The following is an 83,480-nucleotide window of genomic DNA, read 5'->3' as shown; positions in this document are numbered from 1 at the left end:
GCCGCGGCACGCCGCCGGCTGGCACTCGGTCACGGAATGCGGCAGCCATTCCCCAACCGGGGAAACCCCCGCTGGAATTGACCAGCGGGGTACACCCCTCACGACCAGCCGAACCGGACGGGCGCTCAGGGGTCCCTCCGAGCGGCTGCGACACCGACGAACGCCGGCCGGAGACTCGGGGTGGGAGAGGCTCCGTGGCGGGTCAGGCGCCGAACGCGTTGCGGAAGCGGCTCGTCAGGCTTGGCGGAGGGGGCGGGGGCGTGGGACGGCGGGAGCCGGTCGGTGCCGAGCGGCCCACCGGCTGGTCGTAGTCCGCTGCCGCGATCGACGCGATGATCTGGTCGTCGGTGAAGTGTTCGGAACCCGGGATGGACGGGACGAAACCCACCAGGATGCCGTCGCGCATGATCTGCGCTTCCAGGGCGGCGGTGCCGTCGTTGTCCCAGATGGCCTCGCGGCCGTCGGAGAGGACGACGCGGATGCCGTACTGGGTCAGGCCGGCGTGCGGGAGTTTCAGATGGGCGAAGACGTTGCGCTCGCGCAGCCGCTCGACCACCCGGCGGGCTCGTTTCTCATCCATGTCCGCAAAAATAGCCCGGCCCGCTGTACGCAGCCTGAAGGTCCGCTCCACACCCGATGAGAACCGGGACACCCGGCACACGCGTAACCACACCCGGGGACATAACCCCAGGTCACATCGATGCATGTTACTACGACGTAATCGGAATGTCACCGGATTCCATTTACCGCCAGCCTGACTTACTGTGCGGTAACCGAAGCGCTTCGGCCCCCAGATCCCCACGCGGACAACGGAGGCCATCGATGAGTAGGGCTACCGTCCTCGCCTGTCTCGTCACCACATCCGTCCTGAGCCTCAGCGTCGCGGCGGCCACCCCCGCCAACGCGGCGAGCATCGACTACGTCGCCCTCGGCGACTCGTACTCCTCGGGCGTCGGCGCCCCCGGCCAGTCCGGGACGTGTCTGCGCAGCAGCTACAGCTACGCGGCGCAGTGGGCCGCGGCCAACGATCCGTCCTCGTTCCAGTTCCTGGCCTGCAGCGGCGCCGTCACCGACGACATCGTCAGCACCCAGGCCCCGGCGATCAGCAGCGGCGCCGACCTGGTCAGCATCACCATCGGCGGCAACGACGCCGGCTTCGCCTCGACCATGCTGACCTGCCTCACCTCGAGCGACGCCACCTGTGTCGCGAAGGTGAACGAGGGCAAGGCGTACATCAGCACCACCCTGCCCGGAAAGCTCGATGCCGCGTACGCCGCCATCACCGCCAAGGCACCCGGTGCCGAGGTCGTCGTGCTCGGGTACCCCGACATCTTCGCCACCTCGGCCGTCGTCTGCGAGATGAGCAGCGCCAAGCGCACCGCCCTGAACAGCGGCGCCGACGCTCTCGACGACGTCATCAAGGCCCGCGCCCAGGCGGCCGGCTTCACCTACTCCGACGTCCGCGACGAGTTCTCCGGCCACGGCGTCTGCTCGTCCGGCGCGTACATCAACGGGCTGACGATCCTTCCGCCGCAGAACTCCTACCACCCCAACACCAGCGGCTACACGTACGGCTACCTGCCCGCCCTCTCCGGCGCCGTCTGACCGGAGACGGCCGGGGCGGCCCGATCCCCTGCCCGGGACCGGGCCGCCCCGCAACCGGGTGTCCCCGCCCGGCCGGGGCCACCCCGCAACCGGCCCGCACCGCCCGGGGAACCGCGCCGTCGCCGTCCGTTGGCAGGATCCCTGGCATGGCACGAGTGAACACGCTGCTCTTCCTCGTCATCGTCGCGCTCTCGGTGATCGCGCTGCTCGACTGCGTCAGCACCGGGCACCACCGGGTACGCGCCTTCCCGCGCACCGCCTGGGCCCTGCTCATCGTCTGCTGCCCGGTCGCCGGCCCGATCGCCTGGTTCCGCGCCGGCCGCCTCGCCCCCGGTGAGACGTCCGCGCCCGTCGCCGCGCCCGCTTTCATCGGCCCGGAGGACGACCCCGACTTCGTCCGCATGCTCGCGGACTCCCTCCGCAGCCGCTGACATCACACCGCAGGATGGGCGAGGCGCTGCGCGAGCGAGACCTGCCGTGACCCCAGCGCGCAGCAAGGATCATGCAGGTCAGCGCCGGCAAGCCGGGGCGGGGCGGGGCCGGGGGGCGGGGCGGGGTGGTCACCAGGTGAAGATCGGGCCGCGGGTGGTGCTCGCGGAGGTGTGGCCGTCGCGTTCGTAGCGGTAGGTCATCACCACCGTGTAGCGGCGGCCGCGCCGGGGTGTCACTCCCGACGGGCCGCAGGAACGGGTGAAGTCCCGGCGGGTGAAGCGGACCGCGCACGTCGTGGGGCCGGCGACCGTACGGCCCGTCGTGGCGTCGCGGAGGGTGACCTCGATGCGGGCCCGGCCGCCGGCCGGGGCGCTCAGGGAGGCGCGGTAGCGGACGGTGCGGCCGGTCGAGTGGCAGGGGCGCGGTGCGAGCGGGGAGCGGGTGAACATGTCGATCACGAAGCCGGGAGTGCACTGCCAGGGGGTGTAGGACGCGTCGTTCTCCGGGAGCGGGGAGCGGGTCGCCGCCGGTGGCTTCCGGGTGCGCGAGTGGCGTACCGGAGAAGGGGGGTGGGGTTGAGGGGAGGCGTGCCGACGGGCGGCAGGGGACGCGGGGAGCGCGACCGGACGGCTGGCGGGTGCGGCCGGGGCCTGCGCCGGCGGGAGGGAAGCGGCGGACGGAGCGGGCGGGCCGGGCGGCGACGGGTGCAGGGCGTTCCAGGTCGAGATCGCGGCACCGGTGACGAGGACCGTGCCGGCCACCACCGCGGCGGCCACCCCGGGGCGGATCACCGAGCCGCGTGCCCACCGGGGGCGGAGCCCGCGGGCGGGGGCCGAGACGGCGCGGAGCCACCGGCCGAGGCCCTCACGGGACGGCCGGGCGGAGGAGAGCGCCGACGAGAAGAGCGAGAGTGAGGAGAACGACGGCGGCGGCAGGGCCGGTACGCCCGCCAGATGGCGCGAGAGGGCGCGCAGGTCGGCGGCGATCCCCGAGGCGGGTGGGCGGTTGCGCGGCGCCGGGGAGAGGCAGGACCGGATCAGTCGCCAGAGCGGGTCGGGCATGCCCGGACGCCGCACCGGGTCACCCGACTCGTGCAGGCGCATGAGTTCAGGGATCGAGTCGCTACGGTACGGCGGCTGCCCGCTGACCAGCTCGTAGAGGAGCACGCCGAGCGCGTACACGTCGGTGGCCGGGCTCGGCGGGGTGCCCTGGAACGCCTCGGGTGCCATGTAGTGCGGGGTGCCGACGACCGCGTTCGGGCTGGTCATGCTCGGCACGGTGAGCAGCCGGGCGATGCCGAAGTCGGTGAGCCGGGTCTCCAGGCGGCCGTTCTCGTCGCCGAGCAGGATGTTGTCCGGTTTGAGGTCGCGGTGGATGATGCCGAGCCCGTGCGCCTCGGTGAGCGCGTCGGCGACCTGGGCGGCGAGCCGGCAGGCCTCGGCGGGCGGCACCGTGGTGTGGCGGATCAGGTGGTCGCGGAGGCTGCCGGCGGCGACCAGGTCCATCACTAGGCCGAGGGTCTCGCCGACGCTGAACAGGTCGCGGACCCGCACCACGTTGCGGTGCCGCAGCATCAGCAGGATGGTCCGCTCCTGCACGAAGCGGGTGACCAGCCGGGGCTGGCGGAGCAGGCTCTCGTGCAGGAGCTTGATCGCCACCGGTTCGCCGGTGGCCGTGTCCTTCCCGCGCCAGACCGTTCCGGTGGCGCCCTGACCGATCGGGCGGATCAGCTCGTAGGAGTTGCCCACGCACCGACCTGCGAGTCCCTCGTCTAGAGTCACTCCGGGGTCCTTCCGCATGACATGCCCCGGAATGATGGTATTTGTCCGGATCCCTGGCAAGCCCAGTGCCCCGGTCGAGGGGACCGCCGTCACGGATCCCGACGGTTGTCGTTCACTCCCGGGTGGGCTGCGGCCCGCAGAGGGACCGGATCGCGCCCAGCAGCGTCGATCGGGTGAACGGCTTCTCCAGCAGCATGCTGTTCTCGTCCAGGTGCAGCTGCGGGCCGAGCGACGCCGCGGTGTACCCGGACATGAAGAGCACCGGCAGGTCCGGCTGGTGCGTCCGCAGCGCGCTGGCCAGCTCCGGTCCGGTCATCGTCGGCATCACCACGTCGGTGATCAGCAGGTCCGGGCGGGTGCCGGAGGCCACCTGGGTGACCGCCATGAGCGCGTCGGTGGCCACGCTGATCTCGTAGCCGGCCGGCGCGATCAGGCGCTGCACCAGCTGGGCCACGTCCGGCTGGTCCTCGACGATCAGGACCCGGCCGATCACCGCCGACTTGTCCTTGCGCTCCCCGGCCGGCTGCGGGCGCTCCTCCGCGGCCGGCAGGTAGATGTGCACCGTGGTGCCCATCCGCGGCTGCGACTCCAGCTCGATGTGGCCGCCCAGGTTCTGCACGATGCCGGCCGTGGTGGCCAGGCCCAGGCCCGCCGCGGTGGGCCGGGTGGTGAAGAACGGCTCCAGCGCCCGCTTGCGGATCTCCTCGTCCATGCCGACGCCGGTGTCGGTGACGACCAGGTGCACCAGCTTGCCGGTCGGCGCACCCTCGGCCAGCTGACCCGGCTCGACCGTCTCGTTGGTGGCGACCACCCGGACCATGCCGCCGTGCAGCATCGCGTCCCGGGCGTTCGCGGCCAGGTTGACCAGGGCCTGCTCCAGCGGTCCCCGCTCGGCGCGGACCGGCCAGACGTCCGGGCCGAACGTCAGGTCCAGGCCGATGTGCTCGCCGAGCGTACGGCTGAACAGCGACTGCACGTCGGTGAGCAGGTCCGGGATCGGGATCACCTCGGGCCGGTTGCCCTCGCTGCGACCGAACGCGAGCAGCTGGTGGGTGAGCGTACGCCCGGTCGCCACCGCCTCCAGGATGTCCTTGGCGAGCGTGAACTGCGCCGACCCCTCCTCGGAGGCGCCCAGGATCATGTCGGCCGAGCCCGCCACCACGGTCATCAGGTTGTTGAAGTCGTGCGACAGGCCGCCGATCAGCTGACCCAGGCTGTCCAGCCGGCGCAGGTGGTCGAGCTGGCGCTTCAGGCCGCGGGCGTCGATGTGGTCGGTGGTATCGGTGATCATGCAGAGCACGCCGCCGAACTCGCCGTGGTCGTCACGGATCGGCATCATGCTCATCCGGACGCTGCGCCGGGAGCCGTCGGCCCTCATCAGCCGGGTGGCGCCGACCGTGGAGCGGCCCTGGCGGCACTCGGTGATCCGGCGGTCCAGCTCCTTCTGCCCCTGGTTGTCCAGGAAGCCGCGGAGCGAGACCCCGATCAGCTCGGTGCGGGGCATCCCGAGGACCACGCCGATCGGTTCGTTCGCGTACGTCGCCACGCCCTCCGGGTCGAGTTGAAGCACACCCTCGGGGATGGTCTCCAGCACCCGCCGGTACCGCTCCTCCGCCGCACGCAGCCGCTCCTGCGCCCGCGCCGCCGAGATGGCCAGCGAGATCTCGCCCGCGATGTCCCGGGCCAGCTCCACCTCGGGCGTCGAGTAGACGGCGTCCGGGGTGTGCCGGGTCAGGATCAGATAGCCGGCGTACGTGTTGTCGACGATCACCGGGCTGAGCACCGCCGCGGTGATGTTCTGTTCGGCGGCGCCCAGGTTCGCGGCGGGCTCGCCGGCCAGCACGATCGGGCGACGGCTGGCGGCCAGCGTGGTCGAGTACTCGTCGTCGGGAGCCTGCCCCGCCCGGTCCAGCACCCGGGCGAGCGGGCCGGAACGGTCGTCCTCGATGTGCTGGTACGAGATCGGCTCGTACCGGCCGTCGTCGCGGAGCAGTTGGACGCCCGCGCCGTCACCGATCATGTCGGCGGCGGCGCGGGCGGCCGTGGACCGTACCTCGGCAGGATCAGCGGCGGCGCGGCTGAGCGCAAGGGCGAGGTCGGCGAGCGCGTACCGGAGGGGGTAAGCCATGACACCCATGCGAACATGATTCGCGGTCGATAAGCCCGATGAGGCCGGTTTGCCGGAAAATCATGCGAACAGCGCACTCACCGATTCGCCGTTGTGGATGCGCCGCATCGCCTCGGCGAGCGCCGGGGCCACCGAGATCACGGTCAGCTTGTCGTTGCGCTTCTGCCGCGGGATGGGCACCGTGTTGGTGCAGACGATCTCCTCGATCTCCTTCTCCGCGGAGAGGCGCTCCACCGCGTCGTTGGTGAACAGGCCGTGCGTGCAGGCGACCCGGACGCTGCGGACGTTACGCTCCCGGAGCCGGGCGAGCAGCTCGAAGACGGTACTGCCCTTGGCGATCTCGTCGTCCAGCACGATCACGTCCCGGTCGGCCACCTCGCCGATCACCGAGCTGATCACCACCTTGTCGTCCGGGAACCGCTGCTTGGCCCCGGCCGCCACCTCGATGTCGAGCATCCGGGCGAAGGCCGCGGCCTCCTTGGCGTTGCCGAGGTCCGGGGAGACCACGACGGTGTTGCTGAGGTCGTACCCCCGGAAGTGCTGTGCCAGCTCGCGCAGCGCGTGCAGATGATCGACCGGGATGCTGAAGAAACCGTGCACCTGCGGCGAGTGCAGGGTCATGGCGAGCACCCGGTCGGCGCCCGCGGCGGTCAGCAGGTCGGCCACGAGACGGCCGCCTATCGAGATGCGCGGCGCGTCCTTCTTGTCGGACCTCGCGTACGCGTAATGCGGCAGGACCACGGTGATCCGGCCGGCCGACGCTCCGCGCGCGGCGTCGAGCATGAAGAGCAACTCGGCGAGGTGCTCCTGGGTCGGGGGAACCAGCGGCTGGATCAGGAACACGTCCCGCTCCCGGCAGTTCCCCTCCAGCTGCACCTCGATGCAGTCGTTGGCGAACCGGGAGATCCTCGTCGGCAGCAGCGGCACATCGAGGTGCTCGCATATCTCGGCGGCGAGTTCGGGATGGGCTGATCCGGTGAAAACGGCGATGTCGCGCACGGGCACCCACTCTATTCAGAACGTCGCGGGAGAGTTAGCTTGGGCGTCATGAACGGACTGGCCGTGGCGTGCCGCCGGGTCGTGCACATCTACCGTGCCGAGGCGGGCGACGTGGTCGCCCTCGCCGGTGTCGACCTCTCCATCGCTCCCGGTGAGACACTCGCCCTGGTCGGGCCCTCCGGATCCGGCAAGTCCACCCTGATCGCGCTCCTCTCCGGACTGATGCGGCCCTCCGCGGGGCGGATCAACGTGGGCACCTACGACATGGGCAAACTCAGCGACGCGGAGATCTCCCGGCTGCGCGGGACCGAGATCGGCGTGGTCCTGCAGGGCGCTTCGCGCAATCTCCTCCCGTACGTCTCCCTGCACCGCAACATCTGGCTGGCCCAGCGCCGCGCCGCACACACCCGGGGCATCACGCTGGACGACCCGGACCGGATCCTCGACCTGGTCGGGCTCCCCGGCCAGGGGCGGCGCCGGCTCGCCGACCTCACGCCGGGCGGGCAGCAGCGGGCCGCGCTCGCCGTCGGCATCGCCGCCGGACCCGGGCTGCTGCTGGTCGACGAGCCGACCAGCCGGCTGGACACGGCCGGGCGGGACGAGGTGCTGGACGCGCTGGAGACGGTGAACGCCGAGCGGGAGACCACCATCGTGGTGGTCACCCACGACAGCGAGGTCGGTCAGCGGCTGGGCCGGGCGGTGACCATCCGGGACGGACGGGTCGGCGCCGAGGGCCGCGACGGTCAGGACTTCGCGGTGGTGGCCGGGGACGGGACCGTGCAGCTGCCGCCGGAGGTGCTGGGGTCGTACCCGCCGGGCACGCTCTTCACCGTCCAGCACGTGGACGGCGAGGTCACCCTGGTCCCGGGCGGTTCGGAAATCCACCCCGGCGGGTGACGGCGAGGGCGGTGGCGGCCAGGACCACCCCGACCGCCGCGCCCGTGACCACCACCGTTCCCGGAGGCGGCCGGCCCGGCACCGGGAGATCGGCGCCGGTCGTGCCGGTCAGCGGCAGCGCCCATCCGGTGAGCGCCCAGCCGAGCAGCGCCACGGCCGGCCCGATCACCGCCGCCACGGTGACCAGCGCCGGATAGGCCCAGAACGCCGTCTGCCCGGCGACCGCGCGGCTCAGGCCCTGCACCCGCAGCGCGGTCAGGTCCCCGGTACGCCGCCGCCGGTCCACCGCCACGGTCAGCACCAGCGCGCCCGCGCCGAGCAGCGTGGCCAGCACCCCGGCGAGCACGTGGAAGCGGAGCGCCACGGCGGCGCCCTGCCGGTCCAGCCGCCGGTGGGCGGTGGTCGCCCGGACGTCGTCGACGACCGCGAGGCCGTGCGCCGCGAGACGGTCCAGCACGTCCGGCGGCGCGGCGGCGCTCAGCCAGACCTGTGGCGACTGGGCCTGAACCTTCTCGGTCACGAACCGCTCCGCCTGGGTGATGTCGACCAGCACGCCCCGCCGCCCGACGGCCGGGATGGCGGGCAGCTCGGCCACCTCGGCGACCGGCACACCGGTGACCCGCAACCCGTTGATCGCGCCGCCGGGCGGACGGGTTCCGGACCAGGCCACCGGCAGGCTCTCCCCCTGCGGCGCCGAGAGCGCGGCCGCCACCGTTCCCGGATCGGGCGCGCCGGAGGGCCAGGCGGCCACCGCGGCGAGCCGCTGTGCGTCCACCGCGAGACCGTTGTAGGCCAGTGGGGTGACCGCCATGGCGTACGCCCCGGCGGGGTCCGTCTCGCGGACCGCGGCCAACAGCCGTTCCCGGGTGACCGGCTGGACGGTGAGCACCCGGTCGGCGCCGGTGCCGAGCAGCGCCACGGTGTCCCGGTCGCGCGCCGCCGTGCCGACCGCGCAGGCCGCGTACCCGGCCACCGCCGCGGCGGTCATCAGCAGCGCGAACACCCGAGCGGCACCGGGACTGCGGGCCACCTGCAGACCGGCCAGCGCGATACCGAGACGTCCCCGGCGCAGGGCCCACGCGGCGATCCGGCGTACCACCGGGAGCAGGGCGCGGGCGGCGAGCAGCGCCAGCGCGATCAGTACGAAGGCCGGCGCGAGCAGCCCGAGACCGGTGAGCGAGCCGCCGGAGACCACCAGCTGACCGGTCGTGATCACGGCGAGCAGCACGGTCACCGCCTCGCCGGCCGACACCGGCACGCGGCCCGGCACCCCGGTGCGCCGCAGCAGCAGGGCGACCGGGCGGACGAGCAGGTGGCGCTGCGCGGCGACCGCGGCGGCCAGCGCGACCACCGCGGCGACCGGGGCGTACCGGAGCGAGGAGAGGTCCGCCTCGCCGGACGCGCCGGGCAGCACGAAAGCGGTCACCACAGTGGTCAGCAGTTGCCCGGCGAGGCATCCGGCCAGCGCGCCGGCCAGCACCGCGACCAGGCTCTCCCCGGTCGCCAGCCACCACCGGGCCCACCAGCGGCTACCGCGCAGCGCGACCACCGCGAGCTCGCTCTGCCGGCCCTCGGCGCCGTACCCGGCGCTCAGGTGGACGCTGAAGCAGGCGAGCAGCACCAGCGGCACCGCGAGCACCGGCACCAGCAGCCGGGCCGCCTGCCGCCCCTGCTCGATCCGGTCCAGCAGCCGGGGCAGGTCGGTGTCGACGGCGACGCTGCCGCCGAGGTCACCCTTCACCTGATCGAGACGGGTCAGGTCGGCGCGCAGCGCGTCCAGGTGGTCCGGCCCGATGGTGCCCGGCGCGGCGGCACCGTCGATCTCCTCGACGACGATCGTCCGGTCCATCGCGTCCAGCGTCCCGGGGGTGGTGAAGACCGGTTCGCCGGAGCCGGTCTCCGGTCCCGCGACGAAGTAGCCGTGCCGTCCCCACCAGATGCCGGACGGCTCGATCGCGCGATACGTGCCGGAGACGGTCAGGGTGCGCGGGTGCGCGGACGGCACGTAGCCGAGGTCGGCGTCGAGCGGGTTCGGCCGGGCGGCGGTGAGCCGTACGGTGTCACCCGGGCTCAGTCCCCGCCGGGTGGCCGTCTCCGCACCGATCAGAGCGTCGCCCTCGCCGATCAGGCAGCGACCGGCGACGATCCGCAGGTGCGCGCAGACGTCCTGCCGGAACACCAGTCGTGACGGGAACTGATCACTCGGCTCCAGCCCGACGGTGGGCGTCTCGGTCGCGTAGACGTAGGTGAACCCGGGAAGCTCCAGCAGCGCGCCGCCGAGATCGGTGAAGTCCGCGGCGCCCGCCGGCCCGTCCTGCTCGTCCCGCACGCCGCGCACCACCAGGCTCAGCTCGCCGGTGGTGGCGGTCGCGATCTGCCCGGCCGCGATCGACTGCCCGGCGGCGACCAGCCAGGCCGGCGCCGCGACCGAGGCCGCCACCGCGAGCATCGCCAGACCGGCGAGGACCAGGGCCTGGCCGCGGCGGGCCCAGAGCATCGCCAGCACCAGCCTGATCATCGGTTCCACCCCTCTCCGGTACGCCGTCCGCGGGCGCCGGACCGCGCGCCCGGCGAGTGCGCGGGCGCCGGTGACGGGTGCGACCCACGCGCGAGCGGGCGGACGGAGGCCCACGCCGTCGCGGTGAGGACGAGGGCGCCGATGGTCACGGCGAGCAGCAGCGACACCGGGGTGAGTGCGGCGGGCGGGGCCAGCACGCGCCAGCCGTCGGGGAACGCGGGCAGGGCGGCACCGGTCGTCGCGACGGCGGTGAGCGCGGCCACGGCGCCGATCACGAGTCCGGTGAGGATCAGGGCGGCGGGGCCGGCGTACGTGACGAAGAGAGCGACGGACCCCGGCAGACCCTGTCGCCGCAGTGACCGCAACTGATCGGTCAGCACGCGCCGGTCGGCGACGCTCGCGGTGGCCAGGGTGGCGGCGGCGAGCAGGAGCGCGGCAAACCCGGCGAGGAATCCGAATCGGACAACGGCGGCGGGCCCTCGGAGTCCGAGCCGGGTGGCGGCGGTGGCGGCGTCCACGCTTCCGGCGATGGTGAGCCCCGCATCCCGGAGCCGTCGGACGATGCCGCCATCCGATATCTCCGATTCTTCGTGCTCATCGGACGAGCCGGCATCCGCGGCGGCGTCAGGGGAGAGCCAGACCTGGAACGTGGTGGCGGGGGCGGCGTCGGCGGCGAGGCGGCTGGTCGTGGCGAGGTCGGCCAGGAGGCCGGTGCGGCCGGCTGCCGGGAGGGCCGGGACCACGGCGGTGACCTGCGCCGGTACCGGGTCGCCGAAGCCGGTCAGGGTGGGCTGGGCGTACGCCCAGTCGGCGGGGCGCGGACCGGCCAGCAGGATCGGGACCGGGCCGGGAGTGGTGGTGGCCCAGACGTCGGTGCCGTTCGTGCGGCGGGCGTTCGCGCCGGGTTCGACGGCGATCCGCAACGCGCCGCCGGCGGTGCTGACGTCGAGGGCCGCGCCGGTCGTACCGGAGTGCCAGGCGGCGATGTCACCGAGCTCCGCGACCGGCCCGCCGTCCTGGGTGAGCGCGCCGATCGTCACGGCGGAACCGGGCGGCGCCGAGGTGGTCCGCCCGTTCTCGTCGGGGGCCGCGGTGAACGACCAGCGCACGATCCGGCATCCCGGTGCCGCCGCACAACCGGGCACCGGGGCGGTGACGGTCCGCTCGCCGGGCTTCAGCACGCCGAACGGCACGACGACCGGGGCACCCGTCCCGGCATGCTGGAGCACCAGGGTGAGCAGGGTGTCCGCGGTGCCCTCCCGCTTCAGCCGCGCGGTCAGCTCCCCGCCCCCGACCACCCCGGCCCCGGCCACTGCGTCCCTGATCGGCGCGGGCCCGATCGTGCTGCTGGTCCCCGGTTCGGGCGTGGCCGCCGTGCCGGTCGCGGCCCCGGATACCGGGCCGTACTCGGGGCGCCACGCGGCCACCGCCACCAAGCGGGACGTGTCGGCCTCGATCAGGGGGAGGTCGCCGTCGCGGCTGATCGCCACGGCCATCGCCGCCCGGCCGGCCGGGTCGGCCCGGCGGACCGCGGCCAGCAGCGCCACCCGGTTCGTGCCGGTGACCGTGAGGACGCGTTCGGCGCCCAGGTCGGCCAGGGCCCGCTCGGATCGGGCCTGCCGCTCGCCCAGTGCCTGGCCGGTGGCCGTGACGAAGAGCGAGACCGCGACCACGAGCAGCGCGAACACCCGGTCGTTGCCCGGGGAACGGGAGAGCCGCAGCGCGGTCAGGCCCAGCCGCAGGCGGCCGGCCCGGAGCGCGGTCCGCCCGGTTCGCACGGCGGCGAGGGCGAGCGACCGCGCGGCGATCAGCCCGACGGCGAGCGCCACCAGCGCCGCCGAGGCCGACCCGAGTCCACCCGCCGAACCGCCCCATCGGGACTGGTAGAGCGCGGCCGCCGTGACCACCAGCAGGAGCACGTCGGCCAGGGCCGAGCGCCACGCGCCGGTGCCGGGGGAACCCGGGTGCAGGAGGGCGGCGACCGGGCGGCGGAGCACCGCCGCCTCCACCACGGCGAGCACCGTGAGGCTGCCGGCCAGCACCGCCGCCACCGCGATCAGCGACCAGACGAGGGCCGCCCGCTGGTCCGGCGGCACGACGACCCGGCCGGCCAGCGCCCGGGCCAGCAGGAGACCCACCGGGAAGCCGGCCATCGCGCCCACCACCAGGGGGACCAGGTGCTGACCCCAGGCCAGCCGGAGGATGCCCGCCGGGGTCACCCCGCGCAGTTTGAGCAGCGCGACGTCCGGACGGCGGTCCCGGGTGGTGTACCGGCCCGCCAGCCCGGCCGTGAACCAGGCGAGCACCACCAGCTGCACGCCGGCGACGGACACGCCGCGCAGGATGGTCGCGCGGTCCCGGGCGATGCTCTCCAGCAGCGGGCGCACCCCGGTGGAGAGCCGGATCTGTGAGCCGCCGAGCCGGAGGTCCGCTTCGTGCAGAGCGGTGGCCAGGTCGTAGCCGCCGTCCCCGCGGATCAGGGGATCGGGGAGCTCCGCGCCGTACGAGAGGAACGCATTTCGCAGTTGCTTCGCCTGGAAGGTGCCCTCCGGGGTGAAGAGCGCGCCGCGGAACGCCGGATCGCTCCAATATGTCCCGTCCGGGTCGCGCGGGGTGTAGATCGCGACGACGGTGAGCGACAGCGGCGGATTCGCCGGCGACGTGCTCGCGGAGAGCGTCCCGCCGCGCTCCAGACCGAACCGCCGCGCGACCTCCCCACTGACCGCCGCCTCGTTCGCGCGGCTCGGGCAGGTTCCTTCGATCTCCGCGTACGCGCAGAAGCCGTCCCGGTACGCCACGGTGACGCGGCCCTCGCGGTTGGTGAGCTGCGCCGAGAGGCCGGTGACCGGCTCGGCCAGCCCCGGCGGCAGCGCCGACGACACCTGTCCGGAGAACCGGTCCATCGCGGCCCGCGGCTCGTTCCGCGTGTCGGCGGTCTGCCGCGCCACCACGGTGTGCTCGGCCGGGCCCGCGGCGTCGAGTCCGGCGGCGGCCGCCCGTCCCGAGGCGGCGTAGGCGTACCAGGGGCCGGCCGCGGCGACCGCCGTCGCCAGCCCGGCGAGCACCAGGATGGTCAGCAGCTGGGCGGCCCGCGCCCGCACCGCCCCGAGAACGAGTGCGAACAAGCGTCCCTCCCCCGGCCGCTCCTGCCCCGGAGGCTACGCACTCTTCGATGTGCCCGCTGCCCCGTTCAGGCGCGGGACCAGGTGGCCGTACCGTCGGCCAGATGGAGCTCGCGGTCGCAGAGGGCGGCGGCCTCGGGATCGTGGGTGGCCAGGACGACGGCGGCGCCGCGCTCGGCCTCGGCACGGAGCAGCTCCAGGACCTTCTGCCGGTTCGCGGCGTCGAGCTCGCTGGTCACCTCGTCGGCGAGGAGCACGGCGCCGTGCAGGGCCAGGCCCCGGGCGATCGCGGCACGCTGCTGCTGGCCGCCGGAGAGCTCCTCGATCAGCTGGCCGCCCTGCGCGCCGAGGCCGACCGCGGTGAGCGCGTCGGTGGTCCGGCGGCGGGCCTCGGCGGGAGTGCCGCCGGTCGCGATCACCGCGACCGAGACGTTCTCGGCGGCGGTGAGGATCGCGGCCAGCCCGTTCTCCTGCGGGATCAGCACCACGCCGAGGCCGACCGCGCGGTCCCGGTCGCCGAGCGCCGCGCCGTCCACGCTGATCTCGCCGGACCGTGGCGGCAGCAGCCCGGCCATCGCGCTGAGCAGGGTGGTCTTGCCCGTACCGGACGTACCGGTGACGGCCAGCACCTCGCCGGGCCGCAGGTCGACGGTGACACCGCTGAGCACGGTCTCGCCGTCACCCCAGCCCAGATCGACATCGTTCAGGTTCACAGCCATCCCCGCCGTTTCAGGTAGAGGTAGAGCGCGCCCGCCGCGAAGACAATCAGGAGGGAGCTCTGCACGAACCCCCAGAACTGCTGATAGCCAGGGTAGGGCAGGTTCTGGCCGAAGTATCCGGTCAAGGCGGTGGGCACCGCGATCACCGCGGCCCAGGCGGCGAGCTTGCGGGTGATGTCGTTCAGCACGTTGCTCTGCTCGCTGAGGTCGGCGTCGAGCAGCTCGGTGATCCGGACGTGCGCGTGGTCGATCGACTCCACGGTCCGCTTGGCGTGGTCCTCGACGTCCCGGAAGTACGGCCGCATCCGGTCGTCGACCAGGTCACCGCCGGCCCGGTCCAGCTCGCCGACGACATCGGCCATCGGGGCGACCGCCCGGCGCAGCACGGCGAGCGCGCGGCGGACCTGGTAGCCGTACCGGCGGACCCGGCGGGGAGCGCCGCCCTCGGCGAGCAGCTGGTCCTCGACGCCGTCCATCGCCTCATCGGCGGCGCGGGCGGTCGCGTACTGGCTGTCGACGACCACGTCGAGCAGGCCGTGGACCAGGTACGAGACACCGCCGACCGCGGCCAGCGCGGTGTCCGAGTCCCAGCGCTCGACCAGCCGGTCCACGTCGCCGGGCCCCTTGTGCACCGTTATCAGCACCCGCGGGGTCACGAACGCGCTGATCTCCACCTTGTGAGTCTCGGCGCCCGTCTGGGTGGTGGAGAAACTCACGGCATAGACGTTCAGGAACAGGTGCCCCGGATAGCGGTCCAGTTTCGGCCGCTCGTGCGCCTCGAGCGCGTCCTCCACCGCGAGCGGGTGCAGCCCGAACTCGTCGGCGATGAGCTGCAGATCCTCGGCAGAAGGGCTGAGCATGTCGAGCCACGCGACCGCGTCCGGGTGCTCCCGCAGCCGCTCGCCCAGCTCACCGGCGGCGAAATCCTCCGCGATCACCCGGCCCTCGCCGTAGAGTCGGGTACGCACGGAACACGATGGCGAACTCACCGCATCACAGTAGGCTGACCTGCCGTGACTTCGCTCGATGACCTGCTGACCACTTTCTATACGGCCAAGTGGCAGGTGACCCCCGGCCAGGCGATCTACTACCGCGAGATCGTCGGCAACGCCTTCGGGCTCGGCTCGGCGCTCTTCGGCCTGCGCCGCAGCGCGCTCGCGTGGCCGGTCGGGATCGTCGGCAACGTCCTGCTCTTCACCGTCTTCCTGGGCCAGGCCCTCGGCAACGACCAGGGCACCCCGCTCTACGGCCAGGCCGCCCGCCAGGTCTTCTTCCTGATCACCAGCGTGTACGGCTGGTGGCGCTGGCGCCGCAACAGCCGGACCACCCACGGCGCCGCGGTGACGCCACACTGGGCGAGCCACCGCCAGCGCCTCGTCCTCATCCCGGGCGCCCTCGCCGCCGTGGTGGTCTGCTTCCTCGTCTTCCGCGGCATCGGCGCCGGCTTCCCGGTCCCCTGGTGGTACTACCTCGCCGACTCCTGGATCTTCGTCGGCTCGATGCTCGCCACGTACGCCATGGCCCGCGGCTGGGTCGAGTTCTGGCTCTGCTGGATCGCGGTGGACCTGGTCGGCGTCCCCGAGCTCCTGCACTTCGGCTACTACCCGTCCGCCATCCTGTACGCGGTCTACGCCGCCTTCGTCGTCTGGGGCTTCCTCGTCTGGCTCCGCATCTCCCGCGCCGAGCGCCCCCGCGTCTCCGGCACGCTCCCCGCACCGGCCTGACCGGGCAGGGCGCCATGGTGCCGAGCGGGCCGGCGATCGCTCGACCGCCGGCCCGGGACGTGCGTGGATCAGTAGTGCTCAGTGCCGACGAAGGTGTGCGAGCAGTCGTCGGTGCAGGTGGTGACACGGGCGAAGGAGTTCTTGAAGGCGGTACCGTCGGTCATGTACTTGATCCGGTACTGGGTGCTCAACTCGTCCAGGGTGTACTTGGTGCTGTAGCCGTCACTTCCGAAGTAGAACCGCCATTTGACGCCGTCCACCGTGCTGGACGACGAATACTGCGGAAGCTTGCTGAACTTGATGAAGACGTAGTTGTCGAGCACCTTGTAACGCCAGGTGGAGGAGAGATAGAACTTACCCCCGGTGCTGTACGTCTCCCCCTCGATGCTGTGCCAGGATCCGGCGTTCGCGGCGGTGGGCCCGGCGAGAGACGCGGTCACACCGATCAGCGTGGCCAGGGTCGTCGCTGCGATGCGGCGAAAACGGGTCACGGATTCTCCATTTCTCTTTTTTGATGTACGGGCTAGACGACGGCGCTTTCCCGGATACGCTCGGCGACTTGCCAGAGCAGCATGCAGACGGCGCTGCCGGCGATCGCGACGGCCGCGGTGAGCACCAGGTGACGCCACCCGTTCGTCAACGTGATCAGCAGAGCCGCCGCCAAGGCGGAGAACACCACGATCGACACCGCGTAGACGAGTACGCCGACGCCGAACTCGTCCATCGTCAACCAGATGCGGTGGAAGGCGAGATTGTTCCAGCCCTGAGCGGACAGGAGCGCGAACAGGCCGCCGATCAGCACCGCGCTCCGGCGGGGTGACGCATGCCGGATCAACCGGCCGAGCAGGCCGAACACCACCCCGGCGAGAAGCGAGCCGACCACCCAGAACGACGCGGTCCGAGCGACCGACATCAGGCCGTCCATCGCGCCCGACGAGCCGCTCTCGGTGGTACCGACACGCCAGCGCTGGCTGACGAACAGGATGAGTGTGTAGTACGTGCCGGTCGCCGCCAGCAGTGATCCGGCACCGGCGCTCGCCGCGATCACCGCACGCCGCGCGTTCGCGTACCCGGCCAGGAGCGCCATCAGCCCCCACGCGAAGCCGCTGCTGGTCGCCGCGGTCAAGATCTTGGCACTGAGGCCGGACGCGTAGTCGACGCCGAACGCCGCCGCACCGACCGCGCAGCCCGCCACGATCACGAGCGATGCCACGGCCGGGCCCCGGCGCACGGTGGCGGATCCACCTTCGCTGTCAGCTGTCATCGTTTGACTTACTTTCCTTGATGTCGGAGCAGGTGATGCCGATCAGCCTTCTCAGCTTGGTGTCGTCATCGCCCGCCGAGTCCAGAGCCGCGTCGAACATGGGGATGTTGTCCGTGGCGACGCCGATCTGGTAATACTTCGTCTCCCGCAGGCGCAGTACCTGCCGCAGGGCCGTCGTGCGATCGGCATCCGTATCCGCCTCGACGTAGGTCAGCGCCCACGAGCAATACCAGTACAAACCCGCATCGATGCGCCCGGTGTTCTTCTCGTACGCGATATCGTCGCCGTCGACCTTGTCCGGATAATCCAGATCAGCCGGCCAATCCCAACCCGGCGCCAGAGTCAGACCACGAGCCTCGTCACGATATTCCGCCGAGGCTTGCGTACCGGACAACCAATTGGCGGCGGCTTGGCCGGACGACGCACAGGCGGCGACCGTCATCAGAGCGAGAAGAGCGGTCCCGGCCAGCCCGATTCGCCAAAACCGATTTTCTGTGGAATGCATACTCGCTCCGGTCCCGATCTTGCAAGAGGCGACGGCGACAGCCGGTCCGGACCTTCGGACGCATCCGGACCGACCATTCGTCAGTAAGCCTCGTATCCAGCGAAATAGTGCGAGCAGTCATCCTTGCAAGTGGTGACGCGAGCGAAGGAATTCTTGAACGCGGTGCCGTCACTCATGTACTTGGTGCTGACCGAACTGTCCTCGTCGTCGATGAGGTACTTGGAGCTGTACCCGTCCGAACTCCCGAAATAAAAACGCCAGCGCAGGCCGTCGACCGCACCGCTGGAATAGCGCGGCAGGCGGGTGAAGAGCAGACGGACGTTGGAGGCGCCGTCCTTGTAGCGCCAGGTGGCGGAGAGGTAGAACTTGCCGCCGGTGCTGTAGGTCGAGCCGTCGATCGTGTGCGACTCCGAGGCGTGGGCCGGTGACGGGCCGGCGAGCATCACCACGGCACCCGTCACCACGGCCATCGCCATCGCGCCGAACCGCCCGCGCCGGCGACGTCCCGCAGATCTCGCTGGTGATGTCATGAACGCCTTTCGATGCTGGTCGGGAGCCGGATGCAGACCGGCCACCGGAAACGACTCAGTAGGTCTCATATCAGTAGGTCTCATAGCCGTGGAACTCGTGAGAGCACTCGTCGTCGCAGGTGGTGAAACGCGCGAACGAGTTCTTGAATCCCTTGCCGTCGCTCAGGGTCGCGATGCCGTTCGTCTGGTCGAGGTCGTCCAGGTTCACGATGTCCGTGTAGCCACTGCCGCTGACGTAGAGCCGCCACCGAATGCCGTCGGTGACACCGGACGAGAACCTCGGGAGCCGGGTGAATTCCACATAGACCTTGCCCTTACCGTCCTTGTACCGCCAGGTCGAGGACAGATAGAAAGCAGTCCGAGAACTGTAGGTCGACCCGGAGATGTAATGAGAAGAGGACGCGCTCGCCACCCCTGGAGCACTCAGCGCGCCCGCTATTCCGGCAAGGGCCGCAGCCGCGATAACCACATTTCTCCGGACCGGATTGTCACTAATTTTGACCACACTTCCCCGCTTCCGCCTTGCTGGAGATCGTGAGGTGGCAAGTTATCGAACGTCGATCCGGTAAATCAATGTGAAGCAGACCACACACCAAACGCGGTCAAGCAACAAACTTTACCGTCGTTCAGCCGGCCGACGGAATCCGGCGACGGCACAGTCGGCACAAAGGAAGACGACAGCGAAGACAAAGCTTCGCCGCCGATCCGGACAGGTCGTACACATCGGGAAGATTTGATCTTGCGCGGCATCGTGGCCTGTCGTAGCGTCAGCCGGATAACGGGGAAGTCGCACGAAGCATCACCGGCAGAAGAATGTCCGGCGCATCGCGTGGCATTGCATGAACGGGGTCTCATGCTGAGTGCACTCTGCTGTCGAATCGTTCCGGGCTGTCGAATCGTTCCGGGCTGTCGAATCGTTCCGGGCTGCCGCATTCTTCCGGGTGCCCTTCGCGCCCCCATCCGTCCGCCGGCCGTCGAGACTGCGCCCGCTCACGTTCGCCGGCCGCGGAAGAGTCGCCGTCGCCGATCCGTGGGCTGACGCCCTCCGGCCCGGTTCGGCCGCTCCGGCGTCCCAGCGCGTCCCGGGCAGCCGGCGCTCTGCTGCCAGCAGCCGAGCGAGGTGACGCGCGAGTTCCCTGGGCACGTCGAGCATGGCTCGATGACTGATCACGTGGAGCCCTCGCGAAGACCTGTTCCTGTCGCAAGGACATGTCCACCGATGACTCCACGCCTATATCCAGCACCGCCCAGCCTGTTCGGGTGTGCCGGTTTCGATCAGGCCACGCACAGTCCTCTCGCCGAGATCACCTCATCGGAGCTTGCCTGCACGGTCACGGACGTCAGCTTTTATTTCCAATGAGGAAAAAGAGGATATTCTTAGGAGGCGCATCGCTTCTTGGAGACGAGTTGCTCGCCACCGGCGGCGCCGCGACTGCCCGGCCCTCACCTGCGGTGATGACAGTGGCGAAGATCGCTGCCGCACCGAGTGCGGCCGCCGTACGAGCAAGACGAACTCGCCGATCAGCCCTGTCTACTTCTTCTGGCATGTAGCCATGGTCGTACCTGACGGGAGTGGTCGCGACCATCCTTGGCGCTATTCCCGAGCAGGTGTGTACAGCTGTGGTCGTCATCCCGGGGTGGCATACGGGGAGAGGCGCGTCCGGCCACGAAGTATCGCCGCCTGCCGGACGGCTACCCCCATCACCACCGACGGCCTGCGCACCACGACCCCGCGGCAGGCGGGCAGCCACCCTCTCCGAACACGGCCGTCGCCCCGCCCCGCCGGATCCGCTGATCAGCGCGAGGCCGCGTCCGGCGCCCGTCCCGCGAGCACGGCGTCGAGGAAGCTGCTCCAGTCCTCCTCGCTGAACAGAGACTTTGCGCTCGAAAAGCGAGACGCCAGAGGCCGCCCCCACGCCGTCGTCAGCCGAAGCGGGGCGGTCCGTCGACGGCCGGAACGAAGCACGCCGCCCGAAGCCGAAGCAGGGCGGGCCCGATCCTGACGATCGAGCCCGCCCCGTGCGTCACCGGAGTCTCCGGCCCTCCGGGCATGAACGGCCGAGACGGGCCGGTGAAAGGTCAGACGGTCTCCAGAGCCGGTGTCGCCCGAGCCGGGTCGGCGGATGCGGCGGGCGCCCGGCGGAGCATCCAGAGGGCGACCGGGACACCGACGGCGACCAGGACCGCGGCGACGACCATCGTGGTCTGGTAGCCGGTCAGGTAGCGGTCGAGCGGGGATCCGGACGCGGCGCTGGAACGGTTCGTCAGGATGGCGCCGAGGACCGTGACGCCGAGGAGGCCGAAGACCTCGCGGGAGACGTTGAGCATGCTGGAGGCGATGCCGGAGCGCTCGGCCGGGAGGGCGCCGACCACCACGTTGCCGAGCGGGATCAGCAGGCCGCCGCCGATGCCGTAGAGCAGGAACCACGGGAGCAGGTCCAGATACGTCGTGTCGGCGCCGTAGCTCGCGATGCCGCCGATCGCGGCGGCCATCACGGCCAGGCCGAACGCGGTGATCCGGGCGACGCCGAAGCGCTGCTCCAGGCGCGGGGCGAGGACCGCGCCGACGGCGGTGATCACGGCCAGCGGGACGAAGCCGGAGCCCGCCTCGGTGGGTGAGAAGCCGAGGACGTTCTGCAGGTAGATGGCCATGTAGAAGTAGATGCCGAAGACGCCGAATGCCCAGAGGCCGCTGGCGAGCAGGGCACCGGTGAACATCCGGATGCGGAAGAACGCCAGGTCGACCATCGAGTCCGGGGTCCGGGCCTGCTGGAACAGGAAGACAACGGCGGAGACCGCGGCGACCCCGAACGCCGCGAGGATCAGGCCGGAGGTCCAGCCCTTCGCGTCGCCCTCGATCAACGCGTACGTCAGGGAGAAGAGCGAGAGGGACGACAGGACCAGACCCAACGGGTCGAGGCGCCGGAAGGCGCCGGAGCGCTCACCGGCGAGCGCGCCCGCCGGGATGGTGAGCAGGCCGAGAGCGATCGTGGCTATGCCGATCGGCAGGTTGATCAGGAAGATCCAGCCCCAGGAGACGTGCTGGCTCAGGACGCCGCCGGCGAACGGGCCGACGGCCAGCGCGAGCGCACCCACACCACCCCAGACGCCGATCGCGGCGCCGCGCTCCTTCTCGTCCGGGAAGAGCTCGCGGATCAGCGACAGCGAGGAGGGCGCGAGCAGGGCCGCGCCGATGCCCTGGACGGCCCGGGCGCCGATCAGCAGCGACTGGTCCTGAGCGAGGCCGGCGGCGACCGAGGCGAGCGTGAAGATCCCGACGCCGCTGAGGAACGCCAGCCGCCCGCTGAGGACGTCGGCGATGCGGCCACCGGCGAGCAGGAGGCCGGCGAAGACCAGGATGTACGCGCTGGTGATCCACTCCAGGCCGGACATGGTCAGGCCCAGATCCCGCTGGATCGACGGGAGCGCCACGTTGACCACGTTGTTGTCGAGGTAGGTCATGAAGGTGCCGAGGGACACCGCGACCAGCGCCCACCACCGTCGGTTCTTTTCCATCAGCTCTCCCTGTACGACGTACTTGTACGGTGTACATGTACCTCGTATATGAGACCTGTACGTTGTATGGTTGTCAAGTGACTCCGGCCGAACGACTCACCAGGGACGCCGTCGCCGAACGGGCCCTCCGCCTCGGTGACCAGGAAGGCGTGGAGGCGATCACCATTCGCCGGCTCGCCAAGGAGCTGGGCGTCACACCGATGGCGCTCTACTGGCACTTCAAGAACAAGGAGGAGCTGCTCCTCGGCGTCGTCGACCACGCGCTCGCCGACGTCCGGGTGGATCGCGGCGCCGGTGACCCGTGGCAGGAGCAGCTGCGAATGATCATCGAGGCGGCGCTCGACGTGATGCGCTCACACCCGTGCCTGCCCGATCTGCTGCACGCGGCCGACAAGACCAAGGGCGAGAGCTTCACCCGGGCCACCAACGACACGCTCACCCTGCTGGCCGACGCCGGGTTCGGGCTCGACGAGGGATACTGGGTCGCCACCTACCTGCTCAACGGCGTGATCGGCCTGGTCGGCGCCCAGCCCGAGTCACCGGCACACCTGACGATCGACCAGGCCGCGGAGTGGCGGCGACAGAAGCGGCTGGCGCTGGAGTGCCTGCCCGCCGACCGGTTCCCCATGATGATCGAGTTCGCCCGGACGTATGAGCGGGAGCCGGACGTGGAGCGCTACTACGACTTCGGTATGGACCTGCTGATGTCGGCGGTGGAGGCGATGGCGGCCCGTGCGAAGGCCCGCGGGTAAGCACCGACACACGGAAACCCGGAGCACAACGGCCACGCGCACTGCCGCGGCGGGCGGGCGCGGCAAACCAGGCGCGGCAAGCGGGCGCGGCAAGCAGGGCGGGCGCGGCAAACAGGGCGGGCGCGGCAAGCGGGACGGGCGCGGCAAGCGGGACGGGCGCGGCAAGCGGGACGGGCGCGGCAAGCGGGACGGGCTCGCGCTACGGGCCGGCGCGGGTGCGACAGGCAGGGCGGGCGGAGGGTCAGGTCGGGGGGTAGATCTCCAGCTCGATGGAGCGGGATCGGCGGGGGCCGACGACCAGGCGTTCGGGCTGGCCGACGTGGAAACCCTGGGCGAAGTCGACGCCGTACTTGCGGAGCAGGTCCAGGGTGGCGTCGTCGCGGACGTACTCGGCGGCGGTCAGGATGCCGAGTTTGCGGCAGATCTCCACCAGCGCGGGGACGATCGCCTGGTGCGGCTCGGACTCGGGGAGGTCGTGGACGAAGCTGCCGTCGATCTTGACAAGGTCGACCGGGAGGTCGGTCAGGAAGCTCAGCGGGGTGCTGCCGGTGCCGAAGTCGTCGAGGGCCAGCTGGCAGCCGAGTTCGCGGATGCCGTCGGCGAAGCGCCGGGCCACCGCCAGGTTGCCGATCGCGGTGGTCTCGGTGATCTCGATGGTGAGGTGCTCCGGGTCGACGCCGAACCGGGTGATCGCGTCGCGCAGGTGCTCCAGCAGCAGCGGGTCGGCGAGCGAGCGCCCGGAGAGGTTGACCTGGTAGTGCGAGGTCTGCGAACCCTCGCCGATCATCCGCAGCGCGTTGTCGATGACCCACTTGTCGACCGCGAGGATCTCGTCCACATACTCCGCGATCTGCAGGAACGTGGTGGGCGGGGTGGGGCGGCCGACGTCGTCGAGCACCCGGAGCAGGATCTCGTGCCGGGTGATCTGGTTGAGCTCCAGGTCACGCAGGGGCTGGGCGAAGAGCGCGAAACGGTCGCGTGCCACCGCGTCCCGGATGCCGGCCCGGCAGGTCTCCCGGCGCTCCTCGGCGGACCGGGGCTGGTGCAGCACCTCCAGCAGGCCCTCGTCGCGCTTGGCCCGGCGCCACGCGGACTCGGCGTCGAGGAGCAGCTCCATGCTCTCCAGTGGGCGCCGGTGATCGTACGGAACCAGGCCGCCGAACGCGTCCAGCCGGGTGCCGCGCAGCGAGGAGACCATCGCGCCGGCCCGGGTGACCGCGGTCTCCGGTGTCGTGTACGGCATCAGGACGCCGTACTCGTGCTGGTCGAGCCGCCCGCACGGGTCGGAGCCGGCGATCTCGCGCAGGATCGCCCCGGCCTCGGCGCTGAGCCGGTCGTGCTGCCCGGAGTCCTGGTCGGGACGGCGCCGGATGTACGGCGGAGCGGAGATCACCAGCAGGGTGCCCGTCCCGGTCCGCAGCGCGCGGCCCACCTCGTCGGCGAACGCCCGCCGGGTCAGCAGGCCGGTGACGCCGTCCACCTCGGAGAGGTCCGGCCGCACGCTGGCGGCGCGCAGGGCCCGGCGTTGCGCCGCCTGCCTCTCCTTGTGTACGGCCGTCACGTCCTGCCCGGTGACCACCAGCCCGGTCGGCGTGCCCGCCTCGTCGGTCGGCACCTCCAGCAGCACCTCGACGTAGCGGGCCTGGCCGTCCTGCCGGGTGATCCGGCAGATCAGCTCGGTGGCGCCGCGGGAGCGCCAGGCGGCCCGAACCAGGCGGCGCACCACGCTCCGGTGTCCGGGATGGATCAGCCCGAAGAGCTGTTTGAGCGTGCGGCGCGCCTCGACCGGGGCCAGCCCGAAGATCCGGGAGGCCTCGTCGGACCAGTCCAGCCGGCCCTCGGCGGCGTCCCAGGTGAGCGAGCCGCGTTTGGTGAGCTCGGCGGCGCGGGCGATCCGGCGGGCCTCGGCGCCCGGCAGGGCGCCGCCCAGCAGCGGGTCGGCCAGGTCGACGTCGCTGATGATCTCGGGACCCTCGGCGAGGCGGCGCTGGTGGTCCTCGGCGATCCGGCCCATCGCACGGCGGGCGCGGGCCCACTCCAGCTCGGTGGGCGCGTCCCGGCCGGCCCGGTCGAGCAGGTCGGCGGCCTTGCGGCGGACCTCGGCACGATAGGTGGCGACGGTGGTGACGGCCAGCCCCAGCTGGAGCGCGATCTGTTGGTCGTTGTCATCTTCGAGCATCAGCGCGAGCACGGCGCGCTGCCGGTACGGCAGTTGGCGCAGCGCGTCCTCGGCCTCATAGCCGCCGCCGGGCCAGCCCGACGGGCCCTGGGACTTGAGCAGCTTGTGCCAGGCGGTGCGGCGGACCCAGTAGAGCGGCCGCTGGTGCCGCTCGACGATCGGCCACTTGTCCAGCGCCACGATCAGCGCCTCGTGCAGCGCCTCCTCGGCGAGTGTCCGGTCCAGGCACTGGCGGAGGAGGAAGAGCAGGATGCGGGAGTAGTTCCCACTCAGGAAGAGCGTGAACGACTCGTGCGGATCGCGGAGCGACTCGGGGCGCTCCTCGGGCGGAGGGAAGACTTCGGCGAGTGACATCAGGCCGTCGCCCCCACGGGCCCGGCCGCCACCAGCACCTGCTCCACTTCCGTCCCCTCCGACGCGTCGCTTTACGATGTAACTCCGCGAGGGCGACGTTCCGTAAGCCGGGGAACGGTCCTATTTTGCCCCATGATCGGCGATCACAGCCCTGAGCTGGCAATACTCACGTGAATAAATTCCTGCATCCATCCCGACGCGAGCACACCGAGTAACTAGCGGCTCACGTCAGGTCAGGGATCACGTCGAGTGTGAACACTGCGTCACGCACCGTGAGAACGCAAGGTCAGCTGAGTTCGGCCCCCTCGCGGCGATCAGGACGATCGGCCAGGGCGGCCGCGACGGCGGCCTGGACCCGGGCGTCCTCGCGCTCCCCACGGCGGGACCGTGCGCGGCGGCGCAGCACGGCCAGGGCCGCGATCGCGGCGATCAGGACGATCAGCAGGGCGGTCAGCGGCCAGGGCAGCGCCCAGACCGTGGCCGTCGCGGTGACCGGGTCGAGGGAGGTGATCGAGCCGGAGGCGTCGGTGAGGCGCGGGGTGAGCTTCGCGGTGGCGGTGAGCAGGACGGCCGGGGAGACGTCCGCCAGAGGGACGGAGACCTTCCACGACTCGCCGGGGAGCAGCTCCGGCGGGTTCGCGACGTCGGCGGCGCCGGTGCGCAGCCACCCGAACGGGCCCGCGATCGAGACGTCCTGGTCGGCCGACTCGACGGCGTTGCCGGTGTTGCGGATCGTGTAGGTGACCGTGGCGTCGCCGCGGGCGAACGGGTTGAGCGAGCCGTGCCAGGCGACCCGCAGGTCCTCGACGGCCATCGCCGGGACCAGGTCGCCGCCGACCCGGAGCTTGATCTTGATGCCGAGCCGGCGCTCGACGTTGACCTGGGCGGTCGAGTCGGGCCGGCTCAGCGAGGTGACGATGCCACCGACGTAGTCGCCGGGGGTGGCGTTGGCCGGGACCGCGACGGTGAACGGGACCTCGACGGACCGGCCGGCCGGGATGCTGACCGTCGTCCCGGTGGCCGTCACCCAGGCCCCGACGCCGGTGGACTTCGCGTCCCTCGCGACCAGGTCGAGTCGCCCCGTCTCCGTGGTGTAGCCGTCGGCGGCGTACACGGAGAGGTCTAGAGCGGTCTTGCTCTTGTTGTTGACCACGATCGCATCGGTCGCGTCGTTGCCCGGGTTGACGGCGTAGGTGTAGCTGGAGCGGTCGTCGCCGTAGTCGTTCGAGGCCGTCCGCACCGTCCAGGTGACGTCGCCCTCCTCGGCCAGGGCGGGGGCGGCGCTCAAACCGAGAACCGCGGCGACGGCGAGCAGGGCCGCGGCGGCTCGACCGGCAAGGGATAGGTGCATCTCGAATCCTCAAGTGAAATGGCGGTGGGGCGGACGCCCTTCGGCGCCCGCCCCCGTTTCCGAAAGAGATCAGCTGCTCAGAGCGGTGATCGTCAGGGTGGTGCGGTAGTTGCCCTTCTCGACGCTGTCCGGGACCTTCAGGTCCAGGTCGGCGCCGAGGGTCGCGGAGCCGCGGGCGTGGCCCTGCTCGGCGTAACCGAGGACGGACGACCGGCCGAGACCGCTGCCGTCGTCGTACGCCGTGGTGACGGTGCTGCCGGCGTACGCTCCGGCGCCCTCCTTCACCAGGTACGGCGACCAGCCCAGGTAGGAGCCCGGGAAGGTCTTTCCGGCGTCGGTGAAGTCACCGGCGCTGGCCGAGATCGACCACGGCGCGAGGGTGCGCCGGCTGTCCGACACCACGATCGGGTTGATGGTGCCGGCGGCGGTCAGGTAGTAGTCCCCCGACTGCTGCACGGCGGTGCCGAGGTCGACCAGGCCGTTGTGGCCGTCGATCGTCCAGCCGAACTCGCCGGGAGCCGGGGTCGGGACGCTGACCTGCACGTCCTGGTTGTCACCGTGGTACGGGTGCACGGTCACCTTGTCGACGACCGAGCCGACCGTCTGGCCCGCGGCGTCGGTGTTGGCGCAGGAGCTGCCGAGCTCGACCGAGGCGTTCGGCGCGGCGCAGGTGCCGGACCGGACGTTCGCCACGACCAGCTTGTCGTTGCGGACCTCGACCTTGATGTACGACCGGACGTGCTCCTGGTTCTGCACCGAGTTGTACCAGTAGTCCTCGGGCTTCAGCGGGTCGGCGCCGTTGCCCGCGCCGCTGGTGCCGCTGGAGTCCGGGGTGGTGATGTCGTAGTACTTCGAGCCGGACGCCGAGTTCGCGGTCACGTAGAGGACGCCGCCGGGGCCGGCGAAGACCTCGGAGTCACCGGGCTGCTCGTCGGCGTTCGCCTTCGCGCCGTTCTTGATCAGGTAGCTGCGGGTGTAGACGTGGTCGTGACCCTGCAGGACCAGGTCGACGCCGAGGTTCGAGAACGTGGTCGGGAAGTCCACCCGGCGCAGCTTGTTGTCCGCGTCCTTGGCGTGCGACGCGGCCGAGTAGATCGAGTGGTGGTAGACCAGGACGGTCCACTTCGCCTCGCCGCCGTGGTTCTTGATCACGTCGGTCACGTACGCCACGTGCGCGTCGTCACCGCCGCCCGACCCGTTCTTGTAGCTGTTGCTGTTCAGGTCGATGAAGAGCGTGTCCTTGTAGATGAACCAGTAGTCGCCGCCCGACGTGGTGGCGCCGGAGCCGTCCGCGTAGTACTTGGCGGACCGGTCGGTGTTCGGCGTGTACAGGTGCTGCTCGTACGCCTTGCCGCCGACGTCGTGGTTGCCGATGGTCGCGGCCCACGGGTACTGGCGCAGCTTGTCGGAGGCGAGGAAGGCGTTCCACTGCGACTCGGTGTTCGCGGTCTCGACCTGGTCGCCGCCGGAGACGAGGAGCTCGGCGTCCGGGTTGGCCGCCAGCGACACGTCGAGCGTGTCCGTCCAGCCGGCCTGGTCCTTGGCCACGTTGCCGGAGGCTCCGATCTGCGGGTCGCCGTAGAACAGGAAGTCGTAGTCGCCCTCGAAGTCCTGGGTCTTGAACGCGTACGTGGCGGACCAGTTCCCCTCGGAGCCGACCCGGTACGAGTACGCGGTCTCCTCCGACAGGCCGGTGATCGTCGAGTGCCGGTTGTAGCCGCCGCTCGTGGCGATGTTCGCCGCGCCGGTGGCGGCGAAGGTGACGGAGCCGGCCGGGAAGCCGCCGTCCGCGGCGAGCGACGCGGTCGGGGCGAGCTGGACCTGCTGGGCGGTGTCGGCCGAGGAGTACCAGGTCACGATGCGCTGGGTCTCGTTGGCGCCCACGCCCAGGATGACGCTGGACGCAGTGGCGGTGTCGGCGGCCAGGGCGGGGACGGTCAGTCCACTGCCGAGGGCGAACGACACGCCGAGGAACACCGCGGTGACCCCTGCGGCCACGCGATTCCGGTTGGTGGTTCTCATCGGTGTCCGTTCCTGTTTCTGATGAGAGAGATCGCTTCCCGCTGTGAAAGTTCTGGGAGGCGTGATCAAGCTGGCCGGACCCCGTGAACCGGCGGTGAACGAGATCGATCCGACGGGTGGATCCGGCCGGAAGACCTCAGCCCCCGAGCACCCGCTGCACGAACCAGATCATCCCCATGACGGACACACCCGCCGATATGAACCCGGTGAGCCGCCGCCCCATCCGGGGTGACCGGTGTCGCACCACGAGGAGCAGCGGAAAGACCACGGCGATGACGGCCAATTGGACGGCTTCGATGCCGACGTTGAAGACCAGCAGCGACCAGAGCAGCGTTCCGGAGAAGGCCTCGTCGATGCCGAGCGCGCCGGCGAACCCAAGCCCGTGCACCAGACCGAAAAGGAACACCACACTCAGCCGGATCCACCCCGCGCGGTCCAGGCCCAGCGGCCCGGCTCCAGGTTCAAGATCGTTTTGGGGTACGCGCAGACGCCACAGGTGCCAGCCCGCCACCACGGCGATCGAGAGGGCGATGACCGGCTCCACCACGCGTGCCGGGACGTCCACCAGGCCGAGCGCGGCGAGCAGGAACGTCACCGAGTGGGCCAGCGTGAAGGCGGTCGCGGCGAGCACGATCTCGCGGAGCCGACGGGAGCCGGCGATCAGCGCGAGCAGGAAGAGAATGTGATCGATACCGGTCAGCAGGTGCTCGGCGCCGAGCGTGAAGAACTCCGCGAACCGGTGCGTCCAGGACTGTGCGGTGGAGAACGACGGGCGGCTCGCGTCGAGCGCCGCGCTGCCGGTCCGGCCGTCCAGCGCGTAGGTCACCACGGTCTTGGTGCCCTTCACGTAGGTCTCGGCGTCCGGGAACAGCCCGCTGCGGATCTCGTGCTCCGACGTGCGGCGGGGGCACGACCAATCGAGGGTGACCTTTGCGTAGGGGACCCCTTCCCGCGTACCCAGGGAGAAAGCACCCGAAGGGGTCGCGGCACACGCCGCGCCCGACGCGGAGACCGCGAAACGCTCGGTCAGGTAGCGGACGGCAGTCGCGGTGTGCGCGTTGAGCGCGGCGGCCATCGCGTCGTCGTCCTCCTCGTCGAAGGCGGCGGTCCCGGCCTGGAAGAGCGGATCGTCGTCCTCGTAGTCGGCGGCCGAGACGATGAACAGGTCGTATTCGATCTCGAGCACGGTACGCACGTGTCCCTCGCCGCCCCGGGAGACGTCGGCGTAGACCACCGACGAGAAACCGTGGGCGAACGCGGGCGAACCGGTGAGAAGGGCGGCGAACAGGAGGAAGGCGATCGCGATGAGGCGGCGCAACGATGTCACGGCTGTGCACGGTGCACGGTCCGGGTTAACAAGATCCAAACCCCGGGCGACAAGCTCGCTCGGGGCTTCGCAGCCCGTCTGACCTGGGGTAGTAATGATCCGCCCACGTCACCACCCCGGGAGAACACTGTGCGCCCCCCGCTTCGGGCCGTCGCGACGCTGGTCGCGGCCGCCGTGCTGCTCACCGGATGCGGTTCCGGCGACGACGACTGGTCCCAGCCGCACGCCGCACCCACCCCCGTCGGCTCCCTCGCCGCCGGCTTCCTCGGCGCCACCGCCTCACCCGCCCCGGAGAGCACCATCACGCCGAGCCCCGGCTCCTGGTCCGCGGTGCACCCACCGGAGGGCTACCGGGTGGTGCTGCTCACCGAGGGCACCGACGCGCCCACGACCGCGCTGGTCGCCGCCGTCGAGGAGTGGGCGGCGGCGGAACACGCCGACCTGCGTACGGTGACCGCGGACACCGCCGACCCGGTGCCGGACATCACCACCGCGATCGGCATGCGGCCGGACCTGATCGTCAGCGCCGGCAACGGGCTGATCGACCCGCTCGCACTGGTCACCCCGAGCCACCTGGACCAGCCGTTCCTGGTGGTCGGGGCCGAGCTGGCCGAGCCGACCGGGAACGTCACCGCGGTCGACTGGAGCGGCGCGTCGTTCCGCGGCGAGGGCCTCGGCTCGGCCTCCACCTACGACGTGGCGTCGTTCACCGCCGAACGCTGCGCGGCCGCGATCCGCGCCGGGTCCGCCGCCGTGCTCAGCGGGGTCACCGGGGTCGTGCTCTGGCTCGACACGTTCTGAAGTCTGTCCATAACGGAAAATTACTTACAACATTCGACGCCTCCGCGCCCCTCTAACCAAGTGTGCGTGATTCATCGAAGAAGATCCGTCGGCGGCGATTACTGGCCCCGGCGGCGGCCGTCCTGGTGTTCTGGTCCGCCGGAGCGGCCGCCGCCGCCGAGGCGTACATCGAATCGGTGCCGGTACCGGTCGCCTCCCCGCAGCCGCAGGCGTCGGTGCTCTACTACCGGGACGGCACCACCGTGCTGGCCCGGCTCGGCGCCACCGACCACAGCGACGTGCCGCTCACCGCCGTCTCCCCCGATCTGCGGCACGCCGTGCTCGCCGCCGAGGACCGCGACTTCTACGGCCACGCCGGGGTGTCCGCGCGGGGCGTGCTGCGCGCGGCGGTCGCCGACGTCCGGGGCGGGCGGCAGGGCGCCTCCACCATCACCCAGCAGTACGCCCGGACCGCCTTCCTCAGCCAGGAGGTCAGCGTCGACCGCAAGGCGCGCGAACTGGCCCTCGCCGTCAACCTGGAACGGCAGCTCGGCAAGGACCAGATCCTGGAGCGGTACCTCAACTCGATCTACTTCGGGCGAGGGGCGTACGGGATCGCGGCGGCGGCGTACGCGTACTTCCGGACCACACCCGACCGGCTGGACTTCGCGCAGAGCGCGGTGCTCGCCTCGGTGATCAAGGACCCCTGGGGCTTCGACCCGGACCACGACGCCACCGCCGCCCGTCAGCGCTGGGACTGGATCGTCGCCGCGGCCGACGCCCAGGGCTGGGTGAGCGCGGCCGCGGTGCGCTACCCCACGGTGCCCACCGCCGAACCGGCCGTCGCGGGGCCGGCCGGACTCATCGCCGACCAGGTCGAACAGGAACTGGCCCGCTCCGGCATCACCTCGGCGCAGCTGCACACCGAGGGCCTCACCGTGGTCACCACGCTCGACGCCGCCGCCGAGCAGGCCGCCGTCGCCTCCGTCGCGAACGCGCTCGCCGGACAGCCGAAGGGGCTGGAGGCCGCCCTGGTCGCGGTCGACCCGGAGACCGGTGGGGTACGCGCCTACTACGGCGGGGCACTCGGCAGCGGCTACTTCGACTACGCCGGTACCCTGCACCCGGCCGCCTCGACCTTCAAACCGATCGTGCTCGCCGCCGCGCTGGCCCGCAACATCAGCTACCTGTCCCGCTGGGACGGCAGCTCGCCGCGGCTCTTCCCCAGCCGGGGCGTACCGCTGCGCAACCACGACGGCCTGCAGTGCCCGGACTGCACGCTGAAGAAGGCCATGGTCGACTCGCTGAACACCCCGTTCTACGCGGTCACCGACCAGATCGGCGCCGGGTACGTCCGGGACACCGCGATCAGGATGGGCATCCCCGCGACGTACGACGGGCACGCCTCGATGGTCGACCTGCCCGGCGAGGCGACCCCCGGCAAGACCCGGGCGGACATCGCCATCGGCCGGTACCCGGTCACCACCGGCGACCTCGCCACCGTCTACGCCACCCTGGCCGCCGGGGGCGTCCGGCACACCCGGCACTTCGTCCAGTCGGTGAACGCGCTCCCGGACTACGACGAACCGGTCGACGGCGAACGGACGCTGGACGCCGCCGTCGCCGCGGACGTCTCCACCGTGCTGCAGGCCGTGGTGACCGGCCACGGCATCTCCCCCGGCCGCCCGGCCGCCGCGAAGACCGGCACCCAGCAGTACCTGGAGACCCGGCAGAACCAGGACGCCTGGACCGCCGGGTACACGCCCGACCTGGCCACCGCCGTCTGGATGGGACGGGCCACACCCGCGCCGATCAAGGACAAGCACGGTACGGCGATCTCCGGCGAGACGCTGCCGTCGGAGATCTGGCAACAGTTCACCCACCGGGCGCTGCTCGGCTCCCCCACCGGCGCACTGCCGGCGGCGGCGCATCTGGGCCGCACCGACGTCGGGGACGCCGGCCGCTCCACCAGCACGACGGCCGAGAGCCCCGACTCGGTCGACACCATCCACGCCGCGGCCTCCGGGTACGAGCCCGTCGTCCAGACCGAGCACACCGGGAAGCGGCTCGCGCTGACCTTCGACGACGGGCCCTCGGAGTACACGCCCGCGGTGCTCGACCTGCTCGCCAAATACCAGATCAAGGCGACGTTCTGCGTGGTCGGCGAGAACGTGGGCTGGTATCCGGCGACCGTCCGGCGGATCGTCGCCGAGGGGCACCGGCTCTGCAACCACTCGATGAGGCACGACGACCTGGGGATCCTCTCCGCGGCGGCGAGCAAGCAGGACATCGCGGCCACAGATGCGGCGATCTCGGTGGCGGCGCCCGGGGCGGAAGTGCCCTACTATCGCGCTCCCTATGGGGATTTCGGGCCGTCGGCGAAGTCCGGGGCGGAGCTCGGGCACACGCCGCTCGGATGGGTGGTCGACCCGGACGACTGGACCACGCCGGGCGCTTCCGTCATCGCCTCCCGCATCGAGAAGCAACTCACGCCGCGCGCCGTCGTGCTCGTCCACGACGGGGGCGGGGATCGGCAGCAGACGGTGGACGCCCTGACGACGTTGATCCCCTCGCTCCTCGCGGACGGGTGGACCTTCGACCAGCCACAGCGGACGATCGCCCCGACCGTGGCACCGGCGACGACCGTCACCACCGCTCCGGCACCGTCGTCTCCGGCACCGTCGTCTCCGGCACCGTCGTCCCCGTCGCCCTCATCGCCGAGTGCCGCCGCGCCGGGGTCGCCCTCGGCCACGGAACCGGAGGGGCCGCCCAGCCCGTCCGAGTAGCCGTCAGGGTCACGGATTCCGGTGGCCCGCCCTGATCACGGACGCCCGCCGCCCACCAAGGCCGCGGGCGTCCGCCGCCCTACCGGGGTCACGGGCGTCCGCCGCCCTACCGGATGGCCGGATGGGCGGCCACAGGCTGGATAGACGTGCCCTAGGGGCCACGCGCGCAAGGCGAGCGACACGCAGCCGACGTCAGGCAGCAGGCCACCCAGGCCGGCCTAGAAGCTGGAAGTTTGCCGGGAGAAAGCGGGGGGTGGGGGCGATCGTGAGCCAGGGAAGTAGCAGAGGGGCGAGTGGGGGGCGACCGGCGGGCGACAGGGACCCAGGCGGACGAGTGGGCGCGAGAAGCGGTCGGCAGGGGGCCCAGACGGGCGAGTGGGCGCGAGAAGCGGTCGGCAGGGGGGCGAAGGCGGGTGGGCCGGGGTCCGAAACGAGGGGCGCGCGGGGGTCGAGACGAGGTGTGGAAGGTGGGGCTGACGAGGGCGGATGCGGGTTTTGTCAAGGTGATCTGACGTCAAGGTGGCCTGACAAAACGGGATGGAAAAGGGTGGGGTGGGGCGACGGTGATCTCCTATAGAAATTGAAGAGAATGGATTGCACAAGGGATTATAGATCGACCTATGTGAATGCTGTGCGATCTCTGTGTACGTGCACACGAGGATCGTTTCGGCATGGAAAATTTTGTTGGTGGATCGGCTGGAACCGGGCACCTCGGGCATGGTCACACGATTGCCGCTATCGATCTGCGTCGAGTTACCTGGCGTGCACGGGCCGCAGGGTGGCTACCAGCGAGTAGGGGACATTGGTATCGCTCCCACTAACTCTCCGTGATTTCAGTGCTCGCTACTCTCTGAATTCCTACAACACGGCTTCATTCGCCTGGCGGTATGGAAGACCCCTCTTCGCCTGATATGAGCAGTGAAAATACAAGGGTTTACCCTCATCGAAGTCCCTGTAAGTTATGTAAATCGATCAACGATGGTTAACGAAGTCGTAATGGACCGTCGCTAACTTCCACGCAGCGTTAGATCGGTAGATTCGCACTCATCGATTCATGGAGCAGGAGTCCGATGAGCACCACGCCCCCGAACTGTCTACCGGTTCTCGTCGTCACCGGCGGAACCGGCATCGAGCCGAGCCCGTTTGCAGCCGCCGCGGCCACCGCCGCCGGTGCAACGGCCATCGTGGACCTGGGCGCGGGAACCGCCTGGGCATTGAGATCGCTACGGCAAGCCGCCGCGCGCGCCGGCATCATCGGCGTTCGCGTTCCCGCCGGCTGTACCGCCACCGTCGAACAGGTAATCGCGGCCACCGGCGGCGCCCCCGCCGTCGTCGTGCTGACCGGGGACTCGCCCTGGGCCGTCCGCGACGTGCCCGCCGGGACCACCGTGCTGGTCGAGGTGACCAGCGTGGCGGAGGCCCGGGCGACGACCACGGCCGGCGCGCACGGGCTGATCGCCCGGGGCATGGAGTCGGGTGGCCGGGTCAGCGACCTGAGCACCTTCGTCCTCCTGCAGAAGCTGGTCGGCACCCCGATCACCAAGGGCCGGAAGAAGAACAGCGCGCTGCCGATCTGGGCGGCCGGTGGGATCGGGCCCCGGACGGCGGCGGCCGCGGTCGCCGGTGGCGCGGCCGGCGTGCTGCTCGACAGTCAGCTGCTGCTGATGCCCGAGGCCGAGCTCGCCGACGGCGCCCGGGCGCTGATCGGGCGGATGGACGGCACCGAGGTGGTCACCGGCGAGAACGGGCATCGGGTGCTGCGCACGCCGGCCGGTCCGCTCGGCGTCGGCGAGGACGGTGCTCTCGCCGGCGCGTACGGGAAGAAATGGACGGACACGGCCGGAGCGGTGCGTGCCGTCAGGACAGCGATCCGCGAAGCGGTGAGCGACGAGACGGCGAGCGGCCTGCTCGTGCCCGGTGGACCCCTGGCGCAGGCGCTCGGCATCGAGCTGCCGGTGGCGCAGGGGCCGATGACCCGGGTGAGCGATGAGCCGGGCTTCGCGGCCGCCGTCGCCGAGGCGGGCGGCCTGCCCTTCCTCGCGCTGGCGCTGGCCGACGGGGTCCGGACCGAGCGGATGATGAACGGCGCCGTGACCGCCCTGGGCGACCGCAAGTGGGGCGTCGGGATCCTCGGGTTCGCGCCGGAGCAGGTCAAGGCCGCGCAGATCGAGGTGATCCGGCGGATCAAGCCGGCCTTCGCGATCATCGCGGGCGGCCGGCCGGCCCAGGCGAAGTCCCTGGAGGACGAGGGCATCCGGACCTTCCTGCACGTGCCCTCGCCGGGGCTGCTGCGGCAGTTCCTGCAGGCCGGGGCGCGGCGGTTCATCTTCGAGGGCGCCGAGTGCGGCGGTCACGTGGGGCCGAAGGCGAGCTTCCCGCTCTGGGAGGCGCAGCTCGGGGTGCTCGACGAGTTCCTCACCGAGAAGCCCGGCGAGGAGATCCAGGTCTTCTTCGCGGGCGGGATCCACGACGCCCGGTCCGCGGCCATGGTCGCGGCGATGGCGGCCCCGTTCACCACCCGCGGGCTGAAGATCGGCGTGCTGATGGGCACCGCCTACCTCTTCACCGAGGAGGCGGTCCGGCACGGGGCGATCCTGCCGCACTTCCAGCGGGAGGCGGTCAAGGCGGAGAGCACCGCGCTGCTGGAGACCGCGCCGGGACACGCGACCCGCTGCCTGAGCACCAAGTTCGTGGACGACTTCCACGAGCTGCGGGAGGGCCTGACCGCCGCCGGGGTGGATCACCGGCAGGTCTGGGAGCAGCTGGAGACGCTGAACGTCGGGCGGCTGCGGGTGGCCAGCAAGGGGCTGAAGCGGCAGGGCGACGAGCTGATCACCGTGAACGAGGCGGGGCAGGCCGACGAGGGCCTCTTCATGGCCGGTCAGGTCTCGGTCCTGCGCGACAGGGTCACCACGATCGCCGAGCTGCACGCCGCGGTCACCTCGGGCATGACCACCTCGGCGCCGGCCGAGACGGCACCGGCGAAGGAACCGGAGCCCCTCGACATCGCGATCATCGGGATGGCGTGCGTCTTCCCTGGTTCTGGCGATTTATCGGGGTATTGGCGGACGATTCTCGACGGGTCCGACGCGGTCACCGAGATCCCCGCCGACCGCTGGGACGTCGGGACGTACTACGCGCCCGAGGTCGGCCCCGGGCAGGCCGGGCGGATCACCGTCTCCAAGTGGGGCGGCTTCATCGACCCGGTCCCGTTCGACGCCATCGGGTACGGCATCCCGCCGTCCGCGCTGGCCAGCATCGACCCGACCCAGCTGCTCGCCCTGGAGGTGTCCGCCCGGTCGCTGGCCGACGCCGGGTATCCGTACCAGAGCAACGACCACGGCAAGACCGGTGTGGTGTTCGGCGCCGAGGCCGGTGGTGACCTGGCCGGCGCCAAGACGGTCCGGGCCCTGCTCCCGGCGTTCTTCGGCGACGTGCCGGAGGGGCTGGACGAGCAGCTGCCGGCGATCACCGAGGACTCGTTCCCCGGCGTGCTGGCGAACGTCATCGCCGGGCGGGTCGCGAACCGGCTCGACCTGGGCGGGCCGAACTTCACCGTGGACGCGGCCTGCGCCTCCTCGCTCGCCGCGCTCGACGCGGCCTGCAAGGAGCTGGCGACCGGCGGCAGCGATCTGATGATCTGCGGCGGCGCGGACCTGCACAACGGCATCAACGACTACCTGATGTTCACCTCGGCGCACGCGCTCTCCCCCACCGGCCGCTGCCGGACGTTCGACAGCACCGGGGACGGGATCGCGCTCGGCGAGGGCGTGGCGACCGTGGTCCTCAAGCGCCTGGCCGACGCCGAGCGCGACGGGGACCGGGTGTACGCCGTGCTCAAGGGCCTCGGCGGGGCGAGTGACGGGCGGGCTCTGGGGCTCACCGCGCCGCGGATGGAGGGACAGCGGCGGGCGCTCGACCGGGCGTACGCGCAGGCCGGGGTCAGCCCCCGTGAGGTGGGGCTGGTCGAGGCGCACGGTACCGGGACCGTGGTCGGGGACCGTACCGAGCTGGAGACGCTGACCCGCGTCTACCAGGAGGCCGGCGCCGAACCGGGCGGCTGCACGCTCGGCTCGGTCAAGTCGCAGATCGGGCACACCAAGTGCGCCGCGGGCCTGGCCGGGGTGATCAAGGCGGCGCTCGCGCTGCACCACGGCGTACGCCCGCCGACGATCAACCTGAGCCGGCCGAACCCGGCCTGGTCGGCGGAGCACAGCCCGTTCGCGTTCACCACCGCGGCCCAGCCGTGGACGACGCCGGTGAACGAGCGGATCGCGGCGGTGAGCGCGTTCGGCTTCGGCGGGACGAACTACCACGCGGTGCTGGCCGCACACCCGGCCGCCGCCGAGCCCCGGCACGCCCGCACCGAGTGGCCCGCGGAGCTGTTCTGCTTCCGCAGCCTCGACCAGGTACGGCGGCTGCTGGACCGGGTCGGCGAGGGGGCTACGCTCTTCGACCTGGCCCGGGCCAACGTCGGCGCCGGACCGGTCCGGATCGCGGTGGTCGCCCACGACCTGGACGAGCTGCGGACGCTGCTGCACCGGGCGCTGAACGGTGAGCACGACCCGCGTAACGGCCTGGTCCAGCCCGCGGCGAAGCTCGACGGGCGGCTCGCCTTCCTCTTCCCGGGGCAGGGCAGCCAGCGGCCCGGCGCGCTCGCCGACCTCTTCGTCGCCTTCCCCGAGCTGCACCACTACCTCGACCTCGGCCGGGACTGGGCGGACCTGCTCTTCCCGCCGACCGCGTTCGACGCGGAGACCGAGAAGGCGCAGAAGGACCGGCTCCGGGACACCCGCAACGCGCAGCCGGCCCTGGGTATCGGCGGTCTCGCCGTCGACCACCTGCTGCGCCGCCTCGGCGTACGGCCGGACCTGACCGCCGGGCACAGCTACGGCGAGCTGGTCGCGCTCTGTGTCTCCGGCGCGTTCGACCCGGCCACCCTGCTGGAGCTGAGCCGGGATCGGGCCGCCGCGATCCTGGCCGCGGCCGGTGACGACCCGGGCACGATGGCCGCGGTCAGCGCCACCCCGGCCCGGATCACCGAGGTTCTGGACGCCGCCGGTCTGGCCGGGACCGTGGTGCTGGCCAACCACAACGCGCCCAGCCAGGTGGTCGTCTCCGGCACCACCGAGGCGGTGCGGACGGCGTCCGCGGCGCTCGGCGCGGCCGGACTCACCGCCCGGTCCATCCCGGTGGCCTGCGCGTTCCACAGCCCGGTGGTGGCGGCTGCCAGCGAGACCTTCGCCGAGGTGCTGGCCCGGGGCGCGATCACCGCACCGGCGGGCGAGGTGTGGGCCAACCGCACCGCCGCCGCCTACGGTTCCGACGCCTCTTCGGTACGCACGGAGCTGAGCCTCCAGGTCGCCTCCCCGGTCCGTTTCGTGGACCAGATCGAGGCGATGTACGCGTCCGGCGCCCGGGTCTTCGTCGAGGCCGGTCCCGGGCAGGTGCTCACCGGGCTGGTCGGCGCGGTGCTCGGCGACCGCCCCCACCTGGCGGTCAGCGTCGACGGCCGGGCCGACGGCATCACCTCGCTGCTGCTCGCCGTGGCGCAGCTGGCCTGTGCCGGTGTGCCGGTGAACACCGGCTGGCTCTTCCAGGGCCGGTCCGCCCCGGCCGGTGCCGCCGCCTCGGACCGCCCGCTCTGGACGGTCGACGGCCAACTCGTACGTGCCCCGAACGGAGACCTCCTGCCCGGTGGCCTCCAGCCCGCCCGCCCCATCCCCCAGGAGCTGATCATGACGACCACCCACCACCACCAGCAGCAGCAGGCGCCGGACGGACAGGGCGCGCTCCTCGCCGAGTACCTGCGGACCACTCGCGAGATGATCTCCTCCCAGCGGGACGTGATGCTGGCCTTCCTCGGACAGGCCCCGGTGCCGACGTACGATGCCCCGGCGTACCAGGAGGCCGACCTGGTCCCGGCCATGCAGATGCAGGCCCTCTCCGCGGCCCCGATCTCCCCGGCCCCGGCCCCCGCGCCGATGCCCGCCCCGATGGCCGCGCCGATGCCCGCCCCGATGCCCGTCGCCGCCCCCTCGCTGGACGTGCAGGGCGCGGTGCTCGCGGTGATCAGCGACCGCACCGGCTACCCCGTCGAGCTCATCGAACTCGACCTCGACCTGGAGGCCGACCTCAGCGTCGACTCCATCAAGCGCGCCGAGGTCGCCGGCGAGGTCGCCACCCGCCTCGGCCTCGCGGTCGACGGCGCCGAGGGCGACCTCGAGGACCTGGTCCGGGCCCGTACGGTCCGCGCCATGGTCGAGTGGCTGGGCAGCCGGATCGGTGGCGCGCCCGCCGCTCCCGCGGTCAACGGCGCGGTCAACGGATTCGCCCCCGCGGCGGTCGCGGTCGCCGTGGACGTGCAGGGCGCGGTGCTCGCGGTGATCAGCGACCGCACCGGCTACCCCGTCGAGCTCATCGAACTCGACCTCGACCTGGAGGCCGACCTCAGCGTCGACTCCATCAAGCGCGCCGAGGTCGCCGGCGAGGTCGCCACCCGCCTCGGCCTGGCGATCGACGGCGCCGAGGGCGACCTCGAGGACCTGGTCCGGGCGAGAACGGTCCGGGCGATGACCGAGTGGCTGGACGGCCGGATCAACGGTGTCGCCGTCGCGGCGGCGCCGGATTTTCCTGAGCCCGCGCCGGCTGCCTCCCAGGGTGCCGTCGCGGGGAACGTTCCGGCCCTGACCGAGCCCGAGCCCGAGAAGGAGAAGGCGCCGTCGCTCGGTATCGCACCGCAGCGGCTGGTGCCGGTCTGGCGGGCCGCCGAGGCGCACGGTGACCCCGGCGCCGTCTCCGGCGCGCACTTCCTGATCACCGGCGCGTCGCCGGTGGGCGGGCGGCTCACCGAGCTGCTCGCCGAGGCGGGAGCCTCCTCCGCGGTCGCCACCTTCGGCGACGACCCGGCCCACGCCGACGGGGTGATCCTGCTCGACGGGCTCCTCCCGGACGGCGCGCCGATCCTGCCGGACGCGTTCGGCTTCCTCCGGACGGCCCTGACCGGCGGCGCCCGCTGGGTGGTCGCCGCCGGCCGGCCCGGCGATCCCACCGACGGGCTGCGCGGACTCTTCCGCACCGTGGCCCGCGAGTACCCGGCGATCACCGCCCGGTACGTCGAGATCGACCCGGATGTGCCGGCCGACGACATCGCCGCGATCGTGCTGCGTGAACTGGGCGAGCCGGCCACCGCGCCGGTGATCCTGCACAGCCCGGCCGGCCGTTTCCGGGACGACCTGGAGCCGCGCGGCCTGGGTGTGCTCGCCGACGGCGGCGCCGGACCGGCCGGGGACGGGGTGGCCGAGGCCCGCGCCATGGAGTTGGACGCGGACGCGGTGATCGTGATGGTCGGCGGTGCCCGGGGCATCACACCCTGGTTCGCCCGGGTGCTCGCCTCGGCGTCGCGGTGCCGGATCGAGCTGGTGGGGCGTACGCCGCTGCCGGAGGGCCGGACCGAGCCGGACCTGCCGGCCGGGATGGACAAGGCGGCGCTGCGGGCCGCGCTGGCCCGGCGCGGGATGCGCTCGCCGGCCGAGATCGACCGGACGGCCCGGGCGATCCTGGCCTCCCGGGAGGTCGAGGCGACCATGGCCGAGCTGACCGACCTCGGCGCGTCGGTCCGGTACCACTCGGTCGACGTCCGGGACGCGGACGCCACCAAGCAGCTGATCACCAAGATCCACGACGAGTACGGGCGGATCGACGGCGTGGTCTACGCGGCCGGGATCATCGAGGACAAGCTGATCGCGGAGAAGGACCCGGAGTCGTTCGCCCGGGTGTACCGGACCAAGGTGGACGGCGCGGCGACCGTGCTGGACGCGATGGACGTGCTCGACGGGCCGGCCAGGTTCGTGGTGCTCTTCGGGAGCATCGCGGCGGCGTACGGCAACCGGGGGCAGAGCGACTACGCGGCGGCGAACGACGCGCTGGACTCGTACGGGTCGCGCTGGTCGGAGCGGATCGGGCAGCGACTGCTGACCGTCCACTGGGGCCCGTGGGCCCCGGGTACCGGGCACGGCGGGATGGTCTCCCCCGAGCTGGTCCAGGAGTACGCCCGCCGGGGCATCGCGCTGATCGACCCCGAGGAGGGCGCGCTCAGCCTGCTGCGCGAGCTCGCCTGGGGTGACAGCCGGTCGGTCGTCTACACCGCGTCGGGGTGGTGACCGTGACCGGCGTACAGCAGCCCACCGCGATCGTCGGCATGGCCGCGATCCTGCCGGGCGCGGGTGACCTGGCGACGTACTGGCGCAACCTCTCCGAGGGGCGGGACGCGATCACCGAGGTCCCCTCGGCGCGCTGGGGCGGCCCGCACTACGACCCGGCGCAGGCACACCGGCCGGACCGGCTCTACTGCAACCGGGGCGGGGTGGTCGACGAGTTCGCCACCTTCCAGCCCCTGAAGTACGGCATCATGCCGAATTCGGTCGACGACATCGAGCCGGACCAGCTGCTGATGCTGGACGTGGCGACCGCCGCGATCCAGGACGCCGGCGGGCACGACCGGATGCCGAGCGGCGACCGGATCGGCGTGATCGTCGGCCGGGGCGGCACGCTCAGCCCCGGCCAGGCCCGGCACGCCCAGCGCGTCCGGCTCCCCACCCAGATGATCCAGGTGCTGCGCGAGCTGATCCCCACGCTCACCGACGAGCAGATCGGCGCGGTGCGGCAACGCTTCGACGACGTGCTCGGCCCGTGCCAGCCGGAGGGGCTGATCGGCCTGGTGCCGAACCTGGCCGCCTCCCGGGTGGCGAACCGGCTCAACCTGCGCGGTCCGGCGTACACGGTGGACGCGGCGTGCGCGTCCTCGCTGCTCGCGGTGGACCAGGGCATCGCCGAGCTGGGCGCCGGGAAGCTGGACGTGGTGCTCGCCGGCGGCGTGCACCACGTGCACGACATCAGCTTCTGGTCGGTCTTCAGCCAGATGGGCGCGCTCTCCCGGCAGGGCCGGATCCGGCCGTTCGACGCGAACGCGGACGGGCTGCTGATCGGCGAGGGCACCGGCATGGTCGTCCTCAAGCGGCTGGCCGACGCCGAGCGGGACGGCGACCGGATCTACGCGGTGATCCGCGGGACCGGCGTCTCCAGCGACGGCCGCTCGGCCAGCATGTTCAACCCGGCCACCTCCGGCCAGGTGCTCGCCATCCGGCGGGCCTGGGAGGCGGCCGGCCTGGACCCGACCGCCCCGGACGCGGTCGGCCTGATCGAGGCGCACGGCACCGCTACCCCGACCGGCGACGCGGCCGAGCTGACCACCCTGGCCACGGTCTTCGGGCCGCACCGGGGTGGGGAGCGCGCGGTGATCGGCTCGGTGAAGTCGATGATCGGGCACGCCATGCCGGCGGCCGGGATCGCCGGCCTGATCAAGGCGGCGCTCGCGGTGCACCACGGGGTGCTGCCGCCGACCCTGCACGTGGAGAACCCGCGGGCGGAGATGGCGGCGACCCGGTTCGCGCCGATCGGTCAGGCGCGGCCCTGGGAGGGGAAGCGCCGGGCCGGGGTGAACGCGTTCGGCTTCGGCGGGATCAACGCGCACGTGATCCTCGAGGAGTGGAAGCCCTCGGTCCGCCGGGTGGTGGTCACCGAGCCGCAGCGTTTCCTGCGGCTCGCGGCGGCCGATCCGGCATCCCTGATGGCCGCGCTGGACGCGGGCAAGGAGGGCGGCGAGGGCCCGTGCCGGGTCGCCATCGCCAACCCGACCGAGGAGCGGCGCGCGCTCGCCCGCAAGATGATCGAGCGGGGCGAGCCGTGGCGCGGCGGGCGGGACATCTGGTTCACGCCCACGCCGCTGCTCGGCCCGGGCGGCGGGAAGCTGATGTTCGTCTTCCCCGGTGTCGAGGCCGAGTTCGCGCCGCGCACCGCCGACGTCGCGGCCCGCTTCGGGCTGCCGGACCGGGAGTGGTCGAACGCGGACCTCGGACGGCACGGTACCGGGCTGGTCGAGGTCGGCGCACTGCTCTCCACCGCGCTTCGCAAAATCAAGATCCTTCCTGACGCGTACGCCGGCCACAGCCTCGGTGAGTGGACGGCGGCCCGGGTCAGCGGGCTGATGAGCGCCCGCGGCGTGGACGAGTTCCTGCACTCCTTCGACGCGCAGTCGGTGGAGGTGTCCGGGTACGCGTTCGCGGCCGTCGGCGCCGGGGCGGACCAGGTCGTGCCGCTGCTCGCCGACTACCCCGGCGTGGTGCTCTCGCACGACAACGCACCCGGTCAGGCCGTGGTCAACGGGCCGCACGAGCAGATCGACCGGCTCGTCGAGGACCTGCGGGACCGCAAGATCATGTGTCAGGCGCTGCCGTTCCGGTCGGCGTTCCACACCCCGGCCTTCGAGTCCGGCCTGCGGTCGATCGGCGCGGCGCTGGGCCGTTTCGAGATCACCCGCCCGGACGCGCCGGTCTGGTCGGCGACGCTCGCCGCGCCCTTCCCGGACGAGGACCCGGTGAAGGTCGGCGAGACGTTCATCCGGCACATGGTCACCACGGTCCGGTTCCGGGAGACCACGGCGGCCATGCACGACGCCGGTTTCCGGGTCTTCCTGCAGGTCGGCGCGGGCCAGCTGGCCTCGATGATCAGCGACAACCTGACCGGTAAGGATCACCTGGCGATGCCGGTGAACGTGGCCCGCCGCTCCGGCCTGGACCAGCTCGGCCGGGTCGCCGCGGCGCTCTGGGTGGAGGGGGCGTCGCCCGACTTCAGCCTCCTCGACCCGGCACCGGCCGCGGTGATCCCGGAGGGCACGAAGGTGGTCGGCCCGAACGCCAAGGCCGGTCCCTCGATGCGTCTCGACCTGGGCGGCCCGCAGCTCTCCATGGGCGCCGGCGCCGAGCAGGTCCTGGGCATCTCCGCCGCTGCTCCGGCCCGGCCCGCGGCACCCGCCGCGCCCGCCCGGCCGGTGGCGCCCGGGGCACCCGCCCGGCCGGTCACCCCGGTCACCCGGCCCACCGCGCCGACCCGGCCGGCGGCACCGCCGCGCCCGGCGCCGCAGCCCCGGCCGGTACCGCAGCCCGCGCAGGCGAATCCGAACGACCCGGCGAAGATGCTCGGCGCGCTGCAGAAGCTGGCCGGTCACTCCAACGCGGCGGCCGAACTGGCGGCCCTGCTCCAGGAGACCGCCGACAACGCGGCGACCATGCTCTCCACGCCCAGGACCGCGCCCCGGCCCAACGGCAACGGCAACGGCAACGGGACCAGGAAGTCCCCGCCGCCGCCCCGGCAAGCCCCGCCGCCGCCCCGGCAAGCCCCGCCGCCGCCCCGGCAGATCCCGGCACAGCGGCCGCCCACCCCGGCGCCCGCCGGGCAGGAGCGCAAGTCGGTGCTGCACGTCTCGATGGAGACGATGCCGTACCTGAACGACCACTGCTTCTACGCCCAGCCGCCGGACTGGCCCACGGTCGAGGACCGCTGGCCGGTCGTCCCGGCCACCACGGTCGCCCAGCACATGCTGGACGCCGCGGCGGCCGCCGTACCCGGCATGCACCCGGTGACCATCCGGGAGGCCCGCTTCAACCGGTGGCTGATCGCCGCGCCCAGCCAGGACGTGCCGATCACCGTGAAGCCGGCCGGGCCGAACGAGGTCGCCGTCATCTTCGGCCAGTACGCCCGGTCCACCGTGGAGCTGGCGCCCGCCTGGCCGGCCCCGCCCACCGAGATCTGGCGGCACGACCCGGCCACCGAGCGCCCGCCGACGATCAGCGCCGAGCGGATGTACGAGGAACGCCTGATGTTCCACGGCCCGCTCTTCCAGGCCGTCACCAAGGTGCACGCCTACGGCGACCGGCACGTCCGGGGCCAGGTCACGGCGCCCGCCGTGCCCGGGGCGCTGCTGGACAACGCGCTCCAGCTGATCGGCAACTGGATCATCACGACCCAGCCGAACCGGACGGTGGCCCTGCCGGTCCGGCTCGGGAAGGTCAGCTTCTACGGACCGCACCCGACGCCCGGGAAGGTCCTGGAGGTGGTCGCCCGGATCCGGCAGGTCGACTTCGAGCAGATCGTCGGGGACGCCCAGCTGGTCGACGACGGCAAGGTCTGGGCGGTGATCGAGGGCGTCGTGGACCGGCGCTTCGACAGCCACCCGACGGCCCGGGTCGCCGAGCGGTTCCCGCAGCGGCACGGCATGTCGACCCTGCAACCGGAGGGCTGGACGCTCGCCTACGAGTACTGGACCGACCTGGTCACCCGGGGCATGGCCGCGCACGGCATCCTCGGCGCGGCCGGCGGTAAGGAGTACGAGAGCAAGCCCCCGGCCACCCGCAAGCAGTGGCTGCTCGGGCGGATCGCGGCGAAGGACGCGGTGCGCTTCCGGCAGTGGGAGGCCGGGCACACCGACGTCTACCCGATCGAGCTGACCGTCACGAACGAGGCGAGCGGGCGGCCCCGGGTGGCCGTACGGGAGAAGAAGGGTTTGATCGAATGCGACATCTCGCTGTCGCACTGCGCTGATCTCGGCGTCGCGATAGCCCGCCCGTGGGAACCCGGCGACGACCGGAGCGGGCCCGGTGTCGGCATCGACGCCACCGAGGTGAAGCCCGCCGAGGAGAGCACCATCCGCTTCGCCTGCGGGCCCGGGGAGCGCGAACTGCTCGACCGGCTAGCGGCGAACGGCGGGCGCGACCTCTGGTTCACCCGGTTCTGGGCCGCCAAGGAGGCGGTCGCCAAGGCCGAGGGGACCGGATTCCAGGGCCGCCCGCAGGACTTCGCCGTCATCGGGAGCGAGGACGACGGCAGCCTGACCGTCCAGATCCGCGACCGCACCTACACCGCCGCCTTCCGGGAGATCGGCAACCCGCCCGACCTGCCGCCCCGCCGCTACACCGTCGCCTGGACCTGGGGTCCCCGCCCGTAATTCCCCGCCCGCAAGAGGAGTATCGATATGCCCGTCGACACCGACACGGTCACCGCCGAAATCACCACGATGCTGCAAGCCGTGCTCGGCGAGTTCGGCACGGAGGCCCCGATCACCCCGGAGAGCACGTTCCGGGAGGACCTCGGCATGGAGAGCATCGACGTGGTCGCGCTCGCCGGCCGGCTGCAGGCCCGGTACACCGACGTCAACTTCGCCCGATTCGTCGCCACCCTCGACGTCGACTCCGTCGGCGAGCTCCGGGTCGGCCAGCTGGTCGACCACATCGTCGAGGAGCTGAAATGACCTTCGTCCAGGCCAACGGCATCCGCCTGCACGTGCAGGAGCTGAACCCGGCCGGCGTGCTCGCGCCGCGCACCGCGGTGCTCCTGCACGGGCTGGCCGCCGACACCATGGCCAGCTGGTACTTCACGCTCGCCTACCCCCTGGTCGAGCAGGGGTTCCGGGTGGTGCTGCAGGACCTGCGGGGGCACGGCCGCAGCGAGCACCCGGCATCCGGGTACGCCCTGGCCGATTTCGTCGACGACCTGGACGCGCTGCTCGACACCGAGTCCGAGCCGGTGCTGCTCTTCGGCAACTCGTTCGGCGGGACGGTGGCGTTCGGCTACGCGGCCCGTCATCCGGAACGGGTCGCCGGGATCGTCGCCGTCGAGTCGAGCCCGCCCACCCAGGACTGGTTCGACGGGATGCAGCGGCGGCTGCGGGTCCGCCAGCCCGCCCTCGCCGCCACCACCCGGCTCCGCGACGAGCTGCCGACGAGCGTGCTGCCCGAGCCGGCCTCGCTCGCCGCCATCCGCTGCCCCGTGCTCTGCCTGTACGGCGGCCGCTCACCGGTACACGGCCTGGCCAAGGCCGGTCTGGGGCTGCTGTCCCGGGTGCGTACCGAGGTCTACCCCGGCCAGCGCCACTCGCTGCTGGTGGACAAGCCGGACGAGGTACGCGCCACGGTCACCGACTGGCTGCGCACGGAATTCCCGACAGGAGACTGAGATGGAACGTTCGATCATCATCAGCAGCGGCCGGTGCGGCTCGACGCTGCTCTCGGACCTGATCAAGGAGGAGCCGGACAGCCTCTCGGCTCAGGAGTTCTTCATGTCCGTCCCGTGGAAGTCGTACCGGGAGGAGATGACCGGCCAGGAGTACTGGGACGTGCTCGCCAGCCCCCGCGAGGAGATGGCGACCCTGTACCGGATCGGGATGCAGCCCAAGGAGGTGCGCAACTACCCGGCGACCGGGCGGTGGGCGGCGATCGGTGCCGGCATGCCGCGCGTCCTGGGCATCACGCTCTCCAAGGTGACCGACGACCCGGACACCCTCTACGACCGGCTCGCCGAGCTGGTGCCGGGCTTCCCCACGCAGAGCCTGGCCGGGCACCACCGGTCCTTCCTCGACCTGGTCGCCGAGCTGCTCGGCCGCAAGCGCTGGGTGGAGCGCTCCGGCGGCTCCAGCCAGATCGCCAAGTCCATCCTGGACGACTTCTCCGACGCACGGATCGTCTACCTGACCCGGAACTGGGCGGACACCGCGAAGTCGATGAGCCGGCACTCCTCGTTCCAGCTGATCCAGCTGCGCCTGGAGGCGCTCCGGCAGTACGGCGTCGACCCGTTCCGCGTCCGGCCCGAGGACGTGATCCCGGTGGAGATGAAGCCGTACATGCCGGACGAGATCACCGCCGAGTGGCTGCGGTCCCGGGGCGAGGACGCGAGCAAGTACGTCCACCTCTGCGCGTTCATGGCGGGGCAGGCCGAACAGGCGCTGACCGACTCGACGCCGCAGCACCTCTACACCATCGCCTACGAGGACCTGCTGCTCGACCCGGTCGGTCGCCTCACCGAGATCGGTGAATTTATGCTCTTCGATGATCCGGCCGGCTGGGCAGACTCCGTCGCGCACCGGGTCGGCAAGCCCAAATCCGAAAAGGAGCCCGTTAAGTGAAGATCCTGGCGATCGCCGCCGGCGTGGTGCTGGCGGTGGCCTCGTCCGCCGCACCAGCCCACGCCGCGGACACCGAATACAAGATCACCCTGCTCGCCAAGGCCAAGGCCGACGAGTGCTTCAACGGCGTCGGCGTCGTCTACCCGGTCGGCCCGCCGTGCGCCGAGGGCCAGGCGAAGGTCAACCAGGCGTACGTCTGGGGCCTGACCCGGGTCGGCGACGACGTCTGGTTCGGCACCGGCGCCAACGTGCACTGCCTCACCGAGGGCGCCACGCTGGACATCTCCGAGCCGAAGCTCACCGACGACTACGTCTGTGAGTACGGCGAGAGCCAGACCATCAAGAACGACCCGGACATCCCCATCTCGGTCGGCGACATGCGCCCGCCGGAGGTCTGGCTCTACAACGCCAAGACCAAGAAGAACGTGAAGAAGTCGACGGAGATCAACGCGGCCTCCGAGGACGACAAGTACCGCCTCGCGCACACCATCGGGCTGCGCGCCGCCGGCAACTTCAACAACGTGGTGCTGCTCGGTGGACCGACCACCGACGAGCGCCTGAACATGTTCGCCTTCGACGCGAAGACGAAGAAGTTCCTCGGCTCGCACACCTTCGACGAGTACGGCAACATCCGTACCTTCCTGCAGACCGACGACGCGCTCTACCTGGGCGTCGGTATCGGCCGCAACGGCGCCGACGGTGGCGCGGTGGTCCGCTGGGAGGGTTCCAAGACCTCGCCGTTCGACTTCGTCTCGGTGGGTGACCTGCCGGTGCAGGCCGCCGACCTGACCCTGCACGACGGCCGGATCGCGGCGACCAGCTGGCCGGCCGAGGGCTCCGGCAACCAGACCGCGAAGGTGGCCGGCGTCTGGCTCAGCCCGCCGCTCGCCGACAACAGCGACCCGGCCCTGACCACCGCGGACGCGGCCGGCTGGACGCAGATCTGGAACGCCGCCCAGTACGAGCCGGACCGGGTCACCGCCGCCACGTACGGCCTCGGCGGCGTCGCCTCCTACGACGGCTGGCTCTACTGGGGCACCATGCACGTGCCGACCAAGGCCACCAAGGTGCACCAGAAGGTCTACCCGCAGACCACCGAGGAGGCCAAGAAGCTGCAGGTCAAGTACACGCAGCGGGCCATCTCGATCTGGCGCGGCCGCAACCTGGGCACCGCCGACCAGGAGATCCAGCTGCTGTACGGCAACGCCAACCTGCCGGCCTACTCGGCGTCGACCGGCACCTGGTCGTCGAAGACCACCAACTTCACCCCGCTCTACGGCTCCTCCGGCTTCGGCAACGCGTTCAACAACTACACGTGGCGGATGCTGGTCGTCGGCGGCAAGCTCTTCGTCGGCACGATGGACTGGAGCTACCTCGCGGACAGCCTGATCCCGGAGGGCAGCGGCAACGGCCCCGACCCGGCGGGCTTCGGCGGCGAGCTGTGGGTCTTCCCGTCCTCGGACGCCGCGGCCACCGCGGTCAGCACCACCGGCCTGGGCAACTACCTGAACTACGGGGTCCGCAACATGATCCCGGACGGTAAGGGCGGCATCTACCTGGGCATGGCCAACCCGATGAACCTGCGTACCGACCTGACCGACGACATCCCCGAGGGTGGCTGGGAGCTCCAGCACCTGACCATCTGCCCGTGATCCGGTGACGGGGTCTCCGGGGTTCGCGCCCCGGAGACCCCGTCCCGTCGTCAGTCGAGCACGGTGACCGTGAGCGCCGACGGCTGATCGCCTCCGGTCAGCAGGGTCTGCGTGGTGACCGCGGTCCTCTCCGCCAGCCAGGGGTTCTCGCCGGTGCCCGGGTGCGGCAGGAAGAGCGGGAAGTCGCTCGACGCGACGTGCAGGCGGAGCCGGTGCCCGGGACGGACCCGGTAGCCGATCTGGGTCAGGTCGAAGGTGACCGGCGCGGGCTCGCCACCGGCGATCCGCTTCTGGTTCCGGAGCAGCATGCGAGCCCGGCCGTCCGGCGCCACGTCGCAGAGCTTCAGGTAGACGTGCGCGCTCGGCCCGTCCGTCCCCACGGTCAGCGTGGCGGTGACCGGCCCGGCCAGGTCGAACGGCGCCGCGAACGGGGCCGTGGTGACGGTGAGCACGTCGGGGCGGTCGTGCACCTCGCTCTCGTCGGCGTCGTAGAGCACCGCGGAGAAGGAGTCCGGGATCAGGCTGGGCACCAGGTCGGCCGGGTCGTGGGCCCAGGTCAGCGCGTCGCTTCCGCTGGGCGCTTCGGTCACCAGCGCCTCCGGCGTCAAGAACCATTCCCGGGTACGCACACCGGGTGGCGGCCAGGACGACGCGGTGCGCGGACCGTCGTGCCCGTGGTGCCACCGTACCCGGGGAAGGGTTTTCCGGTCCCGGGTCTGCTTCACGAAGACGTCGAAGAACTCGACCACGTCGTCCAGGTAGCGGGGCAGCATCCGGGCCAGCGCCGCGTCGTTCTCGCCGTGGTGCAGCTCGGGCGGCACCGGCACGTCGTCCAGGTGGAAGTTCTCGTGGTCGGTGGAGTCGGCCCGGAAGTACTGCAGCGGCGCCCAGCCGGGCCGGTCCGCCAGCGCGGTCCAGTCCTCCAGGCCGAACTGCAGGCAGTTGTCGAACCAGGCGACCTGGTGCAGCACCGGCACCGGCGCGGCGTCGAACGGGTGCCCGAACGGGTACGCCGCGACCGGCCGCGTCTCCGGCACGATCCGGTCGAGCATCGGCGACCGGACGCCGATCGACGCGGCGACCTCCTCGGCGAGCGCCGCGAACGGCCGCCGGGCCCCGTCCGGCTCGAAGAGGTAGGCGTGCCGGTCGGTCCAGTACGCGAGGTAGTAGACCAACCCGAAGAAGGGCATCACGCCGTCGCGGACCCAGGCGTCCGGGCGGATGCCGTCCGCGCCGGTGACCCGGGGCGTGATCGCCTTCAGCGCGGGGTGGCCCGAGGAGACCGCCGCCCACTGGGTGGCGCCATAGTACGAGTCGCCGAACATGCCGACCCGCCCGTCGGACCACTCCTGCCGGACGATCCAGTCGATGGTGTCGTAGCCGTCGGCCGCCTCGTGGACGAAGGGCAGCGTCTCGCCCTCGGAGCGGAACTTGCCGCGGACGTCCTGGACCACCACGGCGTAGCCACGCGCGGTGAGATAGGCGGCGATCTGCTCCATGAAGGTGTAGCGGCCGTTCTTGTCGTACGGCAGCCGGGTCAGCGCGACGGGGAACGGGCCCGGCGCGTCCGCGGGCAGGTAGACGTCTGTGGCGAGACGGACGCCGTCCCGGGTCTCCACCAGGTGCTGCGTGGCGGACTCGGGGACGGGCGCGGGCTCGGCGCGGTCGACGGGCAGTGGCATGGCCGGGACGCTAACCGGCGAGCCGCTCCCGGCCATGGGAAGAATTCACTCCGGCCGGAACGCCTCCTCCAGCAGCCGCAGCACCGCCTCGGTCGGGTAGTCGTCGCCGGCGATGGCCCGGTGCAGCTCGATCCCGTCCACCGCCGCGAAGATCAGCTCGGCGCGCGCCCGGTCCAGGTCGCCGCCGATCGCCTCGCTGAACACCCGGACGGTACCCGTGTTGAGCCGGGCCAGGCGGGCCCGCAGCGCCGGGTCGCGGAGCGCGAGCACGGCGATCTCGAAGTACGCCCCGGTGTCGTCGCCGTCCGCGTACATCCGCCGGACCTGTTCCAGGTACGCGTGCCAGCGCTCGCGCGGGCCGGTCATCGCGGCCGCGGCCTCGGCGAAGTCGGCGGACGGGGTCGCGTAGAGCCGGTCCATCAGCGCCTCGATCAGCCCGTGCCGGGTGCCGAAGTGGTACGACACCGTGGTGACGTCGACGTGCGCCTCGCGGGCCACCGCGACCAGGGTCAGCCCCTTCGTCCCGGCACGCAGCAGCACCCGGTGCGCGGCATCCAGGATCGCCCGGGTGGTCGGCGGATCGTCGCCCGGCCGGTGGCCCAGCGGTTTCCCATCGCCCGGGGCCCGGCGGATCACCTCGCGCGGGCGCCCCCGGCCGCGCCGCGGAGCCGGTTGCTCGTCCACGATCCCACCCGCGATTTCTTCCCATGGTCCGATGTCGCGCCCAGGTTAGCGTCCACCCTTCTCTGAAGGAGTGACATGGCGGAGCTGACCAGGACGGATCTTCCCCGGAGCGTGCGCTGGGGCTACGGCGGCGGCGAGTGGGCGAACGCGGTGATGTGGACCGCGCTCTCCGCGCTCTTCCTCTACTACCTGACCGACGTCGTCGGCGTGGATCCCGCGTTCGGCGGCACGCTGTTGCTGATCGGCACGCTCTGGAACACCGTGCTGCAGCCGTACGTCGGGTTGCGCTCGGACCGGCACCGCTCGCCGCACGGGCGCCGACGTCCGTTCCTGCTCGCCGCGGCGCTGCCGTACGGGCTCTCGTCCTGGCTGCTCTTCACCGATCCCGGGTTCACCGGCGCCGCCCGGACCGTCTACTACACCGTCGTGGTGCTGGCCTGGTACACCAGCTTCACGGTCTTCTACATCCCGTACAGCGCGCTCGGCGCCGAGCTGAGCGGCGACCACGAGGAGCGGACCCGGCTCTCCTCGGTGCGGACCGCCGCGTCCCAGCTCGGTGCCATGGTCGGCGCGGTCGCCCCGCTGGTGCTGCACGACCCGCTCGCCGGCCTGCTCGGGCTCGGCGAGAAGGCGGGCTGGTCGGCCGCGGCGGCGGTCTGCGCGCTGCTCTCGGTCGCCGGGCTGCTGCTCACCTGGCGGACCGCGCGCGGGCACGAGGGCGCGGTGGCCGAACCGGCGAGCCCCGGCTGGCGGGACACCGTGGGCATGCTGCGCACCCGCGATGTCCGGCTGATGCTCGGGATGCTGGCCTTCGGCTGGGTGCCGCTCAGCGTCACCGGCACGGTCTCGGTCTATTTCGGCGTGCACATCATGGGCTACTCCGAACAGACCGCGTCGCTGGAGATGCTCTGCTGGTTCGTCGCGGGCCTGGCCTGGCTGCCGGTGGTGTACCGCTGCTGTCACCGGTACGGCAAGAACCGGACCTTCGTGCTCTTCACCGCGACCTGGGCGATCGTGCAGGCGCTGCTGCTGATCCCGGAGCGCGGCGACGACACGCTGTTCTGGGCGCTGATCCTGCTCAGCTCGGCGGGGAGCATGGCGGTCGCGGTGGTCGGCTGGTCGATGCTCGCCGACCTGACCGACGTCGAGCAGCTGCGCACCGGTGAGCGCCGGGAGGGCGCGCTGAACGGGCTCTCCGCCTTCGCCCAGACCGGGCTCGCGGCGGTCGTGGTCTGGCTGGCCAGCCTGGCGCTCTCGGCCGCGGGCTACGACGGCGACGGCGCGCCGGGCGCGACCGCGAGCCTGGTGATCCGCCTGCTGATGTCGGTCGGCACCGCACTCTGGCTGATCCCCGCGGTCATCTGCTGCCTGCGGTACCCGGTGACCCGCGAGCGGCACGAGGCCGTCCTCCGGGAGCTCCGGGGACTCCGCGACCACTGAGTCTCTTTATGCAACTCGTTGCATAGGGCGGGATCCTCGGCCTAGCATCGCGGCATGGCCCTTCCCGCGCTGCTGCAGGAGACGCTCACGCTTCCGGTGATCGCCTCGCCGATGTTCCTCTGCTCCGGGCCCGACCTGGTGATCGCGCAGTGCCGGGCCGGGATCGTCGGGTCGTTCCCGGCGCTGAACGCGCGGCCGGCGAGCCTGCTCGGCGAGTGGCTGGACCGGATCACGGCGGAGACCGCGGGGTACGCGCCCTTCGCGGTGAACCAGATCGTGCACCGGTCCAACAAACGCCTGGACGAGGACATGGCGGTGATCGTCGAGCACCGGGTGCCGATCGTGATCACCTCGCTCGGCGCCCGGCCGGAGATCAACGACGCGGTGCACTCGTACGGCGGGATCGTGCTGCACGACGTGATCAGCAACGAGTTCGCGCACAAGGCGATCGACAAGGGCGCCGACGGCATCATCGCGGTCGCCGCCGGTGCGGGCGGGCACGCCGGCACCCAGTCGCCGTTCGCGCTGCTGCAGGAGATCCGCGCCTGGTTCGACGGTCCGCTGGTGCTCTCCGGGGCGATCGCGCACGGCCGGTCGATCCTCGCGGCACGGGCGGCCGGCGCCGATCTCGCGTACGTCGGCAGCGCCTTCCTCTCCACCGTCGAGGCGACCGCCGCCGACGCCTACAAGGAGATGGTGGTGGCGAGCAGCGCCAAGGACATCGTCTACAGCAACCTCTTCACCGGCGTGCACGGCAACTACCTGCGCGGCAGCATCGAGGCGGCCGGCCTGAACCCGGACGACCTGCCGGTCTCCGACCCGTCCGCGATGAACTTCGGTGCGGGCGGTACGGGCGACAGCAAGGCGTGGCGCGACATCTGGGGCGCCGGCCAGGGCATCGGCGCGGTCGGCGCGATCCAGCCGGCGGCCGAGCTGATCGCCCGGCTGCGCGCGGAGTACACCGCCGCGAGCCAGGCCCTGCTGGTCCCAGGCTCCGCAGTCCTAGGCTCAGCGGGGTGATTCCTCCGGGCCCACCCGGGTAATCCAATGGGACCATGAACGTGAAAGCCATGAACGAGAAAGCACTGGGTGGCAGGTTCCCGATCGAGGGCGGGCCGTCGCTGGTCCGGATGGGCTACGGCGCCATGCAGCTGGCCGGGCCGCGCGTCTTCGGGCCGCCCCGGGACCGGAGCGAGGCGGTGGCCGTGCTGCGCGCCGCGGTCGAGGCCGGCGTCAACCACATCGACACCGCGGACTTCTACGGACCGCACGTCACCAACGAGATCATCAGAGAGGCACTCCTCCCGTACGGCGAGGACCTGCACATCGTCACGAAGGTGGGCTCGGTCCGCGACGAGGAGGGCGGGTGGCCGCACGCGCGTAGCCCGGAGCAACTGCGGGCCCAGGTCGAGTCCAACCTGCGTACGCTGGGAACCGATGTCCTGGACGTGGTGAACCTGCGGGTCGGCGGCGGCGCGGACGGCCACTCGCCGGTGCCCGGGTCCCTGGCCGAGCCGTTCGGCGCGCTGGCCGAGATGCGCCGCGCGGGCAAGATCCGGCACCTGGGCGTCTCGGTCGTCGACGCGGAGCAGATTCGCGAGGCCCGGTCGATCGCGCCGATCGTCACGGTGCAGAACTGGTACAACGTCGCCCACCGGGGTGACGAGGCGATCATCGCGGAGCTGTACGCGGCGGGCATCTCGTACGTGCCGTTCTGGCCGCTGGGCGGTTTCAGTCCCCTGCAGTCCGGCGTCCTGGACACGGTCGCCGCGCGTCTCGGGCGGTCGCGTCAGGCGGTCGCGCTCGCCTGGCTGCTGCAGCGGTCGCCGAACGTACTGCTGATCCCGGGCACGTCCGGGCGGGCACACCTGCGCGAGAACCTGGACGCGGCGTCGCTGGAGCTGCCGGACGACGCCGTGGCCGACCTCGACGCGATCGCCGGCTGACTCTCCGGCTTCGTGCTCACTCCGGCTTCGTGGCGGTGGTGATCGTGTAGCTCCACGCCGCACGATGCCGGTACATCTCGACGCCGCTCATCGCGTTGACCGTCTTCTCCACCTTGCCGATCATGCGGCCCACGAAATACGGAAGGACGCCGAGCACGTAGAAGGCGTGCACCATCGGTGTCATCCGCTCGGTGACGTCTTCGGTAGTGACGCCGGCGAATCCCGATGCGCTGACGAGATCGTCGAGGACGCCGTCCTCGAATTCCATCCACGCGGGCATCGCCGCCAGTCGGCAGACCTCTTCCAGCGCGGCCCAGGCGGGCTCGCCCATCGCATTCCGCGGCAGATGTGAATACTCGAAATGGACCAGGCGGCCGCCGGGCCGGAGAACCCGGTTGAATTCCTTCAGCACGGTCGCCGGGTCGGCCGCGTGGACCAGCGTCTCCATGGTGTAGACACCGTCGAAGGACTCGTCGGGGAACGGGAGCGTGTGATAGTCGCCGAGATGGAAATCGGTGCGATCGGAAACGCCGCCGGTGGCCGCGCGCTTCCGGGCCGTCTCCAGATTCCAGTCCAGGATGTCCATTCCGGTGACGGTCAGCCCGGCGCGGGCGGCGAGGGCGCACGCGACGGCACCGGTGCCGCAGCCGGCGTCCAGGACACGGGCGCCGGCGGGGAGGGCGAGACGGGCGGCGAGCTCGTCCTCCATGCGCTTCATGGCGGTGCCGAAGGACCACATCGAGGTGCCCGGCTCATACCAGCCGAAATGCTTGGTGCCGCCGAGAAGATAGGTGTATCCCAAGCGCGATTCGGTGTGATCGTAATACCGGCGGACCCTGGCCAGATGATGTGGATCAACGCCACCACTCATGATTCCTCCGTTCGCTGCACAGTGTACTCCCGGCTATCGGGGCGGGTTGATCTGGAAGAAGAAGCCCAGCGCCGATCCCACCACGGCGGCCGCGTACTGCGCCACCACCGCCGATCCATAGGGGAGGTTCGGAGCGGCCGCGACCACGGCGTAAGCGGTCAACGAGTCGGCGAGCTCCTGGGTATTGCGCCCGGCCCGGCGCAGCAGGCCCGGCCGGGGACGGAGCAATTCTTGATCGACTTCGAGATATCGCAGCACACGCAGCTTCTTACGCCTGTTCAGCATGTAGATCAGGGTCTGCGTCATGGCGCCGATCCACAGACTCAAAATCAGTAGAGTCGGATAGATCCACCGGACGAATTCACTCACCAGGGGGTGCCACGGCACCTCGGGGACCACGATGACGAGCGCACCGGCGATCAAGATGGCGGAGGAATACCCGTAACCCTCGGCGAAGGTCCGGATGCCCGGCGTACGGGCCGGATCGTGCCAGAGCAGGTTGAGGTCATCGCGATCACGGATCCGCACGATGATCAGCGGCGGGATCACCAGCCACCACACGTCGTTGCCGACGATCAGCATGGTCCAGGCCGCGGCGAGGCAGTCGGCGTAGTACGGCACGTCCTGCCGGCCGGTCATCAGTCCCTTGACGAAGTAGCCGAGCGGCACCATCGCGAAGGCGGCCGGAAAGATCGACTGCACCGGAACCGACATCGCCCAGTGCACCGGCCGCATCGCCAGATCCCGGACCGCACAGGTCGACAGCAGGTTGTCGATGGACTCGCCGTGCTTGAGCCCGAAGTTCCAGGCGAGGGAGGCCGCCGCGAAGACACCGAAGTTGATCATTGTCAGCAGGCTCAGCAGCCCCCAGTCGATGGACCGCCATGGACAGGCCAACCCGAAGGGCAAGGCCGGCACGATCACCGGCAGCGCCGCGGCCATGACCAGCGGCGCGACCGAGAAGAAGACCCAGGGCGCCCACGTCCCCGGCGAGCCCCGGCGGACACCGCGCACCAGGCGCAGGACGAGGATCTCCCGCTGCCCCCGGCGGAACGCCTCCGAGAACCCGCTCCACCGCCGCCCGGGCGACGCCCCGCCAGCCACACGTCCTCCCCGCGGCACGTGTCCAAGATGGATCGATCCTACCGACGGTAATCAATATGACGACCCTGCGGCACCGATTGCGGCAAAGATGCGAGATGCCTCTTCTCCATGCGTACGCGCCAGGTGGTGGTCGCCGCGGGAGCGGAACGCGGCCGCGAGCCCGTCGTGCGCCACCGCCTCCTCGTAGCGGTCGCCGGCCTCGGTGGCCAGGCGCAGCGCGTCCGCGTGCCGGCGCCGGGCCGCCTCCGCCTCGCCCATCGCCAGCAGCGTCCCGCCCATCCCGTTGAGCGCGGCGGCCTCCCCACGCCGGGTGCCGCTGCTCCGGTGCAGGGTGAGGCTCTGCTCGTGGTAGCGCAGCGCCCGGACCGGTTCCCCGGCCCGCCGGGCCACCACGCCCAGGGTGTTGAGGGTGCCGGCCTCCCGGCCCGGGTAGCCGAGCCGGCGGTAGAGGACCAGGGCCGCCTCCAGCTGCTCGGCGGCCAGGTCCAGGTCACCCCGGCGCAGGTGGATCCGGGCCAGCCCGGTCAGCGTGTCCGCCTCGCCGTCCTTCTTGCCGGCCGCCCGCCGCAGGACCAGGGCCGCGCGCAGGTGCCCGGCCGCCCGTTCCAGATCGCCGGTCATCGTGTACGCCGTGCCCAGCCCGGTGAGGGCCACCCCCTCCCCGAGGAGGTCGCCGGTCGCGCGGCAGATCGCCAGGGCCCGCTCGTAGTGGCCGGCCGCCCCGGTCAGGTCACCCATGCTGGTCGCCACGAGACCGAGGTTCGCCTGGACGTCGGACTCCCCGCCGGCGTCCCCCGCGGCGCGGAAGAGCTCGGCCGCCGCCCGGTAGTACTCCGCCGCCTGCGGATACCGGGCCCGCCACCAGAAGACCGCGGCCAGGTTGTTCAGCGCCCGGGCCTCGGCGGACCGGTCGCCGATCGCCCGGGCGGCCCGGCGCGCGCTGCTGTGCACGGACATCGCCTCCGCGTGGCGGCCACCCATGTCGAGGTGGCGGAAGAGCACCCGGGCCAGCCGGATGGTGTGCACCGGCGAGCTGTGCGCGGCGGCGTACGCGCAGACGTCCACCAGGTTGGCCAGCTCCGCCTCCAGCCAGGCGCGCGCGGTGTCCGGGGTGTCCAGCGGCGGCGTGGTCGCGGCCCGGTCCACCCGGGGGCGCTTGGCCCGTTCGGCCGGGTGCAGGGTGTCCATCGCGGCTGCCGCGCCGGCGAGGTAGTGGTCGAAGAGCGCGGCGAGCGCGGCCGGGCGCTCGATCACCGGGGAGAGCCCGAGGGCGTAGAGGCGGAGCAGGTCGTGGATCACGTACCGGCCGGTGCCGTGCGGCTGGATCAGGTGGGCGCGGGCCAGGCGGGCGCAGAGCCGGGTGGCGTACGCGACGTCGTGGCCGGTCAGCGCGGCGATCGCGGGTGCGTCGAAGTCACCGCCGGGGTGCAGGCCGACCGCCCGGAACGCGCCGGCCGCGTCGGGTGGCAGCCGGTGGTACGACCAGGCGAAGACCGAGCGTACGGCGGACCGGATCTCGCCCTCCGCGTCCAGCAGTTCGAGGCGGCGCTGCTCGTCGCCGAGCGTCTTGACCAGCGTGGCCAGGCTGCCGTCCGGCTCGGCGGCGGCCCGCTCGGCGGCGATCCGCAGGGCCAGCGGCAGGCGCGCGCAGAGCTCGGCGAGCCGCTCCGCCGCGACCGGCTCGCCGGTCACCCGCGCGCCGATCAGCCGGCGCAGCAGCGCGACCGCGTCGGCGGCGGGCAGCAGGCCGAGGTCGAGCCGGCGGGCGCCGTCCAGCGCGACCAGCCCGGCGAGGGAGTCCCGGCTGGTCACCACGGCGACACAGCCGGGCGCGCCGGGCAGCAGCGGGCGGATCTGCTCGGCACCGCCCGCGTTGTCGAGCACGATCAGCACCCGCCGCCCGGAGAGCGCCGTCCTGTACCGGGCCGCCCGCTCGTCCAGGCCCAGCGGGACGTCCCGCCCGGCGACGCCGAGCGCGCGCAGGAAGCCGGCGAGCGCCTCGGCCGCCGGGACCGGCTGCTCCGGGTCGTAGCCGCGCAGGTTCACGTAGAGCTGGCCGTCCGGGAAGCGGGCCGCCACCCGGTGCGCCCACTGCACGGCCAGCGCGGTCTTGCCGACGCCGGGCGTGCCGGCGATCACCACCGCGCCGGGCTCGGCGGCCAGCCGGTCCAGGGTGGCCAGGTCCGCGTCCCGCCCGGTGAACCCGGCGACGGCGAGGGGCAGTTGAGCCGGGACCACCGCGGGCGGGACCGGGGAGACCACGGCGGGCGGTGGCGCGGTCAGCGCCGGGTCCTGCCGGAGGACGGCCGCTTCCAGGTCCCGCAGGCCGGGGCCGGGGTCGATGCCGAGCTCCTCGTTCAGGGCCTTGCGAAGCCGCTGGTAGACGGCGAGCGCTTCGGTCTGCCGCCCGGCGGCGTAGAGCGCCCGCATCAGGAGTCCGGCGATCTCCTCGTGCCACGGGTGCTCCGCCGCCAGGGCCTCGAGCTCGGTGAGCATCCGCGGACCGTGGCCGAGCTCCAGCCGTACCGTAAGAAGCTCCGTCCTGGCTCTCAACAACGTCTCGTCGAGCCGGCGCGCCTGGTCGTCGAACCACGGCAGGTCACGCAGCTCGGCCAGGGAGGGACCGGACCAGAGCCGGACGGCGGACCGGAGACGGTCCAGCCGGTCCTCCGGGCGGGTGGCCCGGGCGGCGTCGCGGACCAGGCGCTCGGCGACCCCCACATCGGTCGGCTCCGGACCGAGATCGAGCAGGTAACCGGGCGGGCGCGCGACGATCGCCTCCCGCCGCCCCACGATCGTCCGCAGATGCGAGACGTGCCGCTGCAGCGCGTTCCCCACGGCCGGCGGCGGCGCGTCCCGCCACATCAGCTCGATCAGCCGTCGGCTGGCCACCACCCGTCCGGCCGGAAGAGCCAGAATCGTCAAGAGCGCTTTCCGCCGTACGCCGCGGAGCTGCCGGGGCCGGCCGTCGTCGGTGAGTACGTCGACGGGCCCGAGAAGGCGTACCAGAACAGACAAGAATCCCGGCCTCCCCGCGCTCCCGGACGGCTCTCAGCGTAGTCCGGAAGCGCGGGTTCAATGACCGGTCTCGATGCGTCGGTTTTCCGTCAGGACTCGTTCAGCAGGCCGAACGCCATCGTGCAGGAGGACGACTTGTACCAGGTCACCGACCAGGCGTACGACCCGTCGCCGTATCCCGTGAGATATCCCGGGCTGTAGTAGTCGTAGGAGTAGCCGCAGTACGAGTTGGTGTAGAAGCCCACGCTGCTCTGGCTGGTCACGCCGGAGCAGGAGAACGACGGCGTCCAGCCGTTCAGGTAGTTGATCCAGCCGGAAGCGTAGGACCAGTAGTTGCTCGCGTACGAGTAACCGTAGGTCGCGCATCCGTTGTACGGGTTCCACTGCACCTCGTTGCGGACGTCGTTGAGGTGATTGCCGTACGCGTCCTGGAACCAGGAGTGGATGCACGCGTCGCTGCTGTAGTAGTAGGCCGTACTCCGGTACGGGTTGTAACAGCTCGCCACCTGGGCGCTGACGCCCTCCTCAGGCCCGGCCGTGGTACCCGCCGCGCCCCGGCCCGACCCTCCGGACCTGGTCACCGTCGCCGTCGCCGTGGTACCCGCGGCCACCTCGGTCCGGTCCAGGTAGGACGTGCACGTGGCCGCGTCGAACGCGGTCTCCACCTGCTGGACCGCCGTCGTCTCGCCCGCCGACCCGGTGCCGGTCGCGGTGAACCGGCAGCCGCCGCCCGCCACCTTCGTACCCCGGAGCGTGACGTGCGCCGCCGCCGGATCCTGCGCGGCATACCGGACCAGTCCCGCTCGCGCCGCGGCGCCGGCCTGCGCCGGGAACGCGGCCGCCGTGGCCGCGATCCCCAGCACGGCCACGAGCAGGAACCTGATCCGGACCCCCTTTTTGATCACGAGTTCCATCCCTTCGTGTCGATGTGCCACCGAACGTGACACGAGGGGCTGACCTCTCCCTGACCCGGCGCTGACGCGCTCAGGCCTTGCGGGCCACCGCGCCGTACTCGTCGACCGCCCGGTCCGCCGCACGCCACCGTCCGCACGGAACCAGCCCCGGTTCGAGGACCTCCAGACCGTCGAGGAAACGCGCGATCTCGTCCGGGTGGCGCAGGTGGTAGCCGAGCGGCGCGTTCGCGTTCCACACCCCGATCGCCTCCTCGAAGGCCGGCCCGTCGATCACGTTCGTGCCGTCCGCGGTGATCAGATAGCTCCCCGAGGGCAGCCCCGCGAGCAGTTCCCGGACGATCGCCACCGCCCGCTCCAGCTCCGGCACGTGACCGAGGATGTTCATCAGGATCAGCCCGACCGGCCGCTCCAGGTCGAGCGTCCCCCCGGCCGCCGCGAGGATCACCGCGGGTTCGTACAGGCTCGCGCCGACGTAGTCGACCCGCCCCTCCGGCGTGCCGGCCAGCAGGCTCCGCGCGTGCGCCAGAACGAGCGGATCGTCGTCCACGTACACGATCCGCGCGTCCGCGGCGAGGGCCTGCGCCACCTCGTGCGTGTGCTCCGCGGACGGGATCCCGGTGCCGACGTCCAGGAACTGCCGGATCCCACCCTCGGTCACCAGGTGCGTGACGGCCCGCTTGAGAAACGCCCGCGACTGCCGCGCCACCACGACGATGTCCGGGTAGAGGTTCGCGAAGTCGTCCCCGACCGCCCGGTCCACCGCGAAGTTGTCGGTCCCACCCAGCCAGTGATTCCAGACCCGCGCCGAGTGCGGCACCCCGGTATCCAGCTCCGCGACGACATCCCTCTCCACCACAACCCTCCCTTGCATTCATGTCTTTCAACGCATCGGGCCGCCGAGCCTACGCCACAGCCGGAAAGCCATGACCGTTGTCATCGCGTCACGCGATTACACTGACCGCTGTGGACCAGGACTTCACGGATCAGCTCTACCGGCTACGCAGCCAGCTGGCGGAGTCCCGCACAACACACGCAGAGCAACCCGAACCCGAGGAGCAATCGCCCTCCGGCATCGGGTCAGCCAGGGACGACGCGGTGCGCGCCGCAGCTGAGGCCGGTCGACTCACCTCGGTCGAGTTCGATCCCCGGCTGATGAGATTGAATGCCGCCGAACTGGGTGTGGCGCTGGCCGAAGCAGCGTCGGCCGCACTGCGGGCGTGCCCGGCAGCCGCTCCGGCAGCACCGGGTGCAGCTACGCCCGACCTGCAGGCGCTCACCCGGCAGTTGGGGGCGATGCAAGCGGAGGCCGCGAAGGCAATGTCGATGATCAGTTCTGGGCTGGCCGAGGCGATCACGAAGATCGGAGACCGTACCGGGATGCGGGGGAATCCGGATTTGTCCGATCTCCGGCGACTGCTGGACGATACATCGGCGATGGCACGCTCTGCCCAGGAACGGCATGCAGCGGCCGACGGCGAGGAGCAGGCCGCCGAATGGTCCGGCCGAGGTGGTGACCCGGAAGGCATCGTCGCGGCCGAGGTTGGGCCGGACGGTCACACAGTGGCCCTCGATCTACAACCAGCGGCGCTGCGACGCCCTTCGCAGGATGTCGCCGAGGCGGTAACCGTCGCGGTGAACGCCGCACTCGATGCCCGAGAAAAGGCTGCCACGCAGGTCGGAGGGGTTCCGGGTGCCGATACGGACGACCTACGCCGACGCATCACCGCGTTACAGGACACCAGCGTGGCACGAATGCACGCGGACACTCAGGCGCTGACCCGAATCATGACCGGGATCCGCGAGCCCTGATCCGACACCAACGGGGAGGCCATTGGCGTGACCTCAGACGGTTTCCGAGTCGACCCGGACTCCCTGATGAGCTCAGGGGACCGGATGATGTCCTCAGCCCAGCAGATCAGGAGTCAGCTGGCCGCATTCCAAGCTCAACTCTCCGGCTACGGCGAGCCGTGGGGTACCGATGACCTTGGATCGCTGATCGGCGAGGTGTACGGGGTGATCTGCGAGCTGGCCATGGAGTGCTACTCGGAGAACACCATCGAGATCGACGAGGTCGGTGAGGGAACCCGGGTCATGGCGGTCAATTACCTCGACACCGAGGAGTCGAACGCGGACAGATCGCAGGTATACCTCGACGCATTGGGCGGGTGAGCCGGGTGGGTCTGCAACTGCCCAGTGAGCTGGTCTCGGTACTCGGCATGCTCGGGTACAACTGGCCCGAGGCGGACGAGACGAAGCTGTTCGAGATGGGACAGGCCTGGGTGGCCTTCACCGAGCCGCTACGAACCGGGGTGAGTGACGCCGACGCTGCGGCACAGTTGGTCTGGGCAGGGAATGAAGGCTCCGCGGTCGAAGCATTCCAGCAGCGGTGGAACGATCCGGAGAGCGCCAAGGGCAACCTGGACGACGGGGCGACGGCCGCCACGATGATCGGGGCCGGGTTGATGGTCTGCGCCGGAATCGTCCTTGCGTTGAAAATCAATGTAATCATCCAGCTCACGTTGCTGGCCATCGAGATCGCAGAGGCGATAGCGACAGCAGTGGTGACCCTGGGCGCCTCCTTGGCCGAGATCCCCATATTCAAGATGATCACCGAGTTGATCGTCGAGCAGCTCACCGACCTCGCTCTGAACGCGGTCCTCGGTGGGTAAACGCGGCCGCTCCGGCATCTTCCGGCAGGTCGAGCAGTGGCTCAACAACAGAACCCAGCACCGTCGATACGAGCACATCTTCCAGGGTCACACCAATATGGCGGCCCGGCCTCGTCCCGCAGGAAGCGGTTTTCATCACAGGTTCCTGGGTGAGAATCCGCCCGGTGCCCGCGTCCGGCGCGATGCGAACGGCAAGGAGCTCATTCTGGAAACGGACGTGACCGGCACGTACCGAGCCCGAGTTGATACTCTCGGCCCGGACGGGAACTGGCACCAGAAGAAGGGTTCCAGCACCTTCTTCCCCGACAACTGGACGCCCCAGCGCGTGGACGAGTCGATCGAAGAAGCCTTCCGGAACGGCAACCCTCACCCCAAGGAGCCCGGTAAGTGGGTCGGCACGGCGAACGGCCTGCAGATCCAGGGCTTCTACAACGAGAGCAACCCTAACTTCTGGTACTCGGCATGGCCGATCATCGGTGAGGCAAGGTAATGGACGTCAGGTTCTTCCGAGACGACAACGGCTATCGGGACTTCTCAACCGAGTCGAAGCACTTCATCCGCATCGGCTCCCAACTCGTCAGCGACATCCAGGGGTACGCCCCGGACTGTGTCGGCCTGCTGGAATGCATCGATGAGGTGGCCGCGGGAAGAGTCGCCTACGACGAGTACGAGGGGAACTCCGCCGTCGTCCGCTTCCACCCGGCCGGAGTGACGATCGAGAGCCTCGGGCCGCATCCCGATCCCACGACGTACACCTTCGATGAGGCACGAGCGGTCATCCTGCAGTACCTCGATTTCATCGCTCCCAGCCAGGAGGAGAAGGAGCGCGGCGTCCTGGCATGGGAGCGGGAGAGCGGGCACCCGTTCCTCGGCCGGGCTGATGTGATCGGCTGACGAGCCGGGAACGGCGGCTGCGGCTGGTGACCACAACCGCCGCGACCTTTCCTTGAGGCCGACCCTAGGCCGTCTCGGTCATCGCGCGGCCGATGGCGGACTTGCGGCGGTTCACCACGCCCGCGAAGTTCACCAGCAGACCGAGATAGGTCACGGTCTCGGAGGCCCACATGGCGACCTCGGAGCCGCCGTCCGGGTGCGGCCGGATGTCGATCGACATGGTGATGCCGCGGTTGACGCCACGGCGGCGCATGTTGATCGTGCCGGGGCCGGGGCTGCGGGTCCAGAGAGGCGCGCGGACGCCGGTGAACGCCTCCCGGACCACGTCGGCCGCCTCGGCGGGTGAGAGCGGCGTCTCGACGACCGTGGTCGCCACCGCCCGGCGCGTCTCGGAGAGCTGCCACGCGAACACGCCGACGAACGCGGCGACGATCAGAAAACAGATGAAGCCTTCCACCGTACGGTCCTTTCAGGAGGGGTTACGGAGTTCCTGGACGCGCTGCCACTCGTAACCGGTGAACGCGATCCCGGCCAGGCCACGCGCCTGCTTGACGGCGATGCCGGCGTCGATGAGCACCAGAGCGCCGGGGATGCGCAGCGCCTCGCCGCCGAAGACCTCCCAGACGACGCCGGCCGCACCGAGCGTGGCGAACCCGCCGCGATCGTCCGCGACCAGCGCGGCGAGGTCGCCGAGGAAGCCGTCCCGGTCGGTCTTGACCACCTCGATGAACTGCGCGATGCGCTCCCACACGCCCTCGGTGTCGACCCTGCTGGTGAACCCGTCGAGCCGATGCCGGCCGAAGGACTCCAGCCAGGGGAGCATGTCGGCGGGGAAACGGGACCGGGGCGCCCGGCGGAACAGTCGCATGTCGATCTCTGACGGACAGGTCCGTCAGAGATCGGTGTGCTGCGAACCTCGTACGGCTACCAACCGCCGCGCGGCGCCCGAGTTCAGGGCTGGCGCTGTCTTCCCTGCGGGAGAGGCGAGGACAATCCATATGAACCCTGGCCGGGCCGGTGTCCCGAGTGCGGGAACCCGACCGATCCGTCATTCGCCGAGCCGTGGAAGCACGAAGCGCAGATCTTTGAATACCGATTCCAGGCCGCGCACGACCCTGACCCGCTCTGGCGCGCAGTCGCCGAGACCAATACCCACATCTGGGAATACAAGGACGCCGGCCTTCGTGGTGACCGGGCCGGTCTACGCGACGCGTGGCGGTCCTGGCTCGAGTCCCCGAGTCCAGGCTTCTTCGACATCGAAATGGTCCGGCTGGCCGCGGAGTACGGGGACTTCGCCGGTGCCGTCGAGTACCTGCTGGGACGCCATCCGTTGATCGACACCCGCGATCTCGACAACGACAACGACCGGCGCACCAAGGCACGCCAGTTCGTGTCGATGTGCATCCGGCTGCTCGAGCGGGAGGACTTCGCCGGGCATCCGCGCGAGGCCGAGCTCGACGCCGCGATGCGCGACGTCGCGCGCCGGGCCGCGGACGTGCTGAACGACCCGCATCACCGGGGATTCCAGCGGATCCGGGAGACGCGCGACCGGCGCCGCTTCCGGGACACGATCCGGCGTACGCGTGCGGAACGGGTCGAGGGTCTGCCACCCACCGGCGATCCCGGGGCGGACGCGGCGATCGAACGTGCCGAGTTGCACGACGACTTCGGCCCGCTGGACGCCCTGATCGCGCGGGACGGATCGGCCCTGCTGCGCGCCCGGCGCCACATCCTCCGCGGTTCCCTGACGGCCGCGGTCGACGCGCTGACCGAGCGGACGCCGGCCGCCCTCGCCACCCGTGGCCTGCTGATCGCCCGGGACGACCTGGACCGTGGCATCGCCCTGTGCCGCGCCGGGCGGCGGGCCGGCCTGACCTGGTGGCGGCGCACGACGCCGGCCGACGGGCCGCTCGCCCGGCTGCTGCTGATGCGGGCGCTCGGCTCCGGGGACGGTCTCTCCGAGGCGGTCCGGCTGGTCCGTCGCGTGGACGATCCCGTTCTCCGGCAGGAGGTGCTCGCCGCCCGGGACGCGCTCACCGGCCGGGGCACCCCGGAGCGACGGCAGGAGGCCTGGCGGCGGGCGGCGCACGCACCCGGCAGCCCCGCCGCGCTGGCCCGGCTCGCCCTGGCCTGGGCCGAGTGGGCGGCCGGTACGGGGGTGGCCGAGTACGCCGCCGAGGCGTACGAACGCCTGGTCACGCTCGCCGCCCAGGACGCCACCGCACGCCAGGACGCCGGCGCCCGGGACCGGGTCCTGCTCGCCGCCCAGGAGTACGCCGAGGAGGCCGGCTACTGGCTGGCCCGGTGCGGCCGCTTCCGGGAGGCGGTCCTGGCGCTGGAGACCGGCCGCGCCGTCGCCCTCTCCTCCGGTGCCGACGGCTCCCCCGGCACGATCACCTACCCGGACGTCACCGCGCAGACCGGCGACGGCGCCATCGTCTACCTGGCGGCGGCCCGGGCCGGCGGATACGCGCTGGTGGTGGCCGCCACCCACGACCCGCAATACGTCGACCTGCCCGACCTCGACCGCGCCACCATCGCCGGCCTGACCACCCGGGCACCGGCGGCAGTCCCGCCCGGCCCGGCCCGTGACCTCACCCCCGCCGGGCCCGCGCCCACCGGCCCGATGGACGAGACCCTCCGTCTGCTGTGGGACGGCGGACTGCGCAACCTCGTCTGGCTGAGCGCCCGCGGCCGGGTGGTGACGCTGATCCCGATCGGTCTGCTCAACCTGCTGCCGCTGCACGCGGTCGGCGAACACGGACCGGGCGACCACCACATCGGCGAGTTCTCCGCGATCCGCTACGCCCCGAACGTACGATCCCTGGCCCGCTCCCGCGCCGCGGCCGTTCGACTGCGGACCGCCGACCAGACGCTCCTGGCCGTCGACGCGCCCGGCGACCCTCACCACCGTCTGCGGCACGTGGCCCGCGAGACGGCCGAGGTGACCGCCCGCTGGCCCGGCCGCGCCGCGACGGCCGTGCACGACTGCACGTGGGCCGAGTTCCGCGCCACCGCCGACCGCCACACCGTCTGGCACCTGGCCTGCCACGGCGACGCCGAGCCGGACGACATCCAGGCCAGCCGCCTGCACTTCGCCGACCGCGCGGTGACCCTGGCCGAACTGGCAGCCACCCTGCGACCGGACCGGCGCCGCCTGGCCGTCCTCTCCGCCTGCCACACCAACACGGTCGGCTCCGCCCTGCCGAACGAGGTGGTCGGCCTCCCCTCTGCCCTGCTCCAGATCGGCTTCGCCGGCGTCATCGCCACCGGCTGGGCGGTCGACGACCTGGCCACCATGTATGCGATGACCGCTTTCTACCATTTCTGGGGTACGTCCGACGACGAGCCCGCACTGGCTCTCCACCGCGCCCGCCACTGGTTGCGCCACGCCACCCGGGCCGACCTGACCGCCCTGGTCCCCGGTGTCCTGCCCCCACCCTCCGACAACCCGTACGCCGACCCCCGCTTCTGGGCCGCCTTCGCCTACACCGGCGCCTGACCCGCACGGCGGGTCACCGCGGCAGGGCCGTGGCCGCCGCCGAGATACGTCGTGGTGCCGGTGACCACCACGCGGGCCACCCGAGCGGAGCGACAACAGCGGTGAAGACCCAGTGCCGACCGGGTTTGAGTGCGGGACCGGTCACGCATGGCGATTCCGCCTCAAGTCCACATCGGATTCAGCCCCATACGACCCGCGAAGATGGAGACAGGGGGCGGCGCACAACCTATGATCCGCGGACGTCGATCATGGGGATCGACGTTTCGAGCACCAGGGAATCACCATGAGCGCTTCCCGGCGCGGCCTCGCCGCGCTTGCGATAATCACCGCCGCCGTCACGGCCGGCACGACGGTCGCCGCACCGGCGGCCTTCGCGGCCACCGTCCACGGCACCGCGAAGGTCTCCGGCACCACCGTGACCTTCGTGTCGGCGAGCGGTAAAGCCAACATGATCCACGTGACCCGCTCCGGGCGGACCGTCACCATCGACGGCTACGGCAGCTGGGCGATCAAGGCGGGCGCCGGCTGCAAACGGGTCAGCGGCGACAAGACCAAGGTCAAGTGCACCACCAAGAAGGCGACCAAGCTGCTCAAGGTCAATTTCAGTTCCAAGAGCGACTGGCTCTACAACGAGACCTCGCTCCCGGTCATCGCCTACGGCGGCGCCGGGTCGGACACGCTGCAGAGCAAGGGCGGCGCCGACAAGATGTACGGCGGCCCCGGCGATGACGACCTGATGGCCGGCAACGGCGCGAACGTCCTGTACGGCGAGGCGGGCAAGGACAACCTCTACGGCGGCTCCGGCGCCGACCGCCTCTACGGCGGCCCCGGCGACGACGGCCTCCGGGGACTGGGCGGCAACGACATCATGTCGGACGAGTCCGGCATGAACTATTTCGACGGCGGCGCCGGCAACGACACCCTCTACGGCGGAACCGGCAACGACAACCTGAGCGGCGGTACGGGCAACGACATCGCGTACGGCAACGGCGGCACCGACACCCTGCGCGGTGGGGATGGCGACGACCGGCTCTACTCCTCGCCGTCGAGCGCCGACGCGCTCAGGGAGCACATCTACGGCGGCACCAACGTCACCTCGTCCCCGGGCGACATCTGCACGGCCGCCGGAACGGTGACCGACTGCGAGACCCTGGTCTGACAGAGTGCCGCCGCCCCGGAGCATTCGGGGCGGCGGCACCCCGGGCAGCCACCGCGGCACGGGTTTTCACAGGAGCAGCGGATCGCGGCGCCACTCCTCGCCGGGCCAGCGGCGCTGATCGACATCGCCGATGGCGTCGGCGAAGCCGCCGATGTGGTCGGCGAACTCCGCTGCGGTGGGCAGAATCCGGTGTCGGTCCAGCCGCGCGTCACGGATCCGGCACCGCAGCTGGTGCTCGGTCCAGGACGCGGAGTACCCGTGCATCGCGGTACGGTGGGCGACCTCGCCGGTCACCATGGTCAGCAGGGTCCAGCAGACCAGTTCGCCGACCACCGCGGCGTGGATGTGCCGCGCACCGGCATCGTCGGGACGGTCGGCCCCGATCTGGGCGACCTGATCGGCCAGATCGAGCACCTGGGCCGTCGGCGCGGCCTGGTGGATGAGCTTGGCGAACTCGTCGGGATTCCGGACGAGCATGGTGCCGAGGTACACCGCGATCGCCTCGGTGGAACCCTCGAAGATCCTGAACAACCGGTAGTCCCGGAAGTGCTGACCGACCGTGTTGGTGTCGAGGAAACCCCGGGCGGCCATCACCTGGAGGGCGCTGTCGATGGCGCTCCAGCCCAGCTCACACCCGAGGATCTTCGCGCAGAAGAACCAGGCTTCCGGTACGTCCTCGCCCGCGTCCTGCAGGGTCGCGATGCGGGTGAGGAGCGACTCGACGGCCTGCACGCCGGCCCCGGCCTCGGCGAGCACCTCGCGTATCCGCCCGTTCTCGGCCAGCGAGCCGGTGGCGACTCTCCGGCCCTTCACCAATCGCTGGGCCAGCTCCAGCGACCGCATCGCCGCACCCAGCGTCGCCGCGGCCAGCACCACTCGACCGCTCATGAACGCCGCCTTGGCGAGGTCGAGACCGTTCCCCTCCTCGCCGAGCAGAGCAGAGTGGGGAACTCGCAGGTCCTTGAAGCCGAGATCGTATTGTGCGACCGCACGTAGCCCCAGCGTCAGCATTTCCGGACCGATCTCAAAACCGGGGGTTCGGCCGTCCACCAGGAACCCGGTGATGCCGATGGGCCGGCCGTGCTCGTCGCGGAGCCGGGCGAAGACATTCACATACCGCGCGTCCCCACCCAGCGAGATCCATTTCTTGGCGCCGTTGATCGTGTAGGAACCATCGGCGTTCCGGACCCCGTCGGTCGTCATTCCACGGACGTGCGAACCGATACCCGGTTCGCTGATCGCGCTGGTGATCAGTGCCCGCCCACTGGCCAACCGCGGCAGCACGTGGTCCTTGACCTCCTCTGACGCGGCGAGTCTGACCGGCGGAGTCCCCAACGTGTTGTGCACCACGCAGAGCACGGCGAGATTGGCGTCGATGGCGCCGAGCTGCGTGAACACGCGGTTCAGGTCGGCGTGGGAAATCTCCTGCCCACCGTACTTCCGGGGGATCTGCAAACCGAGCAGACCGACGTCGGCGAAGTCGGAGACCATTGCGGGCGGCAACGAGCGGCGCTCGTCCAGCAGCCGGGAGTTGAGGAAATTCCGGGCGTAGTCGCGCAGGAAACCCAGCATCCGCGTCGTCGGCGACGCTTCCGGATGGTCGTCCGTGACAGCCGGGAGAACAGCATCGTGGCGGATGGCTTCCGCATCCATCGCTCGCTCCTCGCGAGGGGTCCTGAAATGGCCAAACTCCGGGACGCACGGGTGCCGGAGTCGGTCACCGGGGCGTCATTCCGGCCCGGGTGACACAGCGAACCTGAGTCTACTGTGGAATTCAATATCACTCAACGAGACCGCGACATCACGAAAGGTCACCTCACTGGCGGCCGCTACGCGAGCGCGTCGATCGGGGGTGGGGTGAAGCCACCGAACTCGCGCTCGATCAGCTCGGCGAAGCGGATCGGGGTGTGGTCCTCGAAGAGCGGGCCGATCAGCTGGACGCCGATGGGCAGCCCCCGCGCCGAGCGGGTGACCGGGACCGCGGTCGCCGGGAGACCGGGCGCCGTCGCGATGCCGGCCCACGCCAGCTGGTCGAAGTAGGAGTGGGCCACGCCGTCGATCGCGACGGTGCGCGCCGAGATCGGCTCACTGTGGTCGTGCGGGATGGCCGGGATCGAGGAGACCGGCGCGATCACGATGTCCACGTCGGTGAAGAACTCAGCCCACTGGGCCCGCTGAACGGCGCGGACGGTGTCGGCCGCGGCCCAGTCGCGATGACTCAGGACGAGACCCCGGGCCCGTTCGGCGGACAACGAGGTGTCGGCCGGGTCGAGGGCGGCCGCCGCCGTCAGAGCGGCCGCGTAGACCTCGGGCGGGAAGCCGGCCGCGATACTCGCCTGGAGCAGCCTCATGTAGGAGCGGGCGCCCTCGGCCAGATCGGGCAGGCGCGGGCTCTGTCGCCGGACCGTCACCCCGGACGCCTCCAGCCGGGTGGCCAGGTCGCCGATCGCGGCGCGCACCTCGGACGAGACCGGGACGAGCGGGTGCGCGTCCAGCACCAGGACCCGGAACGCGCCCAGGTCGTCGTGCCGGGCGGAGCGCACCGCGGTCCGGTAGGCGAGGCCGAGTCCCTCCTCGTCGGCATCGGCGAGCAGGCGGACCATCATTCCGAGATCGGCCGCGCCGCGGGCCAGCGGGCCGACGACACCCAGGTCGCCGCCGAGCTCGGGCAGCGGCCGGGTGCCCGGGAACGTGTGCCCGCGCAACGGGAGCAGACCGATCGAGGGCTTGTGCGCGTACACCCCGGAGAAGTGCGCCGGGACGCGCAACGAGCCACCGATGTCCGACCCCATCGACAGCGCGCCGAACCCCGCGGCGAGGGCGGCGGCCGAACCGCCGGACGAGCCACCCGGCGTACGCCCGAGGTCCCACGGATTGTTCGTGGTGCCGTAGACCGGGTTGTACGACTGGAAGTCGCCGAGCGCGAGCGCCACGTTCGTCTTGCCGAGAATGACCGCCCCGGCCGCCGCGAGCCGGGCGACCACGACCGCGTCGGCGGCCGCCGTGTTGTCCTTGAAAGGCGGGAATCCCCAGGTCGTGGGCAGTCCGGCGATGTCGATCGAGTCCTTGATGGTGATCGGGACGCCGAGCACCGGCCCGGTCTCTCCCCGGGCCCGCGCCGCGTCGGCCTCGCCCGCCGCCGCGAGTGCCCGGTCGAAGTCCGCCACGCAGATCGCGTTGATGTCGCCGTCGAGTCGTTCGATCCGGTCGATCGCGGCCGTGGCGAGCTCGACCGCCGACATCTCACCGCTCTCCATCGCCGCGGTGAGTTCAGACGCGGTCGAGTACGCGTAGTCGGTCATACCCACAGACTGCCCCATCGCGGCGGCTCGCGTGCCCCCGCACGAGCCCACCGCGACGGGTCAGGCGAACAGATCCGCCGGGCGTCCGCCGTCGGGCCGGAACCCGAACGGACGCGCCGGACGGGCTCACAGGTCGAGGTCGGCTTCGATCTGTCGCAGCTTGTGCCGGGCCAGGCCGAGGTTGGCACGGTTCTTGTGCAGCGCCAGGTACAGGAACATCGTGTCACCGCTGCCGCGGGTCCGCAGCAGCCGGATCAGGTGATACTGCGAGTCCAGGGTGATCAGGATGTCCTCGATGCCGTCGCCGAGACCGAGCATCTGCATGGTCCGCATCTTGGCGCGGACGAGGTCGGTGTTTCCTGCGGCGGCGACGGTCATGTCCATCGTGTGGTCGCCGCCGCTGACGCCCAGGGTGAGACCGCTCGTGTGGTCGCACAGCGCCACGCCGATGGCTCCCTCGATGGCCATCGCCTCTTTGAGTGACTGCTCGATGTCGGCCATGTGATGCTCTCCCTCTGTCGAATGCCCGGGTGGCGCCTGTCGCAGGTCACGTCGGGGATCTCACCTGATCGCGATTCGGTCGGCCCGGTGCGGCGGCGGTCCCGTCCGCCGAGTGGTCACGCGGTGGAGTCCGTGCCGAGCTGCTCCCGCAGGCCGTCACGGTCGGTCAGCACGTTGGCCAGAATCCGGCGCCCCGCCGCGAGCAGATCCGCCACATCGGGCGTGCTCAGCGTGTAGACCACCAACGCGCCCTCACGCGTCGAGGACACCAGGCCGGCTCGGCGCAGCACGGCCAGCTGCTGCGACAGGTTCGACGGTTCCACGTCGATCTCGGCCAGCAGGTCCCGCACCGCCCGGGGCCCGTCCTGCAACAGTTCGAGGACACGGACACGAACCGGATGGCCCAGCGTACGGAACAACTCGGCCTTCGCCTGATAGAGCGGCACCCGACCCGACACTCGTCACCCCCGCCCGGACCCAGACTTGCCGATATGCCGAATTGAAGAATTCTTCAAGTCGGAATGCTAGCAGTCCGCTGCGGCGAGGGGCACTACCGCCCGCCGGCGGCAAAGAGCCCCCGCGCTCCGGTCCGTCAGTGAGAAACGCGGCGGTCATTCGCGTTCGCCGCCTCGAAGACTCACCGACGCGATTCGTTGGAGGTTGAGGACGTTGTCGATCCTGGGGGCGCGGCGGTCGCGTGGGGACGGCACGCTGTTCGCACGAGCGACGCCGAGCAAGGTCACGCTGACCGAGATCTACTCGGTGGAGCAGGACATCTCCAAGAACAAATCACTCCGGCAGGCCGGCGACGGTACCGGCCGGATCGAGATCCTCGTCCCGTACGACGGGAGGGAGTTCTTCTCCCGGCTGGCCGTCGCCGACGTACAGCAGGGTCTCGGAGCGCAGCAGGGGATGACCGGTGATCGGCGGGCGACGATCGGGCACCTGCTGATCTCCGATCACACCCGGACGACCGGGCTGCTGCCCAGCCTGCGACTGCACGGGACGGCCGGCGCACTGCCACTGACCGTCCCGATCGCGACGGCGGACGGGACGCTCGATCTGACCGGTGACCGGAAGGCGTGCAGTATCGCCTACGACTACCAGCCCGCGAACCCGTCGCTCAATCCGATCGAGCTCGACGTCGGGCTGGACGACCCGGACAGCCTGTCGCACGCGTTCGAGACCGTGCTGGACAGCGTGACCCGGAAGCGGGAGGAGCCGTCGAAGATCATCGAGCGGCTCCGGCAGCAGGCCAGTTTCGACAGCGAGCTGTTGCTGCGCATCACCGTGAAGATATCGATACCGATCAAGTACGCGACGGCGAAGCCCAAGCCCGTCGTGAAGCACATGTCGATCGCGTGGCCGGCACTCACCTCGTTGCGCAGCACCCAGCTGTACGTGGCGGAGCCCGGCCCGGACGCCGGTGGGCCTTCGATCCGGGAGGCGCCGATCCGCTACAACCCGGCCAAGGACAGGGGGCGGCTGGAGTGGCAGGACGTGCCGGTGCCACAGGTCGCGATGGAGGGCGAGCAGACGAGGGGCAACCTGCGCAGCTATCACGAGGTCTCCCTCTTCCTGAAGATCGGGCATCCGGGCGAACTCTTCCAGCAGCGGGAACTCGCGGTCGAGGCCCAGGTGGACATCACCGGCTACCTGCTGTCCGGGTTGGACGTACGGCCCTACGACGCGACCGGGCAGCGACAGGTCCGGCGGCCCGAGGTGACCACCAAGCTGAGAGTCCACGCGACGATCTATCCGGACGACATCTTCGCCACTCGGCGCTTCTCGCCGTACCAGCAATTCGTCTTCGACGACGTCATACCGGATGAGCAGCGCATCACCGACATCCTGACCGTGCTGAACAACGCCGGGTTCAAGGCCGAGAAGGTACCGGCGCCCGGCCCTCCGGCCCCTCCCGACCCGGTGACCCCGAGCTGGCTGTTGCAGGCCACCCGCAGCCACGGGCCGGACGAGCTGTTCCTGCTGGTGGCGGTGGAGGGCAGGCGTACCCGCCTCGACCGTGAGCAGATCCTGGGCGACCGGGTCAGGATCCGTGACGACAAGGAGAGCGGCCAGCTCAAGGTTTCGGTGCTGGGCACGCTGCCGGTGAACCACCGGGAGCTGACCCGCGAGATGAACGCTCTGCAGCTGACGTTGCGCGAGCGGTTCCGCTTTCAACAGACCTCGAGGAAGTGAGCGGTTCATGACCGAAACCCTGGTGGATCGCGCACCCCGAGTGCGCTGTCACGAGTGTGGTAGCGCCGCCGTCTTCTCGGTGTGCCACCACTGCCAGCGGCCGATGTGCGACGAACACACGCCACTCATCCTGGACCAGGACGGCGTCCGGGTACGTACACCCGGCGGCGGGGGCGAGGCACGGGCGGTCAGCCGCGAGTTCGCCGGCCTGCAGTTGGGCAGCAGCCTGCGGGAGGCCGTTTATCACTGCAAGGAACACGACCACATGGTCGGGGGCCTGCGATGGCGAGTCGTCGGCGCCGGGATGGCCATCGCCGTACCAGGCTTTCTGTTGCTCTTCGCCGCCACCACCCCCGGCCTGCTCCTGCTGCTGCTCGGCGCCCTGGTGGCCGGCGGTGAGATCGGGTACCACCGGTGGGCGACGGAGAGGCGCCTCCGCCCACCGCTGCCCCTCGTCCCCCAGGTGAACACGGTCGACCTGGTCGAGCGACTGACCGGATACGTCCGGCTGGATCAGGACGAGTACACCGCCTCGGTGGAGAGCGTCACGGGCGCCATGACCGTCGACATGTCGGCCAACGACGGCTACACCGTGCTGCAGGCGTACCGCCGGAAGTTCAAGGTCCCGCCACCGGAGCCGGTCGAATTCGCCGCCGGGTTCCTCCTGTTGAAAGGGAATGCCGGGCTGGCGTTCCGGGCGGGGCAGTCGCCGGTGCTCGCCGGTGGCGCCGGTATCTCGCTCGGCGGTGGATCCGCCGACGAGCACGACCTGTTCCCCGACGATCCGGAGTTGCAGCATCGCGCGTCCACCATCACGATCGACTACGAGGTGCAGGACGGGCGCAAGCCGCCGGAGATTCCGCTGTGGATCGTCCCGTCGCTGGTGCCGGCGTCGGACCGGCGGGCCATGGAGATCGACCTGCACTGGGTCGGCCTCGGCCCCGAGGGCGAGCGGCTCGAACTGGCCGGGTTCGACCTGATCGAACTGCGGGTTCCACTCGGTTGGGGCGACGTGGACGGCGCCCGGCCCGGCGGGGTGGAGACCGGCCGGGACGGCGACCGCCGGCTGGTCCGGTGGCAACAGCTCCCCACGCCCTCGCAGACGACCGGCAGCCTCACGCTGGGGCTTCGGTTCGAACGGCCGATCCGGGAGGTCCCCGCCTCGCCCGCGCCCCTGCTCGACGGCGCCGGCCCGGTCGACGACGAACGAACCCGGCTGACGTTGTCGGGCACCGTGGAGGCCACGTTCAACGGGCTGCTGTCCGGTGCCACCGGCGTCGCCGTCTATCTGCCCGGCGGCGGTCAGGGCAACCAGCCGCAGGTCACGACCCAGACGAAGGTGTCGGTGAACTTCGACGTCAGCATCCGGTCGCTGCGCTACCAGGAGGTACGGGTGGTGCCGGACGAGCATTGTCCCGACGACGTGGCGTACGGCCGGAACAGGACCGACGAGTTCCCCGGGGTGGTGCCCGACCCGCGTACGGTCGCGGAGCTGACCAACACGATCAGCGCGGACAGCTACTACGTCAAGAGCGTCGTGGAGCACCTGCCGTTCCGGGACGACGGCCGGCCCAACGTGGTGAACCGGGTCTGGGACATCACGGGCCGGCTGTACTCCGGCGTGTTCCCGATCGACTTCGACATCAACCTGCGCGGCGAGGAGTCCGGCCCGGCCGGCGCACTGAACGGCAAGACCGTCGCCCAGGTCAGCGTGAAGGGCGCCTACGCGCTCGGCACTCTCGTCGGCCCGGACGGCACCGGCCCGGACGGGGTGATCGTCGAGCCGGACGAACGCGGGGACGAACTGCTCAAGCGGATCGAGGACACCTGGATCGGATTGCACGACCGGGTCATCCAACTGCTCGCCGGCCGGGCCGGGCGGGCCGCCGGCGCCCCCGCCATCAGCGGGCCGCCGGACGATGCCCTCACCGGCGAGGTGATCGAACCACCGGCCGGCGAATCCTGGCACGAGCCCGGCATCTCCCCCGCCGCGCTCGCCGACAAGCACCGCCGGGCCGCCGACGTCGCGCTGCTCGAAGGACGGATCTCCGAGCAGACCCATCGCCAGATCATCACCCGGATCCAGGCCGAGCTCGACGAGCGGAGAGGACCACGATGAGCATCAAGTGCGGCATCAACGGCGAGGATCTGGACGAATCGCAGATCTTCCTGTGCCACCACTGCGGCATGCCGGTGTGTGAACTGCACGGCTGGATCGTCGCGGCCGACGACGCGTTCGCCGACTCCGAGCCCGAGTCCTCGCCGGCACCGCGGCCGGCCATGCACTGCCGCAGCTGCGCCGAACGGTTCCACAAGACCGTAGCCAAGCGGCACGGATGGGCCGAGCCGGCGGCCCAGCCGTGATCGAGGTTTCGGTGACCGGCGACCTGGTCACGGGGCTGCGGTCGGCACTGTCGATCAGATTCGTCAACACCGGCACCGGGCCCTGCACGGACATGGTGTTCACGGTCGGCCTACCGCCGGGGATCGTGCTCCTGGGCGGAACCGACCGGGTGGTGCTCCCGGTGCTGGCGGCCGGCCGTACCCACGTTCACGAGCTCACCCTGCAGGCCCGGACCCCGGGCCCGTTCGACCTGGTGTGCACCAACTTCTCCTACCGCGACGAGAACCACGAACCGGTTCGCGTCACCGGGTGGCGAGCCGGCCTGTCGGTACGGGCCGCCCCCGTGGTGGCACCCGTCCCGCAGCCGACCGGACGGCTCGGCGTCATCTGCGAGACCCCGAACCTGGTTCTCGGCGCGTGGGACGAGCTGCGCATCCTGGTGATCAACGACGCGGGGATCCCGTTGGAGGACGTGATGATGGCTGTCACCGGGCCGTTCTCCGGAGCCGTCCCGCGATCCCGGATCTCCGTCCTCGGCCCGGGGATGATGGCCCGGTTCACCTTCCAGGTCAATGTGGCCGAGGCCGGACGGCACGTGCCGCTGACGGCCCGAACCACGTACACGAGCGGCGGCGCGGTGACCCGTACCCAGGTGGACCACCTGACCGTGGCCGCGCAGCCCCCGGTACCGCCGTCACCGCCGCCCTCCAGCGTGCCGCAGAGCATCCTCTATCTCGCCGCGAACCCCCGCGATCTGCCGCCGCTGCGATCCGACGAGGAGATGCGCAGGGTCAAGGAACGGCTGCAGCTCGCCCGCAATCGCGACCGGTACCGGATCGAACCGGCACTCGCCGTCCGCTTCGACGACATCAGCCAGTCGCTGGTCGACCACCAGCCCGCGGTCGTGCACTTCTCCGGCCACGGCGACCGCGACGGGAATCTGGGCATCGAGGACAACGACGGTCGCTGCACCAAGGTCACCCCGGAGGGCCTGGCCGCCCTGTTCAGCCTGCACAGCAGGACCCTGCGCTGCGTCATCCTCAACGCCTGCTACAGCGAACGCCTGGCCTGGCAGCTCGCACCCCACGTCGGGCACGTGGTCGGCATGCGCTCCGCTATCGGCGACCCCGCGGCGATCGAGTTCAGCGTGGGCTTCTACCTCGGCCTGTTCGACGGCCACCCGGTCCCGGATGCCTTCGCCCGAGGCCGAGCACACCTGCTGAGCCGGCCCGGTCTCGCACCCGAGCACCAGACCCCGGTGCTCTTCCCACCCGGCCCATCGTGGTGAACCGGAACGGTCCTGAACCACGGTTCCACGGCTCAGGCCCTCGACAATCCTGCGCGGCCCTGATCGGCGGCATCCGCACAGGCGCTGCCGACACCCGACCAACGCCCCGGGCATCACACCATCTAGAACGCGCTCTGAAGTCCTTCGACGCGCGCGCTGAGGGCGGCGATGCGGCTCTCCAAGGTCCCGGTGACGATGTGGAACGGGATGCCGGCCGTGGCGAGGGTCCGCAGCAGCAGGGCGTCGGAGAGTTCGCGGAATCGCTCGCTGATCGGCTTCGCCGGGCCGGGCAGCGGGAATTCGATCGGAAGGTGCACGACCAGGTCGTAGGTACGAGCGGCACGGTGGAGGAGCTCCGGTCCGAGGGCCGAGATAGTCATCGATGCTGGACAGACGCATGTCTTCCTCCAGGGGATCGGACCGTTCGGGTCGCTTCGCGATCGACGGCCGTGGGCGCGATCATGCCGAGACGTTCTCGGTGGCCTCCCTCGCCCCGAGCGCCGGTGCCACGGCGGTACGCAGGAAGATCGCGATCAACACCGCGCCGGCCAGGATGATGAGACCGTCGACCAGGAAGCCGAACGTGGTCCCGGAGAGCACGCCCGCCGGGGTGGCCACGCCGTCGTGCAGTTCGCCGTACTGTGTGGCGGCGATCGCCGACACGACCGGGGTGCCCAACGTGAAGCCGATCTGCTGGGTCATGGTCGCGAGGCCTGTGGCGAGGCCCTGCTCGTCGTCGGAGATGCCCGAGGTGGAGACCACCGTGTAGGAGACGATCGCGAGCACGTGGCCGAAGCCCCCGACGAAGGTGGTGAGCAGCACCACGGCGACGCTCACCGTCATCTCCTGGCCGAGCCAGAACAGCACACCGGTGTTGACCGCCTGCACGACCAGGCCCAGGACCAGCGTGTTCTTCGCACCGAGACGACCGATGACCTTGGAGGAGAGGCTTCCGCCCAGGAACGCGCCGGTGCCCAGGAAGCCGAACATCAGACCGGCCTGGAACGGGCTCAGGTCGAGCACCTGCTGCATGTAGAGCGTCAGCAGGAAAGCCATCCCCGACTCCATCGAGAAGGTGAGCAGGCCACCGAGGTTTCCCCACCGAACCGAGTTGCTGTGCAGGACGCTGACCGGAGCCAGCGGCGCCGACGACTTCAGTTCGATCAGATAGAAGGAGACCAGCAGCACGATCGCGGCACCGAGCGACACGAGTGTCTCCGGCGAGCTCCATCCCGCCCGCTCGGCGCCGGTCAACCCGAAGACCAGTGCCAGGAGCCCGAGGGTCACCGTGATCGCACCCGGAACGTCGAGCTTCGGCCGGTTGGGCGACCTGGACTCCGTGATCAGCCCCAGCGCGGCGACGAAGAGCACTATGCCGACCGGGATGTTGATCAGGAAGTTCCACCGCCAGGACAGGAGGTCCGTGAGCACACCGCCCAGCACCGCGCCGACCGCGAAGCCCAGGGAGAGCAGCGCGCCGTTGAGGCCCAGAGCCCGGTTACGCAGCGGTCCTTCCGGAAAGCTCGTCGTGATCAGCGCCATGCCGGACGGGGTGACGATCGCGGTGGCCAGACCCTGCGCGGTCCGGGCAATGATCATCATCTCGGGTGACGTCGCCAGCCCGCCCACCAGCGACGACACGGTCAGCATGAGCATGCCGAACAGGAACAGCCGCTTGCGGCCGAACAGGTCACCGATCCGGCCGAACAGCAGCATGAACCCGGCGGCGGTGAGCGCGAAGGCGGTGACCACCCACTGGAGACTGTCGATGCCGAATCCCAGATCACCCTGGATCTCGGGTAGCGCGACGGTGAGGATGGAGAAGTCGACGGCGAACATGAACTGTGCGCCGAGCAGGACGACCAGAGTCGCTCGCTGTCTGGCCGTCATGCGCGGCGGCGCGGCGGCGGTAGCGAAGGTGTTTGCCATACGCCGAGCGTCCGACGAATGCGCAGAAGCAGGAAGTGCGTGGCTAACCTAGTAGCCGCACCAACACCCTCACCACCCGGGATCGTCCACCGGCTCCCACGACGGCCCCTGGGCACCGGTGATCACCCGGCCGAACACCACGTCCGCGAAGTGCACGCCGAAGCCGACGGTATCCGGTTCGGCGAGCGCCGCGATGAGCGCCTGCCGGCTCCGTACCGCCGCGGCGTGGTCGGCGTCGAACACCGACCGCCACTGCGGGTGGCCGATCTGCACCGGTGTATGCATCGTGTCCCCGAAGGCGATCAACCGCCGGCCCGCCGAGGAGAGCACGTACGCCGTGTGGCCCGCGGTGTGCCCCGGTGTCCGCCACACCGTCACGCCGGGGAAGATCTCTTCTCCGTCCCCGGCACGCACGAGCCGCTGGGACGGGTCCCGGGACGCCCGCAGCGGGCTCGGCGCCGTCCACTCCACGGCCGAGGCGACCACGGTGGCCTCCCGGAACGCCGGCGCCTGCCCCGGCCTCGGCAGCGCCCAGCCGACATGATCGTCGTGGAAGTGCGTCAGCGCCAGGACATCGACGTCCGCCAGGCTTCGACCGATCCGCCGGAACCCATTCAGAAGATCACCGCCGATCAGCCGGCCCAGTGCGGGGTGGGACTGCTCCGCGGAGACCTGATGGGCCCCGTAGCCGGCGTCGATCAGCAGGGTCCGGCCCTGATGCTCCACCAGCAGGCCGCCGATGGAACCCACGAGGAATCCCTCGTCGTCGAGGTGGTCCGCGTGGGCCGACCAGTCGTCGTCCGACGATTCCGGAAACCAGATGCGGGGATTCATCTGCACCAGGCCGTCCGGCACGTAGGTGATCTGATGTTCCCCGAAGCGAAAAGCCCGGGGCGGTGACTCCGCTTCAACCGGTCGGTGTCAGTCAAGGTCACGGAGAATCCTCCAGAGAATGCGGATGCGTCAGGCAGAAGGCCGGAGGGCGGCCGCACCGGCGGTGCTCACGATGCGCCGCACGACGGCCTCGGTCCCGGTACCCGGAATCGGCAGGAACACTACCATCGACAGTCCGATGCGATCGGTGAATCGCAACGACGTACGATTGAAAGCAGCCTTTCCGGCACCCGGATGAAACCACAGATCTGGACCGCAGGCATCATCCTCCACGATCCGCCGCGACCAGAGTTCGGAGAATTTACGGCTCGTGTCCGCCAGCTTTCCAGCGATGGACTCGAATTTCGGATCGTCCGGATATCGAGCCACCTGCGAACGGAAGCGCGCGACCAGCGGATACGCTTCCTCGTCCCATAGCGGATACAACGTCCTGGCATACGGATCGGTGAAGAAGTACTCGAGGACGTTGATCTGCGAGCGGGCGGAGGACTTCCAGAAGGCGTCGAAGGTGCTGTTCGCCGTCACCACGTTCCAATACCGGTCGACGATGTAGGCCGGATTGGGCAGCCAGTTGTCGGCGAACGGACTGAGCGCACGCACGTCCGGCCGGAAGACCGAGTCGACGTGCTCCACGCTGAGGCCCGCCAGCCTGCGCATGTACAGCCGCTGAGTGTCGTCGAGTCCCAGCACTCGGGCGATGGAGTCCAGCACCTCGCCGGAGACGTTCGGCGCGCGGCCCTGCTCGATCCAGGTGTACCAGGAGACACCGACACCGGCGAGCAACGCCACCTCCTCCCGGCGCAGACCGGGAGTCCGTCGCCGGCCCGCGGCCGGCAGCCCGACCTGATGGGGCGAGGTCTCGGCCCGCCGGGCGACGAGGAATTTGCCCAACTCAGCGAGACGAGGGGGCACATCCGATTCGATGGCAAGTTTCCGCACGCGTTCAGGCTAGGAGAGACCTCGCCCATTAACAAGGCCGCTGATAGGTGCCACCGGGGGCGGTATAGCAGCCGGCCAACATTCACGAACAGGAATCACGAACGACATCGCGCGGCTGCGCGATGTCGTTCGTGCACGATGAAATATGAGGTCAGACGGTCTCCCGCTTCCGCGAGATCAGATCAGTGAAGTGATCTCAGCAAGATCCGGGTAGGTATTTGTATTCGAAATGGGTCAGGTGGAGCGCGGCGGCGACGATGTCACCGGTTCTGCGTGGACTGGCGGTGGTGCGGCGAAGGGTTTTCCAGCGCCCGATCAGGATGGCGAAGCCGCGTTCCCCTTGCCACCTCATGCCTCAATGCCGTTAAGTTAAGGCGTTTGGGCAGGCCACGATGGGTATCGCTGGTTCGGGGTGGCGGGTTCCGTGGTCGGTGGGGCGTTTGACGCGGTGGGAGTTGTGGCGG

At 71.1% G+C, this 83,480-nt stretch carries 62 protein-coding genes and 1 pseudogene; 27 read left to right on the top strand and 36 right to left on the bottom strand.

The window, feature by feature from the left end:
- Nucleotides 1-202: 202 nt before the first annotated feature.
- Complete coding sequence (locus AB0M08_RS10740; protein WP_364491392.1) at nt 203-580, bottom strand: hypothetical protein; 378 nt, start codon at nt 578-580, stop codon at nt 203-205.
- Between the two features lie 242 nt (nt 581-822).
- Here AB0M08_RS10740 and AB0M08_RS10735 point away from each other — a divergent pair, with 242 nt between their 5' ends.
- Together AB0M08_RS10735 and AB0M08_RS10730 are read left to right on the top strand one after the other, a co-directional pair.
- Nucleotides 823-1,605 carry an SGNH/GDSL hydrolase family protein gene (locus tag AB0M08_RS10735; protein WP_364491390.1) on the top strand — a complete coding sequence of 261 codons (783 nt, stop codon included), beginning with the start codon at nt 823-825 and terminating at the stop codon, nt 1,603-1,605.
- A 146-nt stretch (nt 1,606-1,751) separates the two neighbouring features.
- Nucleotides 1,752-2,036, top strand: coding sequence for a PLD nuclease N-terminal domain-containing protein (locus AB0M08_RS10730; RefSeq protein ID WP_364491388.1), 285 nt, complete (start codon nt 1,752-1,754; stop codon nt 2,034-2,036).
- Nucleotides 2,037-2,165: 129 nt separating this feature from the next.
- Here AB0M08_RS10730 and AB0M08_RS10725 read toward each other — a convergent pair whose 3' ends face one another.
- From AB0M08_RS10725 to AB0M08_RS10715, 3 genes are all read right to left on the bottom strand, one after another.
- Complete coding sequence (locus tag AB0M08_RS10725; protein WP_364491386.1) at nt 2,166-3,785, bottom strand: serine/threonine-protein kinase; 1,620 nt, start codon at nt 3,783-3,785, stop codon at nt 2,166-2,168.
- A gap of 145 nt (nt 3,786-3,930) precedes the next feature.
- The gene (locus AB0M08_RS10720; protein ID WP_364491384.1) at nt 3,931-5,946 is read right to left on the bottom strand and encodes a response regulator; all 2,016 of its coding nucleotides are present in this window, start codon (nt 5,944-5,946) and stop codon (nt 3,931-3,933) included.
- A gap of 60 nt (nt 5,947-6,006) precedes the next feature.
- A complete protein-coding gene (locus tag AB0M08_RS10715; RefSeq protein WP_364491382.1) occupies nt 6,007-6,945 on the bottom strand; it encodes a ribose-phosphate pyrophosphokinase in 939 nt (312 codons plus the stop codon).
- Nucleotides 6,946-6,993: 48 nt separating this feature from the next.
- Here AB0M08_RS10715 and AB0M08_RS10710 point away from each other — a divergent pair, with 48 nt between their 5' ends.
- Complete coding sequence (locus AB0M08_RS10710; protein WP_364491380.1) at nt 6,994-7,842, top strand: ATP-binding cassette domain-containing protein; 849 nt, start codon at nt 6,994-6,996, stop codon at nt 7,840-7,842.
- Here AB0M08_RS10710 and AB0M08_RS10705 read toward each other — a convergent pair.
- The 4 genes from AB0M08_RS10705 to AB0M08_RS10690 all read right to left on the bottom strand — a co-directional run bounded on the left by AB0M08_RS10705 (nt 7,799) and on the right by AB0M08_RS10690 (nt 15,169).
- Nucleotides 7,799-10,360: a hypothetical protein gene (locus AB0M08_RS10705; protein WP_364491378.1), complete on the bottom strand. Its 2,562-nt coding sequence runs from the start codon at nt 10,358-10,360 to the stop codon at nt 7,799-7,801. The two genes, AB0M08_RS10710 and AB0M08_RS10705, sit on opposite strands and share 44 nt — an antisense overlap.
- Nucleotides 10,357-13,485 (bottom strand): FtsX-like permease family protein, encoded by a 3,129-nt coding sequence (locus AB0M08_RS10700; RefSeq protein ID WP_364491376.1) that lies wholly within the window; start codon nt 13,483-13,485, stop codon nt 10,357-10,359. The genes AB0M08_RS10705 and AB0M08_RS10700 overlap by 4 nt, the downstream gene beginning before the upstream one ends.
- A 65-nt stretch (nt 13,486-13,550) precedes the next feature.
- Nucleotides 13,551-14,201, bottom strand: a complete 651-nt coding sequence (locus AB0M08_RS10695; RefSeq protein ID WP_364491374.1) for an ATP-binding cassette domain-containing protein — start codon at nt 14,199-14,201, stop codon at nt 13,551-13,553.
- Complete coding sequence (locus AB0M08_RS10690; RefSeq protein WP_364491372.1) at nt 14,192-15,169, bottom strand: magnesium transporter CorA family protein; 978 nt, start codon at nt 15,167-15,169, stop codon at nt 14,192-14,194. The genes AB0M08_RS10695 and AB0M08_RS10690 overlap by 10 nt, the downstream gene beginning before the upstream one ends.
- A gap of 45 nt (nt 15,170-15,214) precedes the next feature.
- Here AB0M08_RS10690 and AB0M08_RS10685 point away from each other — a divergent pair, with 45 nt between their 5' ends.
- Nucleotides 15,215-15,925 (top strand): nicotinamide mononucleotide transporter family protein, encoded by a 711-nt coding sequence (locus AB0M08_RS10685; RefSeq protein ID WP_364491370.1) that lies wholly within the window; start codon nt 15,215-15,217, stop codon nt 15,923-15,925.
- Nucleotides 15,926-15,993: 68 nt separating this feature from the next.
- Here AB0M08_RS10685 and AB0M08_RS10680 read toward each other — a convergent pair whose 3' ends face one another.
- The 6 genes from AB0M08_RS10680 to AB0M08_RS10655 form a co-directional block, all read right to left on the bottom strand.
- Complete coding sequence (locus AB0M08_RS10680) at nt 15,994-16,416, bottom strand: hypothetical protein (protein WP_364491368.1); 423 nt, start codon at nt 16,414-16,416, stop codon at nt 15,994-15,996.
- 32 nt (nt 16,417-16,448) lie between these two features.
- A complete protein-coding gene (locus AB0M08_RS10675; RefSeq protein ID WP_364491366.1) occupies nt 16,449-17,189 on the bottom strand; it encodes a hypothetical protein in 741 nt (246 codons plus the stop codon).
- Nucleotides 17,179-17,631, bottom strand: coding sequence for a hypothetical protein (locus tag AB0M08_RS10670; protein WP_364491364.1), 453 nt, complete (start codon nt 17,629-17,631; stop codon nt 17,179-17,181). The genes AB0M08_RS10675 and AB0M08_RS10670 overlap by 11 nt, the downstream gene beginning before the upstream one ends.
- Before the next feature lie 143 nt (nt 17,632-17,774).
- Nucleotides 17,775-18,170 carry a hypothetical protein gene (locus AB0M08_RS10665; RefSeq protein ID WP_364491362.1) on the bottom strand — a complete coding sequence of 132 codons (396 nt, stop codon included), beginning with the start codon at nt 18,168-18,170 and terminating at the stop codon, nt 17,775-17,777.
- Nucleotides 18,171-18,294: 124 nt separating this feature from the next.
- Complete coding sequence (locus AB0M08_RS10660; protein WP_364491360.1) at nt 18,295-18,525, bottom strand: hypothetical protein; 231 nt, start codon at nt 18,523-18,525, stop codon at nt 18,295-18,297.
- A 1,778-nt stretch (nt 18,526-20,303) separates the two neighbouring features.
- The gene (locus tag AB0M08_RS10655) at nt 20,304-21,740 is read right to left on the bottom strand and encodes an MFS transporter (protein WP_364491358.1); all 1,437 of its coding nucleotides are present in this window, start codon (nt 21,738-21,740) and stop codon (nt 20,304-20,306) included.
- A gap of 77 nt (nt 21,741-21,817) precedes the next feature.
- Here AB0M08_RS10655 and AB0M08_RS10650 point away from each other — a divergent pair, with 77 nt between their 5' ends.
- Nucleotides 21,818-22,492, top strand: coding sequence for a TetR family transcriptional regulator (locus AB0M08_RS10650; RefSeq protein ID WP_364491356.1), 675 nt, complete (start codon nt 21,818-21,820; stop codon nt 22,490-22,492).
- A gap of 241 nt (nt 22,493-22,733) precedes the next feature.
- Here AB0M08_RS10650 and AB0M08_RS10645 read toward each other — a convergent pair whose 3' ends face one another.
- The 4 genes from AB0M08_RS10645 to AB0M08_RS10630 all read right to left on the bottom strand — a co-directional run bounded on the left by AB0M08_RS10645 (nt 22,734) and on the right by AB0M08_RS10630 (nt 29,725).
- Complete coding sequence (locus AB0M08_RS10645) at nt 22,734-25,025, bottom strand: EAL domain-containing protein (RefSeq protein ID WP_364491354.1); 2,292 nt, start codon at nt 25,023-25,025, stop codon at nt 22,734-22,736.
- Nucleotides 25,026-25,311: 286 nt separating this feature from the next.
- Complete coding sequence (locus tag AB0M08_RS10640; protein WP_364491352.1) at nt 25,312-26,376, bottom strand: DUF916 domain-containing protein; 1,065 nt, start codon at nt 26,374-26,376, stop codon at nt 25,312-25,314.
- Nucleotides 26,377-26,445: 69 nt separating this feature from the next.
- The gene (locus AB0M08_RS10635) at nt 26,446-28,398 is read right to left on the bottom strand and encodes an FN3 domain-containing metallophosphoesterase family protein (protein ID WP_364491350.1); all 1,953 of its coding nucleotides are present in this window, start codon (nt 28,396-28,398) and stop codon (nt 26,446-26,448) included.
- 136 nt (nt 28,399-28,534) lie between these two features.
- The gene (locus AB0M08_RS10630; RefSeq protein ID WP_364491348.1) at nt 28,535-29,725 is read right to left on the bottom strand and encodes a HupE/UreJ family protein; all 1,191 of its coding nucleotides are present in this window, start codon (nt 29,723-29,725) and stop codon (nt 28,535-28,537) included.
- Between the two features lie 129 nt (nt 29,726-29,854).
- On the opposite strand from AB0M08_RS10630, the gene AB0M08_RS10625 reads away from it, so the two are divergent.
- The 8 genes from AB0M08_RS10625 to AB0M08_RS10590 all read left to right on the top strand — a co-directional run bounded on the left by AB0M08_RS10625 (nt 29,855) and on the right by AB0M08_RS10590 (nt 49,737).
- On the top strand, nt 29,855-30,526 hold the full coding sequence (locus tag AB0M08_RS10625; RefSeq protein ID WP_364491346.1) for a hypothetical protein: 672 nt from the start codon (nt 29,855-29,857) through the stop codon (nt 30,524-30,526).
- 62 nt (nt 30,527-30,588) lie between these two features.
- Complete coding sequence (locus AB0M08_RS10620; protein WP_364491344.1) at nt 30,589-33,291, top strand: transglycosylase domain-containing protein; 2,703 nt, start codon at nt 30,589-30,591, stop codon at nt 33,289-33,291.
- A 1,070-nt stretch (nt 33,292-34,361) separates the two neighbouring features.
- Nucleotides 34,362-41,453, top strand: a complete 7,092-nt coding sequence (locus AB0M08_RS10615) for an SDR family NAD(P)-dependent oxidoreductase (protein WP_364491342.1) — start codon at nt 34,362-34,364, stop codon at nt 41,451-41,453.
- A gap of 2 nt (nt 41,454-41,455) precedes the next feature.
- Nucleotides 41,456-46,132, top strand: coding sequence for a beta-ketoacyl synthase N-terminal-like domain-containing protein (locus AB0M08_RS10610; protein WP_364491340.1), 4,677 nt, complete (start codon nt 41,456-41,458; stop codon nt 46,130-46,132).
- Nucleotides 46,133-46,159: 27 nt separating this feature from the next.
- Nucleotides 46,160-46,435, top strand: coding sequence for an acyl carrier protein (locus tag AB0M08_RS10605; protein ID WP_364491338.1), 276 nt, complete (start codon nt 46,160-46,162; stop codon nt 46,433-46,435).
- Nucleotides 46,432-47,139, top strand: coding sequence for an alpha/beta hydrolase (locus AB0M08_RS10600; protein ID WP_364491336.1), 708 nt, complete (start codon nt 46,432-46,434; stop codon nt 47,137-47,139). Before AB0M08_RS10605 ends, AB0M08_RS10600 begins: the two co-directional genes overlap by 4 nt.
- A gap of 1 nt (nt 47,140) precedes the next feature.
- Entirely contained in the window at nt 47,141-48,085 is a 945-nt protein-coding gene (locus AB0M08_RS10595) for a hypothetical protein (RefSeq protein ID WP_364491334.1), read from the top strand.
- Complete coding sequence (locus AB0M08_RS10590) at nt 48,082-49,737, top strand: hypothetical protein (RefSeq protein ID WP_364491332.1); 1,656 nt, start codon at nt 48,082-48,084, stop codon at nt 49,735-49,737. The genes AB0M08_RS10595 and AB0M08_RS10590 overlap by 4 nt, the downstream gene beginning before the upstream one ends.
- A 50-nt stretch (nt 49,738-49,787) precedes the next feature.
- On the opposite strand, the gene AB0M08_RS10585 is transcribed toward AB0M08_RS10590, so the two are convergent.
- Together AB0M08_RS10585 and AB0M08_RS10580 are read right to left on the bottom strand one after the other, a co-directional pair.
- Entirely contained in the window at nt 49,788-51,419 is a 1,632-nt protein-coding gene (locus AB0M08_RS10585; RefSeq protein WP_364491330.1) for a CocE/NonD family hydrolase, read from the bottom strand.
- Nucleotides 51,420-51,464: 45 nt separating this feature from the next.
- Nucleotides 51,465-52,103 (bottom strand): TetR/AcrR family transcriptional regulator, encoded by a 639-nt coding sequence (locus tag AB0M08_RS10580; RefSeq protein WP_364491328.1) that lies wholly within the window; start codon nt 52,101-52,103, stop codon nt 51,465-51,467.
- Between the two features lie 75 nt (nt 52,104-52,178).
- Between AB0M08_RS10580 and AB0M08_RS10575 the strand changes: the two genes are divergently transcribed.
- Genes AB0M08_RS10575 through AB0M08_RS10565 form a run of 3 tightly spaced genes read left to right on the top strand, consistent with a single transcriptional unit; the run spans nt 52,179 to nt 55,489 of the window.
- Complete coding sequence (locus tag AB0M08_RS10575) at nt 52,179-53,543, top strand: MFS transporter (protein ID WP_364491326.1); 1,365 nt, start codon at nt 52,179-52,181, stop codon at nt 53,541-53,543.
- 54 nt (nt 53,544-53,597) lie between these two features.
- Nucleotides 53,598-54,563, top strand: a complete 966-nt coding sequence (locus AB0M08_RS10570; RefSeq protein ID WP_364491324.1) for a nitronate monooxygenase family protein — start codon at nt 53,598-53,600, stop codon at nt 54,561-54,563.
- Between the two features lie 50 nt (nt 54,564-54,613).
- A complete protein-coding gene (locus AB0M08_RS10565; RefSeq protein WP_364491322.1) occupies nt 54,614-55,489 on the top strand; it encodes an oxidoreductase in 876 nt (291 codons plus the stop codon).
- A 16-nt stretch (nt 55,490-55,505) separates the two neighbouring features.
- On the opposite strand, the gene AB0M08_RS10560 is transcribed toward AB0M08_RS10565, so the two are convergent.
- The 5 genes from AB0M08_RS10560 to AB0M08_RS10540 all read right to left on the bottom strand — a co-directional run bounded on the left by AB0M08_RS10560 (nt 55,506) and on the right by AB0M08_RS10540 (nt 62,249).
- Nucleotides 55,506-56,291, bottom strand: a complete 786-nt coding sequence (locus AB0M08_RS10560; protein ID WP_364491320.1) for a methyltransferase domain-containing protein — start codon at nt 56,289-56,291, stop codon at nt 55,506-55,508.
- 102 nt (nt 56,292-56,393) lie between these two features.
- Nucleotides 56,394-57,464 carry a hypothetical protein gene (locus AB0M08_RS10555; RefSeq protein WP_364491318.1) on the bottom strand — a complete coding sequence of 357 codons (1,071 nt, stop codon included), beginning with the start codon at nt 57,462-57,464 and terminating at the stop codon, nt 56,394-56,396.
- A gap of 51 nt (nt 57,465-57,515) precedes the next feature.
- Nucleotides 57,516-60,482, bottom strand: a complete 2,967-nt coding sequence (locus tag AB0M08_RS10550) for a BTAD domain-containing putative transcriptional regulator (RefSeq protein ID WP_364491316.1) — start codon at nt 60,480-60,482, stop codon at nt 57,516-57,518.
- 89 nt (nt 60,483-60,571) lie between these two features.
- On the bottom strand, nt 60,572-61,387 hold the full coding sequence (locus AB0M08_RS10545) for a hypothetical protein (RefSeq protein WP_364491314.1): 816 nt from the start codon (nt 61,385-61,387) through the stop codon (nt 60,572-60,574).
- Between the two features lie 79 nt (nt 61,388-61,466).
- Nucleotides 61,467-62,249, bottom strand: a complete 783-nt coding sequence (locus AB0M08_RS10540; protein WP_364491312.1) for an SAM-dependent methyltransferase — start codon at nt 62,247-62,249, stop codon at nt 61,467-61,469.
- Between the two features lie 110 nt (nt 62,250-62,359).
- On the opposite strand from AB0M08_RS10540, the gene AB0M08_RS10535 reads away from it, so the two are divergent.
- The 5 genes from AB0M08_RS10535 to AB0M08_RS10515 all read left to right on the top strand — a co-directional run bounded on the left by AB0M08_RS10535 (nt 62,360) and on the right by AB0M08_RS10515 (nt 64,959).
- Complete coding sequence (locus AB0M08_RS10535) at nt 62,360-63,205, top strand: hypothetical protein (protein ID WP_364491310.1); 846 nt, start codon at nt 62,360-62,362, stop codon at nt 63,203-63,205.
- Nucleotides 63,206-63,271: 66 nt separating this feature from the next.
- The gene (locus tag AB0M08_RS10530; RefSeq protein ID WP_364491308.1) at nt 63,272-63,565 is read left to right on the top strand and encodes a hypothetical protein; all 294 of its coding nucleotides are present in this window, start codon (nt 63,272-63,274) and stop codon (nt 63,563-63,565) included.
- A 5-nt stretch (nt 63,566-63,570) separates the two neighbouring features.
- Nucleotides 63,571-64,065: a hypothetical protein gene (locus AB0M08_RS10525; protein ID WP_364491306.1), complete on the top strand. Its 495-nt coding sequence runs from the start codon at nt 63,571-63,573 to the stop codon at nt 64,063-64,065.
- Nucleotides 64,058-64,555, top strand: a complete 498-nt coding sequence (locus tag AB0M08_RS10520) for an EndoU domain-containing protein (protein ID WP_364491304.1) — start codon at nt 64,058-64,060, stop codon at nt 64,553-64,555. The genes AB0M08_RS10525 and AB0M08_RS10520 overlap by 8 nt, the downstream gene beginning before the upstream one ends.
- Nucleotides 64,555-64,959, top strand: coding sequence for a hypothetical protein (locus AB0M08_RS10515; protein WP_364491302.1), 405 nt, complete (start codon nt 64,555-64,557; stop codon nt 64,957-64,959). Before AB0M08_RS10520 ends, AB0M08_RS10515 begins: the two co-directional genes overlap by 1 nt.
- Nucleotides 64,960-65,023: 64 nt before the next feature.
- On the opposite strand, the gene AB0M08_RS10510 is transcribed toward AB0M08_RS10515, so the two are convergent.
- The gene (locus tag AB0M08_RS10510) at nt 65,024-65,416 is read right to left on the bottom strand and encodes a hypothetical protein (protein WP_364491300.1); all 393 of its coding nucleotides are present in this window, start codon (nt 65,414-65,416) and stop codon (nt 65,024-65,026) included.
- A gap of 12 nt (nt 65,417-65,428) precedes the next feature.
- The gene (locus AB0M08_RS10505; protein WP_364491299.1) at nt 65,429-65,827 is read right to left on the bottom strand and encodes a hypothetical protein; all 399 of its coding nucleotides are present in this window, start codon (nt 65,825-65,827) and stop codon (nt 65,429-65,431) included.
- A gap of 393 nt (nt 65,828-66,220) precedes the next feature.
- Between AB0M08_RS10505 and AB0M08_RS10500 the strand changes: the two genes are divergently transcribed.
- Entirely contained in the window at nt 66,221-68,461 is a 2,241-nt protein-coding gene (locus AB0M08_RS10500; RefSeq protein WP_364491297.1) for a CHAT domain-containing protein, read from the top strand.
- A gap of 283 nt (nt 68,462-68,744) precedes the next feature.
- A complete protein-coding gene (locus AB0M08_RS10495; RefSeq protein WP_364491295.1) occupies nt 68,745-69,620 on the top strand; it encodes a calcium-binding protein in 876 nt (291 codons plus the stop codon).
- A 66-nt stretch (nt 69,621-69,686) separates the two neighbouring features.
- Here AB0M08_RS10495 and AB0M08_RS10490 read toward each other — a convergent pair whose 3' ends face one another.
- From AB0M08_RS10490 to AB0M08_RS10475, 4 genes are all read right to left on the bottom strand, one after another.
- Entirely contained in the window at nt 69,687-71,273 is a 1,587-nt protein-coding gene (locus tag AB0M08_RS10490; protein WP_364491293.1) for an acyl-CoA dehydrogenase family protein, read from the bottom strand.
- Between the two features lie 176 nt (nt 71,274-71,449).
- Nucleotides 71,450-72,922: an amidase gene (locus AB0M08_RS10485; RefSeq protein WP_364491291.1), complete on the bottom strand. Its 1,473-nt coding sequence runs from the start codon at nt 72,920-72,922 to the stop codon at nt 71,450-71,452.
- Nucleotides 72,923-73,048: 126 nt separating this feature from the next.
- A complete protein-coding gene (locus tag AB0M08_RS10480; protein ID WP_364491289.1) occupies nt 73,049-73,423 on the bottom strand; it encodes a hypothetical protein in 375 nt (124 codons plus the stop codon).
- A 116-nt stretch (nt 73,424-73,539) separates the two neighbouring features.
- Complete coding sequence (locus tag AB0M08_RS10475) at nt 73,540-73,869, bottom strand: metalloregulator ArsR/SmtB family transcription factor (protein WP_364491287.1); 330 nt, start codon at nt 73,867-73,869, stop codon at nt 73,540-73,542.
- A gap of 223 nt (nt 73,870-74,092) precedes the next feature.
- On the opposite strand from AB0M08_RS10475, the gene AB0M08_RS10470 reads away from it, so the two are divergent.
- The 4 genes from AB0M08_RS10470 to AB0M08_RS10455 are packed head-to-tail and all read left to right on the top strand — an operon-like array spanning nt 74,093 to nt 79,254.
- Entirely contained in the window at nt 74,093-75,622 is a 1,530-nt protein-coding gene (locus tag AB0M08_RS10470; protein ID WP_364491285.1) for a hypothetical protein, read from the top strand.
- A gap of 7 nt (nt 75,623-75,629) precedes the next feature.
- Nucleotides 75,630-77,741, top strand: coding sequence for a hypothetical protein (locus tag AB0M08_RS10465; RefSeq protein WP_364491283.1), 2,112 nt, complete (start codon nt 75,630-75,632; stop codon nt 77,739-77,741).
- Nucleotides 77,738-77,986 (top strand): hypothetical protein, encoded by a 249-nt coding sequence (locus AB0M08_RS10460; protein ID WP_364491281.1) that lies wholly within the window; start codon nt 77,738-77,740, stop codon nt 77,984-77,986. Before AB0M08_RS10465 ends, AB0M08_RS10460 begins: the two co-directional genes overlap by 4 nt.
- Before the next feature lie 11 nt (nt 77,987-77,997).
- Complete coding sequence (locus AB0M08_RS10455) at nt 77,998-79,254, top strand: CHAT domain-containing protein (protein WP_364491279.1); 1,257 nt, start codon at nt 77,998-78,000, stop codon at nt 79,252-79,254.
- 122 nt (nt 79,255-79,376) lie between these two features.
- Here AB0M08_RS10455 and AB0M08_RS10450 read toward each other — a convergent pair whose 3' ends face one another.
- From AB0M08_RS10450 to AB0M08_RS10430, 5 genes and pseudogenes are all read right to left on the bottom strand, one after another.
- Complete coding sequence (locus tag AB0M08_RS10450; RefSeq protein ID WP_364491277.1) at nt 79,377-79,634, bottom strand: hypothetical protein; 258 nt, start codon at nt 79,632-79,634, stop codon at nt 79,377-79,379.
- A 79-nt stretch (nt 79,635-79,713) separates the two neighbouring features.
- Complete coding sequence (locus AB0M08_RS10445) at nt 79,714-81,183, bottom strand: MFS transporter (protein ID WP_364491275.1); 1,470 nt, start codon at nt 81,181-81,183, stop codon at nt 79,714-79,716.
- Nucleotides 81,184-81,252: 69 nt separating this feature from the next.
- Nucleotides 81,253-82,017 (bottom strand): MBL fold metallo-hydrolase, encoded by a 765-nt coding sequence (locus tag AB0M08_RS10440; RefSeq protein ID WP_364491273.1) that lies wholly within the window; start codon nt 82,015-82,017, stop codon nt 81,253-81,255.
- A gap of 129 nt (nt 82,018-82,146) precedes the next feature.
- On the bottom strand, nt 82,147-83,016 hold the full coding sequence (locus tag AB0M08_RS10435; RefSeq protein ID WP_364491271.1) for a helix-turn-helix transcriptional regulator: 870 nt from the start codon (nt 83,014-83,016) through the stop codon (nt 82,147-82,149).
- Nucleotides 83,017-83,212: 196 nt separating this feature from the next.
- Nucleotides 83,213-83,368: pseudogene (locus AB0M08_RS10430) on the bottom strand (IS5/IS1182 family transposase); the annotation flags it as partial.
- Nucleotides 83,369-83,480 lie beyond the last annotated feature (112 nt).

Source organism: Actinoplanes sp. NPDC051851 (genome assembly GCF_040681165.1).
Lineage (GTDB): Bacteria > Actinomycetota > Actinomycetes > Mycobacteriales > Micromonosporaceae > Actinoplanes.
The sequence above is the reverse complement of the archived record's forward strand: the minus strand, read 5'-3'. Positions and strand labels throughout refer to the sequence as shown.

Coding starts and splice junctions, on each gene's coding strand:
- AB0M08_RS10740 (WP_364491392.1), bottom strand. CDS start 580: ATGGATGAGAAACGAGCCCGCCGGGTGGTCGAGCGGCTGCGCGAGCGC.
- AB0M08_RS10735 (WP_364491390.1), top strand. CDS start 823: ATGAGTAGGGCTACCGTCCTCGCCTGTCTCGTCACCACATCCGTCCTG.
- AB0M08_RS10730 (WP_364491388.1), top strand. CDS start 1,752: ATGGCACGAGTGAACACGCTGCTCTTCCTCGTCATCGTCGCGCTCTCG.
- AB0M08_RS10720 (WP_364491384.1), bottom strand. CDS start 5,946: ATGGCTTACCCCCTCCGGTACGCGCTCGCCGACCTCGCCCTTGCGCTC.
- AB0M08_RS10710 (WP_364491380.1), top strand. CDS start 6,994: ATGAACGGACTGGCCGTGGCGTGCCGCCGGGTCGTGCACATCTACCGT.
- AB0M08_RS10705 (WP_364491378.1), bottom strand. CDS start 10,360: ATGATCAGGCTGGTGCTGGCGATGCTCTGGGCCCGCCGCGGCCAGGCC.
- AB0M08_RS10695 (WP_364491374.1), bottom strand. CDS start 14,201: ATGGCTGTGAACCTGAACGATGTCGATCTGGGCTGGGGTGACGGCGAG.
- AB0M08_RS10675 (WP_364491366.1), bottom strand. CDS start 17,189: ATGACAGCTGACAGCGAAGGTGGATCCGCCACCGTGCGCCGGGGCCCG.
- AB0M08_RS10670 (WP_364491364.1), bottom strand. CDS start 17,631: ATGACGGTCGCCGCCTGTGCGTCGTCCGGCCAAGCCGCCGCCAATTGG.
- AB0M08_RS10665 (WP_364491362.1), bottom strand. CDS start 18,170: ATGGCGATGGCCGTGGTGACGGGTGCCGTGGTGATGCTCGCCGGCCCG.
- AB0M08_RS10655 (WP_364491358.1), bottom strand. CDS start 21,740: ATGGAAAAGAACCGACGGTGGTGGGCGCTGGTCGCGGTGTCCCTCGGC.
- AB0M08_RS10645 (WP_364491354.1), bottom strand. CDS start 25,025: ATGTCACTCGCCGAAGTCTTCCCTCCGCCCGAGGAGCGCCCCGAGTCG.
- AB0M08_RS10640 (WP_364491352.1), bottom strand. CDS start 26,376: ATGCACCTATCCCTTGCCGGTCGAGCCGCCGCGGCCCTGCTCGCCGTC.
- AB0M08_RS10635 (WP_364491350.1), bottom strand. CDS start 28,398: ATGAGAACCACCAACCGGAATCGCGTGGCCGCAGGGGTCACCGCGGTG.
- AB0M08_RS10615 (WP_364491342.1), top strand. CDS start 34,362: ATGAGCACCACGCCCCCGAACTGTCTACCGGTTCTCGTCGTCACCGGC.
- AB0M08_RS10605 (WP_364491338.1), top strand. CDS start 46,160: ATGCCCGTCGACACCGACACGGTCACCGCCGAAATCACCACGATGCTG.
- AB0M08_RS10600 (WP_364491336.1), top strand. CDS start 46,432: ATGACCTTCGTCCAGGCCAACGGCATCCGCCTGCACGTGCAGGAGCTG.
- AB0M08_RS10595 (WP_364491334.1), top strand. CDS start 47,141: ATGGAACGTTCGATCATCATCAGCAGCGGCCGGTGCGGCTCGACGCTG.
- AB0M08_RS10585 (WP_364491330.1), bottom strand. CDS start 51,419: ATGCCACTGCCCGTCGACCGCGCCGAGCCCGCGCCCGTCCCCGAGTCC.
- AB0M08_RS10575 (WP_364491326.1), top strand. CDS start 52,179: ATGGCGGAGCTGACCAGGACGGATCTTCCCCGGAGCGTGCGCTGGGGC.
- AB0M08_RS10570 (WP_364491324.1), top strand. CDS start 53,598: ATGGCCCTTCCCGCGCTGCTGCAGGAGACGCTCACGCTTCCGGTGATC.
- AB0M08_RS10565 (WP_364491322.1), top strand. CDS start 54,614: ATGAACGAGAAAGCACTGGGTGGCAGGTTCCCGATCGAGGGCGGGCCG.
- AB0M08_RS10530 (WP_364491308.1), top strand. CDS start 63,272: ATGAGCTCAGGGGACCGGATGATGTCCTCAGCCCAGCAGATCAGGAGT.
- AB0M08_RS10515 (WP_364491302.1), top strand. CDS start 64,555: ATGGACGTCAGGTTCTTCCGAGACGACAACGGCTATCGGGACTTCTCA.
- AB0M08_RS10505 (WP_364491299.1), bottom strand. CDS start 65,827: ATGCGACTGTTCCGCCGGGCGCCCCGGTCCCGTTTCCCCGCCGACATG.
- AB0M08_RS10500 (WP_364491297.1), top strand. CDS start 66,221: ATGGTCCGGCTGGCCGCGGAGTACGGGGACTTCGCCGGTGCCGTCGAG.
- AB0M08_RS10495 (WP_364491295.1), top strand. CDS start 68,745: ATGAGCGCTTCCCGGCGCGGCCTCGCCGCGCTTGCGATAATCACCGCC.
- AB0M08_RS10490 (WP_364491293.1), bottom strand. CDS start 71,273: ATGGATGCGGAAGCCATCCGCCACGATGCTGTTCTCCCGGCTGTCACG.
- AB0M08_RS10485 (WP_364491291.1), bottom strand. CDS start 72,922: ATGACCGACTACGCGTACTCGACCGCGTCTGAACTCACCGCGGCGATG.
- AB0M08_RS10480 (WP_364491289.1), bottom strand. CDS start 73,423: ATGGCCGACATCGAGCAGTCACTCAAAGAGGCGATGGCCATCGAGGGA.
- AB0M08_RS10465 (WP_364491283.1), top strand. CDS start 75,630: ATGACCGAAACCCTGGTGGATCGCGCACCCCGAGTGCGCTGTCACGAG.
- AB0M08_RS10460 (WP_364491281.1), top strand. CDS start 77,738: ATGAGCATCAAGTGCGGCATCAACGGCGAGGATCTGGACGAATCGCAG.
- AB0M08_RS10450 (WP_364491277.1), bottom strand. CDS start 79,634: ATGACTATCTCGGCCCTCGGACCGGAGCTCCTCCACCGTGCCGCTCGT.
- AB0M08_RS10445 (WP_364491275.1), bottom strand. CDS start 81,183: ATGGCAAACACCTTCGCTACCGCCGCCGCGCCGCCGCGCATGACGGCC.
- AB0M08_RS10440 (WP_364491273.1), bottom strand. CDS start 82,017: ATGAATCCCCGCATCTGGTTTCCGGAATCGTCGGACGACGACTGGTCG.